This is a genomic window from Oceanicella actignis, from assembly GCF_008124525.1.
Classification (GTDB): Bacteria; Pseudomonadota; Alphaproteobacteria; order Rhodobacterales; family Rhodobacteraceae; genus Oceanicella; species Oceanicella actignis.
On sequence record NZ_VNHJ01000011.1, the window covers coordinates 1 to 101784 of the forward strand.

Genomic DNA, 101784 nt, shown 5'->3' on the forward strand with positions numbered 1-101784 from the left:
GCGTCTCGCCCGAGCTCTGGCGCAGCGCGGTCAGGATCAGGTCCTGCCCCGGCCCGCCCCATCGGAAGTGATCGACCGAGCGCCCGCCCTCGGTCTGCTTGAGGATGTAGAGATTGGGCGCCGCGTCGTTGCGCCACGAGGCCGGCGCGCCGCCGCCCAGCACATGCCGCACGAGCCCGATCTCGGGCCCGAACGAGGCCGTGCCCTCGGGGATGCCGTTGGCGCCCGTGGTCCACACCTTGCCCGAGGTCCGCGGCGAGGCGTCCGTCGCCAGCCCCTGCGCCTCGAAGCGCCCGGCGGTCGCCCCCGCCCCGCGCGAGCTCAGCCGCCACCATGGGTGGACCGCGCGCTCGGCCGCGCTCAGGAACGCGACCGCCTGCGCCGGGTCCGCCTTGGCCGGGTCCTGCCGCCAGGGCGCGTAGCCTTCGGCGTTCGACTGGCCGAAGATCAGCCACAGCGCGACGGTGTTGTCGGGAAAGGACGGAGGGCCGCCGCGGCGCGCGCGCGCCGCGAGGGCCCCGACCGAAAGCCCGAGCGAGAGCATCAGTCGATCACCAGCGCATGGATGCCCGCCGCCGTGGTGCCCGTGGCGCGCACGCGCGTGACGCCCACGGGCAGCAGCGTCTGATCGGCCACGGTCACGGTGCGCGGGCCGCCGCCGCGGACCGTGTCGATGACGACGTCGCCGCCGACGGTGACGAACAGCGCGATGGCCGCGTCGGGCAGATCGACGGCGTCGTCGGGAGTCACGGGAACGATGTCGGTCGCCGGGCCGGCAAGCGGCACCGCGCGCCCGCTGAACGGGTTTGCCATGGGAAGCGCTCCTTTTGGATGAACGCGCGGCGAGAACCCGGCGGACGGGTTCCTCGCGGCGCCGCTTCCTGATACCCGAACTTGGTTAAATCGGCGTTAAGGGTCGCGCCGCGCGCCCACTCAGCCGCCGTCGGCGCCGATGACCGCGCAGGCGCCCGCGCCCAGATGCGCCGCAAGGAAGCGCGCCAGCGCCGGCGCGTCGCGCGGATCGGGGCGGTGCTCGTCCTTGAGGTCGCAAAGAATGCGCGCCGGCGCCCACACCGCAGGGCGTCCGCTTCGCAGGGCATGGACCAGCTCGGTGCGGGTGTCGGTGACGACGAAGCGCGCATCCTGCCCCGCGAAGGCCCAGGCCGCCTGGTCAAGCGCGCTCAGCAGCAGCCGCTCGGCCGCCGCGCCCTCGAGGCCCATCCTCCGCGCCGCCTCGACCGCCGCCTGGCCGAAGCGCCCCGGCGCCACCACCGCCGCCACCGGCCGACGGCGGGCGGCCAAGGCCTCGCGCGCGGCGCGGCGCGCGGCGTCGTCATCGTCCAGCAGCGCCGGATCGGTCAGCGCCGCCACCATCGGCGACGCCCCCGCCGCCGTCGCCGCGATCTGCGCCAGGCGCGCCTGCGCGGCGCGGCGGGTGCGCACGATCTCGACGCCCAGCGCGCCGGGAATGCGGTCCAGCTTCTCGACCCGCACCAGCACGCGCGCCGCGCGCGGATCGCGCAGGCAGCGCGCGGCGATGCGCTCGGCGCAGGTCTCGAGCAGGTTCAGACGCCCCTCGGCCAGCGTGTCGTCGATCGCCTCGACCAGCGTGTCATACGAGATCACCCGGTCCACGTCGTCGGTCGCGCCGGCCTCGGTGGGCCGCACCTCGAGCACGACGCTGAAGCGCAGCCGCTGCGCGACGCCGCGCTCGGAGGCGAAGGCGCCGATCTCGACGGCGCGCACCAGGTCGCGCACGCTGATGCGGTCGAGCGGCAGCTCGGCCGTGTCGGTGTCGCGGCGGGGCCATTCGAAGGCCAGGGCGGTCTCGTCGATCATCGGCGCGCACTCCTCGCGCGGCCCGGAGCGGGGCCGCGTCTCTTGCTCCGGTGATCGCCCCTGCGGCGCGCGATTGCAAGCGCGGAACCGACGCAAGGCGCCCCCCGCCCGACGCCCCCCCGACCCGCCGCGCGCACCCCGACGCGCCCCGCCGCCTCCGACGCCGGGGCCGCCTGCCGGCCCACGACCCCGCCCAGGCCCGCGCGACGCCCGCGCTTGACACCGGCGGCCGGCGGGACCATGTTCCATGCGAACGCACGCCGCGCGCGTGCTTTTTTCGGACATTCGATATGCTCAAAACGAGCATATCCGCGGAGGACGACGCGCCATGTTCATCAACGCCGACATGCCCATCAAGGCCGCCCGCGCCGAGCTGGAGGCCGCCTACGACCTGGAGCCCTCGGCGGCGGCCATGAAGGACACCGCCGACATCTACGAGCGCGTGCGTCACATCATTCCCGAGCCCGACTGGATGCTGCACGCGCCCTATGTGCGCGCCATCAACCGGCTGAAGAAGGAGAAGGACGCCGTCATCCTGGCGCACAACTACATGACGCCCGAGATCTTTCACGGCGTGGCCGACGTGTCGGGCGACTCGCTTCAGCTGGCCATCGAGGCGACCAAGGTCGATCAGCAGACCATCGTGCAGTGCGGCGTGCACTTCATGGCCGAGACCTCGAAGATCCTGAACCCCGAGAAGACGGTGCTGATCCCCGACGCGCGGGCGGGCTGCTCGCTGGCCTCGTCGATCACCGCCGCCGACGTCGAGGCGCTGCGCCGCCAGCATCCGGGCGCCAAGGTGGTCAGCTACGTCAACACCACCGCCGAGGTGAAGGCCGCCTCGGACATCTGCTGCACCTCGGCCAACGCCGTGCAGGTGGTCGACGCCCAGCCCGGCGACACCGTCATCATGACCCCCGACGGCTACCTGGCGCAGAACGTCGCGCGGCTGAGCCGCAAGCGCGTGGTCTGGTGGGACGGCGCCTGCATCGTGCACGAGCGCTTCACCGCCGAAGAGATCCGCGCCTTCCGCGAGGACAACCCCGGCGTCGCCGTCATCGCCCATCCCGAGTGCCGCCCCGAGGTGGTGGCCGAGGCCGACTTCACCGGCTCGACCTCGGGAATGATCGCCTGGGTGCGCCGCCACAAGCCCGCCAAGGTGGTGATGGTCACCGAATGCTCGATGTCGGACAACGTCGCCGCCGAGCTGCCCGAGGTCGAGTTCGTGCGCCCGTGCAACATCTGCCCGCACATGAAGCGCATCACGCTCGAGAACATCCTGTGGTCGCTGCATTCGGGGACCGAAGAGGTCACCGTGCCCGAGCACCTGATCGAACCCGCGCGCCGCGCCGTCGAGCGCATGATCGCCCTGACCGCCTGAGCGCCGCCCCGCCCCACGCCGAAAGGTCGTCCATGGATCAGAACGACACCGTCCGGCGCGCCGAGGGCGCGCTGATCGTGGGCGCGGGGCTTGCCGGCCTTTTCGCCGCGCTCAAGATGGCGCCCGCGCCCTGCGTGGTGCTTTCGCCGCTGCCCCTGGGCGACGGCGCCTCCTCGGCCTGGGCGCAGGGGGGCATCGCCGCCGCCCTCGCCCCCGAGGACAGCCCCGCCCTTCATGCCCGCGACACCGTCGTCGCCGGCGCCGGCGCCGTGGACGAAGCCGTGGCCCGATCGGTCGCCGAGGAAGCGGCCGCGCGCATCGAGGACCTGTTGCGCATCGGCGCCCCCTTCGACCGCGACGCATCGGGGCGGCTTCTGCAATCGCGCGAGGCGGCGCATTCGTTCAACCGCGTGGTGCGCGTGAAGGGCGATCAGGCCGGGCGGGCGGTGATGGACGCGCTCATCGCGGCCGTGCGCCGCACGCCCTCGATCCGGGTGCTCGAAGGCGTCAGCGTGGACGATCTGGCGCTGAGCGACGGCCGCGTGAGCGGCGTCTTCGCCCGCCGCGCCGGCGATCTGCACGCCGAGCCGATCCTGCTCCAGGCGCCGGCGGTGATCCTTGCCGCGGGCGGCGTGGGCGGGCTTTACGCCGTGACCACCAATCCCTCGAAGGTGCGCGGCCAGGGGCTGGGCATGGCCGCGCGCGCCGGCGCGCTGATCGGCGATCCCGAATACGTCCAGTTCCACCCCACCGGCATCGCCGTCGACCGCGACCCGACGCCGCTCGCCTCCGAGGCGCTGCGCGGCGAGGGCGCGCTGCTGATCGACGAGACCGGCGCGCGCATCATGCAGGGCGTGCACCCGGACATGGAGCTGGCCCCGCGCGACGTGGTGGCGCGCGCGCTGCACCGGCACATCGCCCGCGGCGGCAAGGCGTTCCTGGACACGCGCGCCAGCCTTGGCCCGCGCATCGCCGAAGAGTTCCCCGCCGTCACCGCCTATTGCCGCGAAGCGGGCATCGACCCCGCGCGCGAGCCGATCCCCGTGCGCCCCGCCCAGCACTACCACATGGGCGGCGTGCTGACCGACGCGCGCGGGCGCACCAGCCTGCCGGGTCTGTGGGCGTGCGGCGAAGTCGCCTGCACGGGGCTGCACGGCGCCAACCGGCTGGCCTCGAACTCGCTGCTCGAGGCGCTGGTCTTCGCCGCGCGCATCGCCCAGGACGCGGCCAACCTTGCCGCGAGGGCCGACCCCGAGCCGGCGCCGCCCCCGCCGCCGCTGCGCCCCGCGCAAGAAGGCGACCCGCTGCGCGCCGCCGAAGACGCCGTCCGCGCCCTGCGCCGGACCATGACGCGGGATGTGGGCGTCGAGCGCGACGAAGAGGGGCTGAGGCGCGCGCTGCGCGAGATCTCGCGGCTCGAGCGCGGCACGCCATGCGCCTCGCGCGCCTTTCTCAACATGACGAGCGCCGCGACGCTGATCGCCGCCGCCGCGCTGATGCGCCGCGAGAGCCGCGGCGGGCATTGCCGCTCGGATCATCCCGAGGCAGACCCCGCCGCGCCGGCGCGCACGCAGATCACCCTGACCCGCGCCCTCGAGATCCGCGAAAGCGTCTGCGCCGAGGGCTGAGCCCCCGCGCGCCGGCGCCGCTCAGCGCGTCGCCACCTGGTCGGGTTCGCGGTAGAAGACGTGCTCGCCGATCACGGCCGTGCGCTCCAGCTTCGAGGCCCAGCGCGGCGACACGGAGCTCGCGTGATAATGCGTGGCCCGCCCGGTCAGCGCGCGCGGTCGGCCGTCCAGCATCCGCCGCGCGACCCGGCCCGCGCGCTCGAAGGCGCGGCGATTCGTGATCGCCTCGGGGCGGCCGTCGCAATTGTACGAGAACTGGCAGGCGTGCAGACGGTCGGCGCCCTGATTGACCACCTCGCACACCGTGTTCGGAAAGCGCGGGCTGTCGACGCGGTTCAGAATCACCTCGGCCACGGCGATCTGGCCGGTCAGCCCCTCGCCGCGCGCCTCGAAATAAAGCGCCTCGGTCAGGCAGCGCCACTGCTCGTCGCCCTCGGGCTTGACGGCCTCGAACTCGGCGCGCGCGCGCGCGCCCACGCTCATCGCGCCCGACACCGTCCTGTCGGCGCGCTCGAGCCCGCGGCGCAGCGCGTCGGCCGCTTCGTCGTCCTCGCGCGCAAGCGGGGTCAGGTCCACGATGCTCAGCCGCGGCGTGGCGCGGCCGGCCACGGCGTGAACATCCACCTCGCCCTGCCGCTCGAACGCGGCCTGAAGCGCGGCGCGTTCCGAAGCCAGCGCCGCGCGCGCATAAAGTCCCGCATCGGCCAGCGCCGAAGACGCGACGAGCAACGCGGCCGCGGCCGCGACGGCATGTGCGATCATCGTTCTCTTCCTCGCCTCGGAGCCTCGGCGCGGCTTGCGCATCGCGCCCGGCTCGTTGCCCAGCAGATCCCCCGAAGCTCCTCGAATCCGTTCGGCCTCGCTGAAACGCCGCCCTTGCGCGGGCGCGAGGCGCGCGCCCCGTGCGGGGCGCGTCAAGGCTCGTCAACCTTGCGCCCGCCGCCCGCGCTGTCAAGCGCGGCGCGCAGGGCGCCCGATATGGACGCGGCGGCCGCGAAGGGGCCTACATCCTGCGCCCGCGCCAGGCCCAGCCGCTCGGCGGCGGCCAGACCCTCGGTTCCGAATCGAGCCCGCAAGGCCGAGCGCGCCCAGGCCATGGCATGCGCCGCGCGCAGCCGGGCCAGCGCCGCGCCCCCGTCGGCGGCCAGCCAGGCCGCGCGCGCCTCGATGCGGTCCACCGCCTCGTCCAGCCCGCCGCCCTCGAGGGCCGAACATGACAGCGCGACCGGCGTCCAGCCGTCGGGGCGCGGCGGCGCCAGCGACAGCGCGCCCTTCAGATCGGCCAGCGCCCGGCGCGCCGGCGCCCCCAGATCGGCCTTGGTCACCAGCACGAAATGGGGAATCTCCATCACGCCCGACTTCATGAACTGCAGCGCATCGCCCGAGCCGGGCTGCACGCACAGCACCACCGTGTCGGCCAGATCGGCGACCTCGGTTTCCGACTGGCCCACGCCGACCGTCTCGACCAGCACGCGGTCGAAGACGGCGCGCATCAGCGTCATGGCCGGGTAGCTGAGCTCGGCCAGCCCGCCCAGCCTGTCGCGCGCCGCCATCGAGCGCACGAACACGCCCGCATCCTCGGGGTCGGAGTCGATGCGCGTACGATCGCCCAGCAGCGCCCCTCCCGAGCGGCGCGAGGACGGGTCGACCGCGATCACGCCCACGCTGAGCCCGCGCGCGCGCCACAGCCCGATGAGCGCGTTGACCAGGGTCGACTTGCCCACCCCCGGCGGCCCCGTCAGCCCGATCACATGCCCCGCCGGCGCCGCATGCGCCGCGTCGAGCAGCGCGGTCACGTCCGGCGCGTCGGGGCGCGCCTCGATGCGCGCCAGCGCCCGCGCCAGCGCCGCCTTGCCGCCCGCGCGCAGCGCCGCCAGCGCGGCCGCGCCCCCGGCCTCCGCTTGCGGCGCGCTCATTGCGCCGCCTCGTCTTCGCGCGCGCCGGCCGCGCCCTCGGCGGCCTCGTCGTCGCGCGCCAGGATCGCCGCCTGCGCCGCCGCCAGCCGCGCCACCGGCACGCGGAAGGGCGAGCACGAGACGTAGTCGAAGCCGGCCAGCTCGCAAAACCGCACCGAGGCCGGATCGCCGCCATGCTCGCCGCACAGACCGATCGAGACCGCCCCGTCCGCGGCGCGGGCGCGCTCGACGGCGATCAGCATCAGCTCGCCCACCCCCTCGAGATCCAGCGTGTGGAAGGGGTCCTCGGGGAAGACGCCGGCATTGACGTAGTCGCGCATGAAGCGCCCCGCATCGTCGCGGCTCAGGCCATAGGTCATCTGCGTCAGGTCGTTGGTGCCGAAGCTGAGGAAATCGACGTCGCGCGCCAGATCGCCCGCCCGCAACGCGGCGCGGGGCGTCTCGACCATCACGCCGACGCGATAGCGCGGCGCGCGGCCGGTCTCGCGCGCGACCTCGGCCGCGACCTCGTCGATATGCCCGCGGATCAGCTGCGCCTCGCGCCGCGCCGAGACCAGGGGGATCATGATCTCGGGGTCGACGATCTGATCCCCATCCCAGGTTTCGGCCAGGGCCTCGAAGATCGCGCGCGCCTGCATGCGGTAGATGTCGGGCAGCGTGACGCCCAGCCGGCAGCCGCGCTTGCCCAGCATGGGGTTGAACTCCTGCATGTCGGCGATGCGGCGGGCCAGCTCCTCGGCCGAAACGCCCATCTCGCGCGCCAGATCGGCGATCTCCTCCTCGCCATGGGGCAGGAACTCGTGCAAGGGCGGGTCCAGCAGGCGGATCGTCATGGGCCGGCCGCGCATCACGCGATAGAGCTCGGCGAAGTCGGCGCGCTGCATGGGCAGCAGCCGCTCGAGCGCGGCGCGGCGGTCCTCGTCGGACTGGGCCAGGATCATGCGGCGCATGACGTTGATGCGCCCGCGCTCGAAGAACATGTGCTCGGTCCGGCACAGGCCGATGCCGTCGGCCGCGAAGCCCAGCGCCACGCGCGCGTCCTGCGCGGTGTCGGCGTTGGCGCGCACCTTCATGCGCCGCTCTTCGTCCGCCCATGCCATCAGCTGCGCCAGCGGGCCCGAGAACTCGGGCTGCACCGTGGCCGCCGCCCCCGCCATCGCCTGCCCCGCGCCGCCGTCCACGGTCAGCATGTCGCCCTCGGCGAAGACGCGCCCGTCGGGCGCGCGCAGAACGCGCCGGGCGCGGTCGATGCTCAGCTCCGAGGCGCCCACCACCGCCGGCACGCCCAGCCCGCGCGCCACCACCGCCGCGTGCGAGGTCATGCCCCCCCGCAGCGTCAGCACCCCCGCCGCCGCGTGCATGCCGCGGATGTCCTCGGGGCTGGTCTCGACCCGCACCAGGATGGCGCGGGCGCCGCGGGCGGCGAAGGCCTCGGCGGCCTCGGCCGAGAAGGCCAGCGGCCCCGACGCCGCGCCCGGGCTGGCGGGCAGGCCGCGGGCAATCACGTCGCGCGGCGCGTCCGGGGCCAGCGTGGGGTGCAGCAGCTCGTTCAACATGCGCGGCTCGATGCGCAGCAGCGCCGCCCGGCGCCCGATCGCGCCGCCTTGCGCCAGGTCGACCGCGATGCGCACCGCCGCGCGCGGCGCGCGGCGCATGGGCTCGGCCGACAGGATGCGCAGCGCCCCGTTCTCGATGGTGAACTCGAGGTCATGCGCGTCGCCCAGCTCGTGCTCGACGCGCTCGGCCAGCGCGCGCAGCGCGTCGGCGATCTGCGGCGCCGTCTCTTCGAGCGAGGGGGCGGCGGCGCCGGCGGCGATGCGCTCCTCGCGCCCCACCAGCACCGGCGCGCGCGCGCCCGACAGCGCGTCGTCGCCCTGCGCCTGCCACAGCATGCGCCCGGTCAGGAGCGGCGCGCCCGTGTTGGGATCGCGAAAGCCCGCCCGGCCCGCGCCGCTGAGCCCCTCGCCAAGGCCCATGGCCATGCTCTGCACGATCAGCGCCAGCCCGCCGCGCTCGGGCCCCCCGCGCGAGACGCGCAAGAGCCGCGCCGACACCGACGCCCAGGCGCGCGCCATGGCCTGCAGCGCGCCCTCGAGCTGCGCGCGCGGATCCTCGGGAAAGGGCGCGCCGGTCTCGTCCTCGACGATCTCGAGAAAGCGCGCGCACAGCCGCTCGAGCGCCGCGGCGTCCAGCTCGGCCTCGTCGGCGGCGCCGGCGTCCTTGAGCGCGTCGTGCAGCGCCGCCTCGAAGGCGTCGGCGTCCGCGCCCATCGCGCCCACCGCATAGCCCTGGATCAGGCGGCGGCGCGCGTCCAGCGCCGCCCGCAACCCCAGGCGCGCGGCCAGCGCGTCGAGCCGCCCCGCCCCCGCGCCGATGTCCAGCACCGCATGCGGCCCGCCCCAGGCCCGCTCGGCCGGGCTGGCGCGCACCGCCAGAAGCGCCTCGTCGCCCAGCCGTGCCAGCGCCGCGTCCAGCTCGCCCCCGAGCACGCGCGCGGGCGGCTCGTCGGCAAAGCGCGCCGCCGCCTCGGCCGAGATCGCAAAGCCCGGCATGGTCGGCGCGCCCATGGCATGGAGCCGCGCCAGCGTCGCCGCCTTGCGCCCGAAGCTGGCGGGCGACGGCGCGCCCGGCGCATGAAGATCGCGGATCATGGTCTCGGCCAGCACGCGCCGCCCCCTTGTGAACGCCGTCCCGCGCCGGGCCTCGGCGCGGGGAACGGTCCCATTGTGCAGTGCGGCAAGCATAGCCCGGTCCGCGGCCGAGCGAAAGCGGCGCCTTCGCCGCATGCGGTCGAACGTTCCGCTGGTCGGAACGGAGCGGCCGCGCCGTCAGCCCTCGATCAGCGACAGATCCGCCGCCTGGCGCGTCACCGCGCGGATGCGGTTGAGCAGGCACAGCCGGTTGCGCCGCACCGCCGCGTTCGGGGCGTTTACCACGACGGCCTCGAAGAAGGCGTCGATGGGGCCGCGCAGCGCCGCCATGGCGCGCATGGCGCGGGCGAAGTCCTCGGCCCCGAGCGCCTCGGCGATCTCGGCCTCGGCCCGGTCGAGCGCCTCGAACAGCGCGCGCTCGGGGCCGGGTTCGGCCAGCTCGGGCATCGGGTCGAGCGAGTATTCCACGCCGTCCTTCTTCTCTTCGGCCGCAAGGATGTTCGCCGCGCGCCGGTAGCCGGCCAGCAGGTTCGCGCCGTCGTCCTGCTCGAGAAAGGCCTGAAGCGCGCGCACCCGCCGCACCAGCAGCGCCACGTCGTCCTGCCCGCCCAGCGCGAAGCAGGCGTCGATCACGTCGTGCCGCACGCCCTCGGCGCGCAGATGCGCCTTGAGGCGCTCGGCGAAGAAGGCCATCAGATCGTCCGCGTCGCAGCGCGGATCGGCCTTGGCGAAGAGCGGGCGCAGGCGCAGCCTCAGGTCGTTCTCCAGCACGATGCGGATCACGCCCAGCGCCGCGCGGCGCAGCGCGAAGGGGTCCTTCGAGCCGGTCGGCTTCTCGTCGATGGCCCAGAAGCCGGCCAGCATGTCGATCTTGTCGGCCAGCGCCACCGCGACGCTGACCGGCGCCGTCGGGACCGCGTCGGACGGGCCCAGCGGCGCGTAATGCTCGGCGCAGGCGGCGGCGACCTCGGGGGCGTGGCCGGCCTCGAGCGCATAGCGCCGGCCCATCGCGCCCTGAAGCTCGGGGAACTCGTAGACCATCTCGGACGCAAGGTCGGCCTTGGCGATGCGCGCCGCCTCGGCCGCCATGTCGGGCTTGGCGCCGACCAGCGGCGCGATCTCGCGCGCCAGCGCCTCGATGCGCGCGATGCGCTCGGCCTGCGAGCCCAGCCGGCTGTGGAAGGTCACGTTCGCCAGCTTGCGCGCCATGCCCTCCAGCCCCTTCTCGCGCACCGCGCGCAGGTCGTTCTCCCAGAAGAACTTGGCGTCGGACAGCCGCGCCGACAGCACCTTGCGGTTGCCCGCCAGGATCAGCGCGCCGTGATCGGGCGTCTCGACATTGGCGACGGTCACGAACTGCTCGATGCGGTCGGTGACGGGGTTGCGCACCGAGAAGAACTTCTGATGCTCCTTCATCGAGGCGCGCAGCACCTCGGGCGGCAGGTCGAGGAATTCGGGCGCGATGGGGCCCATCAGCGTCACCGGCCATTCGACCAGGCCCGCCACCTCTTCGAGCAGGCCCGGATCCTCGACCAGCTCCAGCCCCTGCGCGAAGGCCAGCGAGGCGGCGTCGGCCATGATGCGGCGCTTGCGCTCTTCGGGGTCGAGCACCACCTTCGCCGCCTCGAGCCGGGCGGCATAGTCCTCGAACGAGCGCACGGCGAAGGGTTCGGGCGCCATGAAGCGGTGGCCGCGCGCGACGTCGCCGGCGCGGATGCCGTCGATCTCGAGCGGGACCACGCGCGCGCCCTGATCGTCATGCAGGATGCACAGGATCGAATGCAGCGGCCGCACCCAGCGCAGCGCGCCCGCGCCCCAGCGCATGGATTTGGGCCAGGGGAAGGAACGGATCACCTCCTCCAGCGTCTCGGCCACCACCTCGTCGACGTTGCGGCCGGGGCGCTCGATGACGGCGAACAGCACGCGGCCCTTCTTGTCCTCGCGCTCTTCCAGCTGCTCGCGCGTCAGGCCGGTGGCGCGCAAGAAGCCCTCGATCGCCTTTTGCGGCGCGTCGGCGCGCGGGCCGCGGCGCTCTTCGCGCACGGGGCGGGTGGCCTCGGGCAGGCCGGTCAGCGCCAGCGCCAGGCGCCGGGGCGTGGCGAAGGCGGCGGCATGGGCGTAGGTCACGCCGCGCTCGACCAGCCCGTCGGTCATCAGGCGGCGCAGGTCCTGCGCGGCGCGCGCCTGCATGCGGGCCGGGATTTCCTCGGAGAAGAGTTCGATCAGCAGATCGGGCATGGCTTCGTCCTGGCATGGCGCGCGCGCGGCGCGGCTGAACTTGGATCGGTCATCGCGGCCGCTCGTCCGCGAAACGTTCGTTGAGCTGGCGCCACATGAAGGCGCGCCCGTCGGGGCGGTAGGCGATGATGCGGTCGAAGCCCTCGGGCGCGTCGCGCTCGGCGATCACGGCGCGCGCGGCGCCCGCCTCGAGATCGCGCGTCAGCGCGCCGGCGTCGAAGCATTCGAACCAGCCCGGCGCGACCAGCGGCCGCGGATCGGGCGCGGGCGCCAGCGCGTCCAGCGCCGCCGCCGCGGCGGGGGTCAGACGAAAGCAGGCGCGCATCTTGAGCGGGCTGGTCGGCGCGTCGATCCCCTCGAAATCCTCGACCGCCAGCGTCAGCCCCGCCGCCGTCACCTCGGCCGCGGGCGCCATCGGTTCGTAGAAGGCGCGGGTCTTGGACCACCACATGGCCGCGCCGAACGCCGCCGCGAAGGCGATCAGCCCGATGGCGACGACCTTGCCGCGCATGCGCTCAGGCCCCGACCGGCGCGGGGGCGCCCTGCCCGGCCTCCTCGGCCGCCTCGGCCTCTTCGGCGGCGACGAAGGCGTCGGCGCAGCGCTTGGCCAGCGCGCGCACGCGCGCGATGTAGGCCTGGCGCTCGGTCGGCGAGATCACGCCGCGCGCGTCCAGCAGGTTGAACAGGTGGCTGGCCTTGATGCACTGGTCATAGGCGGGCTGCGCCATGATGATGGTGCGCCCGGTCTTGGGATCGCGCGCGGGCTGGTCCAGGATCGCGGCGCATTCGCGCTCGGCGTCCTCGAAGTGGCGCAGCAGCATCTCGGTGTCGGCCACGTCGAAGTTCCAGCGCGAGTATTCGCGCTCGGCCCGGCGGAACACGTCGCCATAGCTGAGCGCGATGGGCGCGTCGGGGTCGTTGAAGGGCATGTCCATGACGTGATCGACGCCCAGCACATACATCGCCAGCCGCTCGAGCCCGTAGGTCAGCTCGCCCGAGACCGGGCGGCAGTCATGCCCGCCCACCTGCTGGAAGTAGGTGAACTGGCTGACCTCCATGCCGTCGCACCAGACCTCCCAGCCCAGCCCCCACGCGCCCAGGGTCGGGCTTTCCCAGTCGTCCTCGACGAAGCGCACGTCGTGATGCGCCAGATCGATGCCGATCGCCTCGAGCGAGCCCAGATACAGGTCCTGCAGGTCCGGCGGGCTGGGCTTGATGAGCACCTGATACTGGTAATAGTGCTGCAGCCGGTTGGGGTTGTCGCCATAGCGCCCGTCGGTCGGCCGGCGCGAGGGCTGCACATAGGCCGCCGCCCAGGGCCGCGCGCCCAGCGCGCGCAGCGTGGTGGCCGGGTGGAAGGTGCCCGCGCCCACCTCCATGTCGTAGGGCTGGAGCACCGCGCAGCCCTTCGAGGCCCAGTAGTTCTGGAGCCTGAGGATGATCTCCTGGAACGAGCGCGGCGCGCCCGACTTGTCCGCTTGGGTCATGAGTTGCGCATCCCGGCTGGACGCCGCCCGGCGCGGCGCGCGCGGAACCTAGCCGCGCCCGCGGGCAAGGTCAACGCGCGGCCGTGGGCGCGCGGCGCGGCGGTCTTGGCTCTGGACAGCCGCGCCGGGGCGCGGTATCGGCCGGACATGACCGAGAATTTTGATCTGGAAAAGCCCCGCCGCGCCCTGCCCGCCATCGACGGGTGGACCGTGGCCTCGCTGGCGCTCGGGCTGGCGCTGGCGATGCCGCTGATCTCGGTGGCGGCGATGGCGCTGTTCCCGTCCGAGAACATCTGGCCGCACCTTCTGGCCACCGTTCTGCCGCGCTATGTGGGCAACTCGCTGATCCTCATGGCGGCGGTCGGGGCGGGCACGGCGATGATCGGGGTCGGCGCCGCCTGGCTGGTGGTCATGAAGCGCTTTCCGCTGCGCGGCGTTCTGGAATGGGCGCTGCTCGCGCCGCTGGCCATGCCGGCCTATATCGGCGCCTACGCGCTGGTCGACTTCCTGGAATATGCCGGCCCCGTGCAGACCGCCCTGCGCGCCGCCTTCGGCTGGAGCTCGGCGCGCGACTACTGGTTCCCCGAGATCCGCTCGCTGGGCTCGGCCTGCGCGGTGTTCACGCTGACGCTCTACCCCTACGTCTATCTCATGGCCCGCGCCGCCTTCCGCGAGCAATCGGTCTGCGCGCTCGAGGTCTCGCGCTCGCTGGGCTGCGGGCCGTGGGGCAGCTTCTTTCGCGTGGCGCTGCCGCTGGCGCGCCCGGCCGTCGCCGCCGGCGCCGCCATCGCCATGATGGAGACGCTCAACGATTTCGGCGCGGTCGACTACTTCGCCGTGCAGACGCTGACCACGGGCGTCTTCTCGGTCTGGCTCGAAAGCCACAACGCCGGCGGCGCGGCGCAGATCTCGAGCGTCACGCTGATCTTCGTGCTGGCGCTTCTGGGGCTGGAAAGCGCGTCGCGGCGCGGGCGGCGCTATCACAACATGTCGCGCCGCTACCGCCCCATCGAGGGCGAAGAGCTGGGCCCCGTCTGGCGCTGGATCGCGACGCTGGCCTGCCTGACGCCGGTGACGCTGGGCTTCCTGCTGCCGGCCGGCATCATGGCCGACCACGCCCTGACCGAGACCCAGGCCTGGCGCGACCCGGATCTGTGGCGCGCGGCGGCGAACACGGCGATGCTGGCGGGCGCGGCGGCGGCGGTGTCCTGCGCGGCGGGGGTGACGCTGGTCTATGGCGCGCGGGTGTCGCGCTCGGGCGCGCCGCGCATGGTGGCGCGGCTGGCGGCGCTGGGCTACGCTGCGCCCGGCGCGGTGCTGGCGGTGGGCATCCTGTTCCCCTTCGCGGCGATCGACGACGCCCTGGCCGACGCGGCGCTGGCGCTGACGGGGCATGATCCGGGGCTGCTGCTGACCGGCTCGGCGGCGGCGCTGGTCTTCGCCTATGTGGTGCGCTTCGCGGCCATCGCCTATGGCTCGATCGACAGCGCCTTCGGACGCGTCACCCCCTCGATGGAGGCCGCCGCCCGCGCGCTGGGCGAGACGCGCGCGGGCGCGCTCAAGCGGGTGCATCTGCCGCTGATCCGCGGCTCGGTGCTGACCGCGGCGCTGCTGATCTTCGTCGACAGCGCCAAGGAGCTGCCCGCCACGCTGCTGCTGCGCCCGTTCAATTTCGAGACGCTGGCCACCGCCGTCTACAACGCCGCCTCGCTCGAGGACATCGGCGGCGCGGCGCCGCCGGCGCTGGCGATCGTGCTGGTGGGGCTGGCGCCGGTGGCGCTGCTGATGCGCTCGCTGCGCCATTCGCGCCCCGGCGAGCAGCCGGGCCGCTGAACAAGGCGCGGGCGTCGGGCGCGGGCGTTGACGGCGCGCCGCGCGCAAGGCTACACCGGCGCCACGCCGGCGTAGCTCAACTGGCAGAGCAGCGCTCTTGTAAAGCGAAGGTTGCAGGTTCGATTCCTGTCGCCGGCGCCGTCGCCCGGACCGCGCAAGCGAAACGGGCGGCCCCTTGCGGCGCCGCCCGTCAAGGCGTCAGGCCTCGGCCAGCTGATCCAGCGTCGGATAATCGGTGTAGCCCTTCGCCCCGCCGCCATAGAGCGTGCTCGCATCGAGCGGGTTGAGCGGCGCGCCGCGGCGCAGGCGCTCGACCAGATCGGGGTTCGAGATGAAGGGCCGCCCGAACGCGACCAGATCGGCATAGCCCGATTCGACCGCCTTCATCGCCATCTCGCGGTCATAGCCGTTGTTGACCATCCATGCGCCGCGGAAGGCCTTGCGCAGCGCCGTCAGATCCACCCCCTCGGGCAGGTCGCGCGGGCCGCCGGTCTGGCCCTCGACCAGGTGCAGATAGGCCAGCCCGAACGGATCGAGCCGCGCGACCACATGCTCGGCCAGCGCCTTGGGGTTGCTGTCGGCGGCGTCGTTGACCGTCGAGAAGGGGCTGACGCGCACGCCCACGCGGCCGGCCGGGACCTCGGCCAGGATCGCCTCCACCGCCTCGACCAGAAGGCGCGAGCGGTTCTCGAGCGAGCCGCCATAGGCGTCGTCGCGGTCGTTCACGCCGTCCTTCAGGAACTGGTCGATCAGATAGCCGTTGGCCGCGTGCAGCTCGACGCCGTCGAACCCGGCCTCCATGGCGTTGCGCGCCGCGGCGCGGTAGTCGGCGAGGATGCGCGGGATCTCCGAGGCCTCGAGCCGGCGCGGCGCCGAGGTGTCGACGAAGTCCTTGCCGTCGAAGGTCTTGGCCTTGGCCGGCCGGTCGGTCGAGCTGACCGGCGCCTGCCCGCCCGGCTGCAGCGACACATGCGAGATCCGCCCCACATGCCACAGCTGCACGAAGATCTTGCCGCCGCGCGCATGCACCGCATCGACCACCTTGCGCCAGGCGGCGACCTGCGTGGGCGAGTAGATGCCCGGCGTCCAGGCATAGCCCTTGCCCTCGGGGCTGATCTGCGAGGCCTCCGTGATGATGAGCCCCGCCGAGGCGCGCTGGGCGTAATATTCGGCCGTCAGGTCGGTCACGGCGTCGGTGGCCGGATCGGCGCGGTTGCGCGTCAGCGGCGCCATCACGACGCGGTTGGCCAGATCGACTTCGCCCACGCGAACGGGCTGGAAAAGGGGATGTTCGCTCATGTCTGCTTCCTTGCGGTTGTTGGAAGGATGGGTTTCGGGGTTCGACGTGCGGGCTGGCGCGGGGGCGGTTCTGCGCGTCGCTTCCGGGGGCGGCTCATTCAGGACCGATCAGTCCAGAACGAGCCCCGCGAAAACGGCGCCCCCGACATTCAGCCCGAGGAAGGCGATGGCGGTCCCTCCGCTTCGGCGCCCGGCCGGTCGGCGGCGGCGGGCGGCGCCGCCAGGCGGCGCGCCTCCTGGGCGATGGCGCGCAGCGTGCGCGCCGGCGCCCCCGCCTTGCCCAGCGTCGCCGCGCCCAGCGACAGGGCCACCAGCGCGCTGGCCCGCTCGCGCGCCCGCGCCGGTTCGACCGCGGCCAGGGTGCGTTCGGCCAGATCCTCGAGCGCGCGCATGTGCGCGCGGCCGATGGCCGCCACCTCGGGGTCGGCGGGGGCAAGCTCGGTCAGGCAGTTGACCATGAAGCAGCCCTTGGCCTGCGCCGCGCGCGGCGCCAGCGCCTCGGCCAGCGCGATCGCCGCCGCGCGCGCGTCGGGCGCATCGCGCAAGATCTGCTCGAGCGCCGCACGCCGCCCGCGCGCATAGGATTCGATCGCCGCCACCAACGCGCCCCGCTTCGAGCCAAGCCAGGCGTAGAAGCTCGAGCGGCTCAGGCCCATGGCGCGGGTCAGCTCCTCGAGCGAGGCGGCCTCGAAGCCCCGGGTCCAGAAAACCTCCAGCGCCGCGGCCAGGGCGGCGTCCTCGTCGAAGGCGCGCGGGCGGCCGGGACCGCAAGGCGCCGCCGCCGCGGCCGAAGGCCGGGCGCGCCGCGCGTCGGGGGCGATGTCGTCGGGCGTGCTCATGGGCCTCTATATGGACCGTCCATTCCATAATGCAAGCCCGCCCCCGCCGCCATCCCTTGCCGCCGCGCCCTCGGAAGGCGCCCGCAGCCTCCGCCCCGCCCGCCGTCCTTCGGCGCATCAGGCATCGGGCCGGCGCAACGCCCCGACCAGGCCACGCCTTGCCGGCCCTTGCGCGACGCGAAGAGGCCCGGCCGGGAACGGCGCACGATGCGTCGGGGGCGGCGCGCCACGGCCCGATGCACCAGGGCTTGCCCTTGCTTGCGCGCCGGTCGGCTCAGGCGCCGCCCCTCTGCGCAAGGGGCAAGGCGCCGCAACGCCTTCGCGGCCCGGGGGCGCGTCGCCCTTCGGCTCAAGGATTGGCAACGCCGCTCGCCCCCCGCCCGACGCGCCACGCCGCGCAGGCTGGCGCGCCTGCGCGCCGGGCCTCAGCCCGCGCGCCGCGCGCGGGCCGCGCCGCCCAACGCGCGCCGCACCCGCCGCACCAGCGCCAGCGCCGCCGGCGGCGGCGGCCGCGTCTCGAGCATCGCGGCCACGGCGTCGAGCGGGCCGGGAAAAAGCGGCCCCTCGGCCAGCGAGATGCGCGCCAGCCGCCCCGCGGCCAGATCCTCGGCCGCCGCGGCGCCGGGCATGATGCACGCCGCCTCGCCCGCAAGCGCCATGCGGCGCAGCAGCGCCATGTCCTGCACCGTCGTCACGACTTCGCGCGCGCGCGACGGATCGGGCAGCGCCGCCGGATGCGCCGCGCCGAGCCGCGCGAACACCCAGCCGGGCGCGTCGAAGCAAAGCACCGGCCCCGCGAAAAGCTCCGCCGCCGCCACCGGCGCGCGCGTCAGCGGATTGCCCGCCCGCGCCACCGCCACGGGCGGCGTCAAGGCAAACGCGCTGAGCCGCACCTCGGAGGGCGGACGGTCCGGCGCCAGCCCGAAATGCACGTCGATCTCGCCCGCGCGCAGCGCGTCGGCCATGCGCCGCCAGCAGCATGCGCGCACCGACACCGCAAGGCCCGGATAATCGCGCATCAACTGCGCCGCCGCCGCGCCCAGGATCGGCTCGGCCACCGCCGGGTCGGCGCCCACCGCCAGGCGGCCCGAGCGCATGTCGCGCATCATCTCGACGTCGCGCTCGGCTTCGAGCACCGCCGTCAGCGCCGCGCGCGCGCCCTCGACCAGCCGGCGGCCATAGGCGGTCGGGCGCACCCCGCGGCGCGAGCGCTCGAACAAGATCACGCCGTAGGCGCCCTCGATGCGCGCGATGGCCTGGCTCAGGGCGGAATGCGTCACCCCCAGCCGCTCGGCCGCGCGGCGGAAATTGCCCTCCTCGGCCAGGGCGACCAGCTGGGCCATGCTCCTCAAGCCGTCCATCGCCCCCCTCCGCCGCACGGATCAGCCGTTTTGCGAAATCACTTATGCGCGGGCGCCTGGGCCTGAGCAAGAGCCGCGCGCATCTTCGCCCGCGTCGTCTGCCGCGCGGCCGCTCCTCTTGGTGCGGGGAGTTTCGACCAGCGATCTTAACGATCCGTCAAACGGCAGGACGAACGCAGCCCGGCCCGGTCGGAGGTCGGCAAGGCGATGACGCCGGAGAATCGCCCCAGCCTCCGCCCTCGGCCGCGAGATCCGCGCGACGCGATTCGCGACAGGCCCGGCCAGGCCCCCGCCCGAAGCGCCAGCCCGAATACGCCGACGCCGCCCAGAGGGCGGCGCGTTCGTCGCTTGATCGTCAGATGGTGGAGGGGGCTGGATTCGAACCAGCGTAGGGTTTCCCCGACGGATTTACAGTCCGTTGCATTTGACCGCTCTGCCACCCCTCCTGCCGGCGCCGCGCGCCGTTGGCGCTGCGCGACGTGGTGACTGGCGCGGGGTTTAGTGCGCGCAAGGGCGGGCGTCAACCGGGAATTTTCCGGCGCGCTCGCGCGCCCGCCCCTTGCGCCCCGCCCTGGCGATCGCGGCCCCGCGCCTTGCCCGGCGCCCGTTTTCGCCCCGCGCGCGTGCCGCCGCGCCCCGTTCGCCGGACGCCCCCTTGCCTGCGGCGCGCGGCCGTGGTCTTGAGTGATCCGACGGCGCGGATCCGCGCGCCCCCGCAAGGAGCCTGCCCCCGTGAGCGACCAACGCCGCCCCGCGCCCTCCTCGGCCCCCACGGGCCGCCCGCCCCGCAAGCCGCGCTGGGCCATCGAGAAGGACCGCGCGCGCAAGGCCGGCCCCGAGACCGTCTGGCTGTTCGGCCTGCACGCGGTGCGCGACGCGCTGCTCAATCCGGCGCGGGTCAAGCGGCGGCTGATCGTCACGCGCAACGCCGCCGACCGCCTGGGCCCCGAGGCGCTGGCCGCCGCCGGCCTCGAGCCCGAGATCGCCGACCCGCGCCGCTTTCCCGCGCCGCTCGACCCGCAATCGGTGCATCAGGGCGCCGCGCTCGAGGTCGAGCCGCTGGACTGGGGCGATCTCGAAACGCGCTGCGCGCCCGCGCCCGGCCGCCCCGCGCCCGTGGCCGTTCTGCTCGACCGCGTGAGCGATCCGCACAATGTCGGCGCCATCCTGCGCTCGGCCGAGGTGTTCGGCGCCTGCGCGGTGATCGCGCCCGCGCGCCATTCGGCGCCCGAGACCGGCGCCTTGGCCAAGAGCGCCTCGGGCGCGCTCGAACGCCAGCCCTATCTGCGCGTGCGCAACCTGGCCGATGCGATGGAGCGGCTGCGGGCCATGGGCTATCGCATCGTGGGGCTGGACGGGGCCGCCGACCGGACGCTGGCGCAGGCGCTGGCCGGCCCGCTGCGCGAGGGCGCGCCGCTGGCGCTGGCGCTGGGCGCCGAGGGGCCGGGCCTGCGCGCGCGCACGCGCGAGCTGTGCGACGCGCTGGCGCGCATTCCCGCCGCCGGAGAGTTCGGCTCGCTCAACGTCTCGAACGCCGCCGCGGTGGCGCTGTATGCGGCGCGCGCGGCGGATGTGAGCGAGCGCAACAATTCGTGATGATTCCGTGAGACTTCTTTAATTTCTTCGCGCGAGACTCCATATTGGTGACGAGGCGGAAAGCGATACGCCTTTCGCTTCATCACCACTGTCCCTCGTTCCGACTTCGCGCCCGCTTCATGCGGGCGCTTTTTTTTGACGCAGCAAGGACTTGGCGCCGCCCGGCCGCCGGCGCGCGGGGCCGGGCCAACGGTCCGAACCTTCGCGAATCGGATCAAGGCCGCGCTTGATCGCCCCCCGCGCCGCGCCTTAGACTGCGCCGCATGACGACGCCCCGGACCCCCGCCCCCGAAGCCCTCGACGCCCCCATCGACGACGCCGCCCTGCGCGAGATCCTGCGCGGCGCGCGCACCATCGCCATGGTCGGCGCCTCGCCCAACGAGCTGCGGCCCTCGTTCTTCGTCGCCCGCTATCTCAAGCTCAAGGGCTACCGCGTGCTGCCGGTCAACCCGGCCCATGCGGGCAAGACCATGCTGGGCGAGACGATCCTGCCCTCGCTGGGCGCGATTCCGCCCGAGGCGGGCGAGGTGCAGATGGTGGACATCTTCCGCCGCTCGTCCGAGGCCGGCGCGATCGTGGACGAGGCGCTGGAGACGCTGCTGGAGCGCGGTCTGCGCACGATCTGGATGCAGATCGGGGTCGAGGACCCCGCCGCCGCGGCGCGCGCCCGGGCCAGGGGCGTGCGCACGGTGATGAACCGCTGCCCCAAGATCGAATACCAGCGCCTGTTCGGCGAGCTGCGCTGGGGCGGATTCAACACCGGCATCATCTCGTCGAAGCTGTAATGCGGAAATCGGCTGTCATTCGCCGAAAAGCACAGTAGGTTCGCACCAAACATTCCGCATCCCAAGGAGCCGATCATGTCCGACGACGCCCCCGCCTATGGTTTCGACACCCTCCAGATCCACGCCGGCGCGCGGCCCGACCCGGCCACCGGCGCGCGCCAGACGCCCATCTATCAGAACACCGCCTACGTCTTTCGCGACGCGGACCACGCCGCGGCGCTGTTCAACCTTCAGGAAGTGGGGTTCATCTACTCGCGCCTGACCAACCCCACCGTCAGCGTGCTGCAAGAGCGGCTGGCCGCGCTCGAGGGCGGCGTCGGCGCCACCTGCGCCTCGTCCGGGCATGCGGCGCAGATCCTGGCGCTGTTCCCGCTGATGGGGCCGGGCGACAACGTGGTCGTCTCGACCCGGCTCTACGGCGGGACGATCACCCAGTTCTCGCACACCATCAAGCGCTTCGGCTGGGAGGCGAAGTTCGTCGATTTCGACAAGCCCGGCCAGGTGGCGCGCGCGGTCAACAAGCGCACCAAGGCCATCTTCTGCGAATCCATCGCCAATCCGGGCGGCTACGTGACCGACCTGCCCAGGATCGCCGCCGTGGCCGAGCGCAAGGGCGTGCCGCTGATCGTCGACAACACCGTGGCCACCCCCTATCTGTGCCGCCCCTTCGAGCATGGCGCGCACATCGTCGTGCACTCGACCACCAAGTATCTGTCGGGCAACGGCACGGCCATGGGCGGCGCGGTGGTCGATTCGGGCAAGTTCGACTGGTCGGCCTCGGACAAGTTCCCCTCGCTCAGCGCGCCCGAGCCCGCCTATCACGGCCTGAAGTTCCACGAGACCTTCGGCCCGCTGGCCTACACGCTGCACGGGCACGCGGTGGGGCTGCGCGATCTGGGCATGACCATGGCGCCGATGAACGCCTTCCTGACGCTGCTGGGCATCGAGACGCTGTCGCTGCGCATGGAACGGCACGTGGCCAATGCGCGGCGCGTGGCCGAGTGGCTCGAGCAGGACCCGCGCGTCGAGTCGGTGACCTATGCCGGGCTCAAATCCTCGCCCCACTACCGGCGCGCGCGCAAGCTGTGCCCCAAGGGCGCGGGCGCGCTCTTCGCCTTCGCGCTCAAGGGCGGCTACGACGCCTGCGTCAAGCTGGTCGATGCGCTGCAGATCTTCAGCCATGTGGCCAATCTGGGCGACACGCGCTCGCTGGTGATCCATTCGGCCTCGACCACCCATCGCCAGCTGACCCCCGAGCAGCAGGAGGCCGCCGGCGCCGCGCCCAACGTGGTGCGCCTGTCGATCGGGCTCGAGGATCCCGAGGATCTGATCCGCGACCTCGACCAGGCGCTGACCAAGGCGACGAGCTGAGCCGCATGACCGACCGCCCCGCCCCCCGGCCGCGCTTGCGCCGCGCAAGGCGGGGGGGCGGCGGCCCCCATCAAGGCGCCGGCCCGCCCGGGCCCGGCGCCTTTCGCTTGCGCGCCGGCCCGCCCGGCGCGGGGCGGGCCCTGGCCGCCGGGCTGACGGCGGCCGCGCTGGCTCTGGGCGCCGGGCCGCTTGCGGCCGCCGAGGGCGCCGCGCCCGAGCGCGCGCCGCGCCCCCTTGCCGCCCCGCGCGCAGGCCCCGCGCCCCACGCCCCCCCGGACGCGGCGCCGCGCCCCGCGGCCCCCTCGCCCGCCGGTCCTGTCGCCGAGGCCGGACGCGCCCCGGCTCCGGGCGCCGCAGGGCCCGACGCGGCCTCTCCGGCCAGCGCGCCGCGCCCGACGCCAAGGCCCGGCGCGGCCGCGGGCGGCGCGCTCACGCCCCATGGCTTCGCCCAGGGCTCGCGGCTGGACATGGGGCGAGTGTCGCTTCTGGGCGTGTTCGGCGCTCATGGCGCCCGGCGCGCCCTGTTGCGGCTGCCGGAAGGCGAAAGGCTGATGATCGCCCCCGGCGCGCTGGTCCATGGCTGGCGCGTGGCGCAGATCGAGGAAAAGGCCGTGATCCTTGTGCGCGGCGGCAAGAGCCTGCGGCTCCTGACGCCGCAGTGACGCGGGGGCCCAAGCGAGGGGACCGCGCCGCGCCCCGGGCGCGGCCGCTCAGAGGCCGGCCCAGCTTCGGCTTTCGTATCTGCGCTTGAGCTCGGCCGAGGCGATCTGATGCACCAGCGGCCAGGCGCCGTTCGCCGCGGCGATGCGCGCCGCGGTGCGCTTGAGAAAGCCGAATCCGGCCTGGATCTCGCCAAGTTGCGAGCGGATCTCGGCCAGCGCCGCCGCCGGCTCTCCGGATCTGGCATTGAGGCTCAGATGAAGCGCCCAGTTCCGGGCGAAAGGATCGCCCGTTTCGCGCGCCGAGCGGATGGCCTCTCTGACGACCTCGTCTTCATGCGACTTGCCGGGCATCCTGAACAGGCTCTGAAGAAGATCGAGCCGGTGGTGCTCGACCTCGCGGAACTCGGGCGGATCGGCCTTGTCGTGCCGCCCGTCTAGCTCGCGCGAATATCCGAAATGCTCGAAATCCTTCTCATACAGCTTGCGAACCTTGCGCAGGGTCGCGCTGCATTCGAAAAACTGCATGAATTTCTCGTCGGCGTTCGTGCCGTGGACGTTTCTTCTGGGCGCCTGTTCGACATCCTTTCCAAGGAACCTCGAAAGCACGCGCGGCAGGTCGCGGTCCATGTCCTCCAGACGGCCGATGAAATTCGGCTCGATGAACGGATACATGACATTGATGTATTGCGGGCGCCAATGCGGGTCCAGATATTCAGGATCGTCCTGAAATATCGCATCTACGAAGCTTTCGAAAGAAATTCTGTCCGCAACATCGAACCCGTAGCGATTGCAGAAGTCCTGCCAGACCGGCATTTCTCTTTGCCTGATCTTGTTCAGATACGCCGAAACGATCCGCTTGTATGGATTCCTGACGAAGGTGAAAATGTTCGCGCGCTTCAGCCAGCCCTGCCCGGCGATCTGGCTCGAGAATGGCGACGCCTTCAGGTCGTGAACGTCGACGTCGGGTCCATGCGTTTCAGGCGACACGCATTTCCAGAGATTGAACTTGACGGTGCTGCACCCGACCTTCGGGTTGTTCAGATAGACGATGTTGCTTTTCTTGTTGGCTCTGATCGCCTGCTTGCAGATGAATGGAAGCATCAAGCTCTCCGCATTTGTGCTCCGGGCCAACCCGCGCGCTCGGCGCCTTGCGGCTTCGACCTTTCACCGGGCTCCGCATCCCTGAGCGAAGACCACGAACGCCATCCGTTTCGGGACGGGCAGGAAGACGAACAAGACGCCGCATGCGCGCCGACCTCGGGTCGCCTCGAGCCCGCTCCGCCGCGCGTCGGTCTTTGAAGTTGTCTCCCACGCGCCCGCATCGCGCGTGACGATAATCATGCCGGCATGCCGCGTCGAGCGTGAATCGAAGCGTCGCCAAGGCGACGACGGATCAGGGCGCGAGGCGCTCGCCGCCCTTCGGGCCGGGCGCCGGCGCCCCCGCTGCGCGACCGCCGTCGCCGCCCCCCCCCGCGCGGTGGTCACCCGCGGGCGCGCGCGCCTTCGGCCGCGTCGCGGATGGCGCGGATGTTCTCGCCATAGGGCTCGGGCCGCGCGGCCGAGCCGCCCTTGAACACCGCCGAGCCGGCCACGAGCACATCCGCCCCCGCCGCCGCGACCAGGGGCGCGGTGACCGGCGTCACCCCGCCATCGACCTGAAGGTGGATCGGGCGGTCGCCGATCATGGCGCGCAGCTCGGCGATCTTGTCGAGCTGGCCCTCGATGAAGCTCTGCCCCCCGAAGCCGGGGTTGACCGTCATCGCCAGCACCAGGTCGGCCACGTCCAGAAGATGCGCCACGGCCGAGGCCGGCGTGCCGGGGTTCAGCGCCACGCCCGCCTTGCAGCCCGCCGCCCGGATCGCCTGAAGCGTGCGGTGGATGTGGGGGCCGGCCTCGACATGCGCCGTGATCACATCGGCGCCGGCGCGGGCGAAGGCCTCGATCCACGGATCGACCGGGGCGATCATCAGATGCACGTCCATCACCGTCTTGACATGCGGGCGGAAGGCGGCGACGGCGGGCGGGCCGAAGGTCAGGTTGGGCACGAAATGGCCGTCCATCACGTCCACATGCACCCAGTCGGCGCCCTGCGCCTCGACGGCGCGGATCTCGGCGCCGAAATCGGCGAAATCGGCCGAAAGAATGGACGGGGCGATCTTGATCGAACGGTCGAAGGTCATGGTCTGGGCTCCGCTGAGGACCGGGTTCGGCGCCTCCTATAGCCCGGCCGGGCGGGCGGGGGCGAGGGGAAAGAGGCCAAGGCGCGAGTCACCGCATCGGCGCGCCGATCCGCGCCAGCACCGAGCGCGCCGCGCGCTCGCTGGGCGGGGGACCGCCGCGGCCCAGAAGCGCCAGCGCCTCGTCGGCGGCGGCCAGCTGCCGCTCGCGCGCCGGGCCGTCGGACAAGAGCGGCGCCAGCGCGCCGGCCAGCGCCTCGGGGGCGCAGTCCTCCTGAAAGAATTCGGGGATCTCCTTGCGCCCGGTCAGCAGGTTGACCAGATTGCCGGTGTCGACCCGGATCAGGCGCCGCAGCAGCGCCGCCGTCAGCGCGTTCGCCTTGTAGCCGATGACATGGGGCGTGCGCATGGCCGCCAGCTCGAGCGTCACCGTCCCGCTGGCCGCCAGGGCCAGGTCGGCGGCGGCCAGGGCGGCGAACTTCTCGGCCTCGGCCTCGGCCGGATCGCGCCCGCGCGGGTCGAGCAGATGCGCGGCGAAGGGCCAGCCGCGCGCGGCCTCGGCCACCTGCGCGGCGACGCCCTCGGCCATGGGCACGACCACCGCCAGATCGGGGCGCGCCGCCGTCAGCCGCGCCGCGGCGGCGGCGAAGGGGGCGGCCAGGCGCGCCACCTCGCCCGCGCGGCTGCCCGGCAGCAGCGCCAGCAACGGGCGCTCGCCCACCCCGAGGCGCGCGCGCAGCCCCGCCGCGTCGTGATCCTCGGGGCCGCCGCGCTCGACCACCGGGTGGCCGACGAAGTCGCAGCTCATGCCCGCTTCCTGCATGTAGGGCGGCTCGAAGGGCAGAAGCGCCAGGACATGGTCGGTGTGCCGCGCCATCTTCGCCGCGCGCCCCGGCCGCCAGGCCCAGACCGAGGGCGCGACGTAGTGAATGGTCCGCAGCCCCGGCGCCGCGCGCCGCGCGCGCCGCGCCACCCGCAGCGAGAAGGAGGGGCTGTCGATGGTCACCAGCGCGTCGGGGCGCGCGCGCGCCACGTCGCGCGCCGCCTGGTCGATGCGCGCCAGCAGGCGCGGCAGGCGCGGAAGCACCTCGGCCAGGCCCATCACCGCCAGCTCGTCGGCGGGAAACAGGCTGCGCAGCCCCGCCGCCTGCATCAGCGGCCCGCCCACGCCCGAGAAGGTCACCGGCCGGGCCGAGATCCGCGTCAGCGCGCGCATCAGCGCCGCGCCCAGCCGGTCGCCCGAGGGCTCGCCCGCGATCAGGTGGATGCGCAGCGGCGCGGCGCTCATGCCCGGCTCCTCATGCCTGCCCGGCCGCATCGTCATGCGGCGCCCCCTCGGCCTGCGGCGCCCCCTCGGCCTGCGGCGCGGCCTCGGGCGCGCGGCCCCAGATGAACAGGCCCAGCCGGTCGGCCTCGGCCACCGTCGCCGCGCGGTCGAGGATCAGCGCACCCCCGGCCTCGAGCGCCACGCCCCGCAAGCCCGCCGCATGGGCGGCGCGGATCGTGTCGGGGCCGATGGCGGGCAGGTCGGCGCGCCGGTCCTGCCCCGGCTTCGGCCCCTTGAACAGCACCCCAAGCGGGCGCCCTTCGGGCCGCGGCGGGCTGGGCAGCGCGGCCACCTGCGCCAGCATGGCGTCGGTGCCCGCGATGGTCTCGGCGCCAAGGCACAGCCCCTGCGCCACCACCGCGCCCTGCCCCACATCGACCGCCCCCAGCGCGCGGGCGATGCGCGCGGCGCGCGCGGCGTCGGCGCGGTCGCCCGCGTCGGGCGCCGCGCGGGTCAGCACGCCCTCGGGGGCGAGCAGCTCTTCGGTGAAGGCGTGGGCGGGAACCAGGCGGAACCCCTCGGCCTCGATCAGCGCCGCAAGGCCGCGCAGCATCTCGTCGTCGCCCTTGCGCAAGAGCGGCAGGGCGCGCGCGGCCAGCCGCGCCGCCGTCAGGTCGAACCGCAGGGGGTTGAGGCGCGGGCGCGTCATCGCGCCGGCGAAGCAGACCTCGACGCAGCCCGCCTTGCGCAGCGCGCCGAGCATGCGCCCGAGCTTCTCGAAGGGCGCGTCCAGATGGGGCAGCGCGTCGGCCCAGGGCGCCTCGACCCCCGCGGGCCGGATCACGAACACGTCGCGCCCGGCCTGCGCGCAGCCCTCGGCCACCAGGCGCGGCAACGCGCCGTTTCCGGCGATGAGCCCGAGCGGGCCCCGAGCGGCGCCCCGCCCCCGAGCCGCCGCGCCCATCGGCTCAGCCCCCGCCGGGGGTGCACAGGCCGCGCGCGCTCTCGGCCAGCACGAAGGCGACCAGCTCGGCGACCAGCGCGCGGCCCTCATGGCGGGCGGCGGCGGCGCGGGCGCGCTCGGCCAGGGGCGCGTCCGAGCCTTCGGCGAAGATCTCGCGGAAGGCGGCGCGCAGGGCGTGGATCTCGTCGCGCGGGGCGCCCATGCGCTTGAGCCCCACCAGGTTCAGCCCGGCCAGCCGCGCGCGGTCGCCCGTGACCGAGCCGAAGGGGATCACGTCGCGCTCGACCCCGGTCAGACCGCCGATCATCGCCCCGCGCCCGATGCGGCAGAACTGGTGCACCGCCGCGTTGCCGCCCAGCACCGCCCGGTCGCCCACCGTCACATGGCCCGCCAGCGCCACCGAGTTGGCCACGATCACCCCGTCGCCCACGCGGCAGTCATGGCCGACATGGGCGTTGGCCATGAACAGGCACCCCTCGCCCACCTGGGTCAGCCCGCCGCCCCCCAGCGTGCCGGGATTCATGGTCACGCCCTCGCGGATCATGCAGCGCGGGCCGATGACCAGGCGCGTCTCCTCGCCCCGATACTTGAGGTCCTGCGGCTGATGCCCGAGCGAGGCGAAGGGCCAGACCCGCGTGCCAGCGCCGATGCTGACCCGCCCGGCCAGCGCCACATGCGAGATCAGCTCGACCTCGGGGCCCAGCTCGACCTCGGGGCCCAGCACGCAGAAGGGCCCGACCCGGGCGCCCGCGCCCACGCGCGCGCCCGGCGCCACGACGGCCGAGGGATGGATCGTGGCCGAGGGATCGATGCTCATGGCCGTCCTTTCCGCGCGCTCAGCCGCGCTGCCGGTCGCCGGGCATGACGATCATGGCCGAGTATTCGGCCTCGGCCGCGACCTTGCCGCCGACGCGCGCCTCGCCCCAGAACTTCCACACCTTGCCGCGCCCGCGCAGGATGCGCGTGTGCAGCTCGACCTGGTCGCCGGGCGTCACCTTCTGGCGGAAGCGGCACTTGTCGAGGGTCATGAAGTAGACGAGCATCTCCTCGCCCTCCATGCCCAGCGTGTCCACCACCAGCACGGCGGCGGTCTGGGCCATGGCCTCGACCAGCAGCACGCCGGGCATCACCGGCTCGGCCGGGAAATGCCCCTGGAAGAAGGGCTCGTTGACGGTGACGTTCTTGATCCCCACCGCGCTTTCGCCCTTGCGGATGTCGCGCACCGCGTCGATCAGAAGGAAGGGGTAGCGATGCGGTATCATCCGCTTGATGCGGGCGATGTCCGCGCGCCCGGGCGCTTGCGCGTCGGCGGAGGTCGTCTCGTCGGTCATTGCGGCCCTCGCTGCTGATCTGAAAGGCGCCCCCTCAATAACGCCCCGCAAGCGCGCGTCAAGGGAAGGCGCAAGGCAAAACGCCCCGCGCGGGCCGCTAGAGGGCCGTTTCGCCTCCGATTTCGCCCCGATGCGCCCCCCCGAGGCCCCGCCGGGGGCGCGCGCGGGGCTAGCGCGGCGCCGCGCTCCCGGCCCCGTTCCCGGCAGGCGGCGCGCTCCCGTCGCCGGCCGGGGGCGCGCCGCCCGCGCCGTCATCGGCGGCGGGCGCGTCGGACAGCAGCTCGGCCGGCGGGTCGAAGGTCACGCCGGCCATGGCCGCGTCGAAGCGGCGCACGGCCTCGTCGGTGGCGTCCAGCGCCGGATCGGCCGCCAGCGCCGCGCCCGCGTTCAGCACGAAGGCCGCGCCGCGCTCGCGCCGCAGCGCCTCGATCACCCGCGGCAGCGCCGAGGCCAGCGCGGCGCGCGCCTCGTTGACGAAGCGCACGAACATCGCGCCCCGCTCCTGCGCGGCGGCGCGCTCGCGCCGCACGCGGCGGTCGAAGGCCAGGGCGCGGGCGTTGAATTCGTCGCGCGCAAGCGTGTCGCGCAGCTTGCTCAGCTCCAGCTCCTCGGCCTCGAGCTCGGCCTTGACGCGCGCCAGCTGCGCCTCGAGGCGCGCGCGCAGCTCGGCCTCTTGCCGGCGCAGCGCCGCGGCGGGGGCCGAGGCCTCGATCACCCGGTCGGGATCGACGTAAAGGATCAGCGGCGCCGCCCGAGCCGGCCCCGGAGCCGACGCAGCGGGCGGCTCGGGGGGCGGCGCGGGGGCCGGCGCCGGAGCCGGCCCGGCGCCGGCGGTCTGGCCCAGCGCGGCGGGCGCCGGCGCGGCGGCCAGCGCCACGGCCAGCGCCCGCGTCAGCGCCCCGCCCCCCCGGGCGCCGGCGCGGCGCCGACGCTCAAAAGCGCGTGCCGGCGGTGAAGCGGAAGTATTCCTTCTCATCGTAATCCTCCGCCAGCAACGGGTAGGCAAAGTTGAAGCGCAGCGGCCCCAGCGCGCTGTCCACGAACAGCGACACGCCGATCGAGGCGCGCAGGCTCATCCCGTCGTCGATGACGACGGTGTTGCCGGCATTGGTCGCGCCCGGCCCGGTTTCGGCGTAGCGCGTGCGGTCAAGCCCGAACAGCGTGCCCATGTCGGCGAAGGCGCCGCCGTAGAAGCCCAGCTCGTCGGGAAGGCCCAGCGGGAAGGTCAGCTCGGCCCGCATCACGGCGTAGTAGTTGCCCCCCAGCGCGTCGTCGCGCGTGCGCGTGCGCGAGAAGGCGCCCGTCCCGCCGTCTTCGTAGATGTCCACCCGGCTGACGTCGCGCGGGCCGATGCCTCCGTTCTCGAAGCCGCGGAAGGTGTCGCCGCCCAGGAAGAAGCGGTCGGTCACGCGCGGATCGTCGCCCAGGCTGAAGAGCGCGCCGGCCTCGAGCTCGAGGCTGGCGACGACGCCCGAATCCTCGCCCATCACCGGCCGCCAGCCCTTGGCCCGCGCCACCGAGCGCGAATAGAAGCTGTCGCCGCCAAGGCCGGCGAAATCCTGCTTGAAGCTGTAGATGAAGCCGTTGCTCGGCTCGATCGGATCGTCGCGCCGGTCCCACAGATAGTCGAAGCCGATGGACGAGGTGTAGCGCGTGCCCTCGTCCCCCACGATGGCGGGCGAGGCATAGGTGGTCACGTCGCGGATCTCGTCCGAAGACAGGCGGTAGCGCAGGCGCAGGCGCTCGTCCTCGCTCAGCGGGAACTCGACATAGGGGCGGAAGCCCGCATTCGTTTCCTGATACGAGCTGGTGTCGGTGCGGTCCACCTGCACGTAGCCCAGGTTGAAGCCCACCGCCAGGTCGCGGTCCAGGAGCGCCGGCTCTTCGAACGAGAAGGTCAGCGCCTGCTCGTCGCCGGTGTAGTTGACCCGCGCCGAGACGCGCTGGCCGCGGCCGAGGAAGTTGCGCTCGGAGATCGAGATGTCGCCCAGCACGCCGTCGGCGGACGAGAAGCCGACGCCGAACGAGATCGAGCCCGTCAGCTGCTCTTCGACCGAGACCTTGACCACCGCGCGGTCGGGCGCGCTGCCCTGCTCGGTGCGCACGTCCACCTTCGAGAAATAGCCCAGCTTGCGCAGGTTGTTGCGCCCCTCGGCGATGGCCTGGGCGTTGTAGGCGTCGCCCTCGGCGAAGCGGAACTGGCGGCGCAGGACGCGGTCGATGGTGCGGGTGTTGCCCTCGATCTCGAGGCGCTCGACATAGACGCGCGGGCCCTCGGCGATCCGGAAGGTCACGTCGACGGTGCGCGTCTCGGGGTTCTTGCGCGCCACGGGACGCACGGCGTTGAAGGCGTAGCCCGCCAGCCCCGCGCGGTAGGTCAGCGCCTCGATGGTCTTGTCCACCTGGCGGGCGCTGTAGGTCTCGCCCGGCTTCATGGTCAGCGCGTCGCGCAGCGATTCGCCGTCCAGCCCCGGCAGGTCGCTTTGCACCGTGACGTCGCCGAAAGTGTAGACCTCGCCCTCGTCGATGACGAAGGTGATGACGAAATCCTCGCGGTCGGGCGTCAGCTCGGCCGTGGCCGAGCGGATGGCGACGTCGGCGTAGCCGCGGTCCAGGTAGTGGCGGCGCAGCAGCTCCTTGTCGAATTCCAGCCGGTCGGGATCGTAGACGTCCGAGGTGAAGAGCCAGCCCAGGATGCCCGATTCCGACGTCTGGATCGCGCCCTTGAGCCGCCGGTCCGAGAACGCCTTGTTGCCCACGAACTCGATGGCCCGCACGCCGGTGCGCGCGCCCTCGTCGATCTCGAAGACCAGGTCGACGCGGTTGCCCTCGCGCTTGACGATCTTGGGCGCGACCGTGGCGCCGTAGCGGCCGGCGCGGCGGTAGATCTCGGTGATGGCGCGCGCGTCCGCATCCGCCTGCGCGCGCGAGAAGGGCGCGCGCGGCGTCGAGCGCACCACGCCGCGCAGCGCGTCGTCGTCGAGCGCGTCGTTGCCCTCGAACACCACGCGGTTGATCGAGGGCGCCTCGACCACCTGCACCAGCAGGCCGTCGGCCAGCCAGGCGATGCTCACATCCTCGAACAGCCCCGTGTCGATCAGCCGCCGCAACGAGGCGTTGACATCGTCATCCGTGGCCGAGTCGCCTTCCTGCACCGTCATGTAGGCCTTGACCGTGGCATCCGACACGCGCCGGTTGCCCTCGACCAGGATGCGGGCGACGCGGCGCACGCCGGGCTCGGCCGCGGCCTTGCGCGCCGCCGCGGCCGGGCCGGCCTGCGGACCCTCGGCCTGCGCAAGCGCCGGCGCCGCCCCGGCGGCCAGCGCCAGCCCCGCGCACAGCCCGGCCCCCAGCCGCGCCGCGCGCCCCGAGGCCGCGCCCCAGCCCGCCGCCTTGCGCGCCGCCGCCGCGATCGCCGCCCGCCGCTCACAGTTCACCGAACCGCCCCTCATCATCCCACTCCGCCTTGTTCCGCGCTCCGCCGCCCAGGGCCGGCGGATGCGCCGTCGCGCGTTCTACATGCCGGCCAGGTCGTTGTATGTCACGAAGATCATCAGCAGGATCACCAGCGCGATCCCGATCCCCGTCGCCGCCTCGGCCAGCCGGTCGCTCAACGGCCTACCACGCACCGCCTCGATTGCATAGAAGAGCAGATGCCCCCCGTCGAGCGCCGGAATGGGGAACAGGTTGATCAGCCCGATCGAGGCCGAGATCATCCCGATCATGCCCAGAAAGCTGGCCAGCCCCGCCTCGGCCGCCTCGCCCGACATCGAGGCGATGCGGATCGGCCCGCCCAGCGACGAGCTGTCGGCCTCGCCGCCGATGATGGCCGCCACGTAGCGCAGCGAGCCGTCGATCACCGACCAGGTCCGCGTCGCCCCGAAGGCCAGCGCCTCGAGCGGGCCGGGCGTGCGCGTCATGGGCGCGACCAGCGGCGCGGCGGTGACGCCGATGAGCGGGCGCATCTCGATCCCGTCGGCCGTCGGCGTCGGGGTCAGCTGCGGCTCGAGCGCGACGTCGAAGACGCGGCCCTCGCGCTCGATGGTCAGCGTCAGCGGCGGCGTCGCCTCGCGCACGGCCTTCTGCAGATCGGCGAAGCTGCGCGCCGGAACGCCGTTCACCGCCCGAATCACGTCGCCCGGCGCGATGCCGGCCTTGTCCGCCGGCCCGCCCGAGGCCACGCCGCCCACCGCCGGCGGCAGCAGCGGGCCGGTTTCAAGCTCGATCGTCGCGCCGTCGCGGCGCACCAGCAGGCGGTGGCGCTCGCCCTCGGAAGCCAGCTCGAGCAGCTCGGAGAAATCGGTTGCCGGGCGCCCGTCCACGGCCAGAACCTCGTCGCCCGGACGCAGCGCCGTGGGGTGGCCCGGAACCTCGAAGGTCTGGCCGATGACCGGGCGTTCGTCGCCCACGCCCAGCGTCAGCGCCATGCCCGCGAAGATGACGATCGACAGAAGGAAGTTGAAGACCGGCCCCGCCGCCACCGTCGCCGCCCGCTTCCACAAGGGCGCGGCGGGAAAGGCGCGGCGGCGGTCCTCGTCGCTCATCGCCGCCAGCGCCGGGTTGTCCGGCCGCGCCGAGGCGGGATCGGAATCGCCCAGAAAGCGCACATAGCCGCCCAGCGGCAGCGCCGCCACGCGCCAGCGCGTGCCGCGCCGGTCCACCCAGGCGAACAGCTCCTTGCCGAAGCCGATCGAGAAGACCTCGGCATGGATGCCGCACCAGCGCCCGACGATGTAGTGGCCGTATTCGTGCACGAAGACCACGATGCCGAGCACGATCAGAAAGGGGATGACGGTCGTCAGCAGCGGTCCCAGAAGCGGGATCTGCGCGATGGCGTCCATGGAGCGTCTCCTTGCGCGGCGCGCGCTCAGGCGGCGCGGGCGTCGATGATGCGGGCCGCCGCGCGCCGGGCCTCGGCGTCGGCGGCGAACACCTCGTCAAGATGGGTCGCCGGCGCGAAGGGGGCAAGGCGCGACATGGTCTCCTCGACCACGGCGGCCATGTCCAGAAAGCCGATGCGGCGCGCGATGAAGGCGTCGAGCGCCGCCTCCTTGGCCGCCAGCAGCGTCGCGCCGGCCAGACCGCCCGCGCGCATCGCCTCGCGCGCAAGGCGCAGGGCGGGAAAGCGCGCCTCGTCCGGCGGCGCGAAATCCAGCCGCGAGAGCTGCGCGAAGTCCAGCCGCTCGACCGGCAGCGCCGGCCGCTCGGGCCAGCCCAGCGCGTAGCCGATCGCCACGCGCATGTCCGGCGGGCCCAGCTGCGCCAGGATCGAGCCGTCGCGATACCCCACCATCGAGTGCACGATGGACTGCGGATGCACCAGCACCTCGATCTGCTCGGGGCGCAGGGCGAACAGGTGCCGCGCCTCGATCATCTCGAGCGCCTTGTTGAACATCGAGGCCGAGTCGATCGAGATCTTGGCCCCCATGTCCCAGTTGGGATGCGCCACCGCCTGCTCGGGCGTGACGGCGGCCATGCGCGCGCGCGGCCAGTCGCGGAACGGGCCGCCCGAGGCGGTCAGGATGACGCGCTCGACCCCCTGCGCGGCGCGCGCGCCGGCCATGGCCTGGAAGATGGCGTTGTGCTCGCTGTCGACCGGCAGCAGCGCCGCGCCGGCCGCCTGCTGCGCGGCCAGGAACAGATCGCCCGCGCTGACCAGGCATTCCTTGTTCGCCAGCGCCACCGTCGCGCTGGCGCGCAGCGCCGCCAGCGTCGGCGCAAGCCCCGCCGCGCCCAGGATCGCCGCCATGCACCAGTCGGCCGGCAGCGCGGCGGCCTCGATCACCGCCTCGGGCCCGGCGGCGGCGCGCACCCCCGAGCCGGCCAGCGCCCGGCGCAGCTCGTCCAGCCGCGCCGGATCGGCCGTGACCGCAAGCTGCGCGCCGAACTCGCGCGCGGCGGCGGCCAGGGCGGGAATGTTGCTCATGCCCGTGAGCGCGACGACCTCGAACGCCTCGCGCCCGCCCATGGCGCGCAGCACGTCGAGCGTGCTGCGCCCGATCGAGCCCGTCGCCCCCAGGATCGTGACCCTGCGCCGCCCGCCCCGGGCCATGTCCGCGCCCCTCACCACACGAACACCGAACGGCCGCGCCAGAAGGTGATGAGCGCCGCCGCCAGCGCCGCCGCCAGAAGCCCGTCCATGCGGTCGAGAACGCCGCCATGCCCGGGGATCAGCGCGCTGGAATCCTTGACGCCGCAGGCGCGCTTGAGGCGGCTTTCGGCGATGTCGCCGCCCTGGCTGACCACCGCCAGCGCCGCCGAGACCAGCATGACCTCATGCGCCAGCGTGCCCGTCGTCATCGCCGAGAACGCCGCCCCCGCCGCCGCGGCCAGCGCCACCCCGCACAGCAGCCCCGCCCAGGTCTTCTTCGGGCTGACGGACGGCCACAGCTTCGGCCCGCCGATCAGCCGGCCGCCGAAATAGCCGCCCACATCCGAGGCGATGACCGTCAGCCACACCCAAAGCGCCGCCGCCGCGCCGTAAAGCGGATCGTCGCGCAGCCCGTCATAGGCCGCGCAGGCCAGGCCGACATAGCCCGCCCCCAGCGCGAAGGCCGCGCGGCGCCATCCGGCGGTTCGCCGGTCGGCCAGATACGCCGCCAGCACCCCAAGCAGCAGCGCCGCCACGCCCCAGCGCATCTGCGTCGCCTGCGTCGCCAGCACCGCCCCCGCCGCCGCCGCCGCGCCCAGCGCGCCCGCCGCGTCGAAGCGGCCCGCCAGCATGCGCCGCAGCTCCCAGGCCATGGCCGCCGCCGCCGCCGCCATCAGCCCCGCGAAGGCCCAGCCGCCCAGCCACAGCGCCGCGCCGGCCGCCAGCGCCAGCGCCGCGCCCGAGATCGCGCGCACGCGCAGATCGGCGAAGGCCCCCGCGCTCATGCGCCCGCCGCGCCCACGGCGCCGAAGCGGCGCTCGCGCCGGCCGTAGCCTTCGAGCGTGCGGGCGAACAGCTCGGGGGTGAAGTCGGGCCAGCACTCGTCCACGAAGGCCAGCTCGGCATAGGCGGCCTGCCAGACCAGGAAGTTCGAGATGCGCATCTCGCCCGAGGTGCGGATGACCAGGTCCGGATCGGGCAGCCCGCGCGTGTGCAGCGCGTCGGCGAAGCGCGCCTCGAAGGCGGCGTCGTCGAGCGCCTCGGGGTCGAGCCGCCCCGCCGCCGCCTCGCGCGCCAGCCGCCGCGCCGCGGCCAGGATCTCGGCCCGGCCGCCATAGTTGAGCGCGATGTTCAGCGACAGCCGCTCGTTGCCCGCCGTCGCCTCCTCGAGCAGCGCCATCTGCCGCACCAGATCCGCATCCAGCGGCCGCCGGTCGCCCAGAAAGCGCACCCGCGCGCCCTGGCGCGCCAGCGCGCGCCCCTCCTTGCGGATGTAGACGCGGAACAGGTTCATCAGCCCCCGCACCTCGTCTTCCGAGCGGCGCCAGTTCTCGGTCGAGAAGGCGTAGAGCGTCAGGCAGCGTACGCCCAGCGCCGGGCAGGCCTCGACGATGGCGCGCACCGTCTCGACGCCCCGGCGATGGCCCGCAAGGCGCGGCAGGCCGCGGCGCTGCGCCCAGCGGCCGTTGCCGTCCATGATGATGGCGACGTGCGCGGGCCGGGCCGCGCACGCCCCGTTTCCGCCCGCCGCGTCAGGGGCCTTGAACATCCGCTTCTCCTTGCGCATGGCCGCGCGCGCCGCGCGGCCGCGCCCGGGCCGAGGCCGTCAGACCTGCATGATCTCCGCCTGCTTGCGCTCGAGCAACTCGTCGATGCGCGCGATCGTCTTGTCGGTCATGGACTGGATTTCGTCCGACCACATCTTCTGGTCGTCCTCGGACATGCCGGCGGCCTTGGCCTTCTTGACCATGTCCATGCCGTCGCGGCGCACGTTGCGCACGGCGATGCGCGCCTGCTCGGCATACTGGCCGGCGACCTTGGCCAGCTCGCGGCGGCGCTCCTCGTTCAGCTCGGGGATGGGCAGGCGCAGGATGGTGCCGTCCACCACCGGGTTGATCCCGAGCCCCGAGGCGCGGATCGCCTTCTCGACCTTGCCGACCAGCGACTTGTCCCAGACGTTGATGGTGATCATGCGCGGCTCGGGCACGTTGACCGTCGCGACCTGGTTGATCGGGGTCGGCGCGCCGTAGGCGTCCACAAGGATGTTGTCCAGCATCGAGGCCGACGCGCGGCCGGTGCGCAGCGACGCGAATTCGGCCTTGAGCGCGGCCAGCGCGCCGTCCATGCGGCGCTGCAGGTCGTCGGTGTCGATGTCGATGTCCTCGGTCATGTCCTGCTCCTGAAAGGATGGCGCGCGGCGCCGTCAGCCCTGCTCGACGATGGTGAAGCGGCCGCGCCCGCTCAGCACCTCGGCGAAGCCGCCCGGCTGATGCAGCGAGAACACCATCAGCGGCAGGTTGTTGTCGCGCGCAAGCGCGATGGCGGACGCGTCCATGATCTTGAGGTTGCGGGTCAGCACCTCGTCATAGGTGATGCGGTCGAAGCGCTTGGCGTCGGGATTCGTGCGCGGGTCGCTGTCATACACCCCGTCCACCTGCGTGCCCTTCATCAGCACGTCGCAGTTCATCTCCATCGCGCGCAGCGTGGCGGCGGTGTCGGTGGTGAAGTAGGGGTTGCCCGTGCCGGCGGCGAAGATGCACACGCGCCCCTTCTCAAGGTGGCGGATGGCGCGGCGGCGGATGTAGGGCTCGCAGATCTGGTCCATGGGAATGGCCGAGATGACGCGGGTGAACACCCCCATCCCCTCGAGCGCCGACTGCATGCCCAGCGCGTTCATCACCGTCGCCAGCATGCCCATGTAGTCGGCCGAGGCGCGCTCCATCCCCTGCGCCGAGCCCTGAAGCCCGCGGAAGATGTTGCCGCCCCCGATGACCAGGCAGATCTCGATGCCCAGATCATGCGCCTTCTTGACCTCGCGCGCGATGCGCTCGACCGTCGGCGGGTGCAGGCCGAAGCCCTGATCGCCCATCAGCGCCTCGCCCGAGATCTTGAGCAGCACGCGCGGCCAGACGGGGCGGGGGCGCGGCTCGGCCGGGACGGCGGCCGAGGGGGTCTGAGCGGCGGGGGACGGGTCGCGTTCCGACTGGGGGGTTTCCTGGGCCATGCGCGAGTCTCCCTGCTCGTGGGTTCGGGGCAATCTGTCCGAAGGGCGCAGGTCATGCAAGCCGCAATCCCCGCCCCCCGGGCCGACGCGCCGCCCGCGCCGGCGCGCGGGCGCGGGCGCGGGGCGGGCGCGAAAAGGCCCCGCCGCGACCAGCGCGCCGGGGCCGGGTTCGAAGCGGCGGCGTCTTCAGCCGCCCATGGTCTTGGCGACCTCGGCCGCGAAGTCCTCTTCCTGCTTCTCGATGCCCTCGCCGACCTGCACGCGCGCGAAGGCGACGATCTCGATGTCGGCGCCCGCTTCCTTGAGCGCCTTCTCGACCGTCAGATCCGGGTTGATGACGAAGCTCTGCTTGAGAAGGCACACCTCCTCGAAGAACTTGTTCATGCGCCCGACGATCATCTTCTCGATCACGTTCTCGGGCTTGCCGGATTCGCGGGCCTGCTCGGTCAGCACCTGCTTCTCGCGCTCGATCAGCGCGGGGTCGAGATCGGCCTCGGACAGCGCCGCGGGGTTGGTGGCGGCGACGTGCATGGCCACCTGGCGGCCGATGGCGGCCATGGCGTCCTTGTCCGAGCCCTTGAGCGCGACCAGCACGCCGATCTTGCCCAGCCCCTCGGCGACGGCGTTGTGCACGTACGAGGCGACCACGTCGCCCTCGACCGCGGCCATGCGGCGCACGGTCATGTTCTCGCCGATGGTGGCGACCTTGTCGGTCACCACGTCCTTGACCGACTTGCCGCCCAGATCGGCGGCCAGCAGGGCCTCGACGTCGGCGGCGTCCAGCGCGGCGGCGGCGATGTCGGACACCATCTTCTGGAACTCGGCGTTGCGGGCCACGAAATCGGTCTCGGAGTTGACCTCGACGGCCACGCCCTTGCCGTCCTTGACGGCCACGCCCACCAGCCCCTCGGCGGCGGTGCGGCCCGACTTCTTGGCGGCCTTGGCCAGGCCCTTGGTGCGCAGCCAGTCGGTGGCCGCCTCGATGTCGCCGCCCGTCTCGGTCAGCGCCTTCTTGGCGTCCATCATGCCCGCGCCGGTCATGTCGCGCAGCTGTTTCACGAGTGCAGCGGTGATCGCCATGGATCGTCTCCTCGGTCCGTCGGGCCGGGCGCCGCGCGCGGCGGTCGCCCCGGACCCGGGAATGTCGAACGGGGCCCGCCCCCGCGCATGGGCGGCGGCGGGCCGATGAAGGTCATCTCGCGGTCCCGCGCCGCCCGGCGGCGGCGCGGACGGGCGTCAGGCCTGCGCCGCGGGCGCCTCGCCGGCGGGGGTCTCTTCGGCCGCGGGCAGGGCCTCTTCGATCGGGGCCTCTTCCAGCTCGCCGATGTCGAAGCCCGATTCGCCCATCTGCGCCGCCATGCCGTCGAGCGCGGCGCGCGCGACCAGGTCGCAGTAGAGCGCGATGGCGCGCGAGGCGTCGTCATTGCCCGGCACCGGGTAGTCGATGCCGACCGGGTCCGAGTTGGTGTCGAGGATCGCCACCACCGGGATGCCCAGCTTGCGCGCCTCGGCGACGGCCAGGGCCTCCTTGTTCGTGTCGATCACGAACAGCATGTCGGGCAGGCCGCCCATCTCGCGGATGCCGCCCAGCGAGGCCTGGAGCTTGTTGCGCTCGCGCTCCATCTGGAGGCGCTCCTTCTTGGTGAAGCCCTCGGCGCCGTTGTCCAGCTTCTCGTCCAGCTCGCGCAGACGGTTGATCGAGTTCGACACCGTCTTCCAGTTGGTCAGCGTGCCGCCCAGCCAGCGGTGGTTCATGTAATACTGCGCGCAGCGCTCGGCGGCCTCGGCCACCAGCGGCGCGGCCTGGCGCTTGGTGCCCACGAACAGCACGCGCCCGCCCTTGGCGACGGTGTCGCGCACGGCCTGCAGCGCCGCGTCCAGCATCGGCACGGTCTGCGTCAGGTCGATGATGTGGATGCCGTTGCGCGCGCCGTAGATGTAGGGCGCCATGCGCGGGTTCCAGCGATGCGTCTGGTGGCCGAAGTGGACGCCGGCCTCGAGAAGCTGGCGAAGGGTGAATTCAGGCAGAGCCATGCTGCTTTCCTCTTTCCGGTTTGCGCCTCTGCGGGGGTAGAGCCTGAGCCCAACCGGCGGACCGTCCGGGATGTCTCCCCGTCCGGCCCAGGCCCCGCATGCGGGTTGAACGAGCGCCCAATACACCCTTGCCCGCGCCGACGCAACCTTGCGGCGCCCATGCGCGGCCCGCGGCGCCGGCCCCGAGTCGATCCCGAGTCGATCCCGAGTCGATCGCCGCGTCCGGGACGCGCCGGCGCCCGGGCGCGGGCCGTCGGCGCCCAACCGGCCCGGGGCTCTTGCGCCCGCGCGCCGACTGCGGCATGACCCCGGACCCCGCCCCGCCCGGGGCCCGCTTCAGGAGCCGCCATGCCCCGCCCCGACCAGCCCGACGCGCCGCGCGGCGCCCTGACGCTGTGCATCGGCGCCGCGCATTGGGATCTGATCGGCCGCCCCGAGACATCGGCGGGCGCGGCGGGCGGCGACGCCGCCCTCGGCCCTGCGGCGGGCGACCACTCCGGCGGCGCGTCGAACGCGGCGCGGCGCCCGGCCGCCGATGCGGCGCGCGACGCCCTGCTCCATGCCCGGCCCGATGCGCCGCGCGCCCTGCCCCCTGCGCCGCCCGCCGCCCCCGACGCGCGGCCCGACGCCCCCGACGCGCCGCCGGCCCTGTCCGGCGCACGGCCCGAGGCACGGCCCGAGGCCCCGCTCGCCGCCCCGCTCGCCCCGGGGGCCGACCTGCCCGGGCGCGTGCTGCGCCGGCCGGGGGGCGTGGCGCTGAACATCGCCGTCGCGCTGGCCGCGCAGGGCCGCCCCGCCGCCCTGCTCGCCGCCGTCGGCCGCGACGCCCCGGCCGACGAGCTGGAGCGCTGGCTTGCGGCGCGCGCCGTCGCGGCGCATCTGGCGCGGACCGACGCGCCCACGGGCGTCTATCTGGCCATCGAGGACGCGCGCGGCGCGCTCTTCGCCGCGGTGGCCGATCTGCCGGGCTGCGCGGCGCTGACGCCCGAGGCGCTCGCGGCCGCCATCGCCGCCGCGCCGGGCGCGACGGGCGCCGCTTGCTGGCTGGCCGAGGCCAACCTGCCCGCCGACAGCCTGGCGGCGCTGGCCCGGCGGGCCGCGCGGCCGCCCCTGGCGCTGGTCGCCGCCTCGCCGGCCAAGGCGGCGCGGCTGCGCGCGGCGCTGGCGCAGGGCCTGCGCGCACGCAGGACCGGCGGGGCCGGCGTGTGGCTGGTCTCGGCCAACCGCGCCGAGGCCGAAGCCCTGGCCGGCCGCCCCCTTGCCGACGCGCCCGAGGCCGCCCGCGCGCTGCGCGACATGGGCGCGGACGAGGCGCTGGTCACCGACGGGCCGCGCGCCGCGGCGGTCTTGACGGCGGCGGGCGAGAGCGCAAGCCTGACTCCGCCGCCGCTCGGCCATGACCGGCGCGCGCGCCTCGTCACCGGCGCGGGCGACGCGCTGACCGCCGCCTACGTCCATGCGCGCCTTTGCGCCGAACCGCCCGACCGCGCCCTGGCCAGAGGCCTGGCCGCCGCCCGCGCCCTGCTCGAGGAGACCGCACCATGAGCGCACGCCCGCCCCTGCCCCGCCGCCAGCACGCCGCGCCGCCGCTGGCCTTCTCGCCCGAGGTCGCCGCCGCGCTGGAGCAGGGCCAGCCCGTGGTGGCGCTCGAAAGCACCATCATCACCCACGGCATGCCCTGGCCGCGCAATCTCGAGGTCGCGCGCGAGGTCGAGGACGAGGTGCGCGCCGCCGGCGCCGTTCCGGCCACCATCGCCGTGCGCCGCGGCGAGATCCGCGTGGGCCTCAAGCCCGCGGCGATGGAGGCGCTGGCGCGCGAGGAGGGGGCGCTCAAGCTCAGCCGCGCGGACCTGGCCGCGGCGCTGGCGTCGGGAGCGACCGGCTCGACCACCGTGGCGGCGACCATGATCTGCGCCCGCCTCGCGGGGATCGAGGTCTTCGCCACCGGCGGCATCGGCGGCGTGCATCGCGGCGCCGAGCGCAGCTTCGACATCTCGGCCGACCTGACCGAGCTGGGGCGCACCGCGGTGACCGTGGTCGCGGCCGGGGCGAAGGCGATCCTGGACCTGCCGCGCACGCTCGAGGTGCTCGAGACCCAGGGCGTGCCCGTGATCGGCTACGGCACCGACGCCTTCCCCGCCTTCTGGTCGCGCGAGAGCGGCCTGCGCGCCCCGCTGCGCATGGACAGGCCCGAGCAGATCGCCGCCGCCCACCGCATGCGCGCGCGGCTCGGGCTCGAGGGCGGGCAGCTGGTCGCCAACCCGATCCCGCCCGAGCACGAGATCCCCGCCGAGCGGCTCGACCCGCTCATCGCCCAGGCCGCCGCCGAGGCCGAGGCGCAGGGCGTGACGGGCAAGGCGGTCACGCCCTTCATGCTCGGCCGCATCCTCGAGCTGACCGGCGGCGACAGCCTCGAGGCCAACGGCGCGCTGGTGCGCGCCAACGCCCGCCTCGGCGCGCAGATCGCCGCGGCGCTCGCCGCGCTGGACTGATGCCCCGAGAAGAGGGCGCGCCCGCCCCGGGCGCGGAGGGCGGCGCGCGGGACGGGGCTGCGGATGGGGCGCCGGGCGCGGCGCGGGACAGGACTGACGTCGGGGCTGACGGCGGGGCTCACGGCGGGGCTCACGGCGGGGCTGACGGCGGGGCCAAGACCCAGGCGCCGGACGAAGCGCACAGCGCAACGCGGGAGCGACCGCAGGACGCGAAACCGCGCGGCGCGCATGCCGGGGCGCCTGACGGGGCCGCGGGCGGGGCCGCGAACGGGGCTGAGAACCCGGCGCCGGACGGGGCCCGCGGCGGAACGCCGGAACGGCCGCAGGACGCGGAGCGGCGCGGCGCGCATGCCGGAGCGCCTGACGGGGCCGCGGGCGCGGCTGCGAACGGGGCCGAGAGCCGCGCGCCGGACGAAGCGCGCAGCGGGACGCCGGAACGGTCGCAGGAGGCGGAGCGGCGCGGCGCGCGGGACGGTGCTGCGGATGGGGCGCTCGGCGGGGCGCGGCAACGGGCGCTTGCCGAGATGCCCAGGGCGGCGCGGCAAGGCGCACAGGCGGCGCAGCAAGGCGCGCAAGCGGCGCGGCGAGGCGCACAGGCGGCGCAGCAAAGCGCGCAGGCGGCGCATCTGCCCGCGCCGCTGTCCGAGGCGGCGCTGGCCCTGCGTCCGGTGCTGGTCGCCGGGCCCACCGCCTCGGGCAAGTCGGCGCTGGCGCTGGCGCTGGCCGAGCGGTTGAATGGCTGCGTCATCAACGCCGACGCCATCCAGGTCTATGCGGGCTGGCGGGTGCTCTCGGCCCGGCCCTCGGCGGATGACGAGGCGCGCGCGCCGCACAAGCTCTACGGCCATGTCCCGATGCAGGACGCCCATTCGACCGGCCGCTGGCTGGCCGAGGCCGCCCGCGCCATCGAGGACTGCGCCCGCCGCGGGCTGACGCCCATCGTCGTCGGCGGCACGGGGCTCTACTTCGCCGCGCTCACCCAGGGGCTGGCGCCCATTCCCCCGACCCCGCCCGAGATCCGCGCCCGCGTCGAGGCCCTGTTCGCCCGGGGCGGCGCCGCGGCGCTGCGCGAGGCCTTGGCCGCGCGCGATCCCGACACGCTGGCGCGGATCGACGCGCGCAACCCCATGCGGCTGATGCGCGCGCTCGAGGCGCTCGAGACCACGGGCCTCGGCCTGTCGGCGCTTCAGGCGCGCACCCCGCCGCCGCCCCTGCCGCCCGAGCGCGCGCGCCTCGTGCGGCTGATGCCCGAGCGCGAGGCCCTTTACGCGCGCATCGAGGCCCGCTTCGACGCCATGCTGGCCGAGGGCGCGCTGGACGAGGCCGCGGCCGCGGCCGCCCTCGACCCGCCCGCCTCGGCGCAGGCGATGAACGCCATCGGCGCGCGCGAGCTCATCGCCCATCTGCACGGCCGCATGACCCTGGACGAGGCCCGCGCGCGCGCCGTGCAGGCGACCCGCAACTACGCCAAGCGGCAGCTGACCTGGCTGCGCAACCGCATGCGCACCTGGCCCGCCGCCCCGGACGCCCGGACCGCGCTGGCGCTTGTGCAGAAGAGCTGAGGCGCTATCGGCCGGAGGCCGCGCCCCGGCGGCGCAAGGCCGGGCCGCCCCTCCGACCGGCAAGCGCCGCCCCGAGGTGCGCCGAGGGAAACGGCCCAAGAGCGACCACGGGATGCGCACGCCCCCACGCCCGCGGCAAGGCGCGCGGCCCAGGCCCGGCGCGGCGGCCGGCGACAAGCCGCGCCCATGCCCGAAGCGCAGGGCGAAGGGCGCGCGGCGCATCCGCGGCCCGGGCGCCCGCGCGGCGCCGGCGCCTCTTGCCCTGACCGCGCCGGCGCACTACCCCTTGCCGCGGAACCGTCGCGCCGGCCGCCGGCGCAGCCCCGCCGCGGGCGCAACGACAAGGAGCCCGACATGTTCACTGGCATCGTCACCGATCTGGGCGAGATCGCCGCCGTCGAGCGGCGCGCGGGCGACATGCGCGCGCGAATCCTGTGCGATCCGCGCATCGCCGCGGCCGACATCGGCGCCTCGATCGCCTGCGACGGCGTGTGCCTGACCGTCGTCGCCCATGGGCGCGAGGGCGAACGCGGCTGGTTCGAGGCCGACGTCTCGGCCGAGACGCTGGCGCGCACCAATCTGGGGCGCTGGACTCCGGGCCGGCGCGTGAATCTCGAACGCGCGCTGCGCGTGGGCGACGAGCTGGGCGGGCATATCGTCTCGGGGCATGTGGACGGGCTGGCGCGCATCGAGTCCATGACCCCCGACGGCGACTCGACGCGCGTGCGCCTGACCGCCCCCCACGCGCTGGCCCGCTTCATCGCGCCCAAGGGATCGGTGGCGCTGAACGGCGTCTCGCTGACGGTGAACGAGGTCGAGGGCGACTCGTTCGGCGTCAACATCATCCCCCACACGCGCGAGCGCACCACCTGGTCCGAGGCGCGCCCCGGCGACGAGGCGAATCTGGAGATCGACACCCTCGCGCGCTATGTCGCGCGCCTGGCCGAGGCCGGCTGAGCCGCCCCGCCGGCGCGCATCCGGCCGCCAGGGGCGCCGCCCCGGCCCGCCGCCCCGACCCGCCGCCCCGCCCCGCCGATCCCCGCGAAGCCCCCTCGGCCCGTCTTGCGCGGCGCCGGCGCGCGGCCGGGACCGTCCCCCGGCGGCGGCCCGCGCGGGGCGATAGGTTCTGGCCTTCGCCCGCGCGCCGCGCTATCTGGCCCTGACCGGGCCGCGCGCCGCGCCGGGACGCGGCCCGACACGACCGCCCAGGACCGACGCCCGACACGACCGCCCAGGACCAACGCCCGAGACCGACGCCCGAGACCGACGCCCGAGACCACCGAAGGATCCGCGCCCCATGACCGCCGACGACCTGCGCTCCGCCATCTCTCCGATCGAGGAGATCATCGAGGACGCCCGCAACGGGCGCATGTTCATCCTTGTCGATCACGAGGACCGCGAGAACGAGGGCGACCTGGTCATCCCCGCCCAGATGGCAACGCCCGAGGCCATCAACTTCATGGCCAAGCACGGGCGCGGCCTGATCTGCCTGGCGATGACGGGCGAGCGGCTCGACAAGCTCGGCCTGCCGATGATGGCGGCGTCGAATCAGTCGCGCCACGAGACCGCCTTCACCACCTCGATCGAGGCGCGCGAGGGCGTGACCACCGGCATCTCGGCCCATGACCGCGCGCGCACCATCGCCGTGGCCATCGATCCCCAGAGCGGCCCGCAGGACATCGCCACCCCCGGCCACGTCTTCCCGCTGCGCGCGCGCGAGGGCGGCGTGCTGGTGCGCGCGGGCCATACCGAGGCGGCGGTGGACGTGGCGCGGCTGGCCGGGCTCAACCCCTCGGGCGTGATCTGCGAGATCATGAACGACGACGGCACCATGGCCCGCCTGCCCGACCTCGTGGAGTTCGCGCGCAAGCATGGGCTCAAGATCGGCGCGATCTCGGACCTGATCGCCTATCGCCGCCGCCACGACCACCTGGTGCGCGAAACCGCCGTGCGTCCGGTGCGCTCGCTGCATGGCGGAGACTGGCTGCTGCACGTCTTCACCAACGAGCTCGACGGCGCCGAGCACCTGGCGCTGACCAAGGGCGACCTGTCCGACGGCGGCCCGGTCATGGTGCGCATGCATGTCGAGAACCCGATCGACGACCTCTTCGCCATCCATCCCGAGCGCCACGGCCAGCTCCAGGGCGCCATGCGCATGATCGCCGCCGAGGGGCGCGGCGCGGTGGTGCTGCTGCGCCCGCGCGCGCCCGGCGCGCTGACGGCGCAGGTGCTGGGGCGCGACGGCCACGCCGCCGGCGCGCTGCGCGAATACGGCGTCGGGGCGCAGATCCTCGGCGCGCTCGGCGTCGCCGAGATGATCCTGCTGACCAATTCGCCCGCGCCCAAGGTCATCGGGCTCGAAGGCTACGGGCTGTCGATCGTCCGCACCCAACCCATCGCGAGCAAGGAAGACTGACATGGCCTCGCATGAAGAGCACGGCGCCCTTCCCGCGCCCCGGCTGAGCCCCGCGCCGCGCGTGCTGATCGTGGCGGCGCCCTTCTACCGCCGCATCGCCGACGACCTGATCGCGGGCGCGCGCGCCGCGCTCGAGGCGGCCGGCGCGACGCATGAGCTGGTCGAGGTGCCCGGCGCGCTCGAGATCCCCACCGCCATCCGCCTGGCCGCGCGCGCCGGGCGCTTCGACGGCTTCGTGGCGCTGGGCTGCGTCATCCGCGGCGAGACGACCCATTACGAGACCGTGTGCAACGACAGCTCGCGCGGGCTGACGCTGCTCGGGCTCGAGGGGCTGTGCATCGGCAACGGCATCCTGACGGTCGAGAACATGGCCCAGGCCGAGGTCCGCGCCGACCCCGCGCGCATGAACAAGGGCGGCGGCGCGGCCGAGGCGGCGCTGCACCTCATCGCGCTGGCGCGCCGCTTCCGCCCCGCCCGCATCGGCGAGGGCGTGCAGATCGCGCAAGCGGCCGGCGGGCCGGACGCGGAGGGGCTGGCATGAGCGCCCCGATCGACGCCCCCGAGCCCCCCGCCGCGCCCGAGGATCGCCCCGATCCGCGGCTCGAGCGGCGCCTCGCCCGCTCGGCGGCGCGGCTCGCGGCGGTGCAGGCGCTGTTCCAGATGGAGGCCACCGGCGCCGACATGCGCGCCGTGCAGGCCGAGTTCGAGACCCACCGCCTCGGCCAGCGCATCGACGACGTCGAATATCGCGAGGCCGACATCGCCCTGTTCCGCTCGCTTCTGGCCGGCGCGGTGACGCGGCAGATCGAGATCGACCAGATCACCGACCAGGCGCTGGTCGAGCGCTGGCCGCTGGGGCGCATCGACCCGACGCTGCGCGCGCTGTTCCGCGCCGCCGGCGCCGAGCTGCTGACCGGAAGCCGCACGCCGCACAAGGTCGTCATCAACGAATTCGTCGACGTCGCCAAGGCCTTCTATCCCGAGGGCAAAGAGGCGCGTTTCGTCAACGCGGTGCTCGACCACATGGCGCGCCGCATCCGCCCCGACGCCTTCGCCTGACGCGGGCGCGAGCGGGGGCCGGACGCGGCCGAGGACGCGGGCGCGCCCCCGGCGCCGCGCTCAACGCCCATCGGTCGTCTTCGCCGCCGCGCCCTCGGCGCGGCTGCGCCGCAGTCGCCGCGCGCGCCAAGGCGCGCAGGCAGGGGCTCAGCGCCCCTCGGCCGCGCGCGCCCCATCCTTCGCGGGCGCATCCCGAAAGACCTCGACCATGCCGAAGCCCGGCTGCGTCTCGGGCCCCGTCGGCCTTGCACGCAGGCCGGGCTGAAGCGAAAGGACGTAGGTCCAGAACAGTTCGTCCGCGAACACCCGCCGCCCCTCGTCGAACGCCCGGTCGATCGGCCGCCGATCCAGATCCAGCGCATCCCGCGTCGTGCGACGCAGATTGTAAAGCTGGCCGTGCCGCAGGAAACGGTCGGCGAAGCTTTGCGGGTGAAAGGTGAGCAGCAGCGCATCGTCGGGCAGATCCGAGTGCAAGGCGGCGAGCTGAACGGCCGCTTCGCGCCGTGCGAAGCTCATGCGCAGGTCGTAGAGATGCGCCGTGACCGCCCCCGCGACCACGCCCACGGCCGCCGCGCCCAGGGCGGCGCGGGCCGCGACGCGTCGCGCCGACGCGCCAAGCGGCGCCAACGCCGCGGCGCCGAACGCGGCCGCAGCCAGCCCCGCCTGCCTGGACAGCGACAGCATCGCATAGGGCGCCGCCGCGGCCCCGCTCGCAAGCCCGAAGGCCATCGAAGCCGCCGTCGCTCCCAGAACCGCCGCCGCCGTCAGGCGCAGCGCGCGGGGTTCGGGCCGCCCCGCGATCCGCGCAAGGCGCCGCGCCCCGACCGCCGCCGCCACCGCCGCGAAGGCCAGAGCCGGCGTCAGGTAGCGCATGTTGCTGGCCAGCCCCCCGTGCCATTCAAGCCAGACGAAAGGCGCGGCCCATGTCGCCAGCGCCAGCAGGCACAGCGCAACGCCCCGCCTCTCGGCGCCCGGCGCGGCCAGCGAAGGCAGCGCCGCCGCGCACAGCCCGATCCATGGCGCGCCTTGCAAGAGCGCCTTCTTGTAATGCCCGACGAAGGTCAGATAGCCCGCGGCGTCGCGCATGATGCGCGCCTCTTCGTCCGCGCGCGAATAGGCGCCGATGTCGATCAGGATCGCATGCGCGCCCTGCGCCGCCCGCGCCAACGCCGCCCACAGCGCGTGCGGCGCGGCCAGCGCCGCGCCCAGCCCCGCGGCGGCCAGAACGCCCAGGGCGGCCGCCATCGCCTTCCCCGGCGCCGCGCCGCGCGCGCGCAGCGCCCGCCAAAGCGTCGCCGCCCCCAGCGCCGACAGGACCGCCAGCGCCGGGCCCATATGCGCGGCAGGATCCACCCCGCCCTCGCGCCCCACGCCGTAGCTGACCGGGTTGAGCGTGCCGAAACGCTGGAAATTGGCCCATGAGGACAGCGCCAGAACCGGCGCCGCCCCGAGCGCTCCCCAGGCCAGCAGCGCAAGCGGCGCGCGCGCGCACAGCACGGCCCAGAGCAACAATGCCGGCGCAAGCAGGCCGACATCCAGCCGCATCGACAGCCCCACCGCGCCGATCAGCCCCGCCAAGGCCGCCCCGCGCGCCCGCGCCCGCCCCTCGCGCGCCTCGGCCTCGAAGAACAGCGCCGCCGAGACCGCCGCCGCGCCCGCGGACGCGCCATGCGGCCAGAGCCCGGTCGCGTATTCGACCAGATGACTGGCCAGCGCCAGCGTCGCGGCGGCCGCGAAGGCCCAGCGCCGATCCCCCAGCGTGCCAAGCGCCAGCCGCCAGCACCCCCACACCATCGCCAGCGCCCCCAGCGCGTTGACGACGAAGAACCCCCGCAGCCCCAGCAGCGCGTCGAACGGCGCCGCCAGCAGCGCAAAGCCCAACGGATATTGCGGCGTCAGCCCCCGCGGCCCCTCGACAAGGAACCAGAGCTTGAGCTCCTCGGCGCCGAGATCGGCGAAACCGTTGTCGAACACGGGCCAGGCGCCCTGCCAGATCCGGCGCGCGGAAACGATGTAGAAGAAATCGTCCACCGTGAATGGACCCGCCGGCGCCGCGGCCAGCGCCAGCCACAGCCAGAACGCCGCCAACGCGGCGAACGCCGCCGTCGTGAGTCTTTCGCTCATGCCCGCCCCGTCCAAGCAACGCCTGTTGGCGTCTTGTTTACGCCTTGTGCCGAGAATGTCCCGGAAACGCCGCGCGCGATAGAAGATCGCGGCTGCGGGGGTCAAGCCCGCCGCCCTGCCGCGCCCCTCGAAGGATCTTCTTGCGTGAGCAGACTGACCGCAACCCTCGTCGCAACCATGCTCGTCGTCGCCGTCTCGCTGAGCGGCGGCCTGTTCCTGGTGCGCCACCTCGGAGCGAAGGCCTTCGCGGCGCGGATCTGCGCGGAACAGATGGAAGCCGCGCTGGGCGCGGCCCAGGCGATGCGCGCGGACGTGGAGGAAATGAAATCGGCCGATGCGGGCGAGGCCCTTCGCGCGCGGCTCGGCGCTCATGCGCGCGAGGCGGCTGCGCGGCTCGGCGCCCTGTCCGCGGCCATGGCCGATCGCGACCCGAGCGATCCGCTCGCCCGCATCTACCTCGCGCGCGAGGACGGCGCCGCGGCGCTGGCGCGGCGTCTGCTCGATGGCGCGCAGGCCCCGGCGCCGGATGCGCTCGAGCGCGATCTGGACGCGCTCATCGCCCGGCTGGAACAGGCGCGCCCGATCCACCGGCAAGAGGCGGAGCGATCGCGATTCGCCGCGCGCGTCGCCTGGCACGGCGCGGCCCTCGGCGTGCCCGCGATCCTCGCCCTCCTGGCGGTGTTCGCGGTCGGCCCCGCCCTCAGCCGCATCGAGACCCGCGCGCGCCGGCTCGAGGAGGAAACCGCGCGCAGCATGCGCCTTGCCAATCTCGACCCCGTGACCGGCCTGGCCAATCGCCGCCGTCTGCTCAAGAGCGCAAGGGATCTGGCGACGCGCGCGGCGGCCGCAAGAACCGGCGTCGCGGCGCTGCGCATCGACATCGACCGCTTCCGCAGCCTCAACCAGGCCTGGGGGCACGCCGTCGCCGATCAGGTCCTTCGCCATGTCGCGCGCATCCTCCGCGCCGAGGCGCGCGCGGACGACGTGCTCGCCCGCGCCGGCGCGGACGAGTTCTACGTCATCGCCATGGGCGAGGATGCGGTCGAGCGCCTCAACCAGCTGGCCGAACGCGCCATCGCGCGCCTGGCCGAACCCATGGCGGCCGCGGACAGGTCGGTGGGCGAGATCCGCGTGGCAGCGCGGGCGGGGATCGCGGCGGCGCTGCCCAAGGCCGATCAGTCCGAGAGGACGGCCGAGCAGCTGCTCGTCTCGGCCGACGCGGCGCTGGCCGCCGCGAAGACCGCCCGGACGCGGATCGAGATCCTGTCCGATGGCGGGCGCGAGCAGATCGAGCGCCGCCGCCGCATGCTGTCCGAGCTGCGCGAAGCCATCGCGCAATCGCAGATCGAACCGTGGTTCCAGCCCCAGATCTGCGCGCGCACGGGCCGGACGCTGGGCTTCGAAAGCCTCATGCGCTGGCGCCATCCCGAACAGGGCGTTCTGGCGCCCGGGGCGTTCCTGGCCCTGGCCGAGGAAAGCGGTCTGATCGATCAGATGGGAGAGCTGTGCGCGCGCCGCGCCCTGGCGGCATGCGCCGCCTGGCGCGCCGAGGGGCTGTTCTCGGGCCGCGTCGCGCTCAACGTCTCGGCGCGCGAACTGCGCGACGCGCAATTCGTCGACAAGCTGGCCTGGGACGTCGAAGGCGCCGGCCTGCGCCCCGAGGACGTCGCCGTCGAGATCCTGGAATCGGCGCTGATCGACGACGATTCGGACCCGATCATCCGCAACGTCGCCGCGCTGGCCGCGGTCGGCTTCTCGATCGAGCTCGACGATTTCGGCACCGGCCACGCATCGATCTCGAACCTGCAGAAGTTCCGCGTCGACCGAATCAAGATCGATCGCGGCTTCATCTCGGGCCTCGACCGCTCGGCGCGCAAGCGCAAGCTGGCGGCGGCGATGATCGGCCTCGCGCGCTCGCTCGAGATCGAGGCGCTGGCCGAAGGCGTCGAAACCGCCGAGGAGCGGCGCATCCTGACCGAGATGGGCTGCGACCTGCTCCAGGGCTTCGGAATCGCCCGCCCCATGCCCGCCCACATGGCGCGCGCCTGGCTGCTCGGGCGCCGCCCCGCCGTCGCGGCGTCCTGAGCGCCGGCGCGGCGCCCGGGCGGCGGCGCATGCCGCGGCGCCCTGCGCCTGCGCGAACGCCCGGCGTGGCCCGCCCGCGCATGCGCATCGCCGCCCGCCGCCCCGCGGGTCTCCGGCGCGGGCCGGGCTCGCGACCCGCCCGCCGCAGACCATCCCTCGCCGGGCGCGGCGTCGGCGCCGCGCATGCGGGCCTTGCGGGCCGCGGCCGCATCCCTCGTCGACGCCGGAAAGGACGGCGCCGCCGATCGCCGGAGACGAATCTCCTGCGCGGATCGGCGAAGAACGGACCGCGACGGCGGCCAAGGAACCCGCCGCGCCGCGGCGGCGGCGCGCAGCCTAGAGCGCGCGGCGGCCGTAAAGCGCCTCGGCGCGGCTTTCGAAGGCGCGCACGATGCGCTGCATCGCCTCGTTGAACACCATCCCGATCAGCGCCTGCAGCACCGAGGAGCGGAACTCGAAATCGACGAAGAAATCGATCTCGCAGCTGCCCGGCTCGACCTCGACGAAGCGCCAGTGATTGCGCAGATGGCGAAAGGGGCCGTCCAGATACTCGACGTCGATGCGCCGCTCGTCGGGGCGCAGCGTCACGCGGCTGCCGAAGCGCTCGCGAAACACCTTGAACGAGATGACCAGGTCCGCTTCCATCACCTCGACGCCGGGCTCGTCGCCCGGCCGGCGCGAACGCACCCGCGCCGCCTCGCACCAGGGCAGGAACTCGGGATAGGATTTCACGTCGGCGATCAGCGCATACATCTCGGCCGCGGAGTAGGGAACGCGGCGCTTCTCGGCGTGAGTCGGCATGATGGCTCCGTGCGTGCGGTCGCGGCCGCGCATCGATACCCCCGCGCCCCCCGCGCCTTCAACCCCTTTCCACCGCCGCCCCGATGAGGCAAAACGCGCCCAGGCCCCCCAGCGCCGGAGAAACGGATGACCGACAAGCCCTATGTGATCGACCAGATGATCTCGGCCAAGGAGATCGCCGCCCGCGTCGAGGGGTTGGCGCGCGAGATCACCGCGCATTTCAAGGACACCGAGAAGCTGATCGTCATCGGCCTGCTGCGCGGCAGCTTCGTGTTCATCGCCGATCTTGCGCGCGAGCTGGACCTGCCGGTCGAGATCGACTTCATCGAGGCCTCGTCCTACGGCAACGCGACCGAGTCGAGCCGCGAGGTGCGCATCCTCAAGGACCTGCGCGGCGAGATCGAGGGCAAGGACGTGCTGGTCGTCGAGGACATCGTCGACACCGGCTTCACGCTCCATCACGTGCTGCACCTTTTGCGCGCGCGCAATCCGCGCCGGCTCGAGGTCTGCGCGCTGCTCGACAAGCCCGCGCGGCGCGAGGTGGACGTGACCGCGCGCTTCATCGGCTTCCAGATCCCCGACGAGTTCGTCGTCGGCTATGGCATCGACTTCGCCCAGCGCAACCGCAACCTGAGCTACATCGGCAAGGTGCGCTTCATCGAGCCGCCCGCCGAGGGCTGAGCGCCCAGCGGCGGGCGCGGCGCAGCCGCGGCGGCCTCGCGCAGCAGCTCGGCCAGCTCGTCGAACCAGTCGCGCCCGCCGCCGGGCGCGCGCGCGGCCGCGCGGCGCGCCAGCACCACGCGCCGCCCCGGCTCGGGCGGATCGAACCGCGCCAGCTCCAGCCCCGGCGCGGCGGCCGCCTCGGGGGCGGCGGCGATCTCGGGCAGCAGCGTCATGCCGAATCCCTCGGCCGCCAGGCGCGCCAGGGTGGCGAGGCTGGCCGCGCGCAGATCGGCCATGCGCGGACGCGCCAGCGCGCAGGCGGCCAGCGTCTGGTCGGCCAGGCAATGCCCCTCGTCCAGCAGCAGCAGCTGTTCGGCGTCGAGCCCGTCGGGGCGCAGCGGGCCGCCGCGGCCGCGCAGCGCCGCCAGCCTGGCCGGCGAACCCGCCAGCAGGAAACGATCCTCGAACAGCTCGGCCTCCTCGAGCGAGGCGTCGCCCAGCGGCGCCGCGGCGATCACCGCGTCGAGGCGGCCCGCGCGCAGCTCGTCCATCAGCCGCGCCGTCTGCGCCTCGCGCACGCCCAGCTCCAGCGCGATGTCGCGCGCGCGCATCAGCGGCAGCGCCGCCGGCAACAGATAGGGCGCGACCGTCGGAATGACCCCCAGCGACAGCCGCCCGCGCAAGCCGCCCCCCCGGCGCGTCATCGCCTCGAGCTCGCGCGCCTCGGCAAGCACGCGCGCGGCCCGCTCGGCCGCCTCGCGCCCCGCCGGGGTCAGGATCGCCTCGCCGCGCGCGCGCTCGATCAGCGTCGCGCCGAGGGCGGTTTCAAGCTCGCGAATCTGGATGCTCAGCGCCGGCTGCGAGACGGCGCAGGCCTCGGCCGCGCGGCCGAAATGGCGATGCTCGGCCACGGCCAGGAAGTAGCGCAGCTGACGAAGCGTGATGTTCATGCCGCCTTCCTACCACCGCCGCGCGCCGACGCGAAGGGCGCGCAAGGCTTGCGGCGGCCGCGCCGCGCGGCCATGCTCGGCCCGTCGCCAAGCCAGGAGCGCCCCATGACCGCCGATTCCACGCTGCGCATCCGCGACGAAGGCCCCGTGCGGGTCATCGCCATCGACCGCCCCGAGCGGCGCAACGCCGTCGATCCCGAAACCGCCCAGGCCCTGTTCGAGGCCTTCCTGGCCTTCGACGCCGATCCGGCGGCGCGCGTCGCCGTCCTGACCGGCTGCGGCGAGGCCTTTTGCGCCGGCTTCGATCTGACCCGCGCGGCGCAGGGCATGCCCGAGGCGTGGTTCGAACGCATGGCCATCCGCGCGCCCGAGGATCTCGAGGGGCCGCCCCGCCCCGGTCCCATGGGCCCGACAAGGCTGAGCCTGTCCAAGCCGACCATCGCGGCGGTCAACGGCGCGGCGGTGGCCGGCGGCTTGGAGCTGGCGCTGTGGTGCGATCTGCGCGTCGTCGCCCCCGAGGGATATTTCGGCGTGTTCTGCCGCCGCTGGGGGGTGCCGCTGATCGACGGCGGCGCGATCCGCCTGCCGCGGCTGATCGGCCAGGGCCGGGCGCTGGATCTGATCCTGAGCGGAAGGAAGGTCGCGGCCGAAGAGGCCCTGGCCATCGGGCTGGCCGAGCGCGCGGCCCCGCCCGGCGGCGCGCTGAGCGCCGCGCTCGAGCTGGCGCAGGAGCTGGCGCGCTTTCCCCAGGCCTGCATGCGCGCCGACCGGCGGGTGGCGCTGGCGCAGTGGTCGCTGAGCGCGCCCGAGGCCTTCGCGCTCGAGTGGCGCTCGGCCGACGCCTTCGCCGCCGAGGGCGTGCACGGCGCGGCGCGCTTCGCAGCCGGCAAGGGGCGCGGCGGCGCCTTCGACGACCTGTGAGCGCGCAGCCTCCCGCCGATCCCGCCCCGCGCGGCCGCATCGAGACCTATCTGCGCGAGATCGTCTATGGCGGCAATGACGGCATTGTCACCACCCTGGCCGTCGTCGCCGGCTTCGCCGGCGCGGGCGCGGACGAGGCGCACGAGATCGGCGCCGCGGCGGTGCTGCTGTTCGGGCTGGCCAATCTGGTGGCGGACGGGGCGTCGATGGGGCTGGGCGCGTATCTGTCGCTGCGCTCGGAGCGCGACATGGTCAACGCCGCCCTTCGGCGCGAGAGCGCGCTGGCGCGCACGCGCGCGCCCCGCGACGACGCCGCCCTGGCGGCCATGCGCCGCGCCGGGCTGACCGAGGACGAGGCCGCCGTCATCGCCCGCATCCTGGCCCGCCGCCGGCGGCTGCGGGCCGAGCTGGCGGTGCGGCTGGGTCTGGGCCTGCCCGACCCGGACGCCGGCAACGCGGCGCTGCGCGCGCTGGCCACCTTTCTGAGCTTCGTGACCTTCGGCTTCGCGCCGCTGGCGCCCTGGTTCGCGCTGGCGCCGGGCGATCTGGCGCTGGCGCTGTCCTTCGGCGCCTCGACGCTGGCGCTTGGCGGGCTTGGCGTCATGCGCTGGCGGGTGAATGGCGGCGGCCTGCGCCGGCGCCTGGCCGAGACCCTGCTCGTGGGCGGCGCGGGCGCCGCCTCGGCCTTCGCGGTGGGTCTGGCCTTTCGCTGAGCGCGCCCCGCGCGCCATGGCGGGGCGCGCGGGCGATCAGAAGTGGATGGCGCGGCCGAAGGCGTCGAGCACCGATTCGTGCATCATCTCGGACAGGGTCGGATGCGGGAAGACGGTCTCGATCAGCTCGGCCTCGGTGGTCTCGAGCGTGCGGGCGACCGTGTAGCCCTGGATCAGCTCGGTCACCTCGGCGCCGACCATGTGCGCGCCCAGAAGCTCGCCGGTGCGCGCGTCGAACACGGTCTTGACCATGCCCTCGGGCTCGCCCAGCGCGATCGCCTTGCCGTTGCCGATGAAGGGGAAGCGGCCCACGCGCACCTCGTGGCCGGCGGCCTTGGCCTCGGCCTCGGTCAGGCCCACCGAGGCGATCTGCGGCTGGCAGTAGGTGCAGCCGGGGATCGACTCGGGACGCACCGGGTGCGGCTTGCCGCCCGCGATCGCCTCGGCGACCATCACCCCCTCGTGGTTGGCCTTGTGCGCCAGCCAGGGCGGCCCGGCCAGATCGCCGATCGCCCACAGCCCTTCGACGCCGGTGCGGCAAATCTCGTCCACCACCACATGGGTGCGGTCGATCCTGACCCCCAGCGCCTCGAGCCCGAGCCCCTCGACATTGCCGACGATGCCCACGGCCGAGATCACCGTGTCCACCTCGAGCGTCTCGGTCTTGCCGCCGCGCTCGACATGGGCCGTCGCCCGGCCCCCGGCCCGATCCAGGGCGACGACCTTCGCGCCCTCCATGATCTTCATGCCCTGCTTGACGAACTGCTTGCGCGCGAAGGCCGAGATCTCTTCATCCTCGACCGGCAGGATGCGGTCCATCACCTCGACCACCGTCACATCGGCGCCGAGCGCGTGGTAGAAGCTGGCGAACTCGATGCCGATCGCGCCCGAGCCGACGACCAGCAGCTTGCGCGGCATGCGCGGCGGGCGCAGCGCGTGGCGGTAGGTCCAGACCAGATCGCCGTCGGCCTCGAGCCCGGGCAGCTCGCGCGCGCGCGCGCCCGTGGCCAGCACCACGTTCGGCGCGCGCAGGATCCGCTCGCCCTTGTCCGAGCGCACGCGCACCTGGCCGCGCGCGGGCAGATCGGCCTGGCCCATCACGACCTCGACCTTGTTCTTGCGCAACAGGTGCTGCACGCCCGAGGACAGCTGCCCCGCCACCTTGCGCGAGCGCTCGACCACCTTGCCCAGGTCGAAGCCGACCTTGTCGGCGCTCAGCCCGAACTCGCCCGCGCGGCGCATCAGGTGCAGCACCTCGGCCGAGCGCAGCAGCGCCTTGGTCGGGATGCAGCCCCAGTTGAGGCAGATGCCGCCGAGCGCCTCGCGCTCGACCACCACCGCGCGCAGGCCCAGCTGCGCGGCGCGGATGGCGGCGACGTAGCCGCCCGGGCCGGCGCCGATGACGATGACGTCGAAATTGTCCTTGGACGAGCTCATGCCGATCTCCCTCGCGCGCGATTGCGTGTTGACGCAAGACAAGCGCGCCGCGCGGGCGAAGGCAACCGCTCAATGACGCAAGGGCGCCCTGCGCCGCGCGCAACGCTCGGCCGCGAGGGGCGCTCAGGCGGCCATGTCGTGCACCGTGCGCGCATAGCCGCCGGCCGCCAGATAGGCCTCTTCCTCGGGCGTCGATGCGCGCCCCAGCGCGGCGTTGCGGAAGGGAAAGCGCCCGAAGCGGCGGATCACCTCGCGATGGGCGCGCGCATGGGGCAGGTTCCGGGCGCGGCTTTGCGGCATGCGCGCGGCCACGAGGCGCACGCAGCGGTCCTGATCGGCGATCGCCTCGGAGTGCATCAGCGGCAGGTAGAAGAACTGCCGCGCAGGTTCGGGCACGCGCAGATCGTGCCCGCGGGCGATGGCCAGCTTGGCCAGGCGCAGCGCGCGTTCATCGGCCGCGAAGGCCTGCGGGCGGTCACGGAACATGTTGCGCGGGAACTGGTCCAGCAGAATGATCAACGCCAGCGCCGAGGACGGATCGACCAGCCAGTGATCGAAGGCCCCGAGCCGCGCCGCGCGCCAGGCGCCCGAAAAGCGGCGGCGCACGGCCTCGTCCAGATCGTCGGAAGCCTCGTACCAACGCTTCTCGCCCACATCGTTGAGCCAGAACTCGAGTATCTCCTGCGGCGTCGCGCTCATCTCCGCGTCTCCTTCGGCATTCCCCAGCGCCGACGGGCCGGCCGGCGCCTGTCTTCAGCGCATACCCGACGCAAGGTCATGTCAAGGAATTCGGCGCTCCTCGGCCTTTTCGGCCTCGGCCTGCTCCGCGTCATGCGCCTCGCTCTGCTCGACCGCGTATTCCTGCGCCAGCTCGACCACCACCGCCGAGGCCGTCGGCGCCACGGGCGCGTAGGCGATCGTCTCGTCCACCGGCACCGAGGGCCGCTGCGTCATGCGGTAGAGCGCGTAAAGAGTGATCGCGCCCATCACCGCCCCCATGAAGCCGAAATAGGCGAGCGTGCCGAAGGCGCTCATGGCATAGCCGATCAGCACCGGCCCGCTCACCGCGCCGACGCCGTTGATGAAGATCAGCCCGCCGGCGGCCGACGCCATGTCCTCGGGATCGAGGAAATCGTTCGTGTAGGCGATCAGCAGCGAATAGAGCGGGTTGGCCATGCCGCCGATCATGAAGGCCGCGGCCACCTGCGCCTCGAAGCGCCCGCCCGACGCCATCGCCCCCGCCGCCGACAGCGCGGCGACCGCCGTCACGCCGATGATCAGCAGCCGCCGGTCCACCCGGTCCGACAGCCAGCCGACGGGATACTGGAACACCAGCCCGCCCACATAGATCGCCGCCACGAAGATCGAGATCTGCCGGGTCGTCAGCCCCGCCTCGGCGCCGTAGACCGCCGACATGCCGAACATGGCCGAGAAGACCGCGCCGAGGAAAAAGGTGCCCACGCAGCCCAGGGGCGAACTTTCGTAGAGCCGGCGGAAAGACATCGGCTTGCTGGCCTTGAACACGGGCGCCGGGCTGACCGAAAGCAGGATCGGCGCGAAGGACAGCGACACCGCCACCGAGATGACGATGAACAGCTCGTATCCCGCCGGATCGCCCAGGTTGATGGCGAACTGCGCCGCGACGATGCCGACCATCTGCACGATCATGTAGATCGACAGCAGCTGCCCGCGCGTCTCGTTCGTGGCCGAGTCGTTCAGCCAGCTTTCGGCCACCACATAGACGGCCGAGAAGCAGAACCCCACCACCAGGCGCATCAAGGCCCAGCCGAGCACGCTGGGGGCCAGCGCATAGAGCACGAACACGGCCGAGATGATCGAGGCCATGGCCGCGAAGACGCGCACATGCCCCACCCGCCGGATCAGCAGCGGCGTCAGCCGCGAGCCGCCCAGGAAGCCGAGGAAATAGGCCGACATGACATAGGCCATCTCGTCGACCGAAAAGCCCTCGATGGCGCCGCGCAGACCCAGCAGCGTGCCCTGCATGCCGTTGCCCAGCATCAGCAGGAACATGCCGAACAGCAGCGCCCAAGAGTTGGAAAGAATGGAAAGCATGCGCGCCTCGCGTGAGATTCGCCGGCATGATAGCCGCGAAGACGGAATGTTTCGTGACCGAAGCGACTTCTGGACGCGCCGCCGCGGCGCTCAGGGGATCAGCAGCGACGCGTCGCCGTAGGAATAGAAGCGGTAGCGCTCGGCCACCGCATGGGCGTAGATGCGTCGGATGCGCTCGACGCCCATCAGCGCCGAGACCAGCATCATCAGCGTCGAGCGCGGAAGGTGGAAGTTCGTCATCAGCCCGTCCACGGCGCGGAAGCGATAGCCGGGCGTGATGAAGATGTCGGTCTCGCCCGACCACGGCCGCAGGCGCCCGTCCTCGTCCGCCGCGGTCTCGAGCACCCGCAGCGCCGTGGTCCCGACCGCGACGACCCGCCCCCCTTCGGCGCGCGCGCGCGCGATCGCCTCGGCCGCCTCGGCCGAGATCTCGCCCCACTCGGCGTGCATGCGGTGATCCTCGACGCGCTCGGCCTTGACCGGCAGGAAGGTGCCCGCCCCCACATGCAGCGTCACGCGCGCCGAACGCACGCCCGCCTCGTCGAGCGCGGCCAGAAGGGGCTGGTCGAAATGCAGCGCGGCCGTGGGCGCGGCCACCGCGCCCGGACGCGCGGCGAAGACGGTCTGGTAGTCCTCCTCGTCCTGCGCGTCGGCGGGGCGGCGGGCGGCGATGTAGGGCGGCAGCGGCATCACGCCCGCCGCCGCGATCGCCGCGTCCAGCTCGGGCCCCGCGCGGTCGAAGACCAGCGCCACCTCGCCGCCCGCGCCGCGCTCGGCCACGCGCGCGCGCAGCCCGCCGGCGAAGAGGATCTCGTCGCCCTCGCGCAGACGTTTCGCCGGCCGCGCCAGGGCCCGCCACGCATCCGCGCCCGCGCGCTCGAGCAAGGTCGCCTCGATGCGCGCCACGCCCGAGCCGTCGGCCGTCTGGCGGCGGCGCTCGCCGAAAAGCCGCGCCGGGATGACCCGCGTGTCGTTGAACACCAGAACGTCGCCCGCCCGCAGCAGCCGCGGCAGATCGGCCACGCGAAGATCGTCGATCGCATCGCCCCGCGCGGCCAGCAGCCGCGCCGCGCGGCGCGGGCGAACCGGGCGCAGGGCGATCAGCTCTTCGGGCAGGTCGAAATCGAACTCGTCGACGCGCATGTCGTTCTCCGTCTGCGGCGAAGGCGCCCCCTTACCGGCGCGCGCGGCGCGGCGCAAGGGGGCGCGCCGCTCAGTCGAGGGCGAAGACCAACGCCTTGAGATAGCTCGTCTCGGGCAGCGCCGGGTGAACGGGGTGGTCGGGCCCCGCGCGCCCCGACCAGATCAGCCGCGCGCGCCTTCCCGCCGCGCGCAGCCCCTGCGCGCAGGCGGCGCGGAAAGCCTCGGCGTCGACGGCGTGCGAGCACGAGCACAGCGTCAGCCATCCCTCTTCGGCCACCAGCGGCGCGGCCATGCGCGCAAGGCGCCGATACGCCCGCAGCCCGGCCTCGCGCGCCTGTCGCGAGGGCGCGAAGGCGGGCGGATCGCACACCACCGTCTCGAAGCGCGCGCCCTCTTCGGCCAGCGCCGCCAGCGCCTCGAAGGCGTCGGCGCGGCGCGTCTCGAAGCGATCCGCCACGCCCGAGCGGCGCGCGCCCTCCTCGGCCAGCTCGAGCGCGCGCGCCGACCCGTCCACCGCCAGCGCATGCGTCGCCCCCGCCGCCAGCGCCGCCAGCGCGAAGCCGCCCACATGGCTGAACACGTCCAGCATCCGCCCCCCGCGCGCCAGCCGCGCAACGAAGGCGTGGTTCGGGCGCTGGTCGTAGAACAGGCCGGTCTTCTGCCCGCCGGTCAGATCGGCCATGTAGACCGCCCCGTTCATCGGCGTCGGCACGGGGCCGTCCAGCCCGCCCCGCAGCACCCGCACGCCGTCCTCCAGCCCCTCGGCCCGGCGCGCGCGCGAGGCGCCGTTCAGCACCACCGTCCGCACCCCCGTCACGCGGACCAGCGCATCGACCAGCGCCTCGATCCGCGCATCGGCCCAGGCCGCGTTCGGCTGCACCGCCGCCGCGTCGCCGAAGCGGTCGATCACCACCCCCGGCAGGCCGTCGGCCTCGGCATGGATCAGGCGGTGGAAGGGCGCGTCGAACAGCGCCTCGCGCAGCCGCTGGGCGCGGGCGATGCGCGCGGCGAACCAGTCGGCGTCCACGCGCGCGGCCGGGTCCTCGTCCAGAAGGCGGGCGGCGATCACGCTGTCGGGGTTGAAGGCCGCCAGCCCGAGGGGCGCGCGCTCGGCGTCCTGCAGCTCGACCAGGCTGCCCGGCGCCAGCTTGCGCGTGCGCCGGTCCATGACCAGCTCGTCCGCATAGGCCCAGGGCGCGCCCGCCGACAGACGCCGCCCCGCCTTGGGCCGCAGGCGGACCGTCGGCCGCGTCGCCGGGTCGTCGCCCGCCGGCGCGGAAGGGGGCGCGGCCTCGGCCGCCTCGCGGGCCCGGGCGGAGGGGTGATCGCTGTCTGCGCTGCTCATGGGGGCTCTCCTGACTCGTCGGGCCCCTCACTACAGCCTTCGCGCATCCGACGGAACAGCCCATGCGCGCGCCCGCGGCCAAGGCGCCCGGCCCGCGCAAGGCGACCCCGCGCCCCCGGCCGTTGCATCGCCGCGCCCGCACGCCATACTGCGCGCGCCGATCCCCGGCCGCCGAACCCGTCCCCGCCAGGAGCCGACCATGTCCGACCGTCCCCATCCCGCGCGCCCCCTGCCCCGTCCGCTGTCGGACCGGCTGGTGAACGACCCCGAGGGCGGCCTCGAACGCCTGCGCGAGATCATGCGCCGCCTGCGCGAGCCCGGCCATGGCTGCCCGTGGGATCTCGAGCAGGACCACCGCTCGATCGCCCCCTACGCCATCGAGGAGGCGCACGAGGTCGTCGACGCCATCGAGCGCGAGGCCTGGGACGAGCTGCCCGCCGAGCTGGGCGACCTTCTGTTCCAGGCCGTCTTCCACGCCCAGATGGCCGAAGAGCGCGGGCTGTTCGGTCTCGACGACGTGCTGCGCGCCATATCCGACAAGATGGTCCGCCGCCATCCGCACGTCTTCGCCGCGCCCGACCCCGCCCGCGACGCCGCCGCGCAGACCCGCGCCTGGGAAGAGATGAAGGCCCGCGAGCGCGCCGGCGCGCAGGACGCCCCCGCCGGCGCGCTGGACGGGCTGCCGCGCGCCCTGCCCGCCCTGACCCGCGCGGCCAAGCTGCAGGCCCGCGCCGCGCGCGTCGGATTCGACTGGCCCGATGCCGGCGGCGTCGCCGACAAGATCGCCGAAGAGGCGCGCGAGCTGGCCGAGGCCGCCGCCGCGTCCGATCCCGCCGCGATCGAGGAGGAGATGGGCGACCTGCTTTTCGCCGCCGCCAATCTGGCGCGCCGGCTGGACGTCGATCCCGAAACCGCGCTCAGGCGCGCCTGCGCCAAGTTCGAGCGCCGCTTCCGCGCCGTCGAGCGCGCCCTGGCCGCCCGGGGGCTGCGCCCCGAGGAGGCGACGCTCGAACAGATGGACGCGCTCTGGAACGCCGAGAAGGCGCGCGAGCGCGCCGCGGCGGACGGGGACGGAGAAGGGGACGGAGAAGGGGACGGAGGCGCGCGCGGCGGCTAATCCAGATTTTTTTCATCAGGCATTGACCCGACTCTTTTTCTCGGATTAAAGCAGGGCCGTCCCTCAACGACGGAGCCCATCCATGCGGAAAACCGATCTTCTCGCCGCCCTCGCCCTGAGCGCCGCCGCCGCCCTGCCGGCCGCGGCCGCCGACGAGGTGAACGTTTATTCCTACCGTCAGCCCGAACTGATCGACCCCCTGTTCGAGGCCTTCACCGAAAAGACCGGAATCAAGGTCAACTCGGTCTTCCTCAACAAGGGCATGGTCGAGCGCCTCAAGGCCGAGGGCCGCCGCTCGCCCGCCGATCTGGTCTTCACCGTCGACATCGGCCGCCTGAACGAGCTGGTCGAGGCCGACGTCGTCCAGCCCGTGCGCTCGGCGACGCTCGAGGCCAACATCCCCGCCGCCTTCCGCGACCCCGAGGGGCGCTGGTTCGCCCTGACCGCCCGCGCGCGCGTCGCCTACGCCTCGAAGGAGCGCGTGAAGGACGGCGAGATCACCACCTACGAGGACTTCGCCTCGGACAAGTGGCGCGGGCGCATCTGCACCCGCTCGGGCGCGCATCCCTACAACCTGGCGCTGACCGCGGCGATGATCGCCCATCACGGCGAACAGGCGACCGAGGAATGGCTGCGCGGCGTCAAGGCCAACCTGGCGCGCAAGCCCCAGGGCAACGACCGCGCCCAGGTCAAGGCCGTCTGGGCCGGCGAATGCGACGTCGCCATCGGCAACACCTACTACATGGCCAAGATGCTGGCCGATCCCGAGCAGCGCGAATGGGCCGAAAGCGTGCGCATCGTCTTCCCCACCTTCGAGAACGGCGGCGCGCACATGAACGTCTCGGGCGTGGCCATGACCCGCTCGGCGCCCAACCGCGAGAACGCCCTCAAGCTGATGGAGTTCCTCGTCTCGGACGAGGCGCAGCGCCTCTACGCCGAGCTCAACGCCGAATACCCCGTCAAGCCCGGCGTGCCGCCCTCCGAGCTGATCCGCAGCTGGGGCGAGTTCACCCCCGACGACCTGCCCCTGGTCGAGATCGCGCGCAACCGCCCCGCCGCGCTCAAGCTGGTCGAAAAGGTGGATTTCGACGGCTGACCCGCGCGCCCCGCGCCCGACCGCGCCCCCGCCCCCGGCGGGGGCGCTCGCGCATCCGGCCCTCGGCTCTTTCGCCCGCCGCGGCGATGCGCTATCAACCCGGCGACCCTCCCGTTTCGCCCCGGACGGAGACGCCATGCCCGGCGAAAGCATCATCGAACGCTGCGAGGCCAAGGGGCTGCGCATGACCGGCCAGCGCCGGCTGCTGGCGCGCCTTCTGCAAGAGGCCGACGACCATCCCGACGTCGAGGAGCTGCACCGGCGCGCCGCGCAGGAGGACGCCAACATCTCGCTGGCCACCGTCTACCGCACCGTCAAGCTGCTGGAAGAGGCCGGGATTCTCGAGAAGGTCGATTTCGGCGACGGCCGCGCCCGCTACGAGGACGCCGAGCGCGAGCACCACGACCACCTCATCGACCTGACCACCGGCGACGTGATCGAATTCGTCGATCCCGAGATCGAGGAGCTTCAGGAACGCATCGCCCGCCGTCTGGGCTACGAGCTGCGCGGCCACAAGCTCGAGCTTTACGGCGTCCCCATCAAGCGCAAGGGCTGACGCCCGCCGCATCCACCCCTGGGGCCGCATCCGCGCCCCGACCAGCTGGAGACCACCGCATGAGCGCCATCATCGACATCACCGCACGCGAGATCCTCGACAGCCGCGGCAACCCCACCGTCGAGGTGGACGTCACGCTCGAGGACGGCAGCTTCGGCCGCGCCGCCGTGCCCTCGGGCGCCTCGACCGGCGCGCACGAGGCCGTCGAGCTGCGCGACGGCGGCGAGCGCTATCTGGGCAAGGGCGTGCAGAAGGCGGTCGACGCCGTCAACGGCGAGATCTTCGAGGCCCTGGCCGGCGTGGACGCCGCCGAGCAGCTGGCCATCGACCGCGCGATGATCGAGCTGGACGGAACCCCGAACAAGAGCCGCCTCGGCGCCAACGCCATCCTGGGCGTCTCGCTGGCCGTGGCGCGCGCAGCGGCCGAAAGCGTCGGCCTGCCGCTCTACCGCTATGTCGGCGGGACCTCGGCGCGCGTCATGCCCACGCCGATGATGAACATCATCAACGGCGGCCAGCACGCCGACAACCCGATCGACATCCAGGAATTCATGATCATGCCCACCGCCGCGGCGACGATGCGCGACGCGGTGCGCATGGGGGCCGAGATCTTCCACACCCTCAAGAAGGAGCTGGCCGCCGCCGGGCACGCGACCTCGGTCGGCGACGAGGGCGGCTTCGCGCCGAACATCGGCTCGACGCGCCAGGCGCTCGACTTCATCATGGCCTCGATCGAGAAGGCCGGCTACGCCCCCGGCAAGGACGTGCATCTGGCGCTCGACGCCGCCTCGACCGAATTCCACGTCGAGGGCGCCTATCGGCTCGAGGGCGAGGGCAAGACCCTGAGCTCGGCCGAGATGGCCGACTATCTGGCCGCGCTCGTCGCCGACTATCCCATCGTCTCGATCGAGGACGGCATGGCCGAGGACGACTGGGAGGGCTGGCGCATCCTGACCGAGCAGCTGGGGGGCAAGTGCCAGCTGGTCGGCGACGATCTGTTCGTCACCAACCCCGCGCGGCTGCGCGACGGCATCGCCCAGGGCTGCGCGAACGCGCTGCTGGTGAAGGTCAACCAGATCGGCACGCTGTCCGAAACCATCGAGGCGGTCGAGATCGCCCACCGCGCCGGCTACGCCTCGGTCATGTCCCACCGCTCGGGCGAGACCGAGGACGCGACCATCGCCGACCTCGCCGTCGCGCTCAACTGCGGGCAGATCAAGACCGGCTCGCTGGCGCGTTCGGACCGGCTGGCCAAATACAACCAGCTCATCCGCATCGAAGAGGAGCTGGGCGAGGCCGCCGTCTATGCCGGCGGCGCGTTCATCCGCGGCCGCGGCTGAGCCGAGGCGGCGACAAGCCCATGCGCGGCCCCTTGGCGGGGCCGCGTTTTCGTGCGATTTTCCTCAAACGCGCCGCAACCGTGGCGCGCGCAAGCCGGCAGCAGCCGCCGAACCGAGGTCGCACGCCCATGCCCGACGCCGTCGCAACGCCCCGCGCCGCCGCCGCCGCGCTGTTCTGCCTGGCCATCCTCGGGGCCGCCGTCTATTTCGCCCACGCCGCAATTCAGGGCGACACCGGCATTCTGGCGCGCATGCGGCTCGAGGCGCAGGAGGCGCGGCTGCGCGCCGAGCTCGAAATGCTGCGCCAGGAGCGCGCGCGCATGCAGAACCTGACCGAGCGCCTGTCGGAACGCAGCCTCGACCTCGACCTTCTGGACGAGCGCGCGCGCAAGACCCTCGGCTACATCCGCCCCGACGAGATCGTCGTGCGCTGAGCGCGCGCGTCGTTGTCGTGCGCCGAGCGCGCGCGTCATTCTCGTGCGCCGAGCGCGCGCTTGACGCATCTGGGCCGGGCGCGTGCGCCATGTTCATGCGCCCAAGCGCTGAATCGCATGCGCCGCCCGCCTCACCCCCACGCCGCCCACCATCGCACGAGGGGCGCGCGAACCGGCGCGCCCGGCGCGCTCCGGCCGGCTGCGCGCAAACCGGCCATGCGCCCGCCGCAGGGCTGACGTTGCGATAGGCGCGTGATTTTCCCGCGCGCCGGCTCTAGAGTGCTTCGAAAGTTCAACGGTCGACGAACCGCTCAAGCGGTCGAGGAGGACACCGAATGGCCACCGCCAGACGCGCCGGCGCCAAAGCGCCCGCCAAGACCAGCGCCGCCGGAAAGGCGCCCGCCAAGCCCGACGCCGACAAGGACGAGCTGCTGCGCTACTACCGCGACATGCTGCTCATCCGCCGCTTCGAGGAAAAGGCCGGCCAGCTCTACGGCATGGGGCTGATCGGCGGCTTCTGCCATCTCTACATCGGGCAGGAGGCCGTCGTGGTCGGCGCCGAGGCGGCCGCCAAGGAAGGCGACCAGCGCATCACCTCGTATCGCGACCACGGCCACATGCTGGCCTGCGGCATGGACCCCAAGGGCGTGATGGCCGAGCTCACCGGCCGCGCCACGGGCTATTCCAAGGGCAAGGGCGGCTCGATGCACATGTTCTCGCGCGAGAAGAACTTCTACGGCGGGCACGGCATCGTCGGCGCGCAGGTGCCCATCGGCGCCGGGCTCGCCTTCGCCAACCGCTACCGCGGAAACGACAACGTCAGCTTCACCTATTACGGCGACGGCGCCGCCAACCAGGGCCAGATCTACGAGGCCATGAACATGGCCAGCCTGTGGAAGCTGCCCTGCATCTTCATCATCGAGAACAACCAGTACGCCATGGGCACGCGGCTTGACCGCGCCTCGTCCACCCCCGCGCTCTACACCCGCGGCGAGGCCTTCGCCATTCCCGGCGAGGCGGTCGACGGCATGGACGTGCTGGCCGTGCGCGACGCCGCGCGCAAGGCCGCCGCGCACTGCCGCGCCGGCAAGGGCCCCTACATCCTGGAAATGAACACCTACCGTTATCGCGGCCACTCCATGTCGGACCCGGCCAAGTACCGCACCCGCGAAGAGGTCCAGAAAGTGCGCGAGACCCGCGACCCCATCGACCATGTGCGCGATCTGCTGGTGAAGGCCGGCATGGCCTCCGAGGACGACATCAAGGCCATCGACAAGGAGATCCGCGCCATCGTCAACGAAGCCGCGCGCTTCGCCCAGGAAAGCCCCGAGCCGGACGTCTCCGAGCTCTGGACCGACATTTACGCCTGAAGGGAGAGCGCAGCATGGCCATCCAGATCCTGATGCCCGCCCTCTCGCCGACCATGGAGGAGGGAACCCTCGCCAAGTGGCACGTCAAGGAGGGCGACAAGGTCTCGGCCGGCGACGTCATCGCCGAGATCGAGACCGACAAGGCGACCATGGAGTTCGAAGCCGTCGACGAGGGCGTCGTCGCCCGAATCCTCGTGCCCGAGGGGACCGAGGGGGTGAAGGTCAACGAGCCCATCGCCATCCTCGCCGAAGAAGGCGAGGACGCGGCCGAGGCCGCCGCCGGCGCCCAGGCCCCCGCGGCCGAGGCCCCCGCCGCCGAGACCGCCGCGGCGCAGGCGCCCGCCGAACCCGCCGCGCAGCCCTCCGCCGCGCAGCCCCCGGCCGCGCCCCGCGCGGCCGAGCGCGCCCCCGACTGGCCCGCCGACGCCCCGATGAAGAAGCAGACCGTGCGCGAGGCCCTGCGCGACGCCATGGCCGAAGAGATGCGCCGCGACGAAAGCGTCTTCCTCATGGGCGAGGAAGTGGGCGAATACCAGGGCGCCTACAAGGTCAGCCAGGGCCTGCTCGACGAGTTCGGCGCGCGCCGCGTCATCGACACCCCCATCACCGAGCACGGCTTCACGGGCCTCGGCGTCGGCGCCGCCTTCGCCGGCCTGCGCCCCATCGTCGAGTTCATGACCTTCAACTTCGCCATGCAGGCGATCGACCAGATCATCAACTCGGCGGCCAAGACGCTCTACATGTCCGGCGGGCAGATGAACTGCCCCATCGTCTTCCGCGGCCCCAACGGCGCCGCGGCCCGCGTGGCCGCCCAGCACAGCCAGGACTACGCCGCCTGGTATGCGCATGTGCCCGGCCTCAAGGTCGTCATGCCCTATTCGGCGGCCGACGCGAAGGGGCTGCTCAAGACCGCCATCCGCGACCCCAACCCGGTCATCTTCCTCGAGAACGAGATCCTCTACGGCCGCTCGTTCGAGGTGCCGCAGGTGGACGATCTGACCATCCCCTTCGGCAAGGCGCGCATCTGGCGCGAGGGAGAGGACGTGACCATCGTCAGCTTCGGCATCGGCATGACCTACGCCCTCGAGGCGGCCGAGCGCCTGGCCGGCGAGGGCATCTCGGCCGAGGTCATCGACCTGCGCACCCTGCGTCCGATGGACATGCCGACCGTGCTCGAGAGCGTGCGCAAGACCAACCGCTGCGTCACGGTCGAAGAGGGCTGGCCCGTCTGCTCGATCAGCGATCACCTGGCCGCGACCATCTCGCGCGAGGCGTTCGACTGGCTCGACGCGCCCGTGCTTTCATGCACCGGCAAGGACGTGCCCATGCCCTACGCCGCCAATCTCGAGCGCCTCGCCCTGGTCACGACCGACGAGGTCGTCGCCGCCTGCAAATCCGTCTGCTACCGCTGAGGAGGCGACCATGGCCATCCAGATCCTGATGCCCGCCCTCTCGCCGACCATGGAGGAAGGGACCCTCGCCAAGTGGCACGTCAAGGAGGGCGACAAGGTCTCGGCCGGCGACGTCATCGCCGAGATCGAGACCGACAAGGCGACCATGGAGTTCGAGGCGGTCGACGAGGGCGTCATCGCCCGCATCCTCATCCCCGAGGGAACCGAGGGGGTGAAGGTCAACGAGCCCATCGCCATCCTCGCCGAAGAGGGCGAAGACCCGGCCGAGGCCGCCGCCGGCGCCCAGGAAGCCCCCGCGGCCGCTCCGGCCAAGGCGGAGGCCAAGGCAGAGGTCGGGGCCGCCCCCGCCGGGGCCGAACAGGCCGCCCCCGCCCAGCCGCAGACCGCGGCGCCCGCCCCGGCGGCGCCGACGGCGGCCGGAGGCGGGCGGATCTTCGCCTCGCCCCTCGCCCGACGCCTCGCCCGCGAGCTGGGCGTCGATCTGGCCGCCATCAAGGGCAGCGGGCCGCACGGGCGCATCGTGCGCGCCGACGTCGAGGCCGCCGCGCGCGCCCCGGCCAAGCCCGCCCCCGCCCCCGCCGCGCCGGCGCAGACGCAGGCCCCCGCCCAGCCCGCCAAGGGCGCCGAGGCCCAGGACGTGCGCAAGCTTTACGCCGACGCGCCCTTCGAGGAGGTCTCGCTCGACGGCATGCGCCGCACCATCGCCGCGCGCCTGTCCGAAGCCAAGAGCACCATCCCCCATTTCTACCTGCGCCGCGACATCGAGCTGGACGCGCTGCTCGAATTCCGCGCCCAGCTCAACAAGGCGCTCGAGCCGCGCGGGGTGAAGCTCTCGGTCAACGACTTCATCATCAAGGCCTGCGCGCTGGCGCTGCGCCAGGTGCCCGACTGCAACGCGGTCTGGGCGGGCGACCGGATCCTGAAGTTCAGCCGCGCCGACGTCGCCGTGGCGGTGGCGGTCGAGGGCGGGCTCTTCACCCCCGTGCTGCGCGGCGCCGACGCCAAGTCCATCTCGGCCCTGTCGGAAGAGATGCGCGACCTGGCCGAACGCGCCCGCGCGCGCAAGCTCGCCCCCGCCGAGTATCAGGGCGGCAGCTTCGCCATCTCCAATCTGGGCATGTTCGGCATCGACGATTTCGACGCCGTCATCAACCCGCCCCACGCCTCGATCCTGGCCGTGGGCGCGGGCGTGCGCAAACCCGTCGTCAAGGGCGACCAGATCGTCCCGGCCACGGTGATGCGCGTGACGCTGTCGGTCGATCATCGCGTCATCGACGGGGCGCTGGGCGCGCGCTTCCTGGCCGCGATCAAGGAGAACCTTGAAAACCCGATGACCCTTCTGGCCTGAGCGCCGCGCGCCACGCCACGCATACGCCTTCAAGGGCCGCCGGCGCATCGTCCGGCGGCCCTTTTTCGGGCGCAATGATGAACGGAAAACGATATTGCCGCTGCGTCGCTGACAGGTAAAATGGACCAACTTCGTTCGCGCAGACCCGGCGCGGCGCGGCTCAAGGGGGAAATTCATTATGGCCGTCAACTTCATTTCAGGAAATTCGACCAGCAGCGTCAATGTCGCCGGCTCCACCGACGCATGGGTGCTGACCCAAGGAAGCGGCCTTTACGCGAATTCATACGGCTTCCTGATCGAGAGCGGCGTATCGAACGCCCGGGTCGTGATCGAGGGCGACCTCGTCACCACCTCGGCGGGCGTGGCCGCGAATGCGGGCCCCCGCAACTCGGTCGAGATCGGGTCCGAGGGCTCGATCCGCGCCGTGCGCCCATCCACGGGCGTCTACCTGCTGGTCCAGAATGACGGGGATCAGGGCGGCTCGGTGATCAACGAGGGCCAGATCGTCGCCGGCAAGGGCGTCTGGCTCGAGGGATGGGGCGCCACGGTCGTCAACGTCGGAACGATCAGCACCGGCTCCGCCGCGATCGACGACGCCATCGGCGTCATCGTCCAGGACCCTTCCGCGACCGGCTATCTGAGGGTCGAGAATTCGGGCCTCATCAGCGCCTGGCGCGGGGTGGTGGTCGAGGCGGGCAACCTTGATGCGATGAGCAAGGCCGGCCAGATCGTCAACACGGGCACGATCTCGGCGGGTCAGACCGCCGTCGAGATGCATGGCGTGGCCGTTCTCAGCAATTCAGGCGTCATCAACGCCCCGGTCGGCGTCGTCGTCGCGGGGCCCAACGACCTCTACGGAGCCGGCTTCGGCCAGGTCGTCAACTCGGGCGTGATCAGCGGCGGCGAAACCGCCGTCGAGATGACCGGGCGGGCGGTTCTGGACAACACGGGCGTGATCGAAACGCCCGATTTCCTGTTCCGGCAGAGCGACGTGGTCAGCGGCGACGACGCGTCGCAGATCGTGACCAATTCGGGCGACATCCGCGGCCGTGTGAATCTGGGCGGCGGCAACGACGCGTTTCACATGCTGGACGGCACGCTGCTCGGCAACGTGTTTCTGGGCGCCGGCGACGACCTTTTCGTCTACGCCGGCGGCACGATCGAGCCCAACAAGGACTTCTCGCAACGCACTGAGATCTACGGCGGCGACGGAAACGACGTCTTCGAGATCTACCAAAGCGGCGCCGCGATCTCCGGCGGCGCAGGCGAAGACTCCGTCTTTTCAAGCGTCAGCTTCCGCATCACGTCGTCCAGCATCGAACGCCTCTTTCTGATGGGAACCGACGACATCAAGGGTCTTGGCTCGAACAACGCGGACGACATCAGCGGCAATGCCGGCGCCAACATCATTCGCGGCTATGCCGGAGACGACACCATCTCGAGCGGCGGCGGCGACGACCGCATCTATGGCGGCCGCGGCAACGACAGCATTCAGCTTGGCGAAGGCGACGCCATGGTCCATGGCGGGCATGGCGACGACGAGATCACCGTTCAGCCCGGATCGACCTACGTCCTGCGCGGCGGCGCCGGCTTCGACACCGTGAATCTCGGCGCGCTCGACATCGAGAAGGAAGGCTGGATCATCAACCTCGCCAACCAGTCCAAGAACGCCGGCGCGGCCGAGGGGTCGCGCTTTCATGGTCTCGAGGCCTTCAACTTCTCGCAGGGATACTCGGTCATCGACGGCAAGGCCTTCGGCGTCGACGACGTGTTCCGGGGCCTGGCCGCCGACGAAACGGTCGATGGCGGCGTCGGCGACGACCTGCTGATCGGCAATGACGGGCGCGACACGCTGATCGGCGACCGGGGCGCCGACACGCTGACGGGCGGCCGCGGCGCCGACAGATTGATCGGCGGCCGAGACGCCGACAAGCTGCGCGGCGGCGCCGGCGCCGACGTGTTCGTCTTCGAAAAGGTCGAGGACAGCGCGCCCGGGGCGGCCGACGTGATCCAGGATTTCGGCGACGGACCCGACAAGATCGACCTCGGCGGCATCGACGCCGACCTCGGCGCCGCGGGCGATCAGGCCTTCGCCCTGGCCGGGACCAAGTTCACCGGCGCGGCGGGCGAGCTCATCATCTTCAACGCCGGCGGCAAGACCCATGTGCAGGGCGACGTCGACGGCGACGGCGCGGCGGATCTGGCGATCATCCTCAACGGCAAGCCGGCCCTCGACGCGGGCGACTTCCTGCTCTGACCGGCGCCGTCAGACCTGCTGGTTCATGCTGCGCGCCGGCTGTTCGCAGCCGGCGTCGCCGATGACCTGCGCCGGCACGCCCGCCACCGTCTTGCACGGCGGCACGTCCTTGAGCACCACCGAGCCGGCGGCGATGCGGCTGCAATCGCCGATGCGGATGTTGCCCAGAACCTTCGCCCCGGCGCCGATCAGCACGCCCCGGCCCACCTTCGGGTGCCGGTCGCCGTCCTCCTTGCCCGTGCCGCCCAGCGTCACCGAATGCAGCATCGAGCAGTCGTCGCCCACCACCGCCGTTTCGCCGATGACGATGGAGTGCGCATGGTCGATCATGATTCCCTTGCCGATGCGCGCGCCCGGGTGAATGTCGACCCCGAACTGCTCCGAGGTGCGCATCTGCAGGTGATAGGCCATGTCGCGCCGCCCCGCGCGCCACAGATGCGCCGCGATCCGATAGGCCTGCAGCGCCAGGTAGCCCTTGAAGAACAACAGCGGCTGCACATGACGATGGCAGGCCGGGTCGCGCTCGTAGACCGCAAGGATGTCGGCGCGCACGGCCTCGCGCACGCCCTCGTCGCAGGCAAGCACCTCGTCCGCGATCTCGCGCAGCAGCAGCGCCGGCATCTCGGGCGATTCCAGCTTTTGCGAGATGCGGTAGCTGAGCGCGCCCTCGAGCGAGTCGTGATGCAGGACCACGGCGTGCACAAGGCTGCCCAGAAGCGGTTCGTTGCGCGCGATCTCCTCTGCCTCGGCGCGGATGCGCTCCCAAATCGGGTCGATCTTGGCGACGGCGGCGCGCGTGCGCGATGCGGTGGTCATGAGCGGCTCCGGCGAATGGACTCATGTCACAACATCGCGCTTTCGGGGGCGAGTTCAAGCGAAACCCGCCCCCGCCCCCTTCACGAGCCCGCGCGTCAGTCCGGGCGAAAGCGCCCCCCGACCCGGTTCGGCGGCGGCGCGCCGGCATGGCCGAAGTTGAAGGCCAGCACCTCGAGCCAGCGATAGAGCCGCCCCGCCGGGCCGTCGTCGCGCGGCGTCGGCGTGGCCGCCACGATGATCGAGGCCGCGGTGCTCAGCACGCAGGCCGCCAGCAGCGCGTCCAGCGCCGCCGCCCCCAGCGCCGCAAGCGTCATGGCGCCGCTCCGCCGCTCGCGCGCGCCTCACACCGCATCGGGGACCGTCAGCGTCAGGTGGTGGATGGCGATGCGCAGCTGCCCGCCGGCGAAGTCGCCGCCCTCGGGCGTCAGGCGCAGCGGCGTCGCCTGCGGATAGGCCAGCGGCCCGCCGCAGCCCGCCGCCGCGGCGGCGTTGAGCGCCGTCGGCAGCCCCGCGCCATAGCGCGTCGGCGCCCCGGCCACGCCCAGCGACCAGCCCGTGACGCCGCCGATGGCCCCGATCACACGCGCGGTCACGCCCATCACGATCGCGCCCGCCGGGATCAGCCCCGCCGTATCCTGCGCCCCGCCCGGCGCGATGGCGTGATCGAATTGCAGCACGCTCATCTGCGCGCCGCCGGCCGCCGCCGCCGGAACCGACCACACGCCCCAGGCGAACACCGCGTCCAGCCCCTCGTCGGCGACGAAGGCCCGCCAGCCCGTCCTCGGGGTGACGAAATCCCAGCCGCCATTGACGAAGACGGCGATGTCGCCGTCGCGCCCCGCCCAGTCGCCCGAGGCGCCGGCCGGCACGATGTAGCGGTCGCCCTCGGCCGCCCCCGCCGGCGGGGACATGACCGCGCGGCTTTCCACCGCCAGCATGAAAAGCGAATCGAGGCGCGTCAGCGCCTCGTTCACCGTCACGTGCTTCTGCGCCTGACCGGCGGCCAGAAGCGGCAACGAGAGATTTGCCGTCTCAACCACTGAGCGTCGCCTTTCCTTCGATTCCAGGACCAAAGGCTTCCGAGATCTGCGCCACGCCGAAGCTCACCCCGGCAAGGCCGCCCCCGAAGCCGTCCGCCGCCTGCATGGCGACGTCGTAGACGAAGCCGGGGCCGTCGGCCTCGACCTCGCGCGCCACGGCGCCGTCGGGCGCGTAGACCCGCACCCGGTAGCGCTCGAACGCCTCGTCCAGCGGCGTCTCGCCGTCGGACCAGGCGTCGATGTCGCGGCGCGAGCGCCGCACCCAGCTCAGCGCCACGTCTCCGCCCGCCGTCAGCTCGGCGCGCAGATGCGCCGGCGCCCAGGGCCGCAGCCCCGTGGCCTGGTGCGTCCACACGGCGTGCTGGAAGCTGTCGTCGTTCAGGTCCCGCCCGCTCGGGCCGATGCGGTAATGCCGCTCGAGCCCGCGCGGCGCCTCGAACGCCGCCAGCTGCTCGCCCAGCATAACCAGCACCGCCCCCGCCGGGGCCGGATCGCCGATCAGCGCCTCGGTGCCGCCAAGCCCGCGCAGAAAGCCCGAGAGCTCGTATTCCCCCGGACCGACCAGCGCCGCCTCGCGGAACTGAAGCAGCTCCCACTGCCCGTCGGCGGCCGCCAGCGCCGCCAGATTGGCGCCGTTGAACACCGCCAGCTCGTCGGCCGACAGCAGCTCGCCCGACAGCATCTTCACCCGCACGCGCGCCCCCCGGCTCCAGCGCCAGGGCTGCGAGGCCGGAAGCGGGTCCACGAGCCGCGCCACCGTCGAAGGCCGGCGCAGCCGCGCGGCGAAGGCGTAGCCCTCGTCGCGGTCCGAGGCGTAGATGCTGACCGAGCCGGGCCAGTTGGCCGACCAGGCCGCCAGATACGCCTCGGTCTCGGACCCGCCGAAGCGCGCGAAGGGCACGTCCAGCAGCCGGAAGGCCGGCGGCGTGGGCGCGTCGCTTCCGGGCAGCGGCGCGCCGGGGTCCGAAGACACCGGCCGCGCCCCCAGCGCATAAAGCGCGCCGTCCACGCGCGTGGCCTCGATGCGCCGCGCCACGCCGTCGGCGATGCGCTCGATGCGATACTCGGCCCCGCCCGCGTCCAGCAGCCGCACCACGTCGCCGGGCTCGAGCGCAAGGCGCGAAGGCGGCAGCGAAAAGCGCGCCGTCTCGCGCCCCGCCGCCGTCTCGAGCGCCCAGCGCTCGGCGATGCGCCGCGCCGTCGCCCGCGTCAGCGCCAGCGGCAGCTCCGAGCCCTGCACCCCGAGCGCCCCGCTCTCGGGCGAGCGGATCTCCTCGGCGCCCGCCAGGTAGTCGGCGTCGCCGCGAAGATAGCCGATGCGCACGTCGCGCAGCGCCTCGCCCTCGGGCGCGCGGACCAGCTCGAACGGCGCGCCGCCCGAGGGGTCCTCGACCAGATCGCCCGAGGCCAGCTCGGCGCGCGGCGCGCCGCCCCGCATCACGAAGCGCAGCCGCCCGCCCGTCTCGTAGGCGTCGAAGGCATAGGCCAGCATCAGCGACTGAAGCGCCTCGCGCGCGCTGGCGGTGCGCTCCTGCACGAAGCCGTCCACGATCGCGTGCAGCTCCGAGGCGTCGGCCTCGGTCACCCCCGCGCGGTCGCAGATCTCGGCCACCACCTCGGCCAGCGAGGCGCCCGCCGTGCGCCCGTCCAGCCAGTGGCCGAGCTCGTGATTGGCGCCGTCCGACCAGATGTCCGAGCGGGACGGGAATTCGGGCCAGGGCCGCGCGTCCCACGTCCAGACATAGACGTTGTCGAGGTCGAGCATCGGCCCGCCATACACGTCCGAGACCGGGTTGTTCGCCGGGTCGGACCAATGGCGCGCCGCCGCCTGCAGCATGCGCCGCTGGATCAGGTCGTCGCGCGTGCCCTTCGAGTAGCGCGGCAGCGCGTTCTCCGAGGATTTCGGGTCCACGAACACGTTGGGCTGGTTCGTGCCCTTGTCCACGGCCGGACAGCCGATCTCGGTCAGCCAGATCGGCTTCATGCGCGGCCGCCAGGGCGTGCGCGCCGCCGAGCGCACGCCGTCGACGCGGTTGCGATGCGCCTTCGACCACCAGCTGAGCAGGTCCTTGGGCCGCCAGATCCAGTCCTCGCCATGGGCGCCGTCGACGATCGGCGTGCGGATCTGCGCGTCGCGGTCCGCCTCCGAGGCGTAATACCACTCATACCCCTCGCCCGCGGCGAAGCGGCTGCTCAGATAGTCGAGGTCGTAGATCGAGCGCGCCTCGCGCGCGTCGAGATGATCCTCGCCGTCGCGCCAGTCGGTGAGGGGCATGTAGTAGTCGACGCCCACGAAGTCGATCGCCTCGTCGGCCCAGAGCGGGTCGAGGTGGAAGATGCGGTCGCCGTTCGAGGGCTGATGGCCGAAATACTCGGACCAGTCCGCGGCATAGCCGATCTTCGTCTGCGGGCCCAGCACCGCGCGCACGTCGCGCGCAAGGCGGCGCAGCTCCTCGACGGCGGGGTAGCTCTCGCGGCCCGAGCGGATCTGCGTCAGCGAACGCAGCTCCGAGCCGATGCAGAACGCATCCACCCCGCCCGCCGCCTTGCACAGATGCGCATAGTGCAGGATGAAGCGGCGCATGCGCCATTCGTCGGGCCCCGAATAGATCACCTGATCGCCCGACAGCTCGAAATCCTCGGGCTCGGCGTCGCCGAAGAAAGCCTGCGCCTCGACCTCGGCGAAGGGCGTCATGTCGGTCGTGCCCGGCACGTCGGGCGCGCGGTTGGTGGTGATGCGCCCGCGCCAGGGATAGGCGGGCTGCTCCTGCGACGGATTCCACGGGTCGGTCAGCCCGTTGCCCGCGGGAATGTCCATCAGGATGAAGGGGTAGAACATCACCCGCAGCCCGCGCGCCTTCATCTCGCGGATGAAGCGCACCACCGAGGCGTCCGAGGGCGTGCCGCCGAACACGGGCCGGCCCTGCTCGTCGCGCCCGATCAGATGCGCGCCGGCGCGGTCGGTCCCGCCCGCCGACCAGGGCTCGGGCGCGGTTTCGGCCTCGGCGTTCTCGACGCCCGGGCGCAGCTCGCACTGCTCGGCGCGCAGATCCGTCCCGAACCAGCTCACGACCAGCGACACCGAACGGCAGGCGGGCAGCTCGGTCTCGAGCTGATCGAGCGAGACCAGCGCATCCGCCTTGCCCGACGAGGTGTTCACGTTCACGTAGCGCTCATCGCCCTCGTCGCGGATCTCGCGCACGGGGATGGTGTCGTAGACGAACTCGCCCGTGCCCGGCGACATGGCCACCGCCCGCACCACCTCGCGCAGCGGCAGGCCGTCCTCGCCGGTCGGCACCGCCCCGGGGCGCGGCTGGCGGAACACCTCGACGTTGATCTGCGGCATGCGGTTGCCGAAGGAGCCCACGGGCAGGTCCTCGAACACCAGATAGGCGACGCCGCGATAGGCGGGGGCCTCGCCCTCGACCGCCTCGATCAGCGGGTCCGGGCCCTGGCTCTCGTCGCCCTTGTGCAGCCGCCAGGAGATCGCCTCCATGTCCAGCGGCTTGCCGTCGGCCCAGACCCGGCCGATGCGCTCGATGGGGCCTTCGCACAGCGCGACGGCGAAGCTGATGGTGTAGCTGTATTCGCTGACCGTCGGCCCGCCGCCCTTGCCGCCGCCGCGCCGGGCGACGTGCTCCTTGAAGCGGGTGGACCAGATGACCTGCCCCGCCACGCGCATGCGGCCCTGAACGCGCGGGATCGGCGCGCCCTCCTGCGAGGTCTGGATCCGCAGCGTCGAGGCCTTGCCCCGCGCCACCGCCTCGGACCCCGAGCCCAGAACCTTCTGGTCGATCAGCCCGCCGACGATCGCGCCCGCAGCCTGCCCGATCGTCGCCGCGCCCACGCCAAGAACCGCGCCGCCCGCGGCGCCGCCCAGCGCCGCGCCCGCCGCGGCCAGAACCAATGTCGCCATGTGCTTACCTCGGAAACCGGAAAGCCGCCGCGATGCGCCGCCGCCAGGATGGACCCAGCGACGATTCCACCACGCCGCGGCCGCTGTAGGCGTGGATCATGCGCGGCTCGCCCTCGCCGCCCATGCAGGTCAGAATGCCCAGATGCTTGGCCGGCGCCGTGCGCCGCATCCGGAACAGCAGAACGTCGCCCGCCCGCGCCTCTTCGGGCGCAAGCGGCGTCATGTGCCGCGCCGCCGCGCGCCACAGCCGCTCGTCGCGGCTGGGCTCGGACCAGTCGGGGCTGTAGGGCGGCGGCGCCTCGGGCTCGGGGCCGATCACCTCGCGCCAGACGCCGCGCACCAGACCCAGGCAATCGGCCCCCGCCCCGCGCAGGCTGGCCTGATGGCGATAGGGCGTGCCCAGCCAGCCGCGCGCCGCGGCGACGATGGCCGCGGCGCGCGCGTCAACGAAACAGGGATCCGCCGTCATGATCTTCCTCCGAGCCCGGATAGCCCGCCGCCCAGTCCTCGCCGGGCATGTGCGGAAAGCCGCGAAAGCGCGTCAGATTGGCGAACTTGTCGCGGCAGGTCGCCGCGCTCTTGTCGCAGCCGGGATAAAGGTCGAACGCATCGCCCGCCGAGGGCGCGGCCGCCGGCGCCTTCCACAGCTCGATCTCGACCCCGCCCGAGCGCCGCGCAAAGCCCAGGACCGACTCGGTCCGGCCCGCATTCGCCCCGGTCCGCCAGACCAGGCGGCCCAGCGCATACCAGCCCTCGGGATGGGCGTCCGCATCCTCGAAGCCGGCGACGCGCAGCCGCCGCCCGTCAAGGACCGCAAGCACCGAGCCGGCCGCCGCCGTCAGCGTCACGCCGCAGCGCGCATCGCCCAGCTCGGCGTCGCACGAGCGCAGATAGACCCGCCCCATCGGCCGGTTGAGCGCATCGGACAGCCCCGTGAACTCGACCTCGAAGGCCTGGGCGCCGCGCCGGATCTCGCCCACGCGGCCGGCGAAGGCGACCATGCGGTTCTCGGGCGCGGTCCAGTCCACCAGCCACTGCGTGACGCGCGCGCCGTCGTAAAGGCCCAGCGCGATGTCCTCTTCGGTGATGGCGTCCGAGCGCAGCGCGCCCGTCGCCTCCATGTTGTCCACGCTCAGCCCCAGGCTGCGCTCGAGCTCGGTGCGCGTGAACCCCGTCTCGGGCGCGAAGTCGATGCCCTCGAAGGACAGCGGCAGGTCGTGATCGGTGAACCCCAGCACGACCCCGTCGCGCCGCTCGATGGCCCAGCACCGGCACAACGTCGTGACGCCGCTTTCCAGCGCGGCGTCGATGGCAGGCGTCAGCTCGCGCATCAGACACGCACCTCCACAACCGGGATCGAGGGGATCTCGCCCGCCTCCATCGCCGTCAGGCTGATCTCGATGCGCTCGGTGTCGAAGCGCACCGGCACGTCGAACTCGAACCCCGCCGTCACCAGCGCGCCGGGGGCGGGGGGCGAGGCGAAGGTGACCACGCCCGTGGTCGGATCGACCGAGACGTCCGTCCGCTCGATCCCGTCCACCGCCACGCGCACCGTGCCGGCCACGGGCTTGCGGATCGGGCGCACATAGGTCTGCGCGTCCGAGGCGTAGCTCTTGGTCAGCTGGAACGAGACCGCCGCCCCGTCGCCCACCCCCAGCGTCTGGTCGGTGGGCGCGGGCGCGGCCGAGGGAGCGCAGGACTTCCAGTCGATCCAGTCCTTCCACCGGAAGCCATGCAGCGGCCCCATGCGCGCCTCGAAGAAGGCCAGCACCTCGTGCAGATCGTCCAGCGAGCTCAGCCCCATGCCCGCATCGTAGCGCCGGCGCGAATGCGCCCAGGCGGCGTTGCGCTGCTCGTGGCCGTTGGCCAGCGTCACGATCTCGGTCCGCCGCTCGGGACCGCCCGTGGACCCGACCGACAGCCGCGTCGGGAACCGCACCTCATGAAAGCTCATCGGGCCCTCCTCGTCCTGCCGCGGCGCGCGCGGCTCACTGATGCCTCTGACCCGCGCGCACCGCGCGGGCGATCTGCGCGGCCACCTGCGCGCGCGAGCGGCGGAAGCTTTCGGCGTCCTGCGTGGTGATGTTGACCGTCACCCGCGCGCCGCCTCCGCCGCCCGCCGCCGCCACGCCCAGCCGCCCGTCGGCGCCGCGGCGCAGCGGCAGGATCGCCTCGGGCCCCGCCTCGCCCATCAGCCCGGTCCCGCCGCGCATGGGGAACATGGTCGGCCCCTCGACCACGCCCCCGCCGGCAAAGGCCCTCACCCGCCCGGCCGAGAACGCGCCGCCGTCGGCGAACAGGCTCATCCCGCCCAGCAGGCCGCCCAACCCCTTGGTCAGCGCGCCGCCGATGCCGTCGGCCACCGCCCCCTGCACCGGACGCACCGCCGAGTCGAACACCCGTCCGGCCAGATCGCGCCCCAGCTGACGCAGCACGTCCGAAGCCTGCGCCCCGCCGAACATCAGCCGATCGAACGCGCCGCGCAGCGAGCCGCCGAGGGTGCTCGACAGGCTGCGCGCCTGCTCGCTCGAGGCGCGCATCTCGGCGCGCACCCGCCGCATCTCCTCGCGGAAGGTCGAGGCGCCCTCGGCCGCCCCCCGCAGATCCTCGAAATCGCCCATGCTCACTCCTGCTTCTCACCCGGCGCCGCGTCCGGAAAACGCGCGCGCAGCCGCTCGAGCGCCTCGCGGCTCATCGGCCGCGCAAAGCGCCGCCGCCACGGGGCCGCCGCCGCTTCCAGCTCGCGCGGGGTCATCGACCAGAACGCCTCGGGCGCCAGGCGCAGCTCGCCCAGCCCCAGGCGCATCAGCCCCGCCCAGTCCACCCGGGACCCGGCGCCGGCGCTCATCCCATCTCCTCCAGCGGCGCGAAGGTCGCCTCGAGCAGCCGCGCCGCCGCGCGCGCCGCGCCGTGCACGCCGCCCTCGATGCGCATCGCGCCCACCTCCTGGTCGCCGATGGACGCGCCCGCGCCGCGCAGCCCCGCGCCGATCAGACGCAGCAGATCGGCGGCCGAGAAGCTGCCCTCCTCGAAGCGGCGCGCCAGCCCCACCAGCCCCTCGGCGCCCAGCGCCGCCTCCAGCTCGGCCAGCGCGCCCAGCGTCAGGCGCATGACGTGCGGGTGCCCGTCCAGAACGATCTCGACCTCGCCGCGCGCAGGATTGGCCATGGCTCAGATCCCCGCGAAGGTCAGCGCGCCGGCCGAGGCCAGGGCGACCTCGTAGACCGCCTCGCCGTCATGCTGGCCCGAATATTCCAGCGCCGTGATCTGGAACGGACCCGAGATGCGTCCGAAATCGGGCACGATCACCTCGCAGTCGGCGATCTCGCCGTTGAAGAACAGCTCGCGCATGCGCGCGTCGGTGGCGTCGTCCAGGAACACCCCCGAGCCGTTCACCGCCGCCGAGCGCACCCCCGCCCCGGCCAGAAGCTCGCGCCAGCGATCGGTCGAGCCGACATTGGTCACATCCACCGTCTCGGCGTTGAACGAGATGCGCGTCGCGCGCAGCCCCGCCACCGTCCGATACGCCGTGCCGTCATGGATCTTGAGCAGCAGATCCTTGCCCTTTTGAGCCGCCATTTTCGTTTCCTTGCCGTTGGTTACTTGTGAACCCTGAAGCGGAATCGCAGGTCGATCCGGCGCCGCCCGTCGCTCAGCCGCCGTGTGCGCGCCGACAGGAACTCGACCATCGCCACGCGCCCCTGCGCCAGCGGCGGCGGCGCCTCGGTCAGCGCCTCGCTGATCGCCGCGCCGATGCGCTTGGCCTCGGCGAAGCCCTCGCCGCGCGCGTGAACCGAGATCGTCAGATCATGCACCGCGCCCTCCAGCCCGCCGGCCGACCAGGCCTCGGCCTCTTCGTCGCCAAGCGTGACGTAGGGCAGGTCCGAGGCGTCGGGGGCGGCGGCGTGGGGCGGCGCGTCATAGACGCGGCCGTCGATCAGCCCGACCAGCTGCGGCGCGTTCGCCAGCGCCTGCCACACCCCCTCCTGCAAGACGAGAGACAGCGCGTAAGTCATTGTTCGGCCTCTTCATCCGCCCAGCACAACAGGTAGCGGCCGCGCGCATCCGCCTCGGTCACCGCACGGATGCGGAAAACGCGGCCATCCTCGCGCAGGCGCTGGTCCGCGCGCGGCCGCGCCGCCGAACCCATCGGCGCCGCGCGCACGAGGATCCGGTGCGAGACGCGCGACAGGGCCCGCCCGCCCTCGTCCAGCTCGCGCCCGGCGCGCGCGCGCACCGCCGCCCACAGAACGCCCAGCTCGCGCCATGCGCGCGTCCAGCCGCCCGCCCCGTCGGGGGCGCGCACCTCTTCCTCCAGCGTCAGGCGGCGATTGAGCACCGGCGCCAGGACCGTCTCGCGCGCCCAGCTCACAGCCGCACCCTCCGGTAAGGCGCCAGCAGCGCCTGCACGCCCATCGGGGCGGCGCGCATGCTCATGGCCGCGACGTGCCGCTGCTCGTGGAAATGGGCGGCGAGCATCATCGCCGCCTGGCGCAGATCGGCGGGAACCTCGTCCCACGAGGCGCCGTAGCCGGCGTCGAACTCGACCTCGATCGCGCCGCCGCAGGGAATGCCCGGCAAAAGCCCGCCGCCCGCGCCCGTCAGGGCGGGCGCGTGCGCGTCCTCGATCAGCGCAAGGCGCGCAAGGTCCAGCGCCGACGCGGCGCCGTCCGGGCCGATGCGCGCCGCCGACGCCAGCGCGCGCACCGGCGCCACCGGCAGCGTCGCCCGGTCGCCGCGCGGCCATTCGCGCACGCGCCAGCGGAAGCGGCGCGTCAGCAGCGCCTTGCCGGTCATGTTCTCGACCGTCGCCAGGGCCGCGCGCATGTAGCCCTCGAGCCCCGGCTCCTCGTGCCCGGCAAAGCCCGACGGCAGCCGCAGGTGATCCGACAGCGCGGCCAGCGGCAGCGCCTCGACGGGCGGCGAAGCGAGTTCAGTCAGCATCCCGACATGTCTCCGATCCAGAAGTTCAGGCCTCGACGCGCAGCAGGAAGCCGCGCGTCAGCACCCGCGCCGCGCTGGTGCGCGCGCGGCAGGCCACGTGGTAGAGCCGCCCCGCCAGCCCGCCCGCCAGGGTCACCTCGCTGCGCGCGCCAAGATCGCGCACCGCCGCGACGCGCACGCCCTGCGTGTCCAGCTCCTGCGGAATGACGAACCAGCCCGGCGCGCCTTCCAGCGTCTCGCCGGGCTCGAGCGGCCAGTCGACGACGAAACGGCGCATCTCGGCCGCAGTCTTGGTCACGAAGCTGCTCATCGCATGCTCCTTGGCTTGAGACGACGAAAGGGCCGGCGCCCGGCCGGTCATGGGCGCCGCGCGCCCGAGCGGCCCCCGCGCCGCTGACGGGAGGGAGAGGCGCCTTGCGGCGCGGCGCGGGGGCCTTGCGCGCCGCCGCGCCCGGGCGGGCGAGGCGGCGCGTCCGGCAAGCCGGGGCGGGGTCTCGCCCCGCCCGCGGCGTCACGCGATGTCGAACTTCAGCAGCTTGATGGCCGAGAAGTCGGTCACGTCGCCGCCCACGCGCTTGGTGGCGTAGAACAGCACATGCGGCTTCTGCGAGAACGGGTCGCGCAGGATGCGCAGGTCGGGCCGCTCGGCGATGGTGTAGCCGGCGCCGAAATCGCCGAAGGCGATGGCGTAGCCGCCGGCCGTGGCGTCGGGCATGTCCTCGCAGATCACGACCGGGTAGCCCATGAGGCGCGAGGGCTCGCCCGCCGCCAGGCTGTCGGCCCACAGGAAGCGGCCGTCGGCGTCCTTCATCTTGCGCACGGCGCCGGCGGTCTTCGAGTTCATCACGAACACCGCCTTGGCGCGATACTGCGCGCCCAGCGCATACACCAGGTCCACGATCGCGTCGGCCGGGTTGACCGAGCTGAAGTCGCCCACCTCGTTCGTGGTGACGTAGCCGATCTGGCCCCAGGTCTCGGTCCCGTTGGGCGCGGTCGGATAGCTGAGGATGCCGCGCGGCTTGTTCACGCCGTCGCCCGAGATGAAGGCCACGCTCTCGGCGCGAGCGAACTTGTCGGCGATGCGCCCGGCCAGCCAGCCCTCGATGTCGAAGGCGGCGTCGTCCAGCAGCCGCTGCGAGGCCTTGGGCATGGCCGACAGCTCGTGCAGCGGGATCGAGATGCGCTCGATCTGCGCCGAGCCGGTCTCGGCCGCGGGGTCGGTCTCGGTCGCCCAGCCGCTGCCGACATCGCCGCGATCGACCAGCACGTCGAAGCTGTTGGCCTCGACCTGGACCACATTGGCCACCGCGCGCAGCGAGCCCGCGCCCGTCAGCACGCTCTGGATGCGCTCGGCCGTCTGCGGGTCGACCAGGTAGCCGCCCTCGGCGTTGACCGCGGTGGTCAGGCCCTTGCGCTCGATCTCGAGCCCGCGCAGCCCGTCATCCTCGCCGGTGCGCAGATAGGCCGACAGAGCCTTCTTGTGCGCGGGCTCGGCCTCGGCGGCGCGGCTCAGCGCGGGGCGGGCGGCGACGGCGGACTTGCGGTCGAGCGCTTCGATGCGCTCCTCCTGACGCTGGAAGCGCATCTTCATTTCCTCCTGGAAGGCGTTGAACTCGTTCAGAAAGCTCTGCACGGCGGACTTGGTCTCGAGGGCGCCGGCGTTGGAGATGGTCATGCTTCGATTTCCCTGGATCTGGTTGAGGAAGACAAGGTTTCGGCGCAAGGCCGGGCAAGGCCCGGCCCGCATCCCGTTCGGGGCGGCGAGCGCCCCCGCCGCCAGCCCGGCGCGCGCGCCGGAGCTGGGGCCGTCTCGCGCCCGGGCCTCACCCGCGCAGCTGACGTCGCGCCTGGGCGAAGGCCTCGGCCAGCGCCAGGCTCAGCGCATCGGCCTCGGGATCGGCCTTGGCCTGCTGCGCCCGCGCCTGGGGCAGCATCGGGAAGGTGACCAGCGACACCTCCCACAACTCGATCTCGTGCAGGATCCGTCCGCCGCCCGGCGCCCGCGACGAACGCACGGCCCGGTAGCCGATGGACAGCCCGTCCACCGCCCCCGCGCGCAAAAGCGCCAGCGCCTCGGCGCCCTGCCGCACCTCGGGCATCAGACGGCCGCGCACGAACAGACCCTTCTCGTCCTCGCGCACTTCGTCCCACACGCCGATGGGCTGCGCGGGATCGTGCTGCCACAAAAGCTTCACCGACCGTCCCGCGCCGCGCAGCGCCGCCAGCGAGCGCGCGAAAGCGCCGCGCTCGACCACGTCGCCGCCCTGGTCCGTCGCGCCGAAAAGCGAGGCGTATCCCTCGATCGCTCCGTTTTCCGCGACGGTCGCCGCCTGGTCGAAGGCGACGTATTTCGTCTCGAGTCCTTCCAAGGCCCGCAGCCCCCAAGGGGCGGGCGTCATCGTTGCCTGCATCCGGTTTTCCCCTGAATTGCGCGCGGCCAAGGCCGCGCCCGGCGGGCCGCTAGCGCGCCAGCCCGCCGATCAACATGGCCGCGAACTGCCCCGCCAGCGCCGCCGCCACCGAGAACACGGCCAGCCACATGCGCCGCTCCATGCGGTCAAGGCCGCTCTCCACGTGCTGAAGCGTGCGCTCCAGCGCCGCCCACCGCTCGTCCAGCACCCGCTCCAAGGCCTCGACCCGCGCATGCGCGCTGTCGAAAGGCTCGTAGAGGTAGCGCGAGCCAGGCGTGCGGCCGCGCAAGCTCGTATGCATCACGCCGCCGGCGGCAGGCCCAGAAGCGCCCGCTTCTCGGCATCCGTCAGGAAGTCGGCCGCGCTGACCCGACGCCACAACGCCTCGCGCTCGGGCGCCAGGGCGGGAATGGCGTCCATGTCAGGCGTCAGCTCGAGGCGCTCGCCCATCTCCTCGCCCAGCCAGGCGGCCAGCGCGCCCGACACGCGGCGCACCAGCGGCAGCACCGTCTGGCGCCAGAAGGCGCGGTTGGCCTCCTGATAATTGGCGTAGGTGGCGTCGCCGGGCAGGCCCAGCAGCATCGGCGGCACCCCGAAGGCGATGGCGATGTCGCGCGCGGCGGCGGCGCGCGTCTCCTGGAACTCCATGTCCGAGGGCGAGAAGCCCATCGGCTTCCAGTCGAGGCCCCCTTCCAGCAGCATCGGCCGCCCGGCGTTGCGCGCGCCCTGGTGGTTGGCCTCGAGCTCGGCGACCAGGCGGTCATACTGATCCTGCGTCAGCGTCGCGCCGTCGGGCGACTTGTAGATGATCGCGCCGGAAGGCTGGGCGGCGTTGTCGAGCAGCCCCTTCGACCAGCGCCCCGCCGCGTTGTGCACGTCGATGGCCGCCGCCGCGGCCTCGAGCGGCGACATCCCGTAATGGTCGTCGAGCGGATGGAAGCTTTTCAGATGCAGGATCGGCCGGCTTTCGCCCATCTCGAAGCGCACCTTGCGCGCGCCCACCGCGTATTCATAGGCCTGCGGCCAGCCGTCGGGGCCCGGCACCACCCGCATGCGGTCGGGGCGCAAGGCGTGCAGCTCGGCCGGCGCGCCGTTGCTCATCCGCCCCGCCGCTTCGACATAGGCGTCGCCGTGCAGGATCAGATGCCCATAGAGCGCCTCCATGAAGGCCGCGCCCAGCTGGCCCGGATTGGGCGCGCGCAGCAGCCGCCGCACCGGGTGATCCTCGAGCCGCCGCTCGCCGTCGGTCAGCACCAGCGGCGCCGAGGCGGCGGCCTCTGCGATCATCCGCACGCAACGGAACCCGATGACGTTTCCGGCGAAGCCGTTGCGCGTCAACGAGACCTTGTCCCGGGGCGACCAAGCCACCCGCCCCGAGCTCTGATAAGCGATCACCGGCCCCGTCGCCGAGGCCTTCCTTTCGTCCGGCGAGGCCTTCGCCGTCCGCAGCCAGTTGAACACCATGTCGCTTCCTTGCCCTCCGCATGCTCGTGAATGTCCGGCAGGCGCGAAAAGGCCCCGGCCCCGCGCCCGGAGCCGGGGCCGCGCCCCACGTCGATCGTCCTTGCCGGGCGCCTGGGCGCCCCGCTCATGGCGCGGTCAAAGCCGCCGCACGCGCGGCGCGCCGCCCGCGCTCAGCATCAGCTCGGTCACCGCCCAGACCAGCGCATCGACGCGGTCCGGGCTGCCCTCGGAGCGGTCGCCCGTGAAGGCGCACATCTGGTCCTCGAGCGCCGGGAACAGGCCGCCGTGACGCACGCGCCCCTGCTCGTAGAGCGCGGCGACCGGCTCGGCCCGCGCCGCCTTGCCGCGCGTGGCCCGCACCGCCCGATAGCTGACCAGCGGGTCCACCTGGCGCACCAGCGCCTCGACCAGATCGCCCCCCTGGTTGACCTCGGCCACCAGCCGATCGGCCTCATGCGCGTGATAGGCCGCCACCGCGCGCTCGGCCCAGGCGCGCGGCGCCGCGCCCTGCACGCTGGCGTCCTCCAGCACCCAGGCGACGCCCCGCGCCAGCCCCGCGACGACGATCCCGCACTCGTCCGAGCCGGCCTTGCCCGTCACCGGCGGGTCCACCGCCACGACGATGCGCTCGAACGCATCGGGCGGCGCCGCGCGGCCGCGCTCGATCGTCGCGCGGGTCCACAGCGCGCCCGGCGCCTCGGTCAGCAGCTCGCCCATCAGCTCCTGCCGGCCCAGCGAGGTGCCCTTGAAGCGGCGCTCGACCGCCTCGATGAAGCCCGGCGCCAGGTTGGCCCGGTTGGCCTCGGTCGGCGCGTGCGTCACCACCGTGTCGGGCGCGCGCATCAGCTCGGTCAGGAGCGGCACGCGGCGCGGGGTCGTGGTGACGATCTGCTGCGGCGCGTCGCCCAGGCGAAGGCCGAACTGGAGCATGTCCCACACCTCGCGCGCATGCTTCCACTTGGCCAGCTCGTCGCACCAGGCGGCGTCGAATTGCGGCCCGCGCAGGCTTTCGGGATCCTGCGCCGAGAACAGCCGCGCCTCGGCGCCGTTCGGCCAGACCAGGCGCTTGCGCGTGACCTCGTAATGCGGGGCGCGGTCGGGCGGCGAGACGGCGCGGATGCCGCTTTCGCCCTCGACCATGACCTCGCGCGCCTGGTCGAAGGTCTCGGCGATCAGCGCCACGCGCCGGCGCCGCCCGGGCGCAAGCGGCGTCGGCCCCTCGACCATGCTGCGCACCCATTCGGCGCCGGCGCGGGTCTTGCCCGCGCCGCGCCCGCCAAGGATCAGCCAGGTGCGCCATTCGCCCGGCGGCGGCAGCTGATGCCCCGGCAGCGCCCACACATCGAAGATGTATTCAAGCGCCCGCAGCGCATTCGGGCTGAGCTGCGCCAGAATCCGCTCCTGCTCCGAGCGCGGCCTTGAGGCGAGCCAGCTTGCCCAGGATTTCCCTTCTGGCGGCGCCGAGGTCCAGCTCTCCTCGGCCGCGCCCGATGCGTTCGGCGATCTGCTTTTCAACTCGCGCCTCGAATTCCATCAGCTGCGACAGGGTCTTGTTGTGAAGCTCGACCAGCTTGCGCAGCCGGTCGTCATCGGGCAGCGCGGCCAGCCCCGCGCCCAGGGCGCGGATCTCGGCGGCCATGATCTCGGACAATTGCCGGTAGAGCGCCCGCGCGTTGCGCAGCGCCTCGAGCGGGCGGTCGCGCAACCTGCGCCCCGCCGCCGCCATGTCATGCGTGTTCATGCAGCGTCCTTCCCCCAACGGATGCGCCGCAAAAGCGAAGGCCCCGGCGCTTGCGCCGGGGCCTCTTCGCCCACCTCTCCCAGTGTGCGTGAACTACTACCTTACAGCGCGCGCTCTGTCAACAGGAATCTTCAGGGTTGCGCGCATTCAGTCCGCGCGCTCGCGCTCGATCCTGCGCCAGCGCGCCACATTGCGGTTGTGCTCGGCCAGCGTGCGCGCAAAGGCGTGGCCGCCGCTGCCGTCCGCGACGAAATACAGGAACTCGGTGCGCGCCGGCTGCACGGCGGCGAAGATCGATTCGCGCCCCGGATTGGCGATCGGCGTCGGCGGCAGCCCGTCGATCAGATAGGTGTTCCACGGCGTAGGCTTGGCCAGCTCGCTGCGGCGCAGGCCGCGATCGAGCCCTCCCCTGCCCTGCGTCAGCCCGTAGACCACCGTCGGGTCGGTCTGCAGCCGCATCCCCTTGCGCAGACGGTTCACGAACACCGAGGCCACCACGCGCCGCTCGTCCGGCACGCCCGTTTCCTTCTCGATGATCGACGCCAGGATCAGCGCCTCGCGCGGGCTGGCCAGCGGCAGGTCCTTGTCGCGCGCGGCCCAGGCCTCTTGCAGGATCCGCTCCTGCGCCGCCTGCATCCGCGCGATCAGCGCCGCGCGCGATTCGCCCCGCGCCACCGCGTAGGTGTCGGGCGCGAGCGAGCCTTCCTCGGGGATCTCGGCGATCTCGCCCGACAGGATCTCGGCGGCGTTGAGCCGCTGCACCACCTCCCACGAGGTCAGCCCCTCGGGGATCGTCACCAGGTGCTGCACCGCCCGCCCCGAGACCAGGATGTCGAGGATCTGAGCCATCGAGGCCCGGGCGGGGATCTCGTATTCGCCGAAGCGCAGCCGCCCCGCATCGCCGCGATAGCGCGCGCCAAGGCGGAAGATCAGCGGGTCCGAGATCGCGCCGCTCTGCGCCAGCTTGCGCGAGGCGACGGCCAGCGAATCGCCCTTGTCCAGGATCACCGTCGCCGGCGCCTCGAGCGGCCCCGGCGCGTGAAAGCTGCGAACGCCCCAACCCACCGCCGCCGCAAGGGCCACGCCCAGAACGACCAGCAGCGTCAGCGCGTTCGCGGCCAGGTGGCGCATGGGCCGGTCAGACCTTGCCCAGGATCAGCGACGCGTTGGTGCCCCCGAAGCCGAACGAGTTCGACAGCGCCACGTCGATGCGCCGCCGCACCGCCTTGTGCGGCGCAAGGTCCAGATCCGTCTGCACCGACGGATTGTCGAGGTTCAGCGTCGGCGGGGCGACCTGATCGCGGATCGCCAGCGCGCAGAAGATCGCCTCGACCGCGCCGGCCGCGCCCAGAAGGTGACCGATCGACGACTTGGTCGAGCTCATGGTCACGTTCTTCGCCGCGTCGCCCAGAAGGCGCGCCACCGCGCCCAGCTCGATCTCGTCGCCCAGCGGGGTCGAGGTGCCGTGCGCGTTCACATAGTCGATGTCCGAGGGCGTCAGCCCCGCATCGCGCAGCGCCGCCGACATCGAGCGGAACCCGCCGTCGCCGTCGGGCGCGGGCGAGGTGATGTGATACGCGTCGCCCGACAGGCCGTAGCCCAGCACCTCGGCGTAGATCTTCGCGCCGCGCGCCTTGGCGTGCTCGTATTCCTCGAGCACGACGATGCCCGCGCCCTCGCCCATCACGAAGCCGTCGCGGTCGCGGTCGTAGGGGCGGCTGGCCTTCTCGGGCTGGTCGTTGAAGGCGGTGCTCAGCGCCTTGCAGGCGGCGAAGCCGGCCACGCCGATCTCGCAGATCGGGCTTTCGGCGCCGCCGGCGATCATCACGTCGGCGTCGCCATGGCGAATCAGCCGCGCGGCGTCGCCGATGGCGTGCGCCCCGGTCGAGCAGGCCGTGACCACGGCATGGTTCGGGCCCTTGAAGCCGTATCTGATCGACACCTGCCCCGAGCACAGATTGATGAGGGCGCCGGGGATGAAGAAGGGCGACACGCGCCGCGGCCCGCGCTCCTTCAGGGTCACGGCCGTCTCGGCGATCGACTCGACGCCGCCGATGCCCGAGCCGATGAGCACGCCGGTGCGCTGGCGCGCCTCTTCGTCCTCGGGAGTCCAGCCCGCGTCGCGCACGGCCTGCTCGGCCGCGGTCAGCGCGTAGGTGATGAAGCGGTCGAACTTGCGCCGATCCTTCGCCGGCACCCAGTCGTCGGGGTTGAAGGTTCCGTCCGAGCCGTCGCCGAGCGGGATCTCGCAGGCGATGTGGCAGGCCAGATGCGAGGGGTCGAAATGCTTGATCCGCCCCGCCCCCGACTTGCCGGCCAGAAGCCGCGACCAGGTCTCATCCACTCCGCAGGCCAGCGGGGTAAGCAGGCCCAGCCCGGTGACGACAACACGTCTCACTTCAGCGTCCTCACTATTCGTGAACGATGCGGGAACTTAGCCGCGCGCCCGCCGGCTGGCAAGCGCGCGCCGGCCTCAACGCGAAAGCGGCGCCCGGTCCGGGCGCCGCCTTGATGGCGCGGGCCCGCGGGCGATCAGGAGTTCTCGGTGATGAACTTGATCGCGTCGCCGACGGTCTGGATCGACTCGGCGGCGTCGTCGGGAATCTCGATGCCGAACTCTTCCTCGAACGCCATGACCAGCTCGACGGTGTCCAGCGAGTCGGCGCCCAGGTCGTCGATGAAGCTGGCGCTTTCGACCACCTTGTCCTCGTCCACGCTCAGATGCTCGACGACGATCTTCTTAACGCGCTCGGCGATGTCGCTCATTTCTTGGTCCTCACTTTGTCGAAGCCCCGCGGGCTTACGCATTTTCCGAATCGCTCGCCCGGTCTCGCCTCGGCGAAGCCGGACCGTGTTCCGTTTCGTCTTCCGATCCGCGCCCCAGGGCGCCGGCCTTCCGAACCGGGGCCGCGCCCGCCCGGGGCGCGGGCGCGTCGCGGACCGCGATGGCCGCGCCTATAGCATACGCCCGGGCGGTGGCAAATGCTTTCCGCCCGGATGCCGGGGGGCTCAGATCATCGCCATGCCGCCGTTGACGTTCAGCGTCTGCCCCGTCACATAGGCCGCCTCGGGCGAGGCCAGATACAGCGCCGCCGCGGCGATCTCTTCGGGCGTTCCCATGCGCCCGGCCGGAATCGCGGCCAGGGTGCGCTCGCGCACCGCGTCGTTCAGAACCTCGGTCATCGCCGTCTCGATGAAGCCCGGCGCGATGCAGTTCACCGTGATCCCGCGCGAGGCGACCTCCTGCGCAAGCGACTTGCTCATGCCCGTCAGACCCGCCTTCGAGGCCGCATAGTTCGCCTGCCCGGCATTGCCCGTCACCCCGACCACCGAGGTGACGTTGACGATGCGGCCCCAGCGCGCCTTCATCATGCCGCGCAGCACCGCGCGCGACAGCTTGAACGCCGCCGTCAGGTTGACCCGCAGCACCAGCTCCCAGTCCTCGTCGGACATGCGCATCATCAGATTGTCGCGCGTCAGCCCGGCGTTGTTGACCAGGATGTCCACGCCGCCCATGGCCTCGGCCGCGCGCCTGGGCAGCTCGGCCAGATCGGCGTCCTTCGTCAGATCGCAGGGCAGCGCATGCGCGCGCTCGCCCAGCTCGGCGGCCAGCGCCTCGAGCGGCGCGACGCGCGTGCCGCTCAGCCCCACCGTCGCGCCCGCGCCATGCAGCGCCCGCGCGATCGCGCCGCCGATGCCCCCCGACGCGCCGGTCACCAGCGCGCGCTTGCCCGTCAGATCGAACATCGATTCATCCCTTCCTGATCGCCTCGGCCACCGACCTTGCGTCGGCGGCCGTGTTCACCGCATGGCAGGACAGGTTGCGGTCGATCCGCCGCACCAGCCCCGACAGCGCCTTGCCCGCTCCCAGCTCGACCGTCTCGGTCACGCCCTGGGCGGCCATCCACATCACGCTCTCGCGCCAGCGCACCGAGCCGGTCACCTGCTCGACCAGCAGGCGGCGGATCTCTTCGGGATCGCTCACCGCCTCGGCGCGCACATTCGCCACCACCGGGACCGCCGGCGCCTCGATCGTCACCTCGGCCAGCGCCTCGGCCATCGCCTCGGCCGCCGGCGCCATCAGCGCGCAATGGAAGGGCGCGCTCACGGGCAGCAGCACCGCCCGCCGCGCGCCGCGCGCCTTGGCCAGCTCGACCGCGCGCTCGACCGCCGCGCGCGCGCCCGACACCACCACCTGGCCCGGGTCGTTGTCGTTGGCCGCCTCGCAGACCTGCCCCTGGGCGGCCTCGGCGGCGACCTCGCGCACGGCCGCCAGGTCAAGCCCCAGGATCGCCGCCATCGCGCCTTCGCCCACCGGGACGGCGGCCTGCATCGCCTCGCCGCGGCGGCGCAGAAGCCGCGCCGCGTCCGCCACCGAGAACGCCCCCGCCGCGCACAGCGCCGAGTATTCGCCCAGCGAGTGCCCCGCCACGAAGGCCGCGTCGGCGACGCCCGCGCCCTCGGCCTCGAGCGCGCGCAGCGCCGCGATCGAGGTCGCCATCAGCGCCGGCTGCGCGTTGGCCGTCAGCGTCAGCGCCTCGGCCGGACCCTCCCAGATCAGCGCGCTGAGCTTCTCGCCCAGCGCGTCGTCCACCTCCTCGAACACCGCCGCGGCGGCCGGGTAGGCCTCGGCCAGGTCCTTGCCCATGCCGACCGTCTGGGCGCCCTGGCCCGGAAAGATGAAAGCGCGCGTCATGACCGCTCCTGCACTGCTGCACCGCCTTTGGCCGCGCCGCCCGGGCGGCGCGCCTGCGGGCGCTTCTACCCGCGCGGGGGCGCGCCGTCCAGACGGCCCCCTTGCATCGACGCCCGATTCGCGCGATACGGCCCCGATCCCCGTCCGAAAACGCCGCGGCGCCTCTCGTATGCGGGCCCAGGGGATGGCCGATCCGCATTTTGAAGCGCCCGCAAGAAAATGGGTGACGCATGGCTCTCTACGAGCACGTCTTCATCGCGCGTCAGGACCTGTCCAACGCGCAGGCCGAAGGGCTGATCGAGCACTTCGGGCAGATCCTTCAGGACAATGGCGGCAAGGTCGTCGGCTCGGAATACTGGGGCCTGCGGACCATGGCCTACAAGATCAACAAGAACCGCAAGGGCCACTACGCCTTCATGCGCACCGACGCGCCCTCGGCCGCGGTGCAGGAGATGGAGCGCCTCATGCGCCTGCATGACGACGTCATGCGCGTGCTGACCGTGAAGGTCGAGGAGCACGAGGAAGGTCCCTCGGCGGTGCTCCAGGCCAAGGCCTCGCGCGACGACCGCGGCCGCGGCGGCCGCGACCGCGCGCCCCGCCCCCGGCGCGACTGATCCGGCGCAAGACTGAGGAAGGATAAAGAGCCATGTCCCGCAGACCGTTTTTCCGCCGTCGCAAGTCCTGCCCCTTCTCGGGCGAAAACGCCCCGAAGATCGACTACAAGGACGTCAAGCTGCTGCAGCGCTACATTTCCGAGCGCGGCAAGATCGTGCCCTCCCGCATCACCGCGGTGTCGGCCAAGAAGCAGCGCGAGCTTGCGCGCGCCATCAAGCGCGCCCGCTTCCTCGCCCTGCTGCCCTACGTCGTGAAGTGAGGAGAGGCGCCATGGAAGTCGTTCTTCTGGAACGTGTGGCCAAGCTGGGCCAGATGGGTGACGTCGTGAACGTCAAGCCCGGCTACGCCCGCAACTACCTGCTGCCCCAGGGCAAGGCCCTGCGCGCGACCAAGGCCAACCTCGCCCGCTTCGAGGAGCAGCGCGCCCAGCTCGAGGCCCGCAACCTCGAGCTGCGCAAGGAGGCCGAGGCCGTCGCCGCCAAGCTGGACGGCCAGCAGTTCGTCATCATCCGCTCGGCCTCCGAGGCCGGCGCGCTCTACGGCTCGGTCGCCCCGCGCGACGTCGCCGAGGCCGCGACCGAGGGCGGCTTCTCGATCGAGCGCCGCCAGGTCGAGCTGTCGCGCCCGATCAAGGAGCTGGGCCTGCACCAGGTCGTGATCACGCTGCATCCCGAGGTGACGGCGACCATCACGCTCAACGTCGCCCGCTCGCCCGAAGAGGCCGAGATCCAGGCCTCGGGCAAGACCATCCAGCAGCTGCGCGCCGAGGAAGAGGCCGAGGCCGAGTTCGACATCGCCGAGCTGTTCGACGATGTGGGCGCGGCGGCCGCCGACGACGTGATCGACGCCCGCGGCGACGAGGGCCCGATCGTGGACGAGGACAGCCGCGCGGACGATCAGCCCCGGGTCTGATCGAGCCCCGATCGCCCGCCCGCGGGCGATGCGCATCAAGGGCCGCGGCGCAAGCCGCGGCCCTTTCGCTTGCCCCCGTCAGGGCCGCACATACGCCCAGCCCGCGCGCTGCAGCTCGACCAGCCGCACCACCCCCGAGGGCGTCACCCGCGCCTCGGGCAGCAGCTCGACCGGCTTGCCCTCGCGCTTGCTCATGCCGCGCATGGTGTTGCCGCAGGCCGAGAAGGTCAGGTTCTCGAACTCCATGGACATGGCCGCGATGCGCTCGGCCACCGGGCTCGTGTCCTTGCGCAGCATGTGCAGGCCGGGGCCGTAGGCGACGATCTCGATCTCGACCTCGCGGCCCTCCTCGGCATAGTGGCGGCGCAGATTGGCCGCGTTGTTCAGCGCCATGTTGATGCGCGCCGGATCGCTCTCGTCCACGTGGATGGCCACGCGGATCGGCGCCTCGTCGCGCTGCGCGGCCTCGGCGGCGCTCCCTTCGGCGCGCGCCCCCGCCGGCGCCGCCAGCAGCAGCGCCCCGGCCGCCAGCGCGGCCAGCATCGGTCTTGCGAACATCTCGGCTCCTCCCTTGTCGGCGGGCCGGCCGCAACCCGGCGGCCCGCGCGGTCAGCATGACCCGCCCCGGGCCCGCGCGCAACGGCGCGGCGATCACGTCGGGCACCGCTTCCCTTCGCCGCCGCGCGCGGCTAACACCATCGGCGCGGACCATCCATCGGAGATCACACATGCACCTGCCCGACGCCCGCTCCTGGCTCGAAGCCCCGCGCAAGGCGGTGGCGCTCATCGGCATGTCCGGCGTGGGCAAGACGCGCCTGTCCTCGCTGCTGCGCGAGCAGGGCGACTGGTTCCACTACTCGGTCGATTACCGCATCGGCACGCGCTATCTCGGCGAGCGCATCGACGACGACTTCAAGCGCGAGGCGATGAAGAACCCGACGCTGCGCGCGCTGCTGCGCTCGGATTCGCTGCAGATCCGCTCGAAGCTCAGCTTCCACAACCTCACGCCGCTCTCCACCTGGCTGGGCAAGCCCGGCGATCCGGCGCGCGGCGGCATGCCCTTCGACGAGTATCTGCGCCGCCAGCGCCTGCACCGCGAGGCCGAGATCGCCGCGACGCTGGACGCGCGCGCCTTCATCGACCGCGCCCGCGACATCTACGATTACGCCAACTTCATCTGCGACACCTCGGGCTCGATCTGCGAGGTCGTCAACCCCGACGACCGCCACGACCCCGTGCTCAGCGCCCTGTCGCGCGCGGTGCTGCTGGTCTACATCCGCGGCGGGCGCGAGCATGAAGACGCCCTCAAGGCCCGCTTCGACCGCGCCCCCAAGCCCATGTATTACAACGAAGACCTCCTGCACCGGCTGTGGCGCGAGTTCCTTGACGAGACCGGCTGCGAGGAAGGCGACGCCGACCCCGACGCCTTCATCCGCTGGGGCTTCGCGCGCATCATCGCCCACCGCCGCCCGCTCTACGAGGCGCTGGCGCGCAACTGGGGCGTCGCGGTCGAGGCCGACGACGTGGCCGCCGTCCAGACCGAGGACGACTTCCTGCGCCTGGTCGCCGAGGCGCTCGAGCGCGCCCATGCGCCGTCGTGAACGCGCAGGATTTGCCCGCGCGCGCGCGCCGCGTTAGATCGTCGGGCGGGAACGCCCCGCGCGACCTGCATCATGCCGTGACGGAGACCTGATCCATGCCCATCAAGATCCCCTCTGGACTGCCCGCCATCGACGTCCTCGCGCGCGAGGGCGTGATGGTCATGTCCGAGGAGACCGCCCTGCGGCAGGACATCCGCCCGCTCCAGATCGGGCTTCTGAACCTGATGCCCAACAAGGAGCGCACCGAGACCCAGTTCGCCCGCCTGATCGGCGCGACGCCCCTGCAGATCGAGATGACGCTGATCCGCATGGGCAGCCACACGCCGCGCAACGCCGCGCCCGACCACCTCGAGGCCTTCTACGTCACCTTCGACGAGGCGCGCGCGCGCAAGTTCGACGGGCTCATCATCACCGGCGCGCCGGTCGAGCTGCTCGAGTTCGAAGAGGTCTCCTACTGGCCCGAGCTGACCCGCGTCTTCGAGTGGACCCAGACCAACGTGCACTCGACCTTCGCCGTGTGCTGGGGCGCGCAGGCGATGATCCACCACTTCCACGGCGTGCCCAAGCACCCGCTCGCGCGCAAGGCCTTCGGCTGCTTCCGCCATCGCAACCTGGCCCCGGCCTCGCCCTATCTGCGCGGCTTCTCGGACGATTTCGTCGTGCCGGTCAGCCGCTGGACCGAGGTGCGCGCGCACGAGGTGCCGGCCCATCTGCGCATCCTCGCCGCCGCCGACGAGACCGGCCCCTGCCTGATCGAGGATGCCGGGCGGCGCGCGCTCTACATGTTCAACCACATCGAATACGACACCACCTCGCTGCAGGAGGAATACGAGCGCGACGTCGCCCGCGGCGAGAACATCCAGCTGCCGGTCAACTACTTTCCGGGCGACGATCCCTCGCGCCCGCCCGAGAACCGTTGGCGCAGCCACGCGCATCTGCTGTTCGGCAACTGGATCAACGAGATCTACCAGACCACGCCCTACGACATCGCCCGCATCGGAACCCCCGCCGAGGCGCAGCCGCAGACCGCCTGACCCAGCCGAGCGCGCGGCGCGGCCGGCGCCGCCCCTTGCGGCGGGGCCGGGCCTCGGGCCGCCGCGCCCCTTGCGCCGGCCCCGCCGCCGCGCGCAAGCTGGGCGCGCACGCTTTGGCCACGCCCGAGGAGGCCCGATGACCGACCCAGCCCGCACGCCCTTCGACGGCGCCGTGACCCGTTTCTTCGAATCCGAGGCGCCGGACGAGATTCGCGAGGCCGTGCGCAAGGCCAGGGACGATTCGGTCATCCTCGACCCGAACTATCCCTACCCGCGCCGCCTCGGCGGAAAGGAATACCGCGAGGCCTACCGCCTCTTGCAGATCGAGCTGGTCAAGCTCCAGGCCTGGATGGCCGCCTCGGGCCATCGCCTGATCGCCGTGTTCGAGGGCCGCGACGCCGCCGGCAAGGGCGGCGCCATCCGCCGCGTGACCGAGAACCTCAACCCGCGCCGCGCGCATGTCGTCGCCCTGCCCGCCCCCACCGAGGCCGAGCGCGGCCAGTGGTATTTCCAGCGCTATGTGCGCCACTTCCCCACCTCGGGCGAAATGGCGCTGTTCGACCGCTCGTGGTACAACCGCGCCGTCGTCGAACGGGTGTTCGGCTTCTCGACCGCGCAAGAGCGCGAACGCTTCTTCCTACAGGTTCCCGGCATCGAGCAGGCCCTGGTCAGCGAGGGCGTCACCCTGCTCAAGTTCTGGCTCACCATCAGCCGGGCCGAGCAGCTGCGCCGCTTTCTGGCGCGCGAGCGCGACCCGCTCAAGCAATGGAAGCTGTCGCGCATCGACGTCGAATCCCTCGGGCGCTGGAACGACTACACCGACGCCATCCGCGAGATGTTCGGCCGCACCCACATCGCCGCCGCGCCCTGGACCGTGGTGCGCGCCGACGACAAGCGCCGCGCGCGGCTCGAGATCATGCGCGCCATCCTCTCGGCCGTGGATTACGAGGGCCGCGACCTTGGCGCGATCGGGCGGCGCGATCCGGCCATCGCCGGCGATCCGCTGACCATCCCGCTGGCCTGAGCGCGCGTTGCCCCGCGCCGCGGGCCCACATATAACGGCGCCATGACCGGCGCCGAAGGCGCGCCCGGCGGCGGGCGCAAGGGATATCACCACGGGAACCTGCGCGAGGCGCTGGTCGAGGCGGCCTGCGCGCTGATCGCGCGCAAGGGGCCGCACGGCTTCACCTTCGCCGAGGCCGCGCGCGAGGCCGGCGTGTCGCCCGCCGCGCCCTATCGCCACTTCAAGGATCGCGAGGCCCTTCTGGCCGAGGTCGCCCGCCGCGGCTTCGCCCTGTTCGCCGATCTGCTCGAACATGCGCGCGCCATGGGCGGCCCCAGCCCGCTGGCCGCCTTCGAGGCCGTCTGGCGCGCCTATCTGGCCTTCGCCAGGCGCGAGCCCGCCTACTACGTCGCCATGTTCGAATCCGGCATCCGCCCGGCCGAAGATCCGGCGCTTCAGGCCGCGTCCGACCGGGCCATGGCGGCGATGACCGCCGCGGCCGAGGCGCTGATCGCCCGCCTGCCCCCCGACCGCCGCCCGCCGGCGCTGATGGTCTCGATGCATGTCTGGGCGCTGGCCCATGGCGTGGTCGAGCTGGTCGCGCGCCAGGATGCGGGCCTGCGCGCCCCCTGGGCGCCGGACGAGCTGCTCGAAAGCGGCGCGCTGGTCTATCTGCGCGGCCTTGGCGTGCTGCGCGAGGACGAAGCCCCTGGCGGCGCGCCGCCGCCCGGCCCGGACGCCGCGGGCGGCTGAGCGCGAAAATCTTCGCCGCGCCCCTTGCGGCGCGGCGCCCGCGGCGCCACTTATGTTAATGTTAATAACATTCACCCCGCAGGATGGGAGATCGCTCGATGACGCATGCCGCACACGCCGCCCGAACCGACGAGGGCGCGCCGCGAACGGGGCTCGACGCCGTGGCCGGTTGGCTGCGCGCCGCCGAAGAGCGCCTCGACGCCATGGGCCGGCCGGCCTGGATCGCCGCCATGGTGGCGGCATTCGTTCTCGCATGGCCGGTGGGACTGGCCCTTCTCTTCTACATGATCTGGAGCGGACGCATGGGACGCAAGAACTGCCGCAACCGAAGCTGGAACCGCCGCGCCGCCTGCGCCGAGGGCACGGGCAACGCCGCCTTCGACGCCTATCGCGAGGCCACGCTGCGCCGCCTCGAGGAGGAACAGGCCGCCTTCGAGGAATTCCTCGCCCGCCTGCGCCGCGCCAAGGATCAGGCCGAGTTCGACCAGTTCATGGCCGAGCGCCGCGCCGCGGCGGCCTCGACCCCGGCCGCACCGGCTCCGGACCCGCGCGCCTGACGCGCCTGACGCGCCGCAGCCCGCCCGCGCCGCGCAACCGCGGCGCGGGCGACGAGCGAAAAGGGTGACGCGCGCCCCGCGCCTTGCTAGTCTGACCGACGGACGTTTCTTCCCTTCGCGCGCATCACGGCATCGGATCAAGATGACTCATCACTCGGGCAAGATCTCGCCGCAGTTCTTCGTGACCGCGCCGCAGCCCTGCCCCTATCTCGAGGGGCGATCCGAGCGCAAGCTTTTCACCACCCTGCGCACCCCGGATGCGGCGCAGCTCAACGATCTTCTGTCGCTGCGCGGCTTCCGGCGCAGCCAGGGGGTGGTCTATCGGCCCTCGTGCCTGGGCTGCTCGGCCTGCCTGTCCAGCCGCATTCCCGTCGCCGATTTCCGCCCCGGCCGCACGCATCGGCGCATCCTGCGCAGGAACGCCGACGTCGCGCGCCACGCCGCCGCGGCCGTCGCGACGGACGAGCAATACACCCTCTTCCGCCGCTATCTGAACAGCCGCCACGCCGATGGCGGCATGGCCGAGATGGACGTCTACGAGTTCGCCGCCATGATCGAGGAGACGCCCGTGCGCACGCGCGTCATCGAATACACGATCCGCGACGAACATGATCGCGAGCGCCTGATCGCCGCCTGTCTGACCGACGTGCTCGAGGACGGGCTGTCCATGGTCTACAGCTTCTACGATCCCGACATGCCGCGCCGCAGCCTCGGCGCGTTCATGATCCTCGATCATGTCGAGATCGCCCGCCAGGCCGGGCTGCCCTATGTCTATCTGGGCTACTGGGTGCCCGGCTCCGAGAAGATGGACTACAAGGCCCGCTTCCGCCCCTTCGAGATCTACCAGCGCGAGGCCTGGCGCAGGGTCGAGGACCCCGCCGAGGTGTCGGTCGAAGAGGATCAGGTCCTTTCCGTCGACCCCGTGGCCGATCAGGTTGCGCGCCTGATCGGCGGCTGAGCGGCCGCCCATCCCCCGCGCCAGGGCGCGCCGGCCCGGGCCGAGAAAGGACCGGCGCCGCCCTGCCCGACCGTGCGTCACGCGTGGTCGGGCGCAGCGCCGGCGCGCGCCTTCGGGGCGCGCTGGCGCTGGGGCGACGACGCGGCGGCGTCGCCAAGCCAGCCCTCATCCCCTCATCCTGCCCAGCCGCCGGCGTCCCGCGCCGGGGCGGGGTCTGACCGATGGCGGGTCCGTCGGCGCAAACCTTGTGCGGCGCGCCATGGCGCAGCGCCGCATTCCCCGCCGCGCGGCGCAACGGGCGACGGGCCCCCGCCCGCCATGCCGTCTGACGCGCCGACTGATGCGCCGCCCAATCGCCGCGCCGGGCGGCGGCGGGCGGCGCGTTTCAGGATCCTACGGCGCGGTCAAACGCCCCCGCGCCTCGCCCCCGCACGCGGCGCGGGATGCGGTTCGTTTCGCCCGCGCGCCGGTCGGGCGGCGCGGGGCCTGTTGCGGGGGGCCGGCGCTCGGCCCCGGGCGGCGCGCCCCGGCGGGTTCGCCGCGCGGGGCGGCGGGCGGTCAGGTTGCGGCGCGGTTGCGGATCAGCTCCTCGACCACCGACGGATCGGCCAGCGTCGAGGTATCGCCCAGCGCGCCGGTCTCGTTCTCGGCGATCTTGCGCAGGATGCGCCGCATGATCTTGCCCGAGCGCGTCTTGGGCAGACCAGGCGCCCACTGGATCACGTCCGGCGTCGCGATCGGGCCGATCTCCTGACGCACCCAGTTGCGCAGCTCGGCCTTGAGCGCGTCGTCATAGGCCTCGCCCTCCATCAGCGTGACGTAGCAGTAGATCCCCTGCCCCTTCACGTCATGCGG

At 73.0% G+C, this 101784-nt stretch carries 100 protein-coding genes and 2 tRNA genes; 37 read left to right on the forward strand and 65 right to left on the reverse strand.

Going from position 1 to position 101784, the window contains the following annotated elements; translation table 11 throughout:
* The 3 genes from LY05_RS13400 to LY05_RS13410 form a co-directional block, all read right to left on the reverse strand.
* On the reverse strand, positions 1-544 hold a 544-nt coding region (locus LY05_RS13400; protein ID WP_148923500.1), incomplete at its 3' end, for a hypothetical protein.
* Entirely contained in the window at positions 544-813 is a 270-nt protein-coding gene (locus LY05_RS13405; protein ID WP_072748455.1) for a spike base protein, RCAP_Rcc01079 family, read from the reverse strand. The genes LY05_RS13405 and LY05_RS13400, both read right to left, overlap by 1 nt.
* Before the next feature lie 120 nt (positions 814-933).
* Entirely contained in the window at positions 934-1839 is a 906-nt protein-coding gene (locus tag LY05_RS13410; RefSeq protein ID WP_148923501.1) for a dihydroneopterin aldolase, read from the reverse strand.
* 328 nt (positions 1840-2167) lie between these two features.
* On the opposite strand from LY05_RS13410, the gene nadA reads away from it, so the two are divergent.
* Positions 2168-3220, forward strand: coding sequence for a quinolinate synthase NadA (nadA, locus tag LY05_RS13415; protein ID WP_148923502.1), 1053 nt, complete (start codon positions 2168-2170; stop codon positions 3218-3220).
* A gap of 32 nt (positions 3221-3252) precedes the next feature.
* Positions 3253-4848 carry an L-aspartate oxidase gene (locus LY05_RS13420; protein ID WP_072748458.1) on the forward strand — a complete coding sequence of 532 codons (1596 nt, stop codon included), beginning with the start codon at positions 3253-3255 and terminating at the stop codon, positions 4846-4848.
* Positions 4849-4869: 21 nt separating this feature from the next.
* Here LY05_RS13420 and LY05_RS15445 read toward each other — a convergent pair whose 3' ends face one another.
* The 6 genes from LY05_RS15445 to LY05_RS13450 all read right to left on the reverse strand — a co-directional run bounded on the left by LY05_RS15445 (position 4870) and on the right by LY05_RS13450 (position 13140).
* Positions 4870-5610 carry a cell wall hydrolase gene (locus LY05_RS15445; protein WP_245728549.1) on the reverse strand — a complete coding sequence of 247 codons (741 nt, stop codon included), beginning with the start codon at positions 5608-5610 and terminating at the stop codon, positions 4870-4872.
* Positions 5611-5762: 152 nt separating this feature from the next.
* Entirely contained in the window at positions 5763-6764 is a 1002-nt protein-coding gene (locus tag LY05_RS13430) for an ArgK/MeaB family GTPase (RefSeq protein ID WP_072748459.1), read from the reverse strand.
* Positions 6761-9430 (reverse strand): pyruvate, phosphate dikinase, encoded by a 2670-nt coding sequence (gene ppdK / locus LY05_RS13435; RefSeq protein WP_346265235.1) that lies wholly within the window; start codon positions 9428-9430, stop codon positions 6761-6763. Before ppdK ends, LY05_RS13430 begins: the two co-directional genes overlap by 4 nt.
* Before the next feature lie 162 nt (positions 9431-9592).
* On the reverse strand, positions 9593-11653 hold the full coding sequence (glyS, locus tag LY05_RS13440) for a glycine--tRNA ligase subunit beta (RefSeq protein ID WP_148923503.1): 2061 nt from the start codon (positions 11651-11653) through the stop codon (positions 9593-9595).
* Positions 11654-11702: 49 nt separating this feature from the next.
* Positions 11703-12164, reverse strand: a complete 462-nt coding sequence (locus LY05_RS13445) for a DUF6446 family protein (RefSeq protein WP_072748461.1) — start codon at positions 12162-12164, stop codon at positions 11703-11705.
* 4 nt (positions 12165-12168) lie between these two features.
* Positions 12169-13140: a glycine--tRNA ligase subunit alpha gene (locus LY05_RS13450; protein ID WP_072748462.1), complete on the reverse strand. Its 972-nt coding sequence runs from the start codon at positions 13138-13140 to the stop codon at positions 12169-12171.
* Between the two features lie 147 nt (positions 13141-13287).
* Between LY05_RS13450 and LY05_RS13455 the strand changes: the two genes are divergently transcribed.
* Positions 13288-14973 (forward strand): ABC transporter permease, encoded by a 1686-nt coding sequence (locus tag LY05_RS13455; RefSeq protein ID WP_148923504.1) that lies wholly within the window; start codon positions 13288-13290, stop codon positions 14971-14973.
* A gap of 65 nt (positions 14974-15038) precedes the next feature.
* Positions 15039-15111 (forward strand) — tRNA-Thr (locus LY05_RS13460).
* Between the two features lie 60 nt (positions 15112-15171).
* Here the strand turns inward: LY05_RS13460 and LY05_RS13465 are convergent.
* The 4 genes from LY05_RS13465 to LY05_RS13480 all read right to left on the reverse strand — a co-directional run bounded on the left by LY05_RS13465 (position 15172) and on the right by LY05_RS13480 (position 18918).
* Positions 15172-16272 (reverse strand): alkene reductase, encoded by a 1101-nt coding sequence (locus tag LY05_RS13465; protein ID WP_148923505.1) that lies wholly within the window; start codon positions 16270-16272, stop codon positions 15172-15174.
* Positions 16273-16421: 149 nt separating this feature from the next.
* Entirely contained in the window at positions 16422-17111 is a 690-nt protein-coding gene (locus LY05_RS13470) for a TetR/AcrR family transcriptional regulator (RefSeq protein ID WP_072748464.1), read from the reverse strand.
* A gap of 425 nt (positions 17112-17536) precedes the next feature.
* Positions 17537-18472 carry a LysR family transcriptional regulator gene (locus LY05_RS13475; RefSeq protein WP_148923506.1) on the reverse strand — a complete coding sequence of 312 codons (936 nt, stop codon included), beginning with the start codon at positions 18470-18472 and terminating at the stop codon, positions 17537-17539.
* A 360-nt stretch (positions 18473-18832) separates the two neighbouring features.
* A tRNA-Tyr gene (locus LY05_RS13480) sits at positions 18833-18918 on the reverse strand.
* A 286-nt stretch (positions 18919-19204) separates the two neighbouring features.
* Here LY05_RS13480 and LY05_RS13485 point away from each other — a divergent pair.
* The 4 genes from LY05_RS13485 to LY05_RS13500 all read left to right on the forward strand — a co-directional run bounded on the left by LY05_RS13485 (position 19205) and on the right by LY05_RS13500 (position 22886).
* Entirely contained in the window at positions 19205-20068 is an 864-nt protein-coding gene (locus tag LY05_RS13485; RefSeq protein ID WP_072748466.1) for a TrmH family RNA methyltransferase, read from the forward strand.
* Between the two features lie 263 nt (positions 20069-20331).
* Entirely contained in the window at positions 20332-20853 is a 522-nt protein-coding gene (locus LY05_RS13490; protein WP_072748467.1) for a CoA-binding protein, read from the forward strand.
* Between the two features lie 75 nt (positions 20854-20928).
* A complete protein-coding gene (locus tag LY05_RS13495) occupies positions 20929-22224 on the forward strand; it encodes an O-acetylhomoserine aminocarboxypropyltransferase/cysteine synthase family protein (RefSeq protein WP_148923507.1) in 1296 nt (431 codons plus the stop codon).
* A gap of 467 nt (positions 22225-22691) precedes the next feature.
* On the forward strand, positions 22692-22886 hold the full coding sequence (locus LY05_RS13500) for an amidophosphoribosyltransferase (protein WP_148923508.1): 195 nt from the start codon (positions 22692-22694) through the stop codon (positions 22884-22886).
* A 48-nt stretch (positions 22887-22934) separates the two neighbouring features.
* Here LY05_RS13500 and LY05_RS13505 read toward each other — a convergent pair whose 3' ends face one another.
* From LY05_RS13505 to rpsB, 16 genes are all read right to left on the reverse strand, one after another.
* Positions 22935-23987 carry a sulfotransferase family protein gene (locus LY05_RS13505; protein ID WP_148923509.1) on the reverse strand — a complete coding sequence of 351 codons (1053 nt, stop codon included), beginning with the start codon at positions 23985-23987 and terminating at the stop codon, positions 22935-22937.
* A 380-nt stretch (positions 23988-24367) separates the two neighbouring features.
* Positions 24368-25066 (reverse strand): ribulose-phosphate 3-epimerase, encoded by a 699-nt coding sequence (gene rpe / locus LY05_RS13510; RefSeq protein WP_072748375.1) that lies wholly within the window; start codon positions 25064-25066, stop codon positions 24368-24370.
* 88 nt (positions 25067-25154) lie between these two features.
* Positions 25155-26336, reverse strand: a complete 1182-nt coding sequence (lpxB, locus tag LY05_RS13515) for a lipid-A-disaccharide synthase (protein ID WP_148923551.1) — start codon at positions 26334-26336, stop codon at positions 25155-25157.
* 25 nt (positions 26337-26361) lie between these two features.
* On the reverse strand, positions 26362-27384 hold the full coding sequence (locus LY05_RS13520) for a UDP-2,3-diacylglucosamine diphosphatase LpxI domain-containing protein (RefSeq protein ID WP_148923510.1): 1023 nt from the start codon (positions 27382-27384) through the stop codon (positions 26362-26364).
* Complete coding sequence (gene lpxA / locus LY05_RS13525) at positions 27299-28111, reverse strand: acyl-ACP--UDP-N-acetylglucosamine O-acyltransferase (RefSeq protein WP_148923511.1); 813 nt, start codon at positions 28109-28111, stop codon at positions 27299-27301. The genes LY05_RS13520 and lpxA overlap by 86 nt, the downstream gene beginning before the upstream one ends.
* A gap of 19 nt (positions 28112-28130) precedes the next feature.
* Positions 28131-28625: a 3-hydroxyacyl-ACP dehydratase FabZ gene (gene fabZ / locus LY05_RS13530; RefSeq protein ID WP_148923512.1), complete on the reverse strand. Its 495-nt coding sequence runs from the start codon at positions 28623-28625 to the stop codon at positions 28131-28133.
* Between the two features lie 169 nt (positions 28626-28794).
* Positions 28795-29502 carry an OmpH family outer membrane protein gene (locus LY05_RS13535; protein ID WP_170259011.1) on the reverse strand — a complete coding sequence of 236 codons (708 nt, stop codon included), beginning with the start codon at positions 29500-29502 and terminating at the stop codon, positions 28795-28797.
* A gap of 55 nt (positions 29503-29557) precedes the next feature.
* The gene (gene bamA, locus LY05_RS13540) at positions 29558-32062 is read right to left on the reverse strand and encodes an outer membrane protein assembly factor BamA (protein WP_170259012.1); all 2505 of its coding nucleotides are present in this window, start codon (positions 32060-32062) and stop codon (positions 29558-29560) included.
* Positions 32063-32140: 78 nt separating this feature from the next.
* A complete protein-coding gene (gene rseP, locus LY05_RS13545) occupies positions 32141-33466 on the reverse strand; it encodes an RIP metalloprotease RseP (protein WP_148923515.1) in 1326 nt (441 codons plus the stop codon).
* Positions 33467-33492: 26 nt separating this feature from the next.
* Positions 33493-34677 carry a 1-deoxy-D-xylulose-5-phosphate reductoisomerase gene (gene dxr / locus LY05_RS13550; protein WP_072748369.1) on the reverse strand — a complete coding sequence of 395 codons (1185 nt, stop codon included), beginning with the start codon at positions 34675-34677 and terminating at the stop codon, positions 33493-33495.
* An 11-nt stretch (positions 34678-34688) separates the two neighbouring features.
* Positions 34689-35501 (reverse strand): phosphatidate cytidylyltransferase, encoded by an 813-nt coding sequence (locus LY05_RS13555; RefSeq protein WP_148923516.1) that lies wholly within the window; start codon positions 35499-35501, stop codon positions 34689-34691.
* The gene (gene uppS, locus LY05_RS13560; protein ID WP_148923517.1) at positions 35498-36265 is read right to left on the reverse strand and encodes a polyprenyl diphosphate synthase; all 768 of its coding nucleotides are present in this window, start codon (positions 36263-36265) and stop codon (positions 35498-35500) included. The genes LY05_RS13555 and uppS overlap by 4 nt, the downstream gene beginning before the upstream one ends.
* Positions 36266-36322: 57 nt before the next feature.
* Positions 36323-36886, reverse strand: coding sequence for a ribosome recycling factor (gene frr, locus LY05_RS13565; protein ID WP_072748366.1), 564 nt, complete (start codon positions 36884-36886; stop codon positions 36323-36325).
* A gap of 33 nt (positions 36887-36919) precedes the next feature.
* Positions 36920-37720: a UMP kinase gene (pyrH, locus tag LY05_RS13570; protein WP_083581598.1), complete on the reverse strand. Its 801-nt coding sequence runs from the start codon at positions 37718-37720 to the stop codon at positions 36920-36922.
* 186 nt (positions 37721-37906) lie between these two features.
* On the reverse strand, positions 37907-38800 hold the full coding sequence (gene tsf, locus LY05_RS13575) for a translation elongation factor Ts (protein WP_072748365.1): 894 nt from the start codon (positions 38798-38800) through the stop codon (positions 37907-37909).
* A 156-nt stretch (positions 38801-38956) separates the two neighbouring features.
* Complete coding sequence (rpsB, locus tag LY05_RS13580) at positions 38957-39754, reverse strand: 30S ribosomal protein S2 (protein ID WP_148923518.1); 798 nt, start codon at positions 39752-39754, stop codon at positions 38957-38959.
* A gap of 348 nt (positions 39755-40102) precedes the next feature.
* Here rpsB and LY05_RS13585 point away from each other — a divergent pair, with 348 nt between their 5' ends.
* From LY05_RS13585 to nusB, 7 genes are all read left to right on the forward strand, one after another.
* The gene (locus tag LY05_RS13585) at positions 40103-41299 is read left to right on the forward strand and encodes a PfkB family carbohydrate kinase (protein WP_148923519.1); all 1197 of its coding nucleotides are present in this window, start codon (positions 40103-40105) and stop codon (positions 41297-41299) included.
* Positions 41296-42246, forward strand: a complete 951-nt coding sequence (locus LY05_RS13590) for a pseudouridine-5'-phosphate glycosidase (protein WP_148923520.1) — start codon at positions 41296-41298, stop codon at positions 42244-42246. The genes LY05_RS13585 and LY05_RS13590 overlap by 4 nt, the downstream gene beginning before the upstream one ends.
* 524 nt (positions 42247-42770) lie before the next feature.
* Positions 42771-43808, forward strand: a complete 1038-nt coding sequence (gene miaA, locus LY05_RS13595) for a tRNA (adenosine(37)-N6)-dimethylallyltransferase MiaA (protein ID WP_148923521.1) — start codon at positions 42771-42773, stop codon at positions 43806-43808.
* Positions 43809-44162: 354 nt separating this feature from the next.
* Positions 44163-44765 (forward strand): riboflavin synthase, encoded by a 603-nt coding sequence (locus LY05_RS13600; protein WP_148923522.1) that lies wholly within the window; start codon positions 44163-44165, stop codon positions 44763-44765.
* Positions 44766-45105: 340 nt separating this feature from the next.
* Complete coding sequence (gene ribB, locus LY05_RS13605; protein ID WP_072748361.1) at positions 45106-46224, forward strand: 3,4-dihydroxy-2-butanone-4-phosphate synthase; 1119 nt, start codon at positions 45106-45108, stop codon at positions 46222-46224.
* A gap of 1 nt (position 46225) precedes the next feature.
* Positions 46226-46765, forward strand: coding sequence for a 6,7-dimethyl-8-ribityllumazine synthase (locus LY05_RS13610; protein WP_072748360.1), 540 nt, complete (start codon positions 46226-46228; stop codon positions 46763-46765).
* Positions 46762-47283: a transcription antitermination factor NusB gene (nusB, locus tag LY05_RS13615; RefSeq protein WP_148923523.1), complete on the forward strand. Its 522-nt coding sequence runs from the start codon at positions 46762-46764 to the stop codon at positions 47281-47283. The genes LY05_RS13610 and nusB overlap by 4 nt, the downstream gene beginning before the upstream one ends.
* Positions 47284-47430: 147 nt before the next feature.
* Here the strand turns inward: nusB and LY05_RS15570 are convergent, their stop codons facing one another.
* Positions 47431-49407 (reverse strand): hypothetical protein, encoded by a 1977-nt coding sequence (locus LY05_RS15570; protein ID WP_170259013.1) that lies wholly within the window; start codon positions 49405-49407, stop codon positions 47431-47433.
* A gap of 144 nt (positions 49408-49551) precedes the next feature.
* Between LY05_RS15570 and LY05_RS13620 the strand changes: the two genes are divergently transcribed.
* Positions 49552-51492 (forward strand): putative bifunctional diguanylate cyclase/phosphodiesterase, encoded by a 1941-nt coding sequence (locus tag LY05_RS13620; protein ID WP_170259014.1) that lies wholly within the window; start codon positions 49552-49554, stop codon positions 51490-51492.
* Positions 51493-51828: 336 nt separating this feature from the next.
* Here LY05_RS13620 and LY05_RS13625 read toward each other — a convergent pair whose 3' ends face one another.
* Positions 51829-52293: a type II toxin-antitoxin system RatA family toxin gene (locus LY05_RS13625; RefSeq protein ID WP_072748382.1), complete on the reverse strand. Its 465-nt coding sequence runs from the start codon at positions 52291-52293 to the stop codon at positions 51829-51831.
* A gap of 126 nt (positions 52294-52419) precedes the next feature.
* Between LY05_RS13625 and hpt the strand changes: the two genes are divergently transcribed.
* Complete coding sequence (hpt, locus tag LY05_RS13630; RefSeq protein WP_072748356.1) at positions 52420-52974, forward strand: hypoxanthine phosphoribosyltransferase; 555 nt, start codon at positions 52420-52422, stop codon at positions 52972-52974.
* Here hpt and LY05_RS13635 read toward each other — a convergent pair.
* A complete protein-coding gene (locus tag LY05_RS13635; RefSeq protein ID WP_072748355.1) occupies positions 52929-53906 on the reverse strand; it encodes a LysR substrate-binding domain-containing protein in 978 nt (325 codons plus the stop codon). The genes hpt and LY05_RS13635 overlap by 46 nt on opposite strands.
* Positions 53907-54011: 105 nt before the next feature.
* On the opposite strand from LY05_RS13635, the gene LY05_RS13640 reads away from it, so the two are divergent.
* Positions 54012-54827, forward strand: a complete 816-nt coding sequence (locus LY05_RS13640; RefSeq protein WP_148923525.1) for a crotonase/enoyl-CoA hydratase family protein — start codon at positions 54012-54014, stop codon at positions 54825-54827.
* Positions 54824-55540, forward strand: coding sequence for a VIT1/CCC1 transporter family protein (locus tag LY05_RS13645; RefSeq protein WP_170259015.1), 717 nt, complete (start codon positions 54824-54826; stop codon positions 55538-55540). The genes LY05_RS13640 and LY05_RS13645 overlap by 4 nt, the downstream gene beginning before the upstream one ends.
* Before the next feature lie 36 nt (positions 55541-55576).
* Here LY05_RS13645 and lpdA read toward each other — a convergent pair whose 3' ends face one another.
* The 5 genes from lpdA to LY05_RS13670 all read right to left on the reverse strand — a co-directional run bounded on the left by lpdA (position 55577) and on the right by LY05_RS13670 (position 61538).
* Positions 55577-56977, reverse strand: coding sequence for a dihydrolipoyl dehydrogenase (gene lpdA / locus LY05_RS13650; RefSeq protein ID WP_148923527.1), 1401 nt, complete (start codon positions 56975-56977; stop codon positions 55577-55579).
* Positions 56978-57100: 123 nt separating this feature from the next.
* Positions 57101-57676: a DUF924 family protein gene (locus LY05_RS13655; protein WP_148923528.1), complete on the reverse strand. Its 576-nt coding sequence runs from the start codon at positions 57674-57676 to the stop codon at positions 57101-57103.
* An 81-nt stretch (positions 57677-57757) separates the two neighbouring features.
* Complete coding sequence (locus LY05_RS13660; protein WP_148923529.1) at positions 57758-59050, reverse strand: MFS transporter; 1293 nt, start codon at positions 59048-59050, stop codon at positions 57758-57760.
* Positions 59051-59140: 90 nt separating this feature from the next.
* On the reverse strand, positions 59141-60193 hold the full coding sequence (queA, locus tag LY05_RS13665; protein ID WP_148923530.1) for a tRNA preQ1(34) S-adenosylmethionine ribosyltransferase-isomerase QueA: 1053 nt from the start codon (positions 60191-60193) through the stop codon (positions 59141-59143).
* 70 nt (positions 60194-60263) lie between these two features.
* Positions 60264-61538, reverse strand: a complete 1275-nt coding sequence (locus tag LY05_RS13670) for an RSP_2647 family RNA methyltransferase (RefSeq protein WP_148923531.1) — start codon at positions 61536-61538, stop codon at positions 60264-60266.
* Positions 61539-61737: 199 nt separating this feature from the next.
* On the opposite strand from LY05_RS13670, the gene mazG reads away from it, so the two are divergent.
* The 9 genes from mazG to LY05_RS13715 all read left to right on the forward strand — a co-directional run bounded on the left by mazG (position 61738) and on the right by LY05_RS13715 (position 72468).
* Positions 61738-62655, forward strand: a complete 918-nt coding sequence (gene mazG / locus LY05_RS13675) for a nucleoside triphosphate pyrophosphohydrolase (protein WP_148923532.1) — start codon at positions 61738-61740, stop codon at positions 62653-62655.
* Positions 62656-62737: 82 nt separating this feature from the next.
* Positions 62738-63751: a Fe(3+) ABC transporter substrate-binding protein gene (locus LY05_RS13680; RefSeq protein WP_148923533.1), complete on the forward strand. Its 1014-nt coding sequence runs from the start codon at positions 62738-62740 to the stop codon at positions 63749-63751.
* Between the two features lie 136 nt (positions 63752-63887).
* On the forward strand, positions 63888-64307 hold the full coding sequence (locus tag LY05_RS13685) for a Fur family transcriptional regulator (protein ID WP_072748346.1): 420 nt from the start codon (positions 63888-63890) through the stop codon (positions 64305-64307).
* A gap of 59 nt (positions 64308-64366) precedes the next feature.
* A complete protein-coding gene (gene eno / locus LY05_RS13690) occupies positions 64367-65647 on the forward strand; it encodes a phosphopyruvate hydratase (protein WP_148923534.1) in 1281 nt (426 codons plus the stop codon).
* Between the two features lie 128 nt (positions 65648-65775).
* Complete coding sequence (locus LY05_RS13695) at positions 65776-66081, forward strand: FtsB family cell division protein (RefSeq protein ID WP_072748344.1); 306 nt, start codon at positions 65776-65778, stop codon at positions 66079-66081.
* Between the two features lie 335 nt (positions 66082-66416).
* The gene (gene pdhA / locus LY05_RS13700) at positions 66417-67451 is read left to right on the forward strand and encodes a pyruvate dehydrogenase (acetyl-transferring) E1 component subunit alpha (protein ID WP_072748343.1); all 1035 of its coding nucleotides are present in this window, start codon (positions 66417-66419) and stop codon (positions 67449-67451) included.
* A 14-nt stretch (positions 67452-67465) separates the two neighbouring features.
* Complete coding sequence (locus tag LY05_RS13705) at positions 67466-68863, forward strand: pyruvate dehydrogenase complex E1 component subunit beta (protein WP_148923535.1); 1398 nt, start codon at positions 67466-67468, stop codon at positions 68861-68863.
* A gap of 10 nt (positions 68864-68873) precedes the next feature.
* A complete protein-coding gene (locus LY05_RS13710) occupies positions 68874-70211 on the forward strand; it encodes a pyruvate dehydrogenase complex dihydrolipoamide acetyltransferase (RefSeq protein WP_148923536.1) in 1338 nt (445 codons plus the stop codon).
* A 178-nt stretch (positions 70212-70389) separates the two neighbouring features.
* Positions 70390-72468, forward strand: a complete 2079-nt coding sequence (locus tag LY05_RS13715) for a calcium-binding protein (RefSeq protein ID WP_148923537.1) — start codon at positions 70390-70392, stop codon at positions 72466-72468.
* A gap of 9 nt (positions 72469-72477) precedes the next feature.
* Here the strand turns inward: LY05_RS13715 and cysE are convergent, their stop codons facing one another.
* The 26 genes from cysE to fabD all read right to left on the reverse strand — a co-directional run bounded on the left by cysE (position 72478) and on the right by fabD (position 93496).
* Complete coding sequence (cysE, locus tag LY05_RS13720; RefSeq protein ID WP_148923538.1) at positions 72478-73284, reverse strand: serine O-acetyltransferase; 807 nt, start codon at positions 73282-73284, stop codon at positions 72478-72480.
* A 95-nt stretch (positions 73285-73379) separates the two neighbouring features.
* Positions 73380-73598, reverse strand: coding sequence for a hypothetical protein (locus LY05_RS13725; RefSeq protein WP_072748338.1), 219 nt, complete (start codon positions 73596-73598; stop codon positions 73380-73382).
* A 27-nt stretch (positions 73599-73625) separates the two neighbouring features.
* On the reverse strand, positions 73626-74324 hold the full coding sequence (locus LY05_RS13730; RefSeq protein ID WP_072748337.1) for a DUF2793 domain-containing protein: 699 nt from the start codon (positions 74322-74324) through the stop codon (positions 73626-73628).
* The gene (locus tag LY05_RS13735) at positions 74317-78240 is read right to left on the reverse strand and encodes a baseplate multidomain protein megatron (RefSeq protein ID WP_148923539.1); all 3924 of its coding nucleotides are present in this window, start codon (positions 78238-78240) and stop codon (positions 74317-74319) included. Before LY05_RS13735 ends, LY05_RS13730 begins: the two co-directional genes overlap by 8 nt.
* Positions 78241-78244: 4 nt before the next feature.
* Complete coding sequence (locus tag LY05_RS13740; RefSeq protein ID WP_072748335.1) at positions 78245-78709, reverse strand: NlpC/P60 family protein; 465 nt, start codon at positions 78707-78709, stop codon at positions 78245-78247.
* Positions 78684-79571, reverse strand: a complete 888-nt coding sequence (locus LY05_RS13745; RefSeq protein ID WP_148923540.1) for a DUF2163 domain-containing protein — start codon at positions 79569-79571, stop codon at positions 78684-78686. The genes LY05_RS13740 and LY05_RS13745 overlap by 26 nt, the downstream gene beginning before the upstream one ends.
* Positions 79571-80194: a DUF2460 domain-containing protein gene (locus LY05_RS13750; RefSeq protein ID WP_072748333.1), complete on the reverse strand. Its 624-nt coding sequence runs from the start codon at positions 80192-80194 to the stop codon at positions 79571-79573. Before LY05_RS13750 ends, LY05_RS13745 begins: the two co-directional genes overlap by 1 nt.
* A gap of 34 nt (positions 80195-80228) precedes the next feature.
* Entirely contained in the window at positions 80229-80861 is a 633-nt protein-coding gene (locus LY05_RS13755; RefSeq protein WP_072748332.1) for a phage tail tape measure protein, read from the reverse strand.
* A 2-nt stretch (positions 80862-80863) separates the two neighbouring features.
* Entirely contained in the window at positions 80864-81088 is a 225-nt protein-coding gene (locus LY05_RS13760) for a rcc01693 family protein (protein WP_072748331.1), read from the reverse strand.
* Entirely contained in the window at positions 81085-81408 is a 324-nt protein-coding gene (locus LY05_RS13765) for a gene transfer agent family protein (RefSeq protein WP_148923541.1), read from the reverse strand. Before LY05_RS13765 ends, LY05_RS13760 begins: the two co-directional genes overlap by 4 nt.
* Before the next feature lie 3 nt (positions 81409-81411).
* Positions 81412-81819, reverse strand: coding sequence for a phage major tail protein, TP901-1 family (locus LY05_RS13770; RefSeq protein WP_072748329.1), 408 nt, complete (start codon positions 81817-81819; stop codon positions 81412-81414).
* Between the two features lie 20 nt (positions 81820-81839).
* Positions 81840-82256 (reverse strand): DUF3168 domain-containing protein, encoded by a 417-nt coding sequence (locus LY05_RS13775; RefSeq protein WP_072748328.1) that lies wholly within the window; start codon positions 82254-82256, stop codon positions 81840-81842.
* The gene (locus LY05_RS13780; RefSeq protein WP_245728541.1) at positions 82253-82612 is read right to left on the reverse strand and encodes a head-tail adaptor protein; all 360 of its coding nucleotides are present in this window, start codon (positions 82610-82612) and stop codon (positions 82253-82255) included. Before LY05_RS13780 ends, LY05_RS13775 begins: the two co-directional genes overlap by 4 nt.
* Positions 82609-83184, reverse strand: a complete 576-nt coding sequence (locus tag LY05_RS13785) for a head-tail connector protein (protein WP_072748327.1) — start codon at positions 83182-83184, stop codon at positions 82609-82611. Before LY05_RS13785 ends, LY05_RS13780 begins: the two co-directional genes overlap by 4 nt.
* A 25-nt stretch (positions 83185-83209) precedes the next feature.
* Positions 83210-83494, reverse strand: coding sequence for a phage fiber-tail adaptor protein (locus LY05_RS13790; RefSeq protein WP_072748326.1), 285 nt, complete (start codon positions 83492-83494; stop codon positions 83210-83212).
* 201 nt (positions 83495-83695) lie between these two features.
* Positions 83696-84859: a phage major capsid protein gene (locus tag LY05_RS13795; RefSeq protein ID WP_072748325.1), complete on the reverse strand. Its 1164-nt coding sequence runs from the start codon at positions 84857-84859 to the stop codon at positions 83696-83698.
* A gap of 148 nt (positions 84860-85007) precedes the next feature.
* Positions 85008-85583, reverse strand: a complete 576-nt coding sequence (locus LY05_RS13800; protein WP_148923542.1) for an HK97 family phage prohead protease — start codon at positions 85581-85583, stop codon at positions 85008-85010.
* Positions 85584-85644: 61 nt separating this feature from the next.
* The gene (locus LY05_RS13805; RefSeq protein ID WP_072748324.1) at positions 85645-85896 is read right to left on the reverse strand and encodes a GTA head formation protein, RCAP_rcc01685 family; all 252 of its coding nucleotides are present in this window, start codon (positions 85894-85896) and stop codon (positions 85645-85647) included.
* Complete coding sequence (locus tag LY05_RS13810; RefSeq protein ID WP_072748323.1) at positions 85896-87059, reverse strand: phage portal protein; 1164 nt, start codon at positions 87057-87059, stop codon at positions 85896-85898. Before LY05_RS13810 ends, LY05_RS13805 begins: the two co-directional genes overlap by 1 nt.
* A gap of 135 nt (positions 87060-87194) precedes the next feature.
* On the reverse strand, positions 87195-88409 hold the full coding sequence (locus tag LY05_RS13815; protein ID WP_428842408.1) for a DNA-packaging protein: 1215 nt from the start codon (positions 88407-88409) through the stop codon (positions 87195-87197).
* A 4-nt stretch (positions 88410-88413) separates the two neighbouring features.
* Complete coding sequence (locus tag LY05_RS15455) at positions 88414-88800, reverse strand: hypothetical protein (protein WP_148923543.1); 387 nt, start codon at positions 88798-88800, stop codon at positions 88414-88416.
* Between the two features lie 147 nt (positions 88801-88947).
* Positions 88948-89931: an endolytic transglycosylase MltG gene (mltG, locus tag LY05_RS13825; protein ID WP_148923544.1), complete on the reverse strand. Its 984-nt coding sequence runs from the start codon at positions 89929-89931 to the stop codon at positions 88948-88950.
* 7 nt (positions 89932-89938) lie between these two features.
* A complete protein-coding gene (fabF, locus tag LY05_RS13830) occupies positions 89939-91198 on the reverse strand; it encodes a beta-ketoacyl-ACP synthase II (protein WP_072748321.1) in 1260 nt (419 codons plus the stop codon).
* Between the two features lie 134 nt (positions 91199-91332).
* The gene (locus LY05_RS13835; RefSeq protein ID WP_072748320.1) at positions 91333-91566 is read right to left on the reverse strand and encodes an acyl carrier protein; all 234 of its coding nucleotides are present in this window, start codon (positions 91564-91566) and stop codon (positions 91333-91335) included.
* Positions 91567-91809: 243 nt separating this feature from the next.
* Positions 91810-92547 carry a 3-oxoacyl-[acyl-carrier-protein] reductase gene (fabG, locus tag LY05_RS13840; RefSeq protein ID WP_072748319.1) on the reverse strand — a complete coding sequence of 246 codons (738 nt, stop codon included), beginning with the start codon at positions 92545-92547 and terminating at the stop codon, positions 91810-91812.
* A 4-nt stretch (positions 92548-92551) separates the two neighbouring features.
* A complete protein-coding gene (gene fabD, locus LY05_RS13845; RefSeq protein ID WP_072748318.1) occupies positions 92552-93496 on the reverse strand; it encodes an ACP S-malonyltransferase in 945 nt (314 codons plus the stop codon).
* Between the two features lie 230 nt (positions 93497-93726).
* Between fabD and rpsF the strand changes: the two genes are divergently transcribed.
* Genes rpsF through rplI form a run of 3 tightly spaced genes read left to right on the forward strand, consistent with a single transcriptional unit; the run spans position 93727 to position 95023 of the window.
* Positions 93727-94110 carry a 30S ribosomal protein S6 gene (gene rpsF, locus LY05_RS13850; protein ID WP_072748317.1) on the forward strand — a complete coding sequence of 128 codons (384 nt, stop codon included), beginning with the start codon at positions 93727-93729 and terminating at the stop codon, positions 94108-94110.
* Positions 94111-94142: 32 nt separating this feature from the next.
* Positions 94143-94370, forward strand: a complete 228-nt coding sequence (gene rpsR, locus LY05_RS13855; RefSeq protein WP_072748316.1) for a 30S ribosomal protein S18 — start codon at positions 94143-94145, stop codon at positions 94368-94370.
* 11 nt (positions 94371-94381) lie between these two features.
* Positions 94382-95023 (forward strand): 50S ribosomal protein L9, encoded by a 642-nt coding sequence (rplI, locus tag LY05_RS13860; RefSeq protein ID WP_148923545.1) that lies wholly within the window; start codon positions 94382-94384, stop codon positions 95021-95023.
* Positions 95024-95101: 78 nt separating this feature from the next.
* On the opposite strand, the gene LY05_RS13865 is transcribed toward rplI, so the two are convergent.
* Entirely contained in the window at positions 95102-95581 is a 480-nt protein-coding gene (locus LY05_RS13865) for a DsrE family protein (RefSeq protein WP_072748314.1), read from the reverse strand.
* A 170-nt stretch (positions 95582-95751) separates the two neighbouring features.
* On the opposite strand from LY05_RS13865, the gene LY05_RS13870 reads away from it, so the two are divergent.
* From LY05_RS13870 to LY05_RS13895, 6 genes are all read left to right on the forward strand, one after another.
* Positions 95752-96624, forward strand: a complete 873-nt coding sequence (locus LY05_RS13870; protein WP_072748313.1) for an ATPase — start codon at positions 95752-95754, stop codon at positions 96622-96624.
* 95 nt (positions 96625-96719) lie between these two features.
* Positions 96720-97658, forward strand: a complete 939-nt coding sequence (locus LY05_RS13875; protein ID WP_148923546.1) for a homoserine O-succinyltransferase — start codon at positions 96720-96722, stop codon at positions 97656-97658.
* A 136-nt stretch (positions 97659-97794) separates the two neighbouring features.
* Positions 97795-98682 (forward strand): polyphosphate kinase 2, encoded by an 888-nt coding sequence (ppk2, locus tag LY05_RS13880; RefSeq protein WP_148923547.1) that lies wholly within the window; start codon positions 97795-97797, stop codon positions 98680-98682.
* A gap of 42 nt (positions 98683-98724) precedes the next feature.
* Entirely contained in the window at positions 98725-99414 is a 690-nt protein-coding gene (locus LY05_RS13885; RefSeq protein WP_148923548.1) for a TetR/AcrR family transcriptional regulator, read from the forward strand.
* Positions 99415-99512: 98 nt separating this feature from the next.
* Complete coding sequence (locus LY05_RS13890; protein WP_148923549.1) at positions 99513-99971, forward strand: DUF2852 domain-containing protein; 459 nt, start codon at positions 99513-99515, stop codon at positions 99969-99971.
* A 142-nt stretch (positions 99972-100113) separates the two neighbouring features.
* Entirely contained in the window at positions 100114-100929 is an 816-nt protein-coding gene (locus LY05_RS13895) for an arginyltransferase (protein ID WP_072748309.1), read from the forward strand.
* A gap of 558 nt (positions 100930-101487) precedes the next feature.
* On the opposite strand, the gene LY05_RS13900 is transcribed toward LY05_RS13895, so the two are convergent.
* Positions 101488-101784, reverse strand: a 297-nt coding sequence (locus LY05_RS13900) for an AMP-binding enzyme (protein WP_428842407.1), incomplete at its 5' end; no start/stop codon positions are given.

What these genes read in the sequence shown, in the direction of transcription:
- LY05_RS13405 (WP_072748455.1), bottom strand. Translation starts at nt 813, where the DNA reads ATGGCAAACCCGTTCAGCGGGCGCGCGGTGCCGCTTGCCGGCCCGGCG.
- LY05_RS13410 (WP_148923501.1), bottom strand. Translation starts at nt 1,839, where the DNA reads ATGATCGACGAGACCGCCCTGGCCTTCGAATGGCCCCGCCGCGACACC.
- nadA (WP_148923502.1), top strand. Translation starts at nt 2,168, where the DNA reads ATGTTCATCAACGCCGACATGCCCATCAAGGCCGCCCGCGCCGAGCTG.
- LY05_RS13420 (WP_072748458.1), top strand. Translation starts at nt 3,253, where the DNA reads ATGGATCAGAACGACACCGTCCGGCGCGCCGAGGGCGCGCTGATCGTG.
- LY05_RS15445 (WP_245728549.1), bottom strand. Translation starts at nt 5,610, where the DNA reads ATGATCGCACATGCCGTCGCGGCCGCGGCCGCGTTGCTCGTCGCGTCT.
- LY05_RS13430 (WP_072748459.1), bottom strand. Translation starts at nt 6,764, where the DNA reads ATGAGCGCGCCGCAAGCGGAGGCCGGGGGCGCGGCCGCGCTGGCGGCG.
- glyS (WP_148923503.1), bottom strand. Translation starts at nt 11,653, where the DNA reads ATGCCCGATCTGCTGATCGAACTCTTCTCCGAGGAAATCCCGGCCCGC.
- LY05_RS13445 (WP_072748461.1), bottom strand. Translation starts at nt 12,164, where the DNA reads ATGCGCGGCAAGGTCGTCGCCATCGGGCTGATCGCCTTCGCGGCGGCG.
- LY05_RS13450 (WP_072748462.1), bottom strand. Translation starts at nt 13,140, where the DNA reads ATGACCCAAGCGGACAAGTCGGGCGCGCCGCGCTCGTTCCAGGAGATC.
- LY05_RS13455 (WP_148923504.1), top strand. Translation starts at nt 13,288, where the DNA reads ATGACCGAGAATTTTGATCTGGAAAAGCCCCGCCGCGCCCTGCCCGCC.
- LY05_RS13465 (WP_148923505.1), bottom strand. Translation starts at nt 16,272, where the DNA reads ATGAGCGAACATCCCCTTTTCCAGCCCGTTCGCGTGGGCGAAGTCGAT.
- LY05_RS13470 (WP_072748464.1), bottom strand. Translation starts at nt 17,111, where the DNA reads ATGAGCACGCCCGACGACATCGCCCCCGACGCGCGGCGCGCCCGGCCT.
- LY05_RS13475 (WP_148923506.1), bottom strand. Translation starts at nt 18,472, where the DNA reads ATGGACGGCTTGAGGAGCATGGCCCAGCTGGTCGCCCTGGCCGAGGAG.
- LY05_RS13490 (WP_072748467.1), top strand. Translation starts at nt 20,332, where the DNA reads ATGACGACGCCCCGGACCCCCGCCCCCGAAGCCCTCGACGCCCCCATC.
- LY05_RS13495 (WP_148923507.1), top strand. Translation starts at nt 20,929, where the DNA reads ATGTCCGACGACGCCCCCGCCTATGGTTTCGACACCCTCCAGATCCAC.
- LY05_RS13500 (WP_148923508.1), top strand. Translation starts at nt 22,692, where the DNA reads ATGGGGCGAGTGTCGCTTCTGGGCGTGTTCGGCGCTCATGGCGCCCGG.
- LY05_RS13505 (WP_148923509.1), bottom strand. Translation starts at nt 23,987, where the DNA reads ATGCTTCCATTCATCTGCAAGCAGGCGATCAGAGCCAACAAGAAAAGC.
- rpe (WP_072748375.1), bottom strand. Translation starts at nt 25,066, where the DNA reads ATGACCTTCGACCGTTCGATCAAGATCGCCCCGTCCATTCTTTCGGCC.
- LY05_RS13520 (WP_148923510.1), bottom strand. Translation starts at nt 27,384, where the DNA reads ATGAGGGCCGCGCGCTGGTCGCCGAGCTGGTCGCCTTCGTGCTGGCCG.
- lpxA (WP_148923511.1), bottom strand. Translation starts at nt 28,111, where the DNA reads ATGAGCATCGATCCCTCGGCCACGATCCATCCCTCGGCCGTCGTGGCG.
- fabZ (WP_148923512.1), bottom strand. Translation starts at nt 28,625, where the DNA reads ATGACCGACGAGACGACCTCCGCCGACGCGCAAGCGCCCGGGCGCGCG.
- rseP (WP_148923515.1), bottom strand. Translation starts at nt 33,466, where the DNA reads ATGGACGCCATCGCGCAGATCCCGCTTCTGGGACCGCTGCTGACGACC.
- dxr (WP_072748369.1), bottom strand. Translation starts at nt 34,677, where the DNA reads ATGGCCCGGGGCGGGCGGCGCAGGGTCACGATCCTGGGGGCGACGGGC.
- LY05_RS13555 (WP_148923516.1), bottom strand. Translation starts at nt 35,501, where the DNA reads ATGAGCGCGGGGGCCTTCGCCGATCTGCGCGTGCGCGCGATCTCGGGC.
- uppS (WP_148923517.1), bottom strand. Translation starts at nt 36,265, where the DNA reads ATGTTCAAGGCCCCTGACGCGGCGGGCGGAAACGGGGCGTGCGCGGCC.
- frr (WP_072748366.1), bottom strand. Translation starts at nt 36,886, where the DNA reads ATGACCGAGGACATCGACATCGACACCGACGACCTGCAGCGCCGCATG.
- pyrH (WP_083581598.1), bottom strand. Translation starts at nt 37,720, where the DNA reads ATGGCCCAGGAAACCCCCCAGTCGGAACGCGACCCGTCCCCCGCCGCT.
- tsf (WP_072748365.1), bottom strand. Translation starts at nt 38,800, where the DNA reads ATGGCGATCACCGCTGCACTCGTGAAACAGCTGCGCGACATGACCGGC.
- rpsB (WP_148923518.1), bottom strand. Translation starts at nt 39,754, where the DNA reads ATGGCTCTGCCTGAATTCACCCTTCGCCAGCTTCTCGAGGCCGGCGTC.
- LY05_RS13585 (WP_148923519.1), top strand. Translation starts at nt 40,103, where the DNA reads ATGCCCCGCCCCGACCAGCCCGACGCGCCGCGCGGCGCCCTGACGCTG.
- LY05_RS13590 (WP_148923520.1), top strand. Translation starts at nt 41,296, where the DNA reads ATGAGCGCACGCCCGCCCCTGCCCCGCCGCCAGCACGCCGCGCCGCCG.
- miaA (WP_148923521.1), top strand. Translation starts at nt 42,771, where the DNA reads ATGCCCAGGGCGGCGCGGCAAGGCGCACAGGCGGCGCAGCAAGGCGCG.
- LY05_RS13600 (WP_148923522.1), top strand. Translation starts at nt 44,163, where the DNA reads ATGTTCACTGGCATCGTCACCGATCTGGGCGAGATCGCCGCCGTCGAG.
- ribB (WP_072748361.1), top strand. Translation starts at nt 45,106, where the DNA reads ATGACCGCCGACGACCTGCGCTCCGCCATCTCTCCGATCGAGGAGATC.
- LY05_RS13610 (WP_072748360.1), top strand. Translation starts at nt 46,226, where the DNA reads ATGGCCTCGCATGAAGAGCACGGCGCCCTTCCCGCGCCCCGGCTGAGC.
- nusB (WP_148923523.1), top strand. Translation starts at nt 46,762, where the DNA reads ATGAGCGCCCCGATCGACGCCCCCGAGCCCCCCGCCGCGCCCGAGGAT.
- LY05_RS15570 (WP_170259013.1), bottom strand. Translation starts at nt 49,407, where the DNA reads ATGAGCGAAAGACTCACGACGGCGGCGTTCGCCGCGTTGGCGGCGTTC.
- LY05_RS13625 (WP_072748382.1), bottom strand. Translation starts at nt 52,293, where the DNA reads ATGCCGACTCACGCCGAGAAGCGCCGCGTTCCCTACTCCGCGGCCGAG.
- hpt (WP_072748356.1), top strand. Translation starts at nt 52,420, where the DNA reads ATGACCGACAAGCCCTATGTGATCGACCAGATGATCTCGGCCAAGGAG.
- LY05_RS13635 (WP_072748355.1), bottom strand. Translation starts at nt 53,906, where the DNA reads ATGAACATCACGCTTCGTCAGCTGCGCTACTTCCTGGCCGTGGCCGAG.
- LY05_RS13640 (WP_148923525.1), top strand. Translation starts at nt 54,012, where the DNA reads ATGACCGCCGATTCCACGCTGCGCATCCGCGACGAAGGCCCCGTGCGG.
- lpdA (WP_148923527.1), bottom strand. Translation starts at nt 56,977, where the DNA reads ATGAGCTCGTCCAAGGACAATTTCGACGTCATCGTCATCGGCGCCGGC.
- LY05_RS13655 (WP_148923528.1), bottom strand. Translation starts at nt 57,676, where the DNA reads ATGAGCGCGACGCCGCAGGAGATACTCGAGTTCTGGCTCAACGATGTG.
- LY05_RS13660 (WP_148923529.1), bottom strand. Translation starts at nt 59,050, where the DNA reads ATGCTTTCCATTCTTTCCAACTCTTGGGCGCTGCTGTTCGGCATGTTC.
- queA (WP_148923530.1), bottom strand. Translation starts at nt 60,193, where the DNA reads ATGCGCGTCGACGAGTTCGATTTCGACCTGCCCGAAGAGCTGATCGCC.
- LY05_RS13670 (WP_148923531.1), bottom strand. Translation starts at nt 61,538, where the DNA reads ATGAGCAGCGCAGACAGCGATCACCCCTCCGCCCGGGCCCGCGAGGCG.
- mazG (WP_148923532.1), top strand. Translation starts at nt 61,738, where the DNA reads ATGTCCGACCGTCCCCATCCCGCGCGCCCCCTGCCCCGTCCGCTGTCG.
- LY05_RS13680 (WP_148923533.1), top strand. Translation starts at nt 62,738, where the DNA reads ATGCGGAAAACCGATCTTCTCGCCGCCCTCGCCCTGAGCGCCGCCGCC.
- LY05_RS13685 (WP_072748346.1), top strand. Translation starts at nt 63,888, where the DNA reads ATGCCCGGCGAAAGCATCATCGAACGCTGCGAGGCCAAGGGGCTGCGC.
- eno (WP_148923534.1), top strand. Translation starts at nt 64,367, where the DNA reads ATGAGCGCCATCATCGACATCACCGCACGCGAGATCCTCGACAGCCGC.
- LY05_RS13695 (WP_072748344.1), top strand. Translation starts at nt 65,776, where the DNA reads ATGCCCGACGCCGTCGCAACGCCCCGCGCCGCCGCCGCCGCGCTGTTC.
- pdhA (WP_072748343.1), top strand. Translation starts at nt 66,417, where the DNA reads ATGGCCACCGCCAGACGCGCCGGCGCCAAAGCGCCCGCCAAGACCAGC.
- LY05_RS13705 (WP_148923535.1), top strand. Translation starts at nt 67,466, where the DNA reads ATGGCCATCCAGATCCTGATGCCCGCCCTCTCGCCGACCATGGAGGAG.
- LY05_RS13710 (WP_148923536.1), top strand. Translation starts at nt 68,874, where the DNA reads ATGGCCATCCAGATCCTGATGCCCGCCCTCTCGCCGACCATGGAGGAA.
- LY05_RS13715 (WP_148923537.1), top strand. Translation starts at nt 70,390, where the DNA reads ATGGCCGTCAACTTCATTTCAGGAAATTCGACCAGCAGCGTCAATGTC.
- cysE (WP_148923538.1), bottom strand. Translation starts at nt 73,284, where the DNA reads ATGACCACCGCATCGCGCACGCGCGCCGCCGTCGCCAAGATCGACCCG.
- LY05_RS13725 (WP_072748338.1), bottom strand. Translation starts at nt 73,598, where the DNA reads ATGACGCTTGCGGCGCTGGGGGCGGCGGCGCTGGACGCGCTGCTGGCG.
- LY05_RS13735 (WP_148923539.1), bottom strand. Translation starts at nt 78,240, where the DNA reads ATGGCGACATTGGTTCTGGCCGCGGCGGGCGCGGCGCTGGGCGGCGCC.
- LY05_RS13740 (WP_072748335.1), bottom strand. Translation starts at nt 78,709, where the DNA reads ATGACGGCGGATCCCTGTTTCGTTGACGCGCGCGCCGCGGCCATCGTC.
- LY05_RS13745 (WP_148923540.1), bottom strand. Translation starts at nt 79,571, where the DNA reads ATGCGCGAGCTGACGCCTGCCATCGACGCCGCGCTGGAAAGCGGCGTC.
- LY05_RS13750 (WP_072748333.1), bottom strand. Translation starts at nt 80,194, where the DNA reads ATGAGCTTTCATGAGGTGCGGTTCCCGACGCGGCTGTCGGTCGGGTCC.
- LY05_RS13755 (WP_072748332.1), bottom strand. Translation starts at nt 80,861, where the DNA reads ATGGGCGATTTCGAGGATCTGCGGGGGGCGGCCGAGGGCGCCTCGACC.
- LY05_RS13760 (WP_072748331.1), bottom strand. Translation starts at nt 81,088, where the DNA reads ATGAGCGCCGGCGCCGGGTCCCGGGTGGACTGGGCGGGGCTGATGCGC.
- LY05_RS13765 (WP_148923541.1), bottom strand. Translation starts at nt 81,408, where the DNA reads ATGGCCAATCCTGCGCGCGGCGAGGTCGAGATCGTTCTGGACGGGCAC.
- LY05_RS13770 (WP_072748329.1), bottom strand. Translation starts at nt 81,819, where the DNA reads ATGGCGGCTCAAAAGGGCAAGGATCTGCTGCTCAAGATCCATGACGGC.
- LY05_RS13775 (WP_072748328.1), bottom strand. Translation starts at nt 82,256, where the DNA reads ATGACTTACGCGCTGTCTCTCGTCTTGCAGGAGGGGGTGTGGCAGGCG.
- LY05_RS13785 (WP_072748327.1), bottom strand. Translation starts at nt 83,184, where the DNA reads ATGCTGACTGAACTCGCTTCGCCGCCCGTCGAGGCGCTGCCGCTGGCC.
- LY05_RS13790 (WP_072748326.1), bottom strand. Translation starts at nt 83,494, where the DNA reads ATGAGCAGCTTCGTGACCAAGACTGCGGCCGAGATGCGCCGTTTCGTC.
- LY05_RS13795 (WP_072748325.1), bottom strand. Translation starts at nt 84,859, where the DNA reads ATGACCATCTCCAACGCCGGCGCCCTCGAGACCAAGTCCGCCGTGCAG.
- LY05_RS13800 (WP_148923542.1), bottom strand. Translation starts at nt 85,583, where the DNA reads ATGACGCCCGCCCCTTGGGGGCTGCGGGCCTTGGAAGGACTCGAGACG.
- LY05_RS13805 (WP_072748324.1), bottom strand. Translation starts at nt 85,896, where the DNA reads ATGCATACGAGCTTGCGCGGCCGCACGCCTGGCTCGCGCTACCTCTAC.
- LY05_RS13810 (WP_072748323.1), bottom strand. Translation starts at nt 87,059, where the DNA reads ATGGTGTTCAACTGGCTGCGGACGGCGAAGGCCTCGCCGGACGAAAGG.
- LY05_RS15455 (WP_148923543.1), bottom strand. Translation starts at nt 88,800, where the DNA reads ATGAACACGCATGACATGGCGGCGGCGGGGCGCAGGTTGCGCGACCGC.
- mltG (WP_148923544.1), bottom strand. Translation starts at nt 89,931, where the DNA reads ATGCGCCACCTGGCCGCGAACGCGCTGACGCTGCTGGTCGTTCTGGGC.
- LY05_RS13835 (WP_072748320.1), bottom strand. Translation starts at nt 91,566, where the DNA reads ATGAGCGACATCGCCGAGCGCGTTAAGAAGATCGTCGTCGAGCATCTG.
- fabG (WP_072748319.1), bottom strand. Translation starts at nt 92,547, where the DNA reads ATGTTCGATCTGACGGGCAAGCGCGCGCTGGTGACCGGCGCGTCGGGG.
- fabD (WP_072748318.1), bottom strand. Translation starts at nt 93,496, where the DNA reads ATGACGCGCGCTTTCATCTTTCCGGGCCAGGGCGCCCAGACGGTCGGC.
- rpsF (WP_072748317.1), top strand. Translation starts at nt 93,727, where the DNA reads ATGGCTCTCTACGAGCACGTCTTCATCGCGCGTCAGGACCTGTCCAAC.
- rpsR (WP_072748316.1), top strand. Translation starts at nt 94,143, where the DNA reads ATGTCCCGCAGACCGTTTTTCCGCCGTCGCAAGTCCTGCCCCTTCTCG.
- rplI (WP_148923545.1), top strand. Translation starts at nt 94,382, where the DNA reads ATGGAAGTCGTTCTTCTGGAACGTGTGGCCAAGCTGGGCCAGATGGGT.
- LY05_RS13865 (WP_072748314.1), bottom strand. Translation starts at nt 95,581, where the DNA reads ATGTTCGCAAGACCGATGCTGGCCGCGCTGGCGGCCGGGGCGCTGCTG.
- LY05_RS13870 (WP_072748313.1), top strand. Translation starts at nt 95,752, where the DNA reads ATGCACCTGCCCGACGCCCGCTCCTGGCTCGAAGCCCCGCGCAAGGCG.
- LY05_RS13875 (WP_148923546.1), top strand. Translation starts at nt 96,720, where the DNA reads ATGCCCATCAAGATCCCCTCTGGACTGCCCGCCATCGACGTCCTCGCG.
- ppk2 (WP_148923547.1), top strand. Translation starts at nt 97,795, where the DNA reads ATGACCGACCCAGCCCGCACGCCCTTCGACGGCGCCGTGACCCGTTTC.
- LY05_RS13885 (WP_148923548.1), top strand. Translation starts at nt 98,725, where the DNA reads ATGACCGGCGCCGAAGGCGCGCCCGGCGGCGGGCGCAAGGGATATCAC.
- LY05_RS13890 (WP_148923549.1), top strand. Translation starts at nt 99,513, where the DNA reads ATGACGCATGCCGCACACGCCGCCCGAACCGACGAGGGCGCGCCGCGA.
- LY05_RS13895 (WP_072748309.1), top strand. Translation starts at nt 100,114, where the DNA reads ATGACTCATCACTCGGGCAAGATCTCGCCGCAGTTCTTCGTGACCGCG.